Source organism: Pseudomonas sp. Marseille-P9899, assembly GCF_903166565.1.
Lineage (GTDB): Bacteria > Pseudomonadota > Gammaproteobacteria > Pseudomonadales > Pseudomonadaceae > Aquipseudomonas > Aquipseudomonas huaxiensis.
The window spans coordinates 1,030,125-1,143,418 of sequence record NZ_CAESCG010000001.1 but is presented as its reverse complement, the minus strand read 5'-3'; the positions used below and the strand labels follow the sequence as shown (position 1 = coordinate 1,143,418).

Annotated in this window: 102 protein-coding genes and 2 pseudogenes (2 of these 104 cut by a window edge); 50 read left to right on the top strand and 54 right to left on the bottom strand. The window is 64.4% G+C overall.

The genetic code is table 11. The features are described 5' to 3' along the window. The 16 genes from HWV67_RS05160 to HWV67_RS05085 all read right to left on the bottom strand — a co-directional run. Positions 1–663: the 5' portion of a DUF1190 domain-containing protein gene (locus HWV67_RS05160; RefSeq protein ID WP_175650220.1), read on the bottom strand. 117 nt of this gene lie to the left of the window's left edge; only the first 663 of its 780 coding nucleotides appear in the window; its start codon is at positions 661–663; its stop codon lies off the left edge, out of view. Positions 664–680: 17 nt separating this feature from the next. Continuing rightward, on the bottom strand, positions 681–1,106 hold the full coding sequence (locus HWV67_RS05155; RefSeq protein WP_175650219.1) for a DUF350 domain-containing protein: 426 nt from the start codon (positions 1,104–1,106) through the stop codon (positions 681–683). 12 nt (positions 1,107–1,118) lie between these two features. Continuing rightward, positions 1,119–1,784 carry a DUF2491 family protein gene (locus HWV67_RS05150; protein WP_175650218.1) on the bottom strand — a complete coding sequence of 222 codons (666 nt, stop codon included), beginning with the start codon at positions 1,782–1,784 and terminating at the stop codon, positions 1,119–1,121. A gap of 19 nt (positions 1,785–1,803) precedes the next feature. After that, positions 1,804–2,364 carry a rhomboid family intramembrane serine protease gene (locus HWV67_RS05145; protein WP_175650217.1) on the bottom strand — a complete coding sequence of 187 codons (561 nt, stop codon included), beginning with the start codon at positions 2,362–2,364 and terminating at the stop codon, positions 1,804–1,806. 69 nt (positions 2,365–2,433) lie between these two features. Next, on the bottom strand, positions 2,434–3,141 hold the full coding sequence (locus tag HWV67_RS05140; RefSeq protein WP_175650216.1) for a PspA/IM30 family protein: 708 nt from the start codon (positions 3,139–3,141) through the stop codon (positions 2,434–2,436). Between the two features lie 57 nt (positions 3,142–3,198). After that, on the bottom strand, positions 3,199–3,348 hold the full coding sequence (locus tag HWV67_RS31605) for a DUF2170 family protein (RefSeq protein WP_256680007.1): 150 nt from the start codon (positions 3,346–3,348) through the stop codon (positions 3,199–3,201). A gap of 464 nt (positions 3,349–3,812) precedes the next feature. After that, positions 3,813–5,195, bottom strand: a complete 1,383-nt coding sequence (locus HWV67_RS05130; protein ID WP_175650215.1) for a DUF1329 domain-containing protein — start codon at positions 5,193–5,195, stop codon at positions 3,813–3,815. A 99-nt stretch (positions 5,196–5,294) separates the two neighbouring features. Then, on the bottom strand, positions 5,295–6,974 hold the full coding sequence (locus tag HWV67_RS05125; RefSeq protein WP_175650214.1) for a class I adenylate-forming enzyme family protein: 1,680 nt from the start codon (positions 6,972–6,974) through the stop codon (positions 5,295–5,297). A gap of 18 nt (positions 6,975–6,992) precedes the next feature. Next, complete coding sequence (locus HWV67_RS05120; protein ID WP_175650213.1) at positions 6,993–8,147, bottom strand: acyl-CoA dehydrogenase family protein; 1,155 nt, start codon at positions 8,145–8,147, stop codon at positions 6,993–6,995. Next, complete coding sequence (locus tag HWV67_RS05115; protein ID WP_175650212.1) at positions 8,144–9,349, bottom strand: acyl-CoA dehydrogenase family protein; 1,206 nt, start codon at positions 9,347–9,349, stop codon at positions 8,144–8,146. Before HWV67_RS05115 ends, HWV67_RS05120 begins: the two co-directional genes overlap by 4 nt. Before the next feature lie 56 nt (positions 9,350–9,405). After that, positions 9,406–10,575 (bottom strand): acyl-CoA dehydrogenase family protein, encoded by a 1,170-nt coding sequence (locus HWV67_RS05110; protein ID WP_175650211.1) that lies wholly within the window; start codon positions 10,573–10,575, stop codon positions 9,406–9,408. A gap of 10 nt (positions 10,576–10,585) precedes the next feature. After that, the gene (locus HWV67_RS05105; RefSeq protein ID WP_175650210.1) at positions 10,586–11,764 is read right to left on the bottom strand and encodes a lipid-transfer protein; all 1,179 of its coding nucleotides are present in this window, start codon (positions 11,762–11,764) and stop codon (positions 10,586–10,588) included. A gap of 17 nt (positions 11,765–11,781) precedes the next feature. Further along, complete coding sequence (locus HWV67_RS05100) at positions 11,782–12,201, bottom strand: MaoC family dehydratase (RefSeq protein ID WP_110973065.1); 420 nt, start codon at positions 12,199–12,201, stop codon at positions 11,782–11,784. Next, complete coding sequence (locus HWV67_RS05095; RefSeq protein ID WP_175650209.1) at positions 12,173–13,300, bottom strand: acyl-CoA dehydrogenase family protein; 1,128 nt, start codon at positions 13,298–13,300, stop codon at positions 12,173–12,175. The genes HWV67_RS05100 and HWV67_RS05095 overlap by 29 nt, the downstream gene beginning before the upstream one ends. 6 nt (positions 13,301–13,306) lie before the next feature. Next, positions 13,307–14,281 (bottom strand): bifunctional MaoC family dehydratase N-terminal/OB-fold nucleic acid binding domain-containing protein, encoded by a 975-nt coding sequence (locus HWV67_RS05090; RefSeq protein WP_175650208.1) that lies wholly within the window; start codon positions 14,279–14,281, stop codon positions 13,307–13,309. A 54-nt stretch (positions 14,282–14,335) separates the two neighbouring features. Further along, positions 14,336–15,121, bottom strand: a complete 786-nt coding sequence (locus HWV67_RS05085; RefSeq protein WP_175650207.1) for an SDR family oxidoreductase — start codon at positions 15,119–15,121, stop codon at positions 14,336–14,338. A gap of 142 nt (positions 15,122–15,263) precedes the next feature. Here HWV67_RS05085 and HWV67_RS05080 point away from each other — a divergent pair, with 142 nt between their 5' ends. Next, a complete protein-coding gene (locus HWV67_RS05080; protein WP_175650206.1) occupies positions 15,264–16,049 on the top strand; it encodes an enoyl-CoA hydratase in 786 nt (261 codons plus the stop codon). A 73-nt stretch (positions 16,050–16,122) separates the two neighbouring features. Here the strand turns inward: HWV67_RS05080 and HWV67_RS05075 are convergent, their stop codons facing one another. Then, positions 16,123–17,814 carry a sulfatase-like hydrolase/transferase gene (locus HWV67_RS05075; RefSeq protein WP_175650205.1) on the bottom strand — a complete coding sequence of 564 codons (1,692 nt, stop codon included), beginning with the start codon at positions 17,812–17,814 and terminating at the stop codon, positions 16,123–16,125. A 396-nt stretch (positions 17,815–18,210) separates the two neighbouring features. Here HWV67_RS05075 and HWV67_RS05070 point away from each other — a divergent pair, with 396 nt between their 5' ends. The 16 genes from HWV67_RS05070 to HWV67_RS04995 are packed head-to-tail and all read left to right on the top strand — an operon-like array spanning position 18,211 to position 36,104. Continuing rightward, the gene (locus tag HWV67_RS05070; RefSeq protein WP_175650204.1) at positions 18,211–19,563 is read left to right on the top strand and encodes a UDP-glucose dehydrogenase family protein; all 1,353 of its coding nucleotides are present in this window, start codon (positions 18,211–18,213) and stop codon (positions 19,561–19,563) included. After that, the gene (locus HWV67_RS05065; protein ID WP_175650203.1) at positions 19,560–20,630 is read left to right on the top strand and encodes an NAD-dependent epimerase; all 1,071 of its coding nucleotides are present in this window, start codon (positions 19,560–19,562) and stop codon (positions 20,628–20,630) included. Before HWV67_RS05070 ends, HWV67_RS05065 begins: the two co-directional genes overlap by 4 nt. Continuing rightward, on the top strand, positions 20,627–21,373 hold the full coding sequence (locus HWV67_RS05060; RefSeq protein WP_175650202.1) for a sugar transferase: 747 nt from the start codon (positions 20,627–20,629) through the stop codon (positions 21,371–21,373). The genes HWV67_RS05065 and HWV67_RS05060 overlap by 4 nt, the downstream gene beginning before the upstream one ends. 1 nt (position 21,374) lies before the next feature. Beyond that, positions 21,375–22,022 (top strand): CpsD/CapB family tyrosine-protein kinase, encoded by a 648-nt coding sequence (locus HWV67_RS05055; protein ID WP_175650201.1) that lies wholly within the window; start codon positions 21,375–21,377, stop codon positions 22,020–22,022. A gap of 23 nt (positions 22,023–22,045) precedes the next feature. Continuing rightward, positions 22,046–23,071, top strand: a complete 1,026-nt coding sequence (locus HWV67_RS05050) for a polysaccharide biosynthesis/export family protein (protein ID WP_175650200.1) — start codon at positions 22,046–22,048, stop codon at positions 23,069–23,071. A gap of 30 nt (positions 23,072–23,101) precedes the next feature. After that, complete coding sequence (locus HWV67_RS05045) at positions 23,102–24,667, top strand: GumC family protein (RefSeq protein WP_175650199.1); 1,566 nt, start codon at positions 23,102–23,104, stop codon at positions 24,665–24,667. Beyond that, positions 24,628–25,749: a glycosyltransferase family 4 protein gene (locus HWV67_RS05040; RefSeq protein ID WP_175650198.1), complete on the top strand. Its 1,122-nt coding sequence runs from the start codon at positions 24,628–24,630 to the stop codon at positions 25,747–25,749. Before HWV67_RS05045 ends, HWV67_RS05040 begins: the two co-directional genes overlap by 40 nt. Beyond that, a complete protein-coding gene (locus tag HWV67_RS05035) occupies positions 25,746–27,116 on the top strand; it encodes an O-antigen ligase family protein (protein ID WP_175650197.1) in 1,371 nt (456 codons plus the stop codon). Before HWV67_RS05040 ends, HWV67_RS05035 begins: the two co-directional genes overlap by 4 nt. Beyond that, positions 27,113–28,078, top strand: a complete 966-nt coding sequence (locus tag HWV67_RS05030) for a glycosyltransferase family 2 protein (protein WP_175650196.1) — start codon at positions 27,113–27,115, stop codon at positions 28,076–28,078. The genes HWV67_RS05035 and HWV67_RS05030 overlap by 4 nt, the downstream gene beginning before the upstream one ends. Further along, positions 28,071–29,207, top strand: coding sequence for a glycosyltransferase (locus HWV67_RS05025; protein ID WP_175650195.1), 1,137 nt, complete (start codon positions 28,071–28,073; stop codon positions 29,205–29,207). Before HWV67_RS05030 ends, HWV67_RS05025 begins: the two co-directional genes overlap by 8 nt. Before the next feature lie 10 nt (positions 29,208–29,217). Beyond that, positions 29,218–30,213, top strand: coding sequence for a polysaccharide deacetylase family protein (locus HWV67_RS05020; protein WP_175650194.1), 996 nt, complete (start codon positions 29,218–29,220; stop codon positions 30,211–30,213). Next, positions 30,213–31,520: a lipopolysaccharide biosynthesis protein gene (locus HWV67_RS05015; RefSeq protein WP_175650193.1), complete on the top strand. Its 1,308-nt coding sequence runs from the start codon at positions 30,213–30,215 to the stop codon at positions 31,518–31,520. The genes HWV67_RS05020 and HWV67_RS05015 overlap by 1 nt, the downstream gene beginning before the upstream one ends. Continuing rightward, positions 31,517–33,442, top strand: coding sequence for a hypothetical protein (locus HWV67_RS05010; RefSeq protein WP_175650192.1), 1,926 nt, complete (start codon positions 31,517–31,519; stop codon positions 33,440–33,442). The genes HWV67_RS05015 and HWV67_RS05010 overlap by 4 nt, the downstream gene beginning before the upstream one ends. 46 nt (positions 33,443–33,488) lie before the next feature. After that, positions 33,489–34,178 carry an N-acetyltransferase gene (locus HWV67_RS05005; RefSeq protein ID WP_175650191.1) on the top strand — a complete coding sequence of 230 codons (690 nt, stop codon included), beginning with the start codon at positions 33,489–33,491 and terminating at the stop codon, positions 34,176–34,178. Position 34,179: 1 nt separating this feature from the next. Continuing rightward, positions 34,180–35,355, top strand: coding sequence for a GNAT family N-acetyltransferase (locus tag HWV67_RS05000; RefSeq protein ID WP_175650190.1), 1,176 nt, complete (start codon positions 34,180–34,182; stop codon positions 35,353–35,355). Continuing rightward, a complete protein-coding gene (locus HWV67_RS04995; protein ID WP_175650189.1) occupies positions 35,337–36,104 on the top strand; it encodes a ChbG/HpnK family deacetylase in 768 nt (255 codons plus the stop codon). The genes HWV67_RS05000 and HWV67_RS04995 overlap by 19 nt, the downstream gene beginning before the upstream one ends. A 3-nt stretch (positions 36,105–36,107) precedes the next feature. Here the strand turns inward: HWV67_RS04995 and HWV67_RS04990 are convergent, their stop codons facing one another. After that, a complete protein-coding gene (locus HWV67_RS04990; protein WP_175650188.1) occupies positions 36,108–36,305 on the bottom strand; it encodes a hypothetical protein in 198 nt (65 codons plus the stop codon). A 110-nt stretch (positions 36,306–36,415) separates the two neighbouring features. Between HWV67_RS04990 and HWV67_RS04985 the strand changes: the two genes are divergently transcribed. Then, positions 36,416–40,522: a dermonecrotic toxin domain-containing protein gene (locus HWV67_RS04985; RefSeq protein ID WP_175650187.1), complete on the top strand. Its 4,107-nt coding sequence runs from the start codon at positions 36,416–36,418 to the stop codon at positions 40,520–40,522. A gap of 31 nt (positions 40,523–40,553) precedes the next feature. On the opposite strand, the gene HWV67_RS04980 is transcribed toward HWV67_RS04985, so the two are convergent. Further along, positions 40,554–42,797, bottom strand: a complete 2,244-nt coding sequence (locus tag HWV67_RS04980; RefSeq protein ID WP_175650186.1) for a bifunctional diguanylate cyclase/phosphodiesterase — start codon at positions 42,795–42,797, stop codon at positions 40,554–40,556. Between the two features lie 153 nt (positions 42,798–42,950). Here HWV67_RS04980 and HWV67_RS04975 point away from each other — a divergent pair, with 153 nt between their 5' ends. From HWV67_RS04975 to HWV67_RS04960, 4 genes are all read left to right on the top strand, one after another. Next, the gene (locus HWV67_RS04975; RefSeq protein WP_175650185.1) at positions 42,951–44,570 is read left to right on the top strand and encodes an NADP-dependent glyceraldehyde-3-phosphate dehydrogenase; all 1,620 of its coding nucleotides are present in this window, start codon (positions 42,951–42,953) and stop codon (positions 44,568–44,570) included. A gap of 145 nt (positions 44,571–44,715) precedes the next feature. Beyond that, entirely contained in the window at positions 44,716–45,177 is a 462-nt protein-coding gene (locus HWV67_RS04970) for a VOC family protein (protein WP_175650184.1), read from the top strand. Positions 45,178–45,273: 96 nt separating this feature from the next. Next, entirely contained in the window at positions 45,274–46,470 is a 1,197-nt protein-coding gene (locus tag HWV67_RS04965) for a hypothetical protein (protein WP_175650183.1), read from the top strand. 92 nt (positions 46,471–46,562) lie between these two features. After that, on the top strand, positions 46,563–46,886 hold the full coding sequence (locus HWV67_RS04960; protein WP_175650182.1) for a hypothetical protein: 324 nt from the start codon (positions 46,563–46,565) through the stop codon (positions 46,884–46,886). A 175-nt stretch (positions 46,887–47,061) separates the two neighbouring features. Here HWV67_RS04960 and HWV67_RS04955 read toward each other — a convergent pair whose 3' ends face one another. The 3 genes from HWV67_RS04955 to HWV67_RS04945 form a co-directional block, all read right to left on the bottom strand. Next, complete coding sequence (locus HWV67_RS04955) at positions 47,062–48,489, bottom strand: sigma-54-dependent transcriptional regulator (RefSeq protein ID WP_175650181.1); 1,428 nt, start codon at positions 48,487–48,489, stop codon at positions 47,062–47,064. Next, a complete protein-coding gene (locus HWV67_RS04950) occupies positions 48,455–49,948 on the bottom strand; it encodes a sensor histidine kinase (RefSeq protein ID WP_175650180.1) in 1,494 nt (497 codons plus the stop codon). Before HWV67_RS04950 ends, HWV67_RS04955 begins: the two co-directional genes overlap by 35 nt. 125 nt (positions 49,949–50,073) lie before the next feature. Next, positions 50,074–51,528: a sensor histidine kinase gene (locus tag HWV67_RS04945; protein WP_175650179.1), complete on the bottom strand. Its 1,455-nt coding sequence runs from the start codon at positions 51,526–51,528 to the stop codon at positions 50,074–50,076. A gap of 235 nt (positions 51,529–51,763) precedes the next feature. On the opposite strand from HWV67_RS04945, the gene HWV67_RS04940 reads away from it, so the two are divergent. The 4 genes and pseudogenes from HWV67_RS04940 (at position 51,764) to HWV67_RS04925 (ending at position 57,323) form a co-directional block, all read left to right on the top strand. Then, on the top strand, positions 51,764–53,110 hold the full coding sequence (locus tag HWV67_RS04940) for a hypothetical protein (protein WP_175650178.1): 1,347 nt from the start codon (positions 51,764–51,766) through the stop codon (positions 53,108–53,110). 35 nt (positions 53,111–53,145) lie between these two features. Next, positions 53,146–55,376: pseudogene (locus HWV67_RS04935) on the top strand (Ig-like domain-containing protein). Between the two features lie 16 nt (positions 55,377–55,392). Then, entirely contained in the window at positions 55,393–55,860 is a 468-nt protein-coding gene (locus HWV67_RS04930; protein WP_175650177.1) for a curlin, read from the top strand. Positions 55,861–55,877: 17 nt separating this feature from the next. Continuing rightward, positions 55,878–57,323: a curlin gene (locus tag HWV67_RS04925; RefSeq protein ID WP_175650176.1), complete on the top strand. Its 1,446-nt coding sequence runs from the start codon at positions 55,878–55,880 to the stop codon at positions 57,321–57,323. Positions 57,324–58,037: 714 nt separating this feature from the next. Here HWV67_RS04925 and HWV67_RS04920 read toward each other — a convergent pair. The 11 genes from HWV67_RS04920 to pedF all read right to left on the bottom strand — a co-directional run bounded on the left by HWV67_RS04920 (position 58,038) and on the right by pedF (position 69,826). Then, positions 58,038–59,078 (bottom strand): Rieske 2Fe-2S domain-containing protein, encoded by a 1,041-nt coding sequence (locus tag HWV67_RS04920; RefSeq protein WP_110972952.1) that lies wholly within the window; start codon positions 59,076–59,078, stop codon positions 58,038–58,040. Between the two features lie 182 nt (positions 59,079–59,260). Next, the gene (locus HWV67_RS04915) at positions 59,261–60,649 is read right to left on the bottom strand and encodes a DUF1329 domain-containing protein (RefSeq protein WP_175650175.1); all 1,389 of its coding nucleotides are present in this window, start codon (positions 60,647–60,649) and stop codon (positions 59,261–59,263) included. Positions 60,650–60,799: 150 nt separating this feature from the next. Then, positions 60,800–62,413 (bottom strand): glucan 1,4-alpha-maltotetraohydrolase domain-containing protein, encoded by a 1,614-nt coding sequence (locus tag HWV67_RS04910; protein ID WP_175650174.1) that lies wholly within the window; start codon positions 62,411–62,413, stop codon positions 60,800–60,802. Between the two features lie 197 nt (positions 62,414–62,610). Beyond that, on the bottom strand, positions 62,611–63,819 hold the full coding sequence (locus tag HWV67_RS04905) for a helix-turn-helix transcriptional regulator (RefSeq protein ID WP_175650173.1): 1,209 nt from the start codon (positions 63,817–63,819) through the stop codon (positions 62,611–62,613). Between the two features lie 115 nt (positions 63,820–63,934). Then, on the bottom strand, positions 63,935–64,909 hold the full coding sequence (locus tag HWV67_RS04900) for a WD40/YVTN/BNR-like repeat-containing protein (protein ID WP_175650172.1): 975 nt from the start codon (positions 64,907–64,909) through the stop codon (positions 63,935–63,937). Between the two features lie 223 nt (positions 64,910–65,132). Next, a complete protein-coding gene (locus tag HWV67_RS04895) occupies positions 65,133–66,341 on the bottom strand; it encodes an acetyl-CoA C-acyltransferase (protein WP_175650171.1) in 1,209 nt (402 codons plus the stop codon). A gap of 11 nt (positions 66,342–66,352) precedes the next feature. Then, the gene (locus HWV67_RS04890; protein ID WP_175650170.1) at positions 66,353–66,817 is read right to left on the bottom strand and encodes a MaoC family dehydratase; all 465 of its coding nucleotides are present in this window, start codon (positions 66,815–66,817) and stop codon (positions 66,353–66,355) included. Positions 66,818–66,827: 10 nt separating this feature from the next. Continuing rightward, positions 66,828–67,613, bottom strand: coding sequence for an SDR family oxidoreductase (locus HWV67_RS04885; protein WP_175650169.1), 786 nt, complete (start codon positions 67,611–67,613; stop codon positions 66,828–66,830). Between the two features lie 80 nt (positions 67,614–67,693). Next, positions 67,694–68,620 (bottom strand): quinoprotein relay system zinc metallohydrolase 1, encoded by a 927-nt coding sequence (locus HWV67_RS04880; protein ID WP_175650168.1) that lies wholly within the window; start codon positions 68,618–68,620, stop codon positions 67,694–67,696. 8 nt (positions 68,621–68,628) lie between these two features. Further along, positions 68,629–69,384: a quinoprotein dehydrogenase-associated SoxYZ-like carrier gene (locus HWV67_RS04875; RefSeq protein ID WP_175650167.1), complete on the bottom strand. Its 756-nt coding sequence runs from the start codon at positions 69,382–69,384 to the stop codon at positions 68,629–68,631. 4 nt (positions 69,385–69,388) lie between these two features. Further along, positions 69,389–69,826: a cytochrome c-550 PedF gene (gene pedF / locus HWV67_RS04870; RefSeq protein WP_095153540.1), complete on the bottom strand. Its 438-nt coding sequence runs from the start codon at positions 69,824–69,826 to the stop codon at positions 69,389–69,391. A gap of 351 nt (positions 69,827–70,177) precedes the next feature. Between pedF and exaA the strand changes: the two genes are divergently transcribed. After that, on the top strand, positions 70,178–71,965 hold the full coding sequence (gene exaA, locus HWV67_RS04865) for a quinoprotein ethanol dehydrogenase (protein ID WP_256680058.1): 1,788 nt from the start codon (positions 70,178–70,180) through the stop codon (positions 71,963–71,965). Between the two features lie 173 nt (positions 71,966–72,138). Beyond that, positions 72,139–72,798 (top strand): pentapeptide repeat-containing protein, encoded by a 660-nt coding sequence (locus HWV67_RS04860; RefSeq protein WP_175650165.1) that lies wholly within the window; start codon positions 72,139–72,141, stop codon positions 72,796–72,798. Between the two features lie 58 nt (positions 72,799–72,856). Here the strand turns inward: HWV67_RS04860 and HWV67_RS04855 are convergent, their stop codons facing one another. Continuing rightward, positions 72,857–73,513, bottom strand: a complete 657-nt coding sequence (locus HWV67_RS04855; protein ID WP_175650164.1) for a response regulator — start codon at positions 73,511–73,513, stop codon at positions 72,857–72,859. Between the two features lie 158 nt (positions 73,514–73,671). Here HWV67_RS04855 and HWV67_RS04850 point away from each other — a divergent pair, with 158 nt between their 5' ends. The 3 genes from HWV67_RS04850 to HWV67_RS04840 all read left to right on the top strand — a co-directional run bounded on the left by HWV67_RS04850 (position 73,672) and on the right by HWV67_RS04840 (position 77,343). Then, positions 73,672–74,220 carry a PQQ-dependent catabolism-associated CXXCW motif protein gene (locus HWV67_RS04850; RefSeq protein ID WP_175650163.1) on the top strand — a complete coding sequence of 183 codons (549 nt, stop codon included), beginning with the start codon at positions 73,672–73,674 and terminating at the stop codon, positions 74,218–74,220. Between the two features lie 48 nt (positions 74,221–74,268). Then, positions 74,269–74,934: a response regulator transcription factor gene (locus HWV67_RS04845; RefSeq protein ID WP_110972964.1), complete on the top strand. Its 666-nt coding sequence runs from the start codon at positions 74,269–74,271 to the stop codon at positions 74,932–74,934. Positions 74,935–76,257: 1,323 nt separating this feature from the next. Continuing rightward, positions 76,258–77,343, top strand: a complete 1,086-nt coding sequence (locus HWV67_RS04840; RefSeq protein ID WP_175650162.1) for a 3-deoxy-7-phosphoheptulonate synthase — start codon at positions 76,258–76,260, stop codon at positions 77,341–77,343. Positions 77,344–77,411: 68 nt separating this feature from the next. On the opposite strand, the gene HWV67_RS04835 is transcribed toward HWV67_RS04840, so the two are convergent. After that, positions 77,412–78,752, bottom strand: coding sequence for a hypothetical protein (locus HWV67_RS04835; RefSeq protein ID WP_175650161.1), 1,341 nt, complete (start codon positions 78,750–78,752; stop codon positions 77,412–77,414). 187 nt (positions 78,753–78,939) lie between these two features. Here HWV67_RS04835 and HWV67_RS04830 point away from each other — a divergent pair, with 187 nt between their 5' ends. From HWV67_RS04830 to HWV67_RS04785, 10 genes are all read left to right on the top strand, one after another. Beyond that, the gene (locus tag HWV67_RS04830) at positions 78,940–79,221 is read left to right on the top strand and encodes a peptidylprolyl isomerase (protein ID WP_175650160.1); all 282 of its coding nucleotides are present in this window, start codon (positions 78,940–78,942) and stop codon (positions 79,219–79,221) included. A gap of 66 nt (positions 79,222–79,287) precedes the next feature. Next, on the top strand, positions 79,288–81,135 hold the full coding sequence (locus HWV67_RS04825) for an extracellular solute-binding protein (RefSeq protein ID WP_175650969.1): 1,848 nt from the start codon (positions 79,288–79,290) through the stop codon (positions 81,133–81,135). Continuing rightward, positions 81,132–82,184: a microcin C ABC transporter permease YejB gene (locus HWV67_RS04820; RefSeq protein WP_175650159.1), complete on the top strand. Its 1,053-nt coding sequence runs from the start codon at positions 81,132–81,134 to the stop codon at positions 82,182–82,184. Before HWV67_RS04825 ends, HWV67_RS04820 begins: the two co-directional genes overlap by 4 nt. Then, positions 82,184–83,206: an ABC transporter permease gene (locus HWV67_RS04815; protein WP_175650158.1), complete on the top strand. Its 1,023-nt coding sequence runs from the start codon at positions 82,184–82,186 to the stop codon at positions 83,204–83,206. Before HWV67_RS04820 ends, HWV67_RS04815 begins: the two co-directional genes overlap by 1 nt. 28 nt (positions 83,207–83,234) lie before the next feature. Beyond that, positions 83,235–84,629 (top strand): sigma-54 interaction domain-containing protein, encoded by a 1,395-nt coding sequence (locus tag HWV67_RS04810; protein WP_175650157.1) that lies wholly within the window; start codon positions 83,235–83,237, stop codon positions 84,627–84,629. Positions 84,630–84,905: 276 nt separating this feature from the next. Further along, a complete protein-coding gene (locus HWV67_RS04805) occupies positions 84,906–86,297 on the top strand; it encodes a GntP family permease (protein ID WP_175650156.1) in 1,392 nt (463 codons plus the stop codon). Between the two features lie 10 nt (positions 86,298–86,307). Further along, a complete protein-coding gene (gene hbdH / locus HWV67_RS04800) occupies positions 86,308–87,078 on the top strand; it encodes a 3-hydroxybutyrate dehydrogenase (protein ID WP_175650155.1) in 771 nt (256 codons plus the stop codon). A gap of 67 nt (positions 87,079–87,145) precedes the next feature. After that, positions 87,146–87,625, top strand: coding sequence for a serine protease inhibitor ecotin (eco, locus tag HWV67_RS04795; RefSeq protein WP_175650154.1), 480 nt, complete (start codon positions 87,146–87,148; stop codon positions 87,623–87,625). 34 nt (positions 87,626–87,659) lie between these two features. Then, positions 87,660–89,621: an acetoacetate--CoA ligase gene (locus tag HWV67_RS04790; RefSeq protein ID WP_175650153.1), complete on the top strand. Its 1,962-nt coding sequence runs from the start codon at positions 87,660–87,662 to the stop codon at positions 89,619–89,621. 38 nt (positions 89,622–89,659) lie between these two features. Continuing rightward, entirely contained in the window at positions 89,660–89,935 is a 276-nt protein-coding gene (locus HWV67_RS04785; RefSeq protein ID WP_095153555.1) for a peptidylprolyl isomerase, read from the top strand. A gap of 104 nt (positions 89,936–90,039) precedes the next feature. Here HWV67_RS04785 and HWV67_RS04780 read toward each other — a convergent pair whose 3' ends face one another. The 11 genes from HWV67_RS04780 to HWV67_RS04730 all read right to left on the bottom strand — a co-directional run bounded on the left by HWV67_RS04780 (position 90,040) and on the right by HWV67_RS04730 (position 102,304). After that, a complete protein-coding gene (locus HWV67_RS04780) occupies positions 90,040–90,294 on the bottom strand; it encodes a DUF1652 domain-containing protein (protein ID WP_371929271.1) in 255 nt (84 codons plus the stop codon). Between the two features lie 163 nt (positions 90,295–90,457). Beyond that, positions 90,458–91,570 (bottom strand): hypothetical protein, encoded by a 1,113-nt coding sequence (locus HWV67_RS04775; protein WP_256680006.1) that lies wholly within the window; start codon positions 91,568–91,570, stop codon positions 90,458–90,460. 197 nt (positions 91,571–91,767) lie between these two features. Then, a complete protein-coding gene (locus HWV67_RS04770) occupies positions 91,768–92,394 on the bottom strand; it encodes a LysE family translocator (protein WP_175650152.1) in 627 nt (208 codons plus the stop codon). 94 nt (positions 92,395–92,488) lie between these two features. Then, on the bottom strand, positions 92,489–94,933 hold the full coding sequence (locus HWV67_RS04765) for a TonB-dependent siderophore receptor (RefSeq protein WP_175650151.1): 2,445 nt from the start codon (positions 94,931–94,933) through the stop codon (positions 92,489–92,491). A 75-nt stretch (positions 94,934–95,008) separates the two neighbouring features. Further along, on the bottom strand, positions 95,009–95,836 hold the full coding sequence (locus HWV67_RS04760) for a FecR family protein (protein WP_175650150.1): 828 nt from the start codon (positions 95,834–95,836) through the stop codon (positions 95,009–95,011). Continuing rightward, a complete protein-coding gene (locus HWV67_RS04755) occupies positions 95,833–96,354 on the bottom strand; it encodes an RNA polymerase sigma factor (protein WP_175650149.1) in 522 nt (173 codons plus the stop codon). The genes HWV67_RS04760 and HWV67_RS04755 overlap by 4 nt, the downstream gene beginning before the upstream one ends. A gap of 113 nt (positions 96,355–96,467) precedes the next feature. Further along, positions 96,468–97,409, bottom strand: coding sequence for a LysR family transcriptional regulator (locus HWV67_RS04750; protein ID WP_175650148.1), 942 nt, complete (start codon positions 97,407–97,409; stop codon positions 96,468–96,470). After that, on the bottom strand, positions 97,406–98,380 hold the full coding sequence (locus HWV67_RS04745; RefSeq protein ID WP_175650147.1) for a quinone oxidoreductase family protein: 975 nt from the start codon (positions 98,378–98,380) through the stop codon (positions 97,406–97,408). The genes HWV67_RS04750 and HWV67_RS04745 overlap by 4 nt, the downstream gene beginning before the upstream one ends. A 133-nt stretch (positions 98,381–98,513) precedes the next feature. Then, positions 98,514–99,941 (bottom strand): hypothetical protein, encoded by a 1,428-nt coding sequence (locus HWV67_RS04740; RefSeq protein WP_175650146.1) that lies wholly within the window; start codon positions 99,939–99,941, stop codon positions 98,514–98,516. 15 nt (positions 99,942–99,956) lie between these two features. After that, positions 99,957–101,417, bottom strand: a complete 1,461-nt coding sequence (locus HWV67_RS04735) for a lipoprotein N-acyltransferase Lnb domain-containing protein (RefSeq protein WP_175650145.1) — start codon at positions 101,415–101,417, stop codon at positions 99,957–99,959. After that, positions 101,414–102,304, bottom strand: a complete 891-nt coding sequence (locus HWV67_RS04730) for a PEGA domain-containing protein (protein WP_175650144.1) — start codon at positions 102,302–102,304, stop codon at positions 101,414–101,416. Before HWV67_RS04730 ends, HWV67_RS04735 begins: the two co-directional genes overlap by 4 nt. On the opposite strand from HWV67_RS04730, the gene HWV67_RS04725 reads away from it, so the two are divergent. Continuing rightward, the gene (locus tag HWV67_RS04725) at positions 102,303–102,503 is read left to right on the top strand and encodes a hypothetical protein (protein WP_175650143.1); all 201 of its coding nucleotides are present in this window, start codon (positions 102,303–102,305) and stop codon (positions 102,501–102,503) included. The genes HWV67_RS04730 and HWV67_RS04725 overlap by 2 nt on opposite strands. Positions 102,504–102,601: 98 nt before the next feature. After that, positions 102,602–103,396: an alpha/beta fold hydrolase gene (locus HWV67_RS04720; RefSeq protein WP_175650142.1), complete on the top strand. Its 795-nt coding sequence runs from the start codon at positions 102,602–102,604 to the stop codon at positions 103,394–103,396. On the opposite strand, the gene HWV67_RS04715 is transcribed toward HWV67_RS04720, so the two are convergent. Further along, entirely contained in the window at positions 103,375–104,073 is a 699-nt protein-coding gene (locus tag HWV67_RS04715) for a metallophosphoesterase (protein ID WP_175650141.1), read from the bottom strand. The genes HWV67_RS04720 and HWV67_RS04715 overlap by 22 nt on opposite strands. An 86-nt stretch (positions 104,074–104,159) precedes the next feature. Here HWV67_RS04715 and HWV67_RS04710 point away from each other — a divergent pair, with 86 nt between their 5' ends. Then, positions 104,160–104,657 (top strand): DUF3016 domain-containing protein, encoded by a 498-nt coding sequence (locus tag HWV67_RS04710; RefSeq protein ID WP_175650140.1) that lies wholly within the window; start codon positions 104,160–104,162, stop codon positions 104,655–104,657. 87 nt (positions 104,658–104,744) lie between these two features. After that, positions 104,745–104,972 carry a hypothetical protein gene (locus HWV67_RS04705; protein WP_095153568.1) on the top strand — a complete coding sequence of 76 codons (228 nt, stop codon included), beginning with the start codon at positions 104,745–104,747 and terminating at the stop codon, positions 104,970–104,972. Positions 104,973–104,984: 12 nt separating this feature from the next. Here the strand turns inward: HWV67_RS04705 and HWV67_RS04700 are convergent, their stop codons facing one another. Together HWV67_RS04700 and HWV67_RS04695 are read right to left on the bottom strand one after the other, a co-directional pair. Beyond that, positions 104,985–105,152 (bottom strand): hypothetical protein, encoded by a 168-nt coding sequence (locus HWV67_RS04700; protein WP_175650139.1) that lies wholly within the window; start codon positions 105,150–105,152, stop codon positions 104,985–104,987. 58 nt (positions 105,153–105,210) lie between these two features. Then, complete coding sequence (locus HWV67_RS04695) at positions 105,211–105,717, bottom strand: GNAT family N-acetyltransferase (RefSeq protein ID WP_175650138.1); 507 nt, start codon at positions 105,715–105,717, stop codon at positions 105,211–105,213. Between the two features lie 205 nt (positions 105,718–105,922). Between HWV67_RS04695 and HWV67_RS04690 the strand changes: the two genes are divergently transcribed. Then, positions 105,923–106,207, top strand: coding sequence for a hypothetical protein (locus HWV67_RS04690; RefSeq protein WP_095153570.1), 285 nt, complete (start codon positions 105,923–105,925; stop codon positions 106,205–106,207). A 4-nt stretch (positions 106,208–106,211) separates the two neighbouring features. Here HWV67_RS04690 and HWV67_RS04685 read toward each other — a convergent pair whose 3' ends face one another. Together HWV67_RS04685 and HWV67_RS04680 are read right to left on the bottom strand one after the other, a co-directional pair. After that, positions 106,212–106,562, bottom strand: a complete 351-nt coding sequence (locus tag HWV67_RS04685) for an SH3 domain-containing protein (protein WP_218585583.1) — start codon at positions 106,560–106,562, stop codon at positions 106,212–106,214. A gap of 34 nt (positions 106,563–106,596) precedes the next feature. Continuing rightward, positions 106,597–107,685, bottom strand: a complete 1,089-nt coding sequence (locus tag HWV67_RS04680; RefSeq protein ID WP_175650137.1) for a PDZ domain-containing protein — start codon at positions 107,683–107,685, stop codon at positions 106,597–106,599. A 173-nt stretch (positions 107,686–107,858) separates the two neighbouring features. Between HWV67_RS04680 and HWV67_RS04675 the strand changes: the two genes are divergently transcribed. After that, positions 107,859–108,185, top strand: a complete 327-nt coding sequence (locus tag HWV67_RS04675) for a DUF2388 domain-containing protein (RefSeq protein WP_175650136.1) — start codon at positions 107,859–107,861, stop codon at positions 108,183–108,185. 2 nt (positions 108,186–108,187) lie between these two features. Here the strand turns inward: HWV67_RS04675 and HWV67_RS04670 are convergent, their stop codons facing one another. Further along, positions 108,188–108,562: a hypothetical protein gene (locus HWV67_RS04670; protein WP_175650135.1), complete on the bottom strand. Its 375-nt coding sequence runs from the start codon at positions 108,560–108,562 to the stop codon at positions 108,188–108,190. A 69-nt stretch (positions 108,563–108,631) separates the two neighbouring features. Next, positions 108,632–108,808 carry a hypothetical protein gene (locus HWV67_RS04665; protein ID WP_175650134.1) on the bottom strand — a complete coding sequence of 59 codons (177 nt, stop codon included), beginning with the start codon at positions 108,806–108,808 and terminating at the stop codon, positions 108,632–108,634. A gap of 385 nt (positions 108,809–109,193) precedes the next feature. Between HWV67_RS04665 and HWV67_RS31900 the strand changes: the two are divergent. The 3 genes and pseudogenes from HWV67_RS31900 (at position 109,194) to HWV67_RS04655 (ending at position 112,518) form a co-directional block, all read left to right on the top strand. Further along, positions 109,194–109,544: pseudogene (locus tag HWV67_RS31900) on the top strand (integrase). A 32-nt stretch (positions 109,545–109,576) separates the two neighbouring features. Further along, entirely contained in the window at positions 109,577–111,163 is a 1,587-nt protein-coding gene (locus HWV67_RS04660) for an ABC-F family ATPase (RefSeq protein WP_110972811.1), read from the top strand. Positions 111,164–111,327: 164 nt separating this feature from the next. Then, positions 111,328–112,518, top strand: a complete 1,191-nt coding sequence (locus HWV67_RS04655; protein WP_175650133.1) for an MFS transporter — start codon at positions 111,328–111,330, stop codon at positions 112,516–112,518. Here HWV67_RS04655 and HWV67_RS04650 read toward each other — a convergent pair. Further along, positions 112,512–113,294, bottom strand: the 3' portion of a protein-coding gene (locus HWV67_RS04650) for an alpha/beta hydrolase family protein (RefSeq protein WP_175650132.1). The gene runs 249 nt beyond the window's last position; only the last 783 of its 1,032 coding nucleotides appear in the window; its start codon lies beyond the right edge, outside the window; its stop codon occupies positions 112,512–112,514. The genes HWV67_RS04655 and HWV67_RS04650 overlap by 7 nt on opposite strands.

Genomic DNA, 113,294 nt, shown 5'->3' with positions numbered 1-113,294 from the left:
AGAACTGGCGGAACGGCTGTTCGAGTTACCGAGGCTACGGCCCAGGGTCGAGCTGCTGTAGCTGCCGCTGTCGTCGCGACGGGCCTGGGTCGAGCGGCTGAAGGTCTTGCCCTGCTCGATCTGCCTGGACAAGGTCGAGGTCTGATAGGACCCGCGACTGTCGCGGCTCTGATAGACCGGCTGCGACTGGTAGCGCGGCGCGCTGCGGTTGCTCATCGCCTGGCCGATCAACATGCCGGCCAGCGCACCGGTGGCCGCCGCGGCAACACCGTTGCCGATACCGCTGCCGCCCGACTGTGCGGCCTGCTGTTGCACCTGCTCCATCTGCGCCTTGGAGATGTCACCGCTCATGGCCAGTTCGAAACCGGCCAGTTGCGGCATGTATTTGCCGTCGGAGGTGGGCTGGCAATAGCCCTCGATGAAGTCGGCATCACAGGCGGCTTGATCGTCGTAGGTCGGCGCGACCTGGCGGTGATCGACCATCGCCTGGATATAGGCGTCGGAGCAGACATCCGCCGGGAAGCTGGCGTCGACACAGGCCTGGACGTTCTTGAAGTTGCTTTTCAGCGAGTAGGTGACGGTCTGCTCGGGGTCGCTGCAGCCACTGATCGCCAGGGGCAGCGCGCTGGCCAGCAGCAGTTTTGCGGAACTACGGGCTCTCATGGGCTTCTCCTTGGGGTTCAGGCTGCTGGGGTCATGCAGGCCGAGTTGAGGAAGCCGACGCTGATGGCGACGGACGCTGCGTAGATCGCCGCGGCCAGTTCACCACGGGCAATCCGCGCCGCCAGGCCCTTGAGCACCAGGCTGGTGCCGACGAAGGCCAGCAGTTGCACCACGGCGGCGATCAGCACCCAGACCACGAAGTCCACCACGCTGACGCTGTAGGAAATGATATTGCTGGCTGGCAAGGCGAAGCCGATCAGCGAGCCGCCCAGGGCAATTGCCGCTGCCGGGTTGTTCTCGCGGATCAGCTCGAATTCCTTGTGCGGGGTGATCCGGGTGTAGAGGAACTGGAACAGCGCGAACAGCGCCACGGCGACGACGATATAAAGAACGAATCCGAATACGGCAGTCGCGTTGAGCGACATACGGAGTGCTTCAAGCATGGTGCTTCCTTGTCAGATGACGGTGATATCGGTGAGTTGCAGGGTGACGCCGATGGCGGACGACAGGGCGACATTGCCCTCCTCGTCTTCCTCGACAGAAAACAGCAGGAATTCGCGGCGGTTGGTCAGTTCGAGGTCACGGGCGTAGAGCATGCAGTGATGACGGACCTGATAGCTGGCCTCGGGGTTGCTGACCCGCTCGAGCATCGGCACCAGCTCGGTCTGGCCGTCTTCCGAGCCCCACTGGCGCTGGTACTCGACGCCGTCCAGTTCGAAGAACGGCAGGCCGACCTTCGACTGTGGGCCGGTCAGGCGCAGCAGCTCGTCACGGCTGGCAATGGTAGTGACCTGGTGATAGCCGAACAGGATGATGTCTTCGATGTCATCGGCGCCATTGCCGTGCATCACCACCTGCAGGAAGTAGTCTTCGTTATCCAGATAGAAGCGCTCAAGGCGCGTGCCCTGGCCGAGGTCGACACTGCCGGTGGCCCAGACCTTCTCGTCCTCCGGGACAACCACGCTGGAGTCATCCGCCAGCAACAGCGCGAGTTTCGAGTCCAGGCAAAGCATGCGCCCCGAGGCCAGGCCCAGCGGAGCCTGGGGTCCCAGCGCCGGGCGGCCGTCCGCTTTCGCGGGCAGCGGTGCCTGCATCCCCAGCAGGCGTTTTATCCAACTCATTCAATGGTCCTTTATTACGTCAGTTCGTGCCGTGTGCCAGCAGTCGTTTCGAATGCATCAGCCAACTGGCGAAAATGCCGGCGAATGCGCCGGCGAGGTGTGACTCAAGCGACACCCCGCGCGCCGGCAGCAAGCCGAACACCAGCCCGCCATACACCACCAGCACCCCCAGCGCGACCAACACGCTCGTCAAGCTGCGCTGATACCAGGCGCGGGCCAGCAGATAGCTCCACAAACCGAAGATCACCCCGCTGGCGCCGACATGCACGCTGGTACGTCCCAGCGCCCAGACCAGCACGCCACCGACCACGGCGATCAACAACGCCACCCGGATAAAGCGCGACAGCCCTTCGCTCAACACCAGCCAGCTCAGCACCATGAAAGGCAGGAGATTGCTCAACAGGTGCGCAAGGGAGCCATGCAGGAACGGCGCGAACGCCACGCCCACCAGCCCGTGCAGGGTTCTCGGAACAATGCCGAACTGCACCAGGGCGTAGCCGCTCAGCCAGTTGAGCACTTGCACGACCACCAGCAACACGCCCAGGCCGAGCACAACGCGCAGCCGATTACCGAATGCCATGGGTCACCTTGGAATCCAGGCCATGAAAAAAGGGCAGGCGGATCACTCCGCATGCCCTCACGTGCGCTGTCACTCGACGGTGGCGCTGCCTTGCTGCTTGGCTTTCAAGCGCGCCAGCACATCACTGGCACCGCCCGTCTTGGCGCCGATGCCGGCGTCCTGGAGACGACGCTCCAGATCATCGCCGCTGGACACTTCGGCCAGTTCGCGGGCGGCGTCCAGCTTGGCGTCCTGCTCGTCCTGGCGCTGCTTGATCCGCGCCAGCGAGTTGACCGCGGTTTCCACCTTGCCGTTGGCACCGCCGGTGGCGCTGGCGGTCGCGATCCGGGCTTGCTGCACGGTCTCGCGGGCCTTGGCCATTTCGGTTTGCTGGCGGATGCCCTTGAGGCGGCTTTCGGCTTCGATGATCTGCGCTTGCAGCAGGTCGACCTGACGGCCGAACTGGCTGGCCATCTCGCGCTCCTGGACCAGTTGCGCCTCGACTTCGGCGACGCGGCCGGCGCATTCAGTGGCCAGGCCTTCCTGATCAGCGTTCAGCGCGGCGATGGCCTTGCCTTCCCAACTGGCGACATCGCCTTCGAGGCCGGCGATGCGTTGCAGGGCCAGCTTGTGCTTGGCCTTGATCTCGATCAGGCCGTTGCGCGCCTTGACCAGCGCCGCGTCGGCGTCGCGCTGTTCCTGTTCGAGGATACGAATGGCGTTGGCGTCGATGATCGCTTCACCAACTTCCGAGGCGCCGCCACGCAGGGCGGTCACCAGTTTTTTCCACATGCTCATGGACGAACCCTTGTACTCAAACGTCAAAATGGTCTTCGAAGGCTTCAACCGCGTGAATCACGTTGTCGGCCAGGGGGTGATGTCCTGCTCGACCACCGCCAGCGCGGACGCGGCGCTCAGCACGCCGAACATGCAGTACACGTCGGTGCCTTCGGCGAGGGTCTCGATATTGATCGACTCTCGAAAGAGCGATGTCGCGCGTGTCAAAGGTGCGGGTTTCCCGCTAGCCAAGGCTTCTCTAACCGTGATGCGCGCGAATCCTGCCTGCGCAGGGGCGCGACGGTACAGGTGATTTTTTTAACAAGCAATTTCTTTGAGGGTTGGCGAGCCCGCACCCAAGCCCAATCCCCGAGAGCCTATCTGTAAAGAACCAAACAGATTCTTTACGGAATGCCGGGGCATGCTCTTTGGGCTTGGACTTGGGCTTTGCGGGCATATCCATTCGATGTGGCGAGGCTGCCGGCCCCTTCCGCCTTTACGGCGTCCTACTTTTTTCTTGGAAAAAGTAGGACGCCGTAAAGGCGGAAGGGGCCGGCAGCGGCGCCACATCCAATGGATAAGCTCACCGCACCAAAGCCCAAACCCATAGCCCTCACCATTCCCTCAAGAACAAAAAAAAGCCCCGCCAATTCCGGGCAGGGCTCAAAAACAACACTCAACAGCAGATCAAATCACCGCCCAATCGCCCGCGCCGCATCAGCGGTGTACATATCCGGGCTGTATTTCCCTTCGTTAAGAATCGGCCCCTTTTTCGCTTCGTTGGTCATCCCGTACCCGGTGTACTGCCCGGAGTTCAGGTCCATGAAGAACTGCGACCCCGCCTGCCACCCGCTCATGTCGGGGTGGTAGTAGTAGTTGATCATGGCGTGCTTCCACAGTTGCCCACGGGCATCGAAGTTGTCGGCCATCACCGCATTCCAGGTGTCTTCATCGATGAACAGCACACGCTTGCCATAGACGTGACGGAAGCCCTCCTTCAGATCCGCCTCCACCACCCAGACCCGACGCAGCTCATAGCGCATGACATCCGGGTTCGGATGGTTGGGCGTCAGAATGTCGCTGTACTTGTAGCTCGCCGAGTTGGCCTTGAACGCGTTGGCCGGGCTGTAGATTTCACGCTTGCCCAGCAGCTTCCAGGTGTAACGCTCGGGCGCGCCGTTGAACAAGCGGTCTTCGTCCACGGTCATGGTGCCGTTGGTGCCGATCATCGGCTGGTCGTAGCCGTAACCGGGCATCTGCCGCACGCGGCGGGTCGACGGGCTGTAGGACCAGGCCTGGCGCGACGAGGTGACGAAGTTGTAGGGCTCGTGGGCGATGCTGATCACGCCGTTGTCGCGGGCCGGCTTGAGGGTGGTGTTGTAGCTCATGGCCTGGACGCCGTCCTCGGTCTTCGGCTCCACGGTCGGCGAGTTGGCCTGCGACAGGTTGCGGGCGTGGGCCCGGCCCCAGCCGATGCTGCCGTTGGGCAGGACCGAGGCGAGGTCGGAGATCTTCTCTTCGGTGTAGGCGCGCGCCGGAAGCTGGTGGTTCCACAGCACTTCCATGCCGTTCTTCGGAATCGGGAACGGCACCTGGCCAAGGCCCTCGACGCCCAGGCCGTCGTTCACCAGTTTGGCGTTGAGGGCGTTGGACATGGCCCGCTTGCACACGTAGTCCGGGTAGCGGAAATCGCGGTGGCCGGGGTAGATGTTCATCTTGTAGGTGGTCGGGTATTTCTTCAGCAGCGCCTTCTGCCCTTCGGTCAGGTGCGACTCGTACTGGCTCATGTTGGCCGCAGTGATCACCAGGATCGGCTTTTCATCGGCGTAGGGATCGACCGGCTGGTCGCCGGAGAATTTCACGTGGTTCCAGCCGGGCACTTCACCCAGGTATTTGCCGGTGTAGGCCGGGATGGTGCCTTCGGCGTTGCCGGCCACTTCGCCGCCAACACAGTTCAGGTCCTTGCCCAGGCGGGCAGCCTCGTCGGGCGATACAGCGGCGCATGCGCCAGCAATCGCTATGCAGTTGGCAGTGAGCGCGACCGCGAGCATGACACCTGTTCTTGTTGTTTTCATGTATTGCCTCCTTCGCTGATAAAGCCTTTCGGATGTGCTTCATTGTTGGTTTTCCGGGGTAGGAAACATCGTCCGGAAAGACTAAGAAATTGCGGTTTATCAACCAGAAATCCGCTGTTTCAACTCCGCCTTGAGCACCTTCCCGGTCGCATTCCTCGGCAGCGCCTCCGTTACCCGGTACACGTGCGCCGGCACCTTGTATCCGGCCAGCCGCGCGGCGATGAACAACTGGGCGTCCTGGACCGAAGGCAGGCGCTCGCCCTGGATGACCAGGGCCACCGCCTCCCCCAGCAACGGATCGGGCACGGCGAACACCGCCGCGTCTTCAACGCCCGGCATTTCGCTGATGCACGCTTCGATTTCCGCCGCCGAGATCTTCTCGCCGCCGCGGTTGATCAGCTCCTTGACCCGCCCGCTGATGCAGAGAAACCCTTCGTCATCGAGGTAGCCGATATCGCCGGTGTTCAGCCAGCCGTCACAGAGGGTCTCGGCACTGGCCACGGGCTGGTTCCAGTAGCCGCTCATCAAGGTCGGCGAGCGCAGCCAGATCAGTCCGGGCTGGCCATCGGGCACGGGCTGTGCCGGGCTGTCGCCGATACGCACATCGACGATCGGCAGCGGCCAGCCGCAGCTCGCCGGTTTGTAGAGGAACGGGTCGCCGCCAATCGCCGCACCGATGCCGTTGCTTTCGGTCAGGCCGTAGCCGCTGCCGCCGATCACGTCGGGCTTGCGCCGGGCCATGTCGCCCAGCAGCGCGGCGGACGATGCACCGCCGCCCAGACCAAGGCCGAACAGGCTGGCCGTGTCGGCGCCACCGAAGCGCGGCGAGGCGAACAGTTGCTGCATCATCACCGGCGCGCCGTTGAACTGGGTGCAACGCTCATCGCGGATCAGGTCGATGGCCCGTTCGACGTCCCATTTGTACATCAGCACCAGACGCCGGCCGCCGCGCAAGGCGGAGAGAAACTGCGCATGCAGGCCGCTGACATGGAACAACGGCACCGCCATCAACGAGGTCGGGGCAAAACCGCTGTCGATCACCCGAGCGATGCGCTGCGGTGAGCTGAGCGCACAAAACGCGCTCTGGAAATCCAGCGCCGCCAAGGCCTGGCACACCGCACGGTGGCTGGACAACGCGCCCTTGGCCCGGCTGGTGGTGCCGGAGGTGTAGAGGATCATCGCCGGCGCATGCGGCTCGACCCGCACCGCGGGCACCACCAGCGCTTCGGCAGCCAGCAGGTCTTCGTAGCGGAAACAGTAATCGGGCAAGCCCGCCACCGACGTCATGCCAACCACGATGGTGGTCCGCTGCCGCGCCGTGAGGTCGTCGCGCAGCAGCGTCAGGCGCGATTCGTCGCACAGCAACAAACCGGCGCCACTGTCTTCCAGGCCGTGCAGCAACTCATCGCGCAGGCCCCAACTGTTGAGCGGCACGCACACCGCGCCGCAGCGCTGGATGGCGGCGAAGGCAACCAGCCAGGCCGGCTGGTTGCGCATGGCGATGGCCACCCGCTCGCCGGGTTGCAGGCCGAAGCGGGCAATCAACTGCCCGGCCAGGCGGTCGACCTGATCGAAGTAATCGGCGAAGCTCAGGCGCTGCTCCTGCCAGACCAGGAACTCGCGCTCGCCGTGAACCCGCCCGGCGTCGATCACCTCCTGCAGGGTTCGCGCCGTCTGGCGGAAGTAACGCGGCGCGCCGTCCGCCGGGGTCACCACTTCAAAAGGCGCGCCTGCGGCCGTCAACTGCTGCCACGCCGTGCGCCACTGTTCAATGCTCATGTGTCGTTCTCCTGAACGTCAGGCGCGGGCCGGGTCGAGGGCCCAGTAGCGCTCGCAATGGAAATCCCGGTCGCCGAGACAGGCCTGGGCCACCCGCACCCGCTTGAGGTACAGGCCGACGTCCAGTTCATCGGTGACGCCGATGCCGCCATGCATCTGCACCGCCTCGTTGGCGACCTTGAGTGCGGTGTCGCCGGCCTTCCACTTGGCCAGGCTGACCAGACGGCCACGGGCAGCGGCGTCGAGGTTGTCGTCGTCCAGCGCCGAAAGCCCCGCCATCACCGCGCTGCGCGCCAGCGCCAGGTCGACATACAGCCGCGCCGCCCGGTGTTGCAGGGCCTGGAACGAGCCGATCGGGGCGTCGAACTGCACCCGCGTCTTGAGGTAATCGAGGGTGGTGTGGAACAGGTGCTCGGCGATGCCCAGCAGTTCCGCCGCCAGGCAGGCGCGGCCACGGTCGAGAACCGCGTCGAGCAGTGCCCAGCCCTGCCCCGCCTCGCCGAGCAAGGCCTCGCGGCCGACCCGCACGTCCTGCAATTGCAGGCGCGCGCTGTTGCGTGCATCGATCAGCGGCAAGGCGCTGCAGATCAGGCCCGGGGTGTCGGCCGGCAGCAGGAACAGACTGATGCCCGCAGCTTGCCCGGCGTTGCCCGAGGTGCGTGCGGCGACGATAAAGGCATCGGCGCCATTGCCGTCCACCACCCAGTATTTGTCACCGTTCAGGCAATATCCGCCGCCGTCGGCCACTGCGCTCAGGCCAGTGTCCAACGGCTTGTGCCGGGCGCGCTCATCCACCGCCAGCGCCAGGCGCAGACCACCAGCAATCAGCCCCGGCAGCCAGCGCTGCTGTTGCTCCACGTTGCCGGCCAGGTGCAGCAGCGAACCGCCGAGCACCACGCTGGACAACAACGGCGTCGCCGACAGGTTTTGACCGATGGACTCGAATACCGGCCCCAGGCCCATGCAGCCGAACGCCAGGCCGCCGAGGTCTTCGGGAAAGGGAATCGCGCTCCAGCCCAGGTCGACCGCGTCCTGCCACAGTTGCGCGTCGAAACCCTGCTCCGAGCCTTCGTCGCGCAAGCGCCGCTGAGCGGCCACCGGGCTGCGCGCGGCGAGAAAGTCGCGGGCGCTGTCAGCGAGCAAGCGCTGTTCTTCGCTGTAACGCAGGTTCATGCCGTCGCTCCTTTTTTCGCGTCAGGCAGGCCAAGCACGCGCTTGGCGATGACATTGAGCTGGATTTCCGAGGCGCCGCCGGAGATGGTCAGGGCGTAGCTGTTGAGCCAGCCGCGGGTCACCGCCAACTGACGCTCGTCGAACGCCTCGCTCTCCCAGCCGAAGGCGTGGCCGCCGAGGATGTCCAGCAGCACTTCGAACTTGTCGCGCTCCTGCTCGGTGTGGACCAGCTTCATGATTGCCATCAGGCCGCTGACGTCGCCGCCGCCGCGTGCTTCCTCGGCCATCCGTTGCACGGTCAGGTTGTAGGTCTGTTCGTTCATCGCGCAGGCCGCGGCCCGCGCCTGCAAGGCCAGTTCGCTCTGGCTCTCGGGGTGCGGCAGGTACTCGCGGACCAGCGCCGGCAGGTCGAAATGCGACGGCAGGCTGATCTCGCCGAATTTCGACATGGCCTTGCGTTCGTGCTGCAGCAGGTACTTGCCGAGGTTCCAGCCGCCGTCCAGCGGGCCGATCAACTGGCTCTTCGGCACCTTCACGCCATCGAAGAACACCTGGCAGAACGCCGACTTGCCGCTGATCAGGTCGATCGGCACGGCGTTGACCCCAACGCTGCGCATGTCCAGCACGATCAGGCTGATGCCTTCGTGCTTGGGCTTGTTGGTGTTGGTGCGCACCAGCGCGTACATCCAGTCGGACTTGTCGCCGTAGGAGGTCCAGATCTTGCTGCCGTCCACCACGAAATGGTCGCCGGCATCGCGGGCGGCCATCTTCAGGCCGGCCAGGTCGGAGCCGGCATTCGGCTCGGAGAAGCCCTGGCACCAGCGGGTTTCGCCGCGGGCCATGGGCGGCAGCAGGCTGCGTTTCTGTTCGTCGCTGCCGTAGGCTAGCAGCACCGGGCCAAGCATCCAGATGCCCAGGTTGATCTGCGGCGGCCGGCACTTGAGGCGGCGCATCTCGCTTTCCAGCACCGCCAATTGTTCCGCGCTCAGCCCGGCGCCGCCGTATTCCTCGGGCCACTCGGGGCAGAACCAGCGCTTGTCGCGCATCCGTTCGAACCACAGCCGCGCGTCTTCGCTGGGAAACTCCGGCTGGCGGGCACCCCAAACCACGTCGCCGTCGCCCATGGCGGTGCGCATCGACAGCGGACAGTTGGCCTCCAGCCAGGCGCGGGTTTCATGCCTGAATTGCTCAATCGTGCTCATGACTTGACCCTCGCCCCAGGCTTGGCCCGGGGCTGGTTATTGTTGTTGTGGTTGGCTCAGCGCTGGGTGCGCGGCATGCCCAAGCCGAACTGGGCGATCAGTTCGCGCTGGATTTCATTGGTGCCGCCGCCGAAGGTCACGGTGACCGAGGCGCGCAGCTCGTATTCCAGCTCGCCGTGCAAGGCCGCCGCCGCCGAGCCCGAGCGCAGCGAGCCGTTGGCACCGATAACCGCCGACAGCCGGCGCAGAATCTCGATGGCCGACTCCGAGCCGAAGACCTTGGTGGTCGAACTCAGCGCCACGTCCATCCGCTCGTGTTCCAGGTTGGCGGCGATCCGCAGGTTGATCAGGCGCATGGCTTCCAACCGCGCATAACACTCGGCCAGCGAACTGCGCACCCAGGCTTTGTCCATCGCCCGGCGACCCTGCTCGTCACGCACCTTGGCCCACAGGTAGATGCGGCGGAACAGCCCGGCGACCTTGTCGGACCACGAGCCGAGCCCCAGCCGTTCATGGTTGAGCTGCGCGGTGATCAGCTTCCAGCCGCCGTTCAGTTCGCCCACCAGCATGTCCTTCGGCACCCGCACGTTGTCGTAATAGGTGGCCGTCGTCGGGTTGCTGGTGGTCGGGATCACCGTGCTGGCGAAGCCCGGCGCCGTGGTGTCGAGAATCAGGATCGACACGCCCTTGTGCCGCGCCAGGTTCGGGTCGGTGCGCGCCGCCAGCCAGATGAAGTCGGCGGATTCGGCGCCGGAGGTCCACAGCTTGTTGCCGTTGACCACGAAGCTGTCGCCGTCGAGCCGGGCACTGGTCTTGAGCACCGCCAGGTCGCTGCCGGCATCCGGTTCGGAATAGCCGATGGCGAACATGATTTCACCGGCGGCGATGCCGGGCAGGAAGCGCTCTTTCTGCATTGCGCTGCCATGCTCCATCAGCGCCGGGCCGACGGTGCTGATGGTCACGAACGGCAGCGGCGCACCGGCGATATTGGCTTCTTCGAAGAAGATCAGTTGCTCGGTGGCGGCATAGCCCTGGCCGCCGTGGGCCTTCGGCCAGCCCACCGCCAGCCAGCCGTCGCGGCCCATCTGGCGGATGGTCTGGCGGAACAGGTCGCCGCCCTCCTTGCCGCGCAATTGCTCGCGCAGCTCGGGGGTCATCAGGGCCTGGAAGTAGTCGCGCACCGTGCGGCGCAGCGCGTGTTGCTCGGGGGTGAGGTCGACGAACATGCTCTGCTCCTTAGGCCGCGCCGAGAATCAGGCCGCTGGTGGGGACGCCGGTGCCGGCGGTGACCAGCACGTTCTCGACGTTCGCCACCTGGTTCACCGCGGTGCCGCGCACCTGGCGCACAGCTTCGGCAACGCCGTTCATGCCGTGGATATAGGCTTCGCCCAGTTGCCCGCCGTGGGTGTTGATCGGCAGCTTGCCGCCACGGGCGTGGTGGCCGGCGCGGATGAATTCCTTGGCCTCGCCGCGCTCGGCAAAGCCGAATTCTTCCAGTTGCGGCAGCACGAACGGGGTGAAGTGGTCGTAGATCACTGCGGTCTGGATCGCGTCCGGGCCGAGGCCGGACTGGCGATACACCTCGCGGGCAACCACGCCCATCTCCGGCAGGCCGGTGATGTCGTCGCGGTAGAACGAGGTCATGATCTGCTGGCCGCTGCTGATGCCCTGGGAACCGGCCTTGATGGTCACCGGTTTCTGCCGTAGGTCACGGGCGCGTTCGGCCGAGGTGATGACCATCGCCACCGCGCCGTCGGACTCCTGGCAGCAGTCCAGCAGGTGCAGCGGCTCGCAGATCCAGCGCGAAGCCTGATGTTCTTCGAGGGTGATCGGCTTGTTGTAGAAGAACGCGTTGGGGTTGGTTGCAGCGAAATCGCGCACCGCCACCGCGACCCGGCCGAAGTCCTCGGAGGTGGCGCCATAGGTGTGCATGTAGCGCTGGGCGAACATGCCGACCCAGGCCGCCGGGGTATGGAAACCGTGGGGCATGTACCAGCCGTAGTTGACGTTCTCGAAGATCGGCGTCGAAGCGAAGCCGTAGCTGCCACTGCCGAAGCGGTACCAGGAACGTTCGTTCATCGCGCGGTAGACCACCACCACCTTGGCCACGCCCGTGGCCACGGCCATCGCCGCGTGGAGGATCGGCGCGCAGGCGGCGCCGCCGCCGTGGGGCACCTGGGAGAAGAACTTGACGTCCTTGCAGCCCAGCAGCCGGGCGATCTCGTATTCCGGCACCTTGTCCACCGAGTAGGAGCTGAAGCCCTCCACTTCCGATGGATCGATGCCGGCGTCTTGCAGCGCCGCGAGGGTGGCTTCCATGGCCAGGCGCAGTTCGGTGCGCCCGGAATTCTTGGAAAACTCGGTCGCGCCCAGTCCGACAATGGCGGCGCGCCCGGAAATCGACGATTGCGTCATGACAGTGTCTCCGGCTGTCAGGGCAGGACCAGCGCGACCGTACCGGTCACGTGGTTGCCCATGGAATTCTTGCCGCCAAGGGTCACTTCGACCGTGCGGGTTTCGGGATCGAGGCGAGTCACGCTGCCGCTGAAGGTCATGCAGTCGCCGGGGTAGTTGGGCACCCCGAGCTTGATCTTCAGCGACGCGAAGCGTGCCAGCGGGCCGGCCCAGGCCTCGATGAAACGCTGCACCAGGCCATTGGTGGTGAGGATGTTCATGAACACGTGGGGCGAGCCCAGTTCACGGGCGGCGTCCAGGTCGTGGTGGCCGGGAAAGTAGTCGCGGGTGGCGATCGCCCCGCCGGCAATCAGCGGCACGGTGATGGGCACCGCCAGCTCCGGCAGCAACTCGCCGGGACGCACGTCTTCAAAGCGCTTGGTGTTCTTCAAGGTCATATTTCCATCCCAGCTTGTCGTTATCGCTCAGCCAGTCGCCGAGACGTTCCAGGCATGCCGCCGATCCGCCGAGGGCAAGGCCCAGGGCGCGGCTCCAGTAGAGAAAACGGTGGATCGGGTAGGTCAGGTCGACGCCGATGCCGCCATGCACGTGCTGCGCAACATGGCCGATGCGGTGTCCGGCCTCGCAGGCCAGCCACGCCGTGGCCAGCGCTTCCGATGGCGCCGGCAGCCCGGCGTCAAGGCGGTAGCAGAGCTGCCAGAGGCTGCTGCGCAAGGCTTCGAGGGCGATGTGCGTATCGGCCATGCTCATCTGCACCGCCTGGAAGCTGCCGATGCGCCGTTCGAACTGTTGGCGCTCGCTGACGTATTCGACGGTGCGGCGGATCTGTTCCTGGCTGACGCCCAGTTGCAGTGCCGCCTGGGCGGCGATGGCGCGGGCTTCCAGCCAGTCCAGGGCATCCACCGGCAGCAGGTGGCTGACGCTGAGGCCTTCGACCTGCACATCGGCCACCGCTTCGCCGTGGGTCATCACTGCCGGGGTCAGGCGCACGCTGGGGGATTGCAGTTCCAGCAGCATCAGCCGGGGTTGGCCGTGCAACAGCACCGGCACCAGCGCGGCACCGGACTGCGCCGCCAGCGGCAAGGCGGCGATACGGCCGTTGACCTGCCAGACCGCGCCATTGGGTGTGGCTTCCAGTTCAATACCGCAGGCGGCGTTGATGCCGTCCAGCGACAGGCTCAGCAACGCCTCGCCACTGGCCGCTTGGGTAATCCAGGTCGGGTAAGCGTCGCTGGCAAAGGTCGCCAGGGTCGCCGCCGCCAATTGATGACGCCACAGCGGCACCTGGCCCAGGCCACGGCCCTGGGCCTGCAGCACCAGCATCAGTTCGGTCATGCCCAGGCCGCTGCCGCCGGCGGATTCGGGAATCGCCAGGGCATGCAGGCCGGTTTCCCGGCACAAGCCCCACAGCGCCGCCATCATCGGCTCTCCGCTGGTGTCCCACTGACGCATGGCGTCATCGTTGCAGTAATCGACGAACAGGCTGTCCGCCATCTGCTCGATGGCACGCTGGTCTTCGCTCAATTCGAAATCCATGGGCGCTTACTCCGGCTCGGCCACGGGACGGAACAGCGGCAGAGTCTGCTGTTCATCGAAGGTCTGGAATTCCACCTGCAAGCGTTGGCCGATCTTCAGCTCGTCGCGCTGCACACCGACCAGGCCGGCGACCAGGCGCACGCCCTCCTCCAGTTCGATCAGGCCGATGGGGTTGGGGTGATCGAACGGCGGGACTTCCGGGTAGTGCATGACCACGAAGGAATACAGGCTGCCGCGGCCGCTGGCCTGCAGCGTGTCCCAGTCGAAGCTGTGGCACTGGATACACACCGGCGCCGGCGGGTGACGCAAGGTCGAACAGGCGGTGCAGCGCTGGATCAGCAGCTTGCCTTCGGCGCAGCCTTCCCAGAAAAACCGCGTGTCGTCGCTCATCCCCGGCAGCGGACGCTTGGGCTTGACCAGTGCTTCGGCCGGCTTGGCCGCAGGCTGGGCGTTGGCCGGACGGAACTTGAATACGCGGAACAGCAACTCGCCCACCGGCTCGTCGCCTTCGGGCTTCTCGACGAAGTGGCTCATCACCAGGGTGACGAAGAAACCGGTGCCCAGGGCGGTGGTCTTTTCATCGCCCACGGCGTCCATGCGGGTGGTGTAGTACAGCCGCTCGCCCAGGTACACCGGGCGCTGGAAGGTCAGTTCCGAGTTCACCGCGACTACCGAGGCGTAACCGTGCTCTTCGAACAGCTTGAGCACTTCATAAGGGTTTTCGTCGGTGGAGCCCGGCGGATAGTTATTGGCGTGCAGGCCTTCCATGGTCCACACCTGGAGCATCGCCGGCGGCGCGACGATGCCGTCATGCGGGCCTTGCAGCACGGCGACTGGGTCGGTGTAGAGCGGGTTCTCCAGGCCCATGATCTCGCACCACTGGCGGATCATCGGCGCGTTGACTTCGTCCCAGGCATACACCCGACCGTATTGGCGCCCCACCAGGGCGCGCACGTTGGACAGCAATTGTGGATCAGCCACAGTCGTCTCCTGCAAAGTGAGGGCGGCCACCGGGTGGCGCCGCCGTGGGGTCGATCAGGTGGGCACGGCCTGCGCCGCACCAAGGAAAGCCGGTCGCTCGCCGCCGCCGTGCAGCAGCAGGTTGCAACCGCTGGCGTAGCTGGCCAGGGGCGATGCGATGTACAGGCAGGCGTTGGCGATATCCTCAGCCGCCGCCATGCGTCCGGCGGGAATGCCGGCGCCGACCGCGGCGATGCCGGCCTCGCTGCCGTAGTGCAGGTGGGCCTGGTCGGTCAGCACCAGACCCGGACTGACGGTGACCACCCGCACCTTGGGCGCCCACTCCACCGCCAGCGACGTGACCAGGGCCACCACGCCGGCCTTGGCCGCGCCATAGGCGGCAGTGCCCGGCGACGGTCGCTGGGCGGCGACGCTGCCGATAAAGACGATGCAGCCGCCGGTCTCCTGCGACTGCATCAGGCGGTTGGCCTGCTGGGCGACATTGAGGGGTGCGATCAGGTTGAGGCGGATGATGCTTTCGTGAAAACGCGGCGAGGCCGTGGCGGCATCTGCCGCCGGTGCGCCGCCGGCGTTGTTGACCAGCACATCGAGGCGGCCGAAGTCGCGCTGGATGCTGTCGAACAGCGCCTGCAGCGACTCGCCGTCGCGCACATCCACCGCAAAGAACACTGCCGTGCGCTCGCCGCTGGCCGGGAGCTGTTCAGGGGCGTTGCGGGCACAGACGATGACCTGCGCACCGGCCTCGAGGAAACCCTGCGCGATACCCGCGCCGATACCCTTGGTGCCGCCTGTGACCAGTACCACCTTGCCGCTGTAATCAAGACCGCGTTGCTGCCCCATTTCAGGCTCCTTGTTCTGCTGACAAGGTCCACTCTAGGGACAAAGGCGTGGCCAAACTTCGTCTGAACGGACGATGAATCGAGCCTGCCGCACGCCCGACACTGCCTGGCAATTCCCCAGGTTTTCACGCGTGAGAAGGCTTATGTCCGCAATTGATCGTCCCTGCGTCGTGCTCGAATTCCCGGCCCCCGGCGTAGCCCTGCTGCGCCTCGACCGGCCCCAGGCGAGCAACGCCTTGAGCCTGGAGTTGCAGGCATTGCTGTCGCAGCATTTCAGCGAACTGGGCGCCGATCCCGAGGTGCGCTGCATCCTGCTTACCGGGGGTGACAAGGTGTTCGCCGCGGGTGGCGACATCACCAGCATGGCCGGGGTTGGCCCGATCGAGATTCACCAGCGCCATACCGAGCGGGTCTGGGCGCCGATCCAGCACTGCCCCAAGCCGGTGATCGCTGCAGTGTGCGGTTATGCCTATGGTGGCGGTTGCGAACTGGCGATGCATGCCGACCTGATCGTCGCAGGGCGCGGCGCCAAGTTCTGCCAGCCGGAAATCCGCATCGGCATCATGCCCGGCATCGGCGGCACCCAGCGCCTGGTGCGGGCGGTGGGCAAGGCCAAGGCCATGCGCATGGCCCTGACCGGACAGCCGATCACCGCCGAGGAAGCCTGGGTGGCGGGGTTGGTCAGTGACCTGGTGGACGACGATCAGGTGCAGGCCCATGCGCTGGAACTGGCCAAGGTCATCGCGGCGATGCCGGCGCTGGCGGCGGAACAAATCAAGGAAGTGATCCTGGCGGGCATGGATGCACCGCTGGAGACCGGGCTGGCGCTGGAGCGCAAAGCCAATGCGCTGCTGTTTGCTTCGCAGGATCAGAAGGAAGGGATGGCGGCGTTTATCGAGAAGCGGCCGGCGCGGTTTTTGGGGCGGTAAGGGCATCGCGACGGTTCGGTGCCCCGACAAGCTCGCTCCTTCACCACGGTAGGAGCGAGCTTGCTCGCGATATCTACTCCCGACTCCCCACCACCTGCCCATCCTCCGGCACCACCACCTGCCCCAAATCAATGTGCTTGAACACCGGACTAGCCCCCAATCTGGCGTTGAAACGGGTGTTGAAGCTGAACGGGTCTTCGGTCAGGACGCTCAGCGGCTTGCCGTACACCGCTTGCAGCGCAGTGCTGTCGTAGCCGAGCAACTGTAGCAGGGTCGGGAACAGGTTGTAGTGGCTGGAGCGGTTTTTGTTGTCCGCCAGGTGCGCCTGCCAATCCAGGGTCTTGAGCCCTGCGCCCTGGATCACCACCAGCGGCACCAGCCCTTCTTCCGCCACCGGGTCGCTGTCGCAATGGGTATTCAAGCCGGGATTGCCGCGTTCGTGCAGGTCCTGGCCATGGTCGGAGGTGTAGATCACCACCGCTTGGCTGAAGTCGGCCTTGGCGAACAGGCGGTTGAAGAATTCCCCGACATTCCACAGCAAGGTGTTGCGATAGGCATTGCGGTACAGCACCCAGTCCTCCGGCCGCCCGGCAAAACCGTCACGCTGGCCAGTGTCGGTGACGTCGGTGAACTGCCCGCGCGGCAAGGCCGGGCGGTAGCTCATGAAGGCGTCCGGGTATTTGTCGTGCACCGGAAAATGCGCGCCCACCTTGTTGACCACGATCAGTTGCGGCTTGCCGTCGGCCAGCAGTTCGGTGAGGGTCGCCGCCACCGCCATGTCGCGCTCCAGCACCGGGGTGTCATCGAACTGGATGAAACGGTCGATATCGCGTTTTTCCGTGTCGGTCATCAGGTTCTGCAAGTGCCCGCCGTTGCGCTGGGCATCGACGTACACCGTGGCCAACCCGGCCTGGTGGGCGTACTGCCAGATCGATGGCTGGGTCGAGTTGATCCGCAGGTAGTCCGCGCGGGTGCCGCCGTAGCGCAGGGTGACGTTGGTGTCGGCGCTGCAGTTGGCGACGGACGCCGCATAGCCGTAGTTGAAGATGCTCACGCCCGGTTGCGCCTGGGTCAGCGGTGTTTTCACCCCCAGCGGCGTGTCGGTGTCGAGGTAGTTGCCGGCAATGCTCTCGTCGATGATCAGCACGATGTCGCGGGCCATGGCCGGGCCGCTGCGCGGCAGGCTCACCGGCTCGCGGGCGCCGACATGGTCGTGCAGCGTCTCGTAGGTCATCAGGTTCAGGTAGGCCAGCGGCGTGTACATCACCGGCAGGCCACGGGCGCCTTCACCGGAACGCACGAACAGGATGCCGGTGAGCAGCAGCAACCCCAGCAATGGCGCGGCCCACGGCAAGGTCCGTGGCAAACGTGGCCAGGCACCGGGGCGCAGGCCGATGCCGAGCAACAGCAACAGCCCGCGCAGCAGCGCCTGCATGATCGAGGCGTGGTACTGGGCCACGGCCTCCTGGACAAAGCCACCGGAATACACCATCGACAGGAAGGCGCTGTAGGTCAGGTAGCTGTTGGTGATGCGCGTGTAGGCATCGAAGAACACCGCGCTGGCGAAGAACAGCAGCGCCAGCCCCCAGCGCAACCAGCCCTGGCGAATCTGCGCGGCGGCCAACAGGGTCAGCGCCAGCAGCACGAACATCCCGCCGTACAGCACCAGCGCCAGACCGCCCAGCGCCTGGAGACGTTCGAGAATGGCGGCGTGAAAGCAGGCCAGATAGGCCAGCAACAGCAGGCTTTTGATCGATGCGCGCATGGCAAGGCTCCGTCCGCGATGGCGGGGTTTCTCGAACGGTAGCCAGCTTGCGAATTTCTTTCCATCTATCGCTTGTCATTTTTATGGCGAGTTTTTGACGCCTGTTTCTACCCGCTATCACTAAAGGAATGTATCCATTTAGCTATTGCACAAAAACCACAGAAGCCTTCAACGGCGGGGCTTTCGACCGTTCATCGCGAAAATTTACGGCGATTGGCCAGCGTCCATTTCGCTAAATCACGGATTGGAAAAGAGTTGATGGCAAAACGACCTCGCGAACAGTCGTTGTAAGTTAAACGAAACATGCCATTGGTTTGACACTTTTTCCCCAGCCTGCGCTATACCGAAAAACACACCGCTGTTTCATCCCCATTACGCCATGCGAGGCACCCCGGAATGGACGTAAGCGTGTTCGGTACAGGTTATGTAGGGCTCGTGCAGGCCGCGGCGCTGGCAGATGTCGGACACCGGGTGCTGTGTGTGGATGTCGATGCGCACAAGATCAGCCAACTTCGCCAGGGCGTGCCGCCGATCCATGAGCCGGGCCTGTCCGTCATGCTCGAAGACAACATCCGCGACGGCCGCCTGCTGTTCAGCACCCAGTCCAGCGATGCGGTAGCGCACGCCGAACTGGTGTTCATCGCGGTCGGCACGCCACCGGACGAAGACGGCTCCGCCGATCTCTCCCATGTGCTCGGGGTCACCCGGCAGATCGCCGAGCTGATGGAGGCCGATCGCACCCTGATCATCAAGTCCACGGTGCCCGTGGGCACTGCCGACAAGGTCGCACAACTGGCCCGGGAAGAGCTCGACCGACTGGGCAAACTGACCCTGAAAGTGCGCGTGGTCTCCAACCCCGAATTTCTCAAGGAAGGCAGCGCCCTCGCCGACTGCATGCGCCCCGACCGGATCATCGTCGGCACCTGCGATGCCCAGGCCCAGGACCAGCTCACCGAGCTGTACGCGCCCTTCTGCCGCAACCATGAAAAGCTGATGTTCATGGACAACCGCAGCGCCGAGCTGACCAAGTACGCGGCCAACGCCATGCTCGCCACCCGCATCAGCTTCATGAACGAGCTGGCCAACCTCACCGAACGCCTGGGCGCCGATATCGAAGCGGTACGCAAGGGCATCGGCTCCGACCCGCGCATCGGCTACCACTTCATCTACCCCGGCTGCGGCTTTGGCGGTTCGTGTTTCCCCAAGGACCTGCGCGCCCTGCTGCACACCGCCGAGCACAACGGCATGCCGCTGCGCCTGCTGCAGAGCGTCAGCGAAGTGAACGACGCCCAGCGGCAGATTCTCTTCAGCAAACTCCAGCAGCATTTTCCTGGCAGCCTCAAGGGCAAGTCGGTGGCGCTCTGGGGTCTGGCCTTCAAGCCCAACACCGACGACATGCGCGAAGCGCCGAGCCGCTACCTGATGGAAGCGCTGTGGGCCGAAGGCGCCACCGTGCATGCCTTCGACCCGGAAGCCATGGCCGAATGCCGGCGCCTCTACGGCTACCGCAACGACCTGAAACTCTGCGCCACCCGCGACGACACCCTGGAAGACGCCGATGCCCTGGTGATCTGCACCGAGTGGAAGAACTTTCGCGTGGTCGACTTCACCCTGCTGGCGAAGAAGCTGCGCCAGCGCCTGATCATTGACGGGCGCAACCTGTACAACCCCGATCAGGTCGCCACCTACGGCCTGGACTACTGCGGTATCGGCTTGCGCCATGTCGATCCGGAAGTCCCTGCACCATGAAAGTCCTGGTCACCGGCGCGGCCGGTTTCATCGGCGCCCATTGTGTCCTGCGGCTGTTGCGTGACGGCTATCAGGTACTGGGCCTGGACAATTTCAACAGCTACTACGACCCGACGCTCAAGCATCAACGGGTCGGCTGGGTGCGCCAGCAGGCCGGGCACTTTCCGTTGCAGCGCATCGAGCTGGCGGACGCCAACGCGCTGGATGAGCTGTTCGCCCGTGAACGCCCCGACGTGGTCCTGCACCTGGCCGCCCAGGCCGGGGTGCGCTACTCGCTGGAGAATCCCCGGGCCTACCTCGACAGCAACCTCGCCGGTTTTCTAAATATCCTCGAAAGCTGCCGGCGCCATCCGGTGCAACACCTGCTGTACGCCTCGTCCAGCTCGGTGTATGGCGCCAACCAGCACACGCCTTATTCGGTACGCGATGCGGTGGACCACCCTCTGTCGCTGTACGCCGCGACCAAAAAAGCCAACGAAGCCATGGCCCACTGCTACAGCCACCTGTACGGCATTCCGGCCACCGGCCTGCGCTTCTTCACGGTCTACGGCCCCTGGGGTCGCCCGGACATGTCGCCGGTGCAGTTCGCCAGCGCCATCGTCGAAGGCCGCCCGCTGCGCCTGTTCAACCATGGCCAGCACCAGCGCGACTTCACCTACATCGACGACATCGTCGAAAGCCTGGTGCGGCTGATTCCCCTGGCGCCGCAAGCCAACCCGGACTGGAACGCGATGACCCCGGACCCGGCCAGCAGCCACGCGCCCTGGCGCCTGTACAACATCGGCGGGCAACGCCCGGTGGCGCTGCTGGACTACGTCGCCCTGCTGGAAAAACACCTCGGCCGCCGCGCCGCCATCGAGTTGCTGCCGCTGCAGCCGGGCGATGTGCTGGACACCTGCGCCGAAGCCGGCGACCTGGCCGACGCCACCGGCTTCACCCCTGTCGTCTCTCTCGATGAAGGGCTCGGGCGCTTCGCCGCCTGGTTCCTCGATCACTACCTGCCGCTGCACGGGACGCCAGCGCAGATCCACCGGGCATCGCCCGACGAGCAACGGAGGTCGGTATGACCGGACAACCGAAAAGCGCCCAGATCCAGGCGCTGAGCCAAGACAAACGAATGGACCCCAAACACCGCATGCGCATCGACTCGGCGGTCCACAAACAGGGCCGCGGCTGGTTCACCGGCCGCCTCGGCGGTCGCCCCTGGACCCTGTCGCGCACCAACCGCTGGATAGCCGCCTTCGGCGCCCTGCTGCTGATCGTGCTGCTGTCGCCGCTGCTACTGGTGCTGGCGCTGATCGTCAAGGCGAGCGGCCCGGGGCCGGTGCTCTTCGTGCAGAAGCGCACCGGCTACCGGGGGCGCACGTTCGGCATGTTCAAGTTCCGCACCATGGTCGCCAACGCGGAGGCGCTGAAAGAGTCGCTGCGCCACCTCAACAAGCACGGCGCCCAGTCCATCGATTTCAAGATCGACGATGACCCGCGGGTAACCCCGATCGGTCGCTGGCTACGGCGCAGCAGCCTGGACGAGCTACCCAACCTGTTCAACGTAGTGCGCGGCGACATGCGCCTGGTCGGCCCCCGGCCCACCTCGTTCAACGCCTACCGCTACAAGGACAACCACCTCGCGCGCCTGAGCATCTACCCCGGCATGACCGGCCTCTGGCAGATCTCCGGGCGCAGCGACATCGACTTCGACCAGCGGGTCGAACTGGACCTGAGCTACATCGCCGAACAGAGCCTGAGCCTGGACCTGAAAATCCTGCTCAAGACCCCCTTCAAAGTCTTCAGTGGCCACGGAGCACGTTGAGATGGACGGTTCAACTTCAAGAAGCATGAGCATCGCTGTGCCCAGCGAAACCAACCTGACCTCCACCGTGCTCGACCAGGAACAGCGCACCCTGTTGCTGACTGCCGCCAACAGCGGCAGCGGCACCAGCACCAGCGCCCTGGCGTTCGCCAGCCAACTGGCGCTGATGAGCGGTGGAACGGTGCTGCTGATCGACGGCAGCAACGGCCCCAACACCCTCAGCCAGCAACTGGGCCTGAACAAGCTGCGTGGTTTTCATGACCTGCTGTTCGATGACCAGACCCCGCCCCTGGCCCAGGACTGCATCGTGCGCCTGTCCGACCAGCGCTTCGACGTGCTGCCCGGCGGCCTGCACGAGCGCGGTGGCGAACGCCTCGACCCGGAAATGCTGCGCATGCTGCTGCTCAAGCTGTCGGCCGAGTACCGCTTCGTGGTGATCGACGGCGAGGCCGTGTACGCCGGTGCCGACAGCCTGGTGATGGGCCCGCTGGTGGACGGCGTGATCCTGGTGATCAACGCCGACGACACCCGCCGTGAAGTCGCCCAGGCCGCCAGCCAGCGCCTGCTCCAGGCCGGCGCGCGGCTGGTCGGCAGCGTGTTCAACCGGCGCCGCTACTACATGCCCAAGTGGCTCTACAACAACCTTTAAGCCGATCGTGCGAGGGAACACTTATGAAAACGCCCTTGATCGCCCTGTTCGCGCTATTGCCACTGGCGGCCTGCACCACTCAGCAGGACGCCCGGACGATGCCGGTACAGATTCTCACCGCCGCGCCGGCCAATGCCCAGGCCTCCGAGCTTTCCAGTCAGGAACAGGTATTGCGCCCGCAGGACGTGCTGGATGTGATCTTCCACATCAGCACCAGCGGCTCCGACGCCTACCGTATCCAGTCCGGTGACACCATCGGCCTGAGCTTCCTTTCCGCCAGTTCGCTCAACGGCAACCAGTTGGTGCTGCCCGACGGGCGCATCGAACTGCCGGCCGCCAACACCTCGGTGAACGTCGCCGGGATGACCCCCGAACAGGCCCGCGCCGCAATCCAGCAGGCCTACCGCAACAAGAGCCTGTTCCAGCCCAACCGCGACCAGCTCACGGTGCAGGTGCTGAGCCCGCTGACCAACGAGCAGAACCTGAAAAGCGCGCTGAACCACCCGGCCACCGGCATGAGCCGGGAGATCACCGTGGGCAGCGACGGCCACGCCAACTTCCCGGAAGTCGGCTCGGTCGCCCTGCAGGGCATGACCGTGACCCAGCTGGAGACGTACCTGAACAAGCGCTACGCCGACCTGCCGGGACGCATGAGCGTGGATGTGATGCTCAAGTCCACCGCGGTCAACGAGATCTACGTGCTGGGTGAAGTCGGCCAGCCCGGCGCCTACCCGATCCGCCGTCCGGTCTCGGTGCTCGAAGCCCTGACCCTGGCCCGCGGCCCGAGCATCAAGGCGCGGCTGGACTCGGTGATCATCATGCGGCGCAACGGCAACCAGGTGCAGGCCATGCCCTACAACATCGACCAGGCGCTGGACGCCAGCGCCGCTCAGGTGGCCTACCTGCAACCGGACGACATGCTCTATGTGCCCAAGACCAAGCTGGCCAGCGCCGGCGAACTGGCCCGGCAACTGGCAGACGTCGTGCTGTTCCAGGGCGTGGGCTTCAGCTTCGGCTACCGCGTCGACAACAAAGGCAGCAGCAACTGACCTCGGGGGTATCGCGTGATGAATCAGCTCATGAATCCCAAAGAGAACTACCTGCACGAATTCTTCCGGATCTTCTTTGCCAATCGACAATGGGTGAAGCGGATATTCCTCGCCTTCGCGGTGATCGCCCTGGTCCTGCCCTTGATGCTGCGCCAGAGCTACGACATTGGTGCCGAAGTCATCGTGCAGTCGAAAAAACTGTCGCAGAGCGACACCAATACCGCCCTCGCCCAGGAAACCGACAAGTTCATCCCGCCATCCCTGGCGGACATGGAAACCGAGAGCAATATCCTTCGCTCGCCGACGCTGATCCGCCAGACCATCAGCCAGTTGCGTGAAGAAGGCCGCTATCAGGTCGAGCCCGGCGTGATGGACAAGCTGCTGTTCCACCCGTTGCGCGAGCATGTGCTCGATCCGCTGCGCTCGGCGCTGGGCAACAAGGTCGAATCGGCCCGCGATACCCAACTCGACGCCCTCACCGAACAGGCCACCAAGAACCTCAAGGTCGAGACCCTGCCCGGCTCCAACGTGATCTCGGTGACCTACAGCTTCGGCGACGCGGCCCAAGGCACGGCGTTTGTCAGCCAGTTGCTGGACAACTACCTGAAAAACCGCCAGGACCTGCAATCCAACGAGCTGCCGCAGTCCTTCTATGAACAGAAGAAACTGCAGTACCAGGCCCGCCTCGATGACCTGGAAAGCAAGCGCCTCGCCCTGCTGGAAACCGCAGGTTCGTCCGATCCCAAGGAGGAAATCACCTTCCGCCTGAATGCGATCAATACCGAGGAACAGGCGCTCAACCAGTACCGTGACCGCCTGCTGCAAAGCCAGCGCTGGCTGGACTACCTGAAGTCGGCCCTGACTGCGGCCAACAGCGCGAAGATGAACGACTACAGCTTCCCGTTCACCTTCACCACCACCGTCGACAACGTTGCCTTCGAAGACCGCGAAATCAAGCAACTGGGCGAGCAACTGACCACCCAGGTGTCGCGCTACGGCAACGACCTGGCGGTGTTCCAGCCCAACAGCGAACCGATGCAGTTGCAGCGCGAGCAGATTTCCCGCAGCCGCCAGCAGTTCCTCAAGGTGGTGGACAACCGCATTCAGGAGCGGGAAAAAGACCTGACTGTGGTGCAGGAAGTGATCGGCCAGAAAACCCAGCGCATCGGCGAATTCAAGGGGCGCATCCACCAGTTGCAAGAGACCATGAGCAAGGCGCGCCAGCTCGACACCGAGATCGACGCCCTGCACAAGGCCTTCTTCACCTACACCCAGCGCTATGAAGAAAGCCGCGGCCAGGGCCAACTGGACAATATGTCCAACGCGCGGATTCTCAGCGCGCCCTACCAGCCGACCGAAGCCGCGTTCCCACGGCCGATGCTGATCATTCCGTTCGGCCTGCTCACCGGCCTGCTGCTGGCGATTGCCCTGGTCTATGTCCGCGAGTTCTTCGACCATCGCTTCAAACACCCGGCGCAAATCGGCCACGAACTGGGCCTGCCAGTGCTGCTGGTGATCAACGACCAGACCCCGGAACACACCAATCCGTACAAACAATGGACGCTGCCACGGCTGTGGCACTGGGTGCGCAATTGAACGCCCCGGCCCCGCGCCAGCCGATCATCCACCTGCTCAACAGCGGTGGATTCTACGGCGCCGAGCGCATGCTGCTGGATCATTGCCTGGCCACCCCCGGTCAGCATCGGGTGCTGTTTCTCGATGCGCCGCAAGAACTGCTGGCGCGGTTTCGCGCCGCCGGGGTGGACTGTCAGTGCCGCGCGGGGCTGGTGCAACCGCTGCTGTACCTGCGCGAGCAGCACGGCCAGCGGCCACTGCTCAATGCGCACAATTTCAAGGGCCTGCTGCTCGGCTGGCTGGCGGCGTACCTGTGGCGCCTGCCGTTGGTGGCAACCCAACACGGTTTCACTCCGCGCAACCTCAAGCAGCGCTTCTACACCTGGCTGACCCTGCAACTGTGCCGCACCGCCGTGGTGAGCCAGGTGGTGTGCGTGGCCGAGAGCATCGCGCGGATTCTGCGCGGTGCGGGAGTCGCGGCGCAGAAGATCCGGGTGATTCCCAACGGCCTGCCGGAAACCTCCGGCCAGGCGCCTCGCGTTACCCATGCGGGCGAGTGGCTGGCCGGTTATGTCGGACGCCTGAGCAGTGAAAAAGGCCCGGACCTGTTTCTCGACACGCTGATTCCACTGTGCCGGCGCTACCCGCAGTTGCACGCGGTGATGCTCGGCGACGGCCCGGAACGCGTCGCCCTGCAGGCCCGCATCAACGCCGCCGGGCTGGTGGAGCGGATTCGCCTGCCGGGCTTTCAGCACGACATGCGGCCGTGGATGAGCCGCCTTGATGCCCTGGTGATCAGCTCGCGCACCGAAGGCACGCCGATGATCCTGCTTGAAGCCATGCAGGACGGCGTGCCGGTGGTGGCCTTCGGCGTCGGCGGCATTCCCGATGTCATCGAACACGGCCGCAGCGGTCTGCTGGCCGCGCCGCTGGCGGTGGACGAACTGGCCGCGCAACTGAGCGCCCTGATCGACGACCCGGCCCAGGCCAGTGAACTCACCGCCCAGGCCTGCCACATCCAACGCGAACGCTACCACCTGCCTACCCTGGCGCAACGCTGGGCCCAGGTTTACCTGGGCGCCGCAACGGAGGTCCGCGCATGATCCTGCCCCTTTCGCTGGTCGGCCTCTTCGGTCTGCTGGCCGTGATCCTGCTGGTCAGTCCCTGGCCGTACCTGGCGCCCGGCGCAGTCGCCGCGCTGGGCGGCCTGCTCTTGCTGTACCGGCGCCCGGCCTGGGGTTTGCTGGCGATCATCGCCTTTGTGCCGTTCGAAGGCCTGTTCAAGGACAGCGACCTGTCCGCCGCCAAGTTGATCGGCGCCGGCCTGCTGCTGGTGCTGGGCCTGCAACTGGCCAGCGGCCAACTCAAGGGCGAACGCCTGCGCAGCAATCTGTGGCCGCTGCTGATCGCCTTCATGGCCTGTTACGGCCTGAGTTTCTGGGCCAGCGAAAGCATGCTGATGTCGGCCCAGCACCTGCGCGAACTGTCCATCGGCCTGCTGCTGTTCGTCATGACCCTGCTGATTGGCCGCGAGCTGAACCTGGCCTGGCTGGCCCGGCTGGTCTGCCTCAGCGTCGCCGCCACCTGCGTGATGGCGATGTTCTCCAGCAAATATCAGGACCAGGGCCGCGCCTCCGGCCTGCTCGACGACCCCAACGTGTTCGCCCTGCTGATCGCCTTCGCCGTGCCCCTGGCGATCTGGCTGCTGCTGAACAGCCGGAGCCTGGGCCAACGGCTGCTGTGGCTGGTGTGCACCGGCCTGTTGCTGGCCGGGATGACCAAGACCGAATCGCGCTCCGGGCTGGTGGTACTCCTGATCAGCCTCGGCATCGGCCTCTATCACTACCGGGTGCAACTGACCCGCCTGCGGCCGCGCCATCTCGGCGTGCTGATGCTGGGCCTGGCCCTGCTGCTGCCGGTTGCGGCGGCGGTGATGCCGGCCAGTTACATCGAGCGCATCGCGTCGCTGAGCGTGCTCAAGTCCGGGGTCAATGCCCATGAGGACGACTCACTTGGGCGCCGTGCCTCGTACATCGTGGTCGGCAGCAAGATGATCCGCGAAAACCCGCTGCTCGGCTCCGGCCCCGGCACCTTCCCCTTGCACTACGCCACCACCGGCTACGCCAAGGCGTTCTCCGCCAACCGCAAGGTCACAGACCTCTATCGGCGGGCGCACAACACCTACCTGGAACTGTTCAGCGAGATCGGTATTCCCGGCGGCGTGCTGTTCGTCGGCCTGATCGCCCTGGCCCTGCGCAATCTGTGGATCGCGCGCGCCGCCTGGCTGCAGCAGCATGAAGTGGCCCGCGCCGACCTGCTCACCCACCTGTGCATGAGCATGCTGTCGCTGGGTCTGTTCCTGATGTTCCTCAGCGCACCGAACCACAAATACCTGTGGATCATGCTGGCGTTGTCCTGGGTGCTGCGCAGCCAGGCCGAGGCTGCGGGCCGGCCGGAGCCGCAAGCATGAACCGGGTCGGCATCGTCATTCCGATGTTCAACGAAGCCCGGCACATCGGCCGGACCTTGGCTGCGGCCCAACGCGCCGCCCGCGAAGCCGGTGTCGACTGCGAACTGATCGTGGTCGACAACGGCTCCCACGACGACAGCCCGCGAATCGCTCGCGCCCTCGGCGCACGGGTGCTGAACCTGCCGGGCCTGAGCATCGGCGCCCTGCGCAACCGTGGCGCGGCCGCGTGCGAGTGCGACTGGCTGGCGTTTCTCGACGCCGATATCGAAGTCCCGGAGAACTGGCTCCGGCGCCTGCTCGACCTCCACGCCCAGGGCCTGGGCGATGTCTTCGCCCTCGACTGCGACACCCCGCACCAGGCGCCGTGGTTCGCCATCGCCTGGCAGCGCCGCACACTGCGTGCCGGCCCGCTGCTGCACCGCCAGCAATGGCTGCCCAGCCCCAACCTGCTGATGCCACGGCACTGGTTCGACAGCGTCGGCGGCTTCAACGAAAGCCTGCGCAGCGGCGAAGACAAAGACTTCACCCTGCGCCTGAGCGACGCCGGCGCGCGCCTGCTGGTGCTGCGCGAACCGGTGGTCATGCACTGGGGTTACGAGTGCACCTGGAAAGAATGGCTGGGCAAGGAAATGTGGCGCCAGAGCAGCCACCTGCAACTGCTGCGCAGCAACGGCGCGAGCCTGCGCCTGCTGCGTTTTCCGGCGCTGTCCATGGGCGCCTGGGTGCTCGACGCCATGGCCCTGTCGGCGCTGCTCGACGGTTTCCCGCACCTGGCGCTGCTGATGGTGCTGGTCGCCAGCCTGCCGGCTTTGGCGTTGAGTCTGCGGCAGAGCCTGAAGCACCGCGAACCGACCTTGACGCTGCAACTCTGGGGGCTGCATTTCATCCGGCTGCACCTGGCCGGCATGGCGTTCGTCCTGAGCCTGTTCAACTTCACTGCAAGGAGGCCAGCCCGTGGCTGAATTCATCTTCTGGCTGTGCCTGCTGCTGCCGCTCTATGCGTGGCTCGGCTACCCGCTGCTGTTGAGCCTCGCCGCGCCCTTCTGCGCGCGCCGTGAGCCGGGCCCGCAAGTGCCGCTGACGGTCAGCGTGGTGATCGCCGCGCACAACGAACAACGGCATATCGAACAGAAGCTGCGCAGCGTGCTGAACCAGGACTACGCCGCCGCATCCTTGCAGATCGTCCTCGCCAGCGACGGTTCCAACGACCGCACCGTGGCCTGCGCCCGGGCAGTCAACGACCCGCGCATCCAGGTGCTCGACCTGCCACGCCTGGGCAAGGCCGCAGCGCTGAACCGCGCGGTCAGCCTGTGCCAGGGCGACGTGCTGGTGTTCACCGACGCCGACAACCAATGGGCCGACGACACCCTGCGCCAGTTGCTGGTGCCGCTGGCCACCCCGGGCGTCGGCGGCTGCGCCGGGCAGATGATCATCCCCCGGCCGGGCAAGGGCCTGAGCCTGGGCGACAGCCTGTACCGCCACTTCGAAGGCTGGGTACGCCGGGTCGAGAACCGCACCGGTTGCATGGTCTCCGCCGACGGCGCGCTGCTGGCGCTGCGCCGCGAGCTGTTCCAGCCGATTCCGCCACAGGTCAACGACGATTTCTTTATCAGCACCTGCGCCCCGGCGGCGGGCCAGCACCTGGTCTATGTGCCCGAGGCGGTGGTGCTGGATTACGGCGTGGACGAAGCCGGCAAGCAGTTTCGCCGGCGCCAGCGGGTCACCGTCGGCGGCCTGCAGAGCCTGGCCGCACGGCGGCAACTGCTCAACCCGCTGCGCCACGGCCTGTACGCCATCGCCCTGATCAGCCACAAGCTGCTGCGCCGGCTGGCCCCGGTGCTGTTGCTGCCGCTGCTGCTGAGCAACCTCTGGTTGCTGGATGACGGCGCGTTCTATCGCTGGACCTGCAGCATGCAACTGCTCGGCTACGCCGTGGCGCTGGTCGGCCTGCTCGACGCCGGGCACCGCTTGCCGAAACCGTTTCGCCTGGCCGCGTACGTGTTGGTGACGCTGGCCGGCATGAGTGTCGGCCTGTGGCAGTTCCTGCGCGGGCACAGTTATCAGCAATGGAACCCCGACCAGAACCGCTGAGGGATCGACCATGCCGATCAAGACCACCATCAAGCGTGCCAGCGGCTGGATCTACCTGAACTCGCCGGTAGGTCGCCGGCAGCTGCACGGCGCCGGGCTGATCCTGATGCTGCACCGGGTGCTGGCCGACGATCGCGCCGCCGAACTGCCGCACCGCAACGAATTGTGCGTCGGCCCGCTGGCGTTCGAACGGCCGCTGCGCCGGCTGCGCCAGCACTTCGACTGCCTGCCGCTGCTGGACCTGCTGCAAGGCCACGGCAGCAACCGCCCACGGGTGGCGTTGACCTTCGATGACGGCTGGCGCGACAACGCCCTGCACGCCTTTCCGCTGCTGGCGAAGTACCAGGTGCCGGCGAGCATCTTTCTTTCCACCGACTACATCGGCAGCCGCCAGCGCTTCTGGTGGGAAAGCCTCGGCGAGACGCTCTGGGGCAGCCACGGCGAGGCGCCGCGGCACCTGCTGATCGAACAACTGCGCCGGGTCGGCCGGCCGCTGCCGGTCGCCTATTTCATGAACGAAGCGCCACGCGCCCGCAGCCTGGCGCTGGCGCGTTACCTGCAAAGCCTGAAGACCCTGGCGCCGCAGGCCCTGCACCTGCTCACCGATGCCTGCCCACCGGAATCCCTGCCCCAGGCCCTCGACTGGCAGCAAGTGCGGCAACTGGAAGACTCCGGGCTGATCCGCTTCGGCCCCCATGGCGCCAGCCACGCGCTGTTGCCCGGCCTGGACGACCATCGCCTGGAAGAAGAACTGCTGCGCAGCCACCGCGCCCTGCTCAATGGCTGCCGCAACCCGCTGCCGGTGTACTGCTACCCCAATGGCGACCACGATTTGCGCGTGCGCCAGCGTCTGGCAGCGCACCGTTATCCGTGGGCCCTGAGCACCCGCGCCGGGCTCTGCCAGGACAGCGACGACCCGCTGGCCCTGCCGCGCATCGGCGTCAGCCAGCGCAATGCCAGCCGGCCGTCGCTGCTGGCCTGGCGCATCAGCCGCGGAGGCCACTGATGAGCCGCCCCTCCTATCTGCGCCACTTGCTGCTGAGCATGGGCACGCGGCTGGCGATGATCGCCCTGCGCCTGCTGCGCAATGTGCTGCTGGCGCGGCTGCTCGGCCCCAGCGAGCGCGGGCTGTTCGCCCTGCTCAGCAGCCTGCCGGACCTGATTGCCGCCGCCACCAGCGGCGGACTCAACAGCGCCATCGGTTATCAGGCGGCGCAGCAGCGCAATGTCGGCCTGCTGCTGACCCAGGTGCTGGTCTACGGCTGCCTGCTGGCCGCCCTGCTCACCCTGATCTGCCTTGCCGCGCTGCGCGGCTTCGGCATCGAACTGGAAGTCAGCCAGCAACTTGGCCTGCTGGCCTGGCTGCTGTTGCTGGCGGTGCCCCTGAGCGTGCTCAAGAGCGGCCTGCTCACCTTGCACAACGCCACCGGTGGTGTCGGCGCCTTCAATGCCCTGCGCCTGAGCGAATCACTGGCGCCACTGCTGCTGTTTCTCGTCTTCTATGCCCTGTGGCCCGAAGCGGCGCTGTCGGCGGCGCTGGCCAGTTGGCTGTTGGGGCTGGGCCTGGTGGTGCTGTTGGGGTTGATCTGGCTGCGACGCGGTCATCCGTTGCGCCTGTGCTGGGACCGCGCCGGCCAGCGCGAACTGCTCGCCTACAGCGCCAAGAGCCATCCGGACCTGCTGTTCCAGCAAGTGATCCTGCGCTCGGACTACCTCTTCATCAGCGCCCTGCTCGGCAGTGCCGCCCTCGGTCACTACGCCATGGCCAGCGCCGCCGCCGAACTGCTGCTGATCGTCCCGGAAGCAGTGACCACGCCACTGATGAAGCGCCTGCTGCAACAGGACGCCGGCATGGACAAACTGACCCCGCTGGCCCTGCGCCTGACCGCCACGGTAATGCTTGGCGCCTGCCTGAGCATGGCGCTGGTGGGCGAATGGCTGATCATCACGTTGTTCGGCGCCGAATACCAACCCGCTTACCCGGCGCTGCTCGGCCTGCTGCCGGGGCTGTTCGGCCTGTGCTACGCGAGCATCCTGCGCCTCGACCTGCTGGGCAAGAACCGCCCCGGCAGCGTGTCGCTGATGATGGGCGCCGGGGCCGCGCTCAATCTGCTGCTCAACGTGCTGATGATCCCGCCTCTGGGGATCTTCGGCGCGGCGCTGGCGTCGTCGATCGCCTACCTCGCGGTGACCCTGGCGATGCTGGTGCTGTACTGCCGGCTCAGCGGCGTGGCCTGGTGGCGCACGCTGTTTATCCTGCCCGGCGACCTGCTGCCGCTGTGGCGCATGTTGCCGGGTCGGGTGGCCGGATGAACGCCGTGCGCCTGCTTATCGGCCTGATGTTGTTCAGCGGTGCGGCCGGCGCCGCCGAACTGCGCTGGCCAGATATTCGCGACGGCAGCCTGTACCTGACCCCGGGCCGCGCCGATCAGTTGCGCCTCGACTGGGTCGGCGCCTGGCAGACCGATGCCAATCCTGAGCAGGTGTTTCTTCTCGACGGCCAGGGCCGCCTGGCCGCGCGCCGCGATATCGCCGCCACCGAGGCCCGCGGTCAACAGCAATGGCCATTGCCGGTCGGCCACGGCAGCTATCGGCTGGAGATTCCCGGCTACAGCTTCCGCCGCTACCGTCCCGCCTTCAGCGATAGCACCCGCGCCCAGTTCGCCCCGGCGCGGGTGCATGTGAGCCTGCAGGTCGAGGCCGGGACGCAATTGTATTTCCGCGTCGCCGCTGGCGAGCAGGCGATTCTCGCCGGCAAGTACCACGGCGGCGTCAGCGGCTTGCGCGCGGTGCGCCTGGATGACGGCCAGGCGCTGAGCCTGAACCTGGTGGCGCAACCGGCGTACTGGCAATACGAAGAAGGCACCCTGCCGGTCAGTCCGAAACCGCAAATCTGGCGCCTGGAACTGCAAGGCCGTGGCAAGGCGGCGTTCTGGCTGGACGGCACGGCCAACCTGTTCGCCCGCCGCGTCGCCGACCTTGGCCCGCTGGATGAACAAGCCGGCACGGTGAACCTGCACCTCGGCCAGCAACGCTTGGGCCCGACGGCGAAACTCGGGCTGAACCTGCCCTACCTGCTGCCCCCCGTGGCCAGCCACCCGATTCTCGATGCCCTGAAACCACGGGCGGCGGGCTTCTACAGTTTTGTCGACGTGCTGGCCCGGCAGCCGGACTACGAAAACGCCTTTCGCCGCCTCTATCGCGAACGCTTCGCCATCGAGGACGACATCACCCTGCTGGCCGCCACCGGCCGCCGCGCCGACCTGAGCGACGACGTCACCAGCCGCCAGGGCCTGCAAGCCTGGCTGGCGGCCAGTGTCACGCTGGATGGCGCGGGCCGGCACTACATCGCCTTCGCCGACGAACCGAACCTGAATTACACCCGCTATGAAGACTTCCGCGCCTTCTTCGCGCAGCGTCTGCAACAGGTCGAGGACTACGCCGGCGCCCGCGAAGCCGGGGTGCGCATCGCCATGCCGGCCAGTTCGCGACTGGTCAACGGCCCGCTCGCCGAGCACAGCGCCGAGCGCCGTGGGCTGGACTGGGCGCAGCGTCTGCTGAAGGAATTCGGCCCGCGTATCGACGCATTGGCCTGGCACGAATGGATGGTCCGCGACCTGCTGGCGACCCGGGTCTACCGCGACAACGTGCGCCAGGCCGCTGCGCTGGTCGGCCTCAATGAGCGCGGCCGACCACGCAAGGCGTTGCTGCTGGACCAGACCAACCTGTCGCCCGGCTCAAACCTGAGCCTGTATGAGCAGAACGGCCATTACGCCGCATTGTGGTGGGCCTCGGTGGCGATCAACGCCAGCGCCGATGGTCTGCTGGACATGCTCAACTGGTTCCAGGCCGCCGACGAACCCGATTATCCCAAGGGCATGCTGCAAGTGCTCGACCCGCAGCACTTCGTGCTCAAGCCGGTGGGCCTGGCCCAGCAGTTCATCCAGCAGCACTGGCTGGACGAGGTGCTGCAACTGGACAACGACGCCTTCGAGGTCGATGCCCTGGCCATGGCCCGCGGCCCCGCCCGCAGCCTGCTCGGCGTGAACAAGGGCGAGCGCACCCAGCGGGTGCGTTTCGCCAGCGTGGCAGCGCGCTGCCCGGCCAATCCACTGTTGACCCTTTTCGGGCCCGATCACCAGCCACGCACGGCCAATCTGGTCTGTCGCGATGGCCGGCTCGGGTTCGATCTGCCAGGGCAGACGCTGTTTGCCCTGAGCTGGAGCGCGTCGTGAACCGCGCGCGCTGATCCACCCGCCTTGCCCGCCTCTGGAGGCAATCATGCGTGTACTGAACCAGCTTCAAACGCACATCAGGCACAAAGGACTGCGCTCGACCCTGCAAACGGCATTGCACCGCTACATGTTCTACCACTGGGAACTGCTCTGGATGGAGCGCGACCTGGTCAGCCCGGTACCGCCCCACAATCTCAAGCCCAGCAGCCCGACCCAGGCCGAACAGATCACCGTGCAAAACATCCATGCCTTCGCGCGCTACTTCGGCGATCGCCTGGAAACCATGCGCGAGCTGCTCGCCGAAGGTCATACCGGGATCATCCACCGCGACCCCGAAGGCCATGCGGTGGCCTTTATCTGGGGCTGCCCGCGGGACTACCACGACCATCACTACTACGGCTGCTGGTTCCCGGTGAACAGCGGTGAGTTCTTCGAGTTCGGCGGCGAGCTGACCCGCGCGTACTGGGGCACCACGCTGTCGGTAGACCTGCAACTGAACCTGTGGAAGGCCATGAGCAAACAGGGCTGCGACAAGGTGGTGGATGTCTGCGAAAGCCACAATATCCCGGCGCTGAAGCTGCACCTGCGCATGGGCTACGCCGAGCAGGGCCGGGTCACCCACGTCTATTGCCTGTTCGGGCGCTGGAAGTTCTTTCGCCAGAGCCGCTACGAAGGCTCGCGCCTGGCCGCGCTGCGCAAGCCCGCAACCGTGGCGCCTTCTGTAGGGGTGGCCTGAGATGGGCCTGCGCCTGAGCTGGCTCGACTCGCTGGACGCGCCCGCCTTCCCGGCGCAGGCCTACGAACAACTGCGCCAGCGCCTGCCCCAGGCCACGCCGTTCAACAGCCTCGGCTGGTTGCGCGCGGCCGAGGCGGCACTGGAGCCGGGACACAGCTTGCAGGTGCTGCTCGGCTTCGACCGCGACCACCTGTGCCTGTGCCTGCCGCTGGTGCGCATGCCCTGGCGGGTCGGGCCGCTGACCTTGCGCGTGGTGCGCCACCTGGGTTATCCGCTGAGCGACCGTATCGGCCTGCTCATCGACCTGCCCGAGAGCGACGCACCCCAGGTGCTGCGCGAGGTTCGCCGGCACCTGCCCCACGCCCTGCTGCAACTGAACGAAGTCACCCAGGGCGAGCCGTGGTTGCTGCACTGGGGCTGGCGCAGTTCGACCTACGAACGGCGCCGTGCCTGCAATGTGCCGGTGCATCAACTCAGCGCGGCCGACCGCCAGGAAGTCAGCGGTGATCCGCGCTACAAACTGCGTCGCGCGCGCAAGCGCATCGCCGCCTGCGACGCACAGGTTCGCCGCGTGGTGCTGGATGCCGATAACGCGAGCGATTGGCTCGCGCGCATCGCCAAGGTGGAAGACGCCAGCTGGAAAGGCGACGACGGCGTCGGCATCTTCAGTACCCCCGCCTCCCGCGCCTGGATGACCCAGGCCCTCAGCGCGCTGGCCGGCGAAGGCCGCGTGCGCCTGGTGGTGCTGGAACTGCACGGCCAGTGCATCAGCTACCGCCTCGGCCTTCTGGAACAGGGCCGGCTGTACGACTACAACCTGGCCTTCCTGCCGCAACACGCGGACTTGGGCAGTGGCCGGGTGTTGTTGCAGGAGTGGATCGACTGGGGCCTGGACGATGGCTGGCAGTGGATCGACGCCTCACGGGTCAGCCTGGAGAACTCCAGCCACCAACTGCATGAACGCATGAGCGGCCAGGTCGAGCACCTGCGCCACAGTTTCTATAGCTGGCGGGTATCGGGCCTGGGCCTGGGCCTGGCACTGCGCCTGTGGCGCCACTGCCAGCCGTGGCTACGCTCAAACAGGCCGGGCCGGCAACCGAAGATGCCCGCCACCGAACACCCGCCAGCCCCACACCGCCCCGCCACAGGAGCCACGGAATGTCCTTCCAGGTCATAGTCAACGCCGATGATTTCGGCCTCAGTGAACACGTCAATGCGGTGATTCTGCGGGCCTTCAATGCCGGGCTGATCAGCTCGGCGACGGCCATGGCCAACATGCCGGCATTTCGCGGCGCCTGCGCACTGGCCCGGCTGCCGGCGCTGCGCGGGCGCATCGGCCTGCATTTCAATCTCAGCCATGGCCAGCCGCTGAGTGACGCCATCCGTGAGCAGCCGTTGTTCTGCAACGCCGCCGGTGAGTTCGCCTTCAGGCTGTCGCGCAACAGCCTCTGGCTCGGACGCCGCGCGCGCCAGGCGGTGGAACAGGAACTGCTCGCGCAATGGCAGCACTGCCTGAGCCTGGGCCTGTTGCCCAGCCACCTGGATTCGCACCAGCACGTACACAACATCTGGCCAATCGGCGAAATCGTCGCCCGCTTCGCCGCCCGCGAGGGCGTACCGGTGAGGCTCGCGCGCAACCTGGGGCGCAACATCGGCCCGGCCAAGCGCGTGTTCAAGACTTTGCTCAACCGCCGTTTGCGCCATCTGGCCGGCGCGACCGCCGACTACGTCTGCACCCCGGTGGACCTGCGCGACGGCCTCGCGCCACGGCACGGCTTGCTGGAAGTGGTGGCGCACCCCAGCGCCTTGGGCAGCAATGATTTTGGCGATGCCTATCTGGGTTCCGGAGAGTCGTTGGCAAGGTTGCTGGAGCAGCAACTGCAGACAGTGCCACGGGTGGGCTATCGGGTGCTGGCGGGGAGCTGACCCTCAGCCTTCGCCCTCGCCGATCTGCGGGAAATGCCGGCAACTCTTGCGCTCGGCCATCTGCCGGTCGGTGGGACGCTCATCGACGAAACGCGGCGGCCCATCGCTATGGATTTCCAGGAAACCCCAACGCAGGTCGGCTTCGGTCTGCCCGGGCTTGGGCGGTTCGAACCACCAGACTTCGCGGCTGATCAGGGCCATGGTCGATTTCCTCGGGTGACGGGCTATTGCTCAAACCATAGATAACTATTTGCCACCGCTCCATTCGCACTTCGCGGTGTGCTTGCGCTCCCTCACATGGAGCGCCCGTCATGCCGCAAATCCCTCACACCGTTTCGCCCGCCGCCGACTTCCACCAACAGGTGATCAAGGAACGCCTGCCGGCCTGGACCCAGCGCCTCAGCGCCGAACAGATCAATCGCCTGGAGTACCTCAGCAATGACAGCGAACAGCCCTGGCTGCTCAATGCGCTGCCCGCGCTGCGCGAAGAGTTCGAGCAGCTGCAACGCCGCCTGCATGCCTCGACCTTCGACCTGGCCAAAGCCATGCAAGGCCTCAAGCTGATCACCGATTTCGCCACGCCGCTGCTTGAGGATCGCCTGCACCGTGTGTTTGACCTGCAAGCCGATCTGAGCCGGCTGAAGCTGGTGCGCTTCAGCCGCGACTGGAACTGGATGCTGATGCAGGCCGAGCTGAACCACGTGGTCGAACCGCTGTTGCAGGCAGCGCTGCAGAACTTCCCGAAAGACTTCGAGTGGCAACCGGAGAGCGTGGCCATCGACGGTGATTTCGTGGTCGGTTCCCACCTGGGTTACCCGCGCTATCACTACAAGGGCCTGCCCTTCACGGCGCAACAATTTGCCCAGGAATGCCATGTCCTGGACCTCGGCCAGCGCTACCAGCAGCATCTGGATGGCGTGCTGGGGCGCACGCAAGTTCGAGACCTGGGCATCGAGGTGCGCAAGCTGCAGTTTCACCGGGACCTGTTGGTCGCCCGTATCTGCTACAACCTGCGCGATGACTGCGATCCAGTGCTGAGCCTGATCGCCGAAAACACTGCCAGCCCGCACTCGCCGCGCTGTCAGCGCCTGAACCTGTTTGACATCGATATTCTCGACGCGGTGCTGATCTACCCCGCCCGCGACTCAGAGGCGGTGATGCTGTACCTGCCCGGGGTCGAGGATGGCGCGCTGACCCGTTATCCCACGCTCGGCGCCTGCCAGCGCGATCTGGTTCGGCGCCTGTGCCAGCCGGCCTTCCGCCAGCGCTTCATGCGCTTTATCCAGCATGACAACGCGCCACACTTCGCCAGCGTCCTGCAGCGCAACCTCACCGGGCAAACCCTGCCGGCCGATCGCGACAGCGTTTGGCAGGCGGCCGCCGACACCGACCTGCGCTGGAGCGAGAACGGCATTGACGGCGAGCTGTTCGGCTACCTGCAAGACCGCCACCACCGTCGCCTGCTCAACGAGGCCCGGCAACTGGCGGTGCCCAGCGCCGACGCCGACGAAGCGGCGCGCCAGCAACGCTTGCACGACTGGGAGTCACGCGGGCTCAACCTGCTGGGCGTCGCCGCGTTCTTCATCCCCGCCGCCGGGCAATTGATGACCCTGGTGTTCGTCGCCCAGGTCCTCGACACCGTCTACGAAGGGGTGAAGTCCTGGCGCCATGGCGATATCGACGCGGCGCTGGCCAGCGTCAAGGCCGTGGCCCTGGACGGGGTCATGGCGGTGGGCGGGGGCGTGGCGTTTCACTACGCCAACACCTTCACCGGCAAGTGGCTGGAGGTCATGCGCCCCGATGGCACTCCCCGGTTGTGGAACGCCGACCTGACGCCCTACCAGGTGCCCGCACCGCCAACCGACATTCCCCTCGACCCGCTGGGCAAACGGGTTGTGGACGCGAATCACCTGCTGCCGCTGGACGATGCGCATTACCAGATAGCGCCGCATGCCGACGGCCAGCGCTGGCAAATCGTCCACCCCGACGACCCGTACGCCTTCCGGCCGATCGTCGAGCACAACGACCAGGGCGCCTGGCTCGCGGCGCACGAATCGCCGCTGGACTGGTCGCGGCGCACGCTGCTGCGGCGCATCGGCCATCAGGTCGAGGCGTACAGCGACCAGGAACTGGAAATCGCCAGCCGGGTCAGTGGCATCAGCCGCGATGAACTGCTGGATATCTACCTGCGAAGGGCCCCTGCCCCCACCCGATTGATCGACACCGCGCAGCGCTTGCGCGGCGACGTACCGGCCGAGGACCGTCTCGACGCCGCGCTCGAAGGCCTTTACCTGCCGCGACGGCGCTGCACTGCCAGCGACCGCCTGACCCTCTGGAGTCTGCCGCGGGAAAGCGCCTGGCCCGCCAACACCCGGCTCGAACTGCGCAACGGTGGGCCTTCCGGTCCGCTACTCGAACGGGCCGGCGAACGTCAGGCCGGCGACTTGCGCCTGATCGTGAAAACCGCCGATGGCTATCGCCCGGTACTCAACGACCAGCCACTGGCGGTCACCGAAGACCTGTTCGCGGCGCTGGCCCAGGTCATGCCCGAGTTCAGCGGCGACGCCGAGGCGCTCAAGGCACGAATAGCCGAACACGCCCTGGCGGACCGTGAAAGCACCCAGCGCTGGCTGTGGTCCGGGCACGATTACGGCTGGACTGACGATGGCCGTCTGTTCGGCGGCACCGACCGACCGGACGTGTACCCGCTGCCGAGCACCAGCGGCAATCTGCTGATCACCCGCTACCGTCGGCTGTACCCGCGCGCCAGCGACGCCTCTGCGGAAATACAACTGGATCAATGGCGGGCCTCTGCCCGGCCCCCGCACCTGGAACTGCGCGCGCTGGAGCGCCAACTCGAATACCTGCGCACCACGCTCGGCCAATGGGCCGACAACCGGCCCGCGCGCACCCGTATCCGCGACGCCCTGCTCGACAACTGGCAACGCCAGACCGCCATCCCGTCAGTGCTCGACCTGTCCGCATTGAACCTGGTCGATACTGACTTCACGGACTTTCCCCATCTGGCCGAGGGCTTTGCGCATGTCAGTGAACTGAGCCTGGACAGCAACGAACTCCAGGGCATTCCCGTCTTGCTGACCCGCCAGTTGCCCGGGCTGCGCTGCCTGTGGGCGGCGTCTATGCGCCTGCGCCACATGCCCGAAGGGCTCGGACCGCGCTTGACCACCCTGGAAATGACCGACAACCAGATCACCTGGAGCCCGGCGTCGCAGGCGGCCCTGGAGCAATGCACCAGCCTGCAGGTGCTCAACCTCGCCGGCAACCCGCTCGAAACCCCTCCGGACATCACCCGGCTCCTGGCGATGCGCGACCTTGGGCTGTTCGACACCGATCTGCACGAGTTCCCGGCCGGCCTTGACCTGGCGGATAACCTGGAACACCTCGAAATGGGCGCCAACCAGATCGCCGACCTGCCCGAGCCGCTGGGGATGAGCGAGGCGGCGCAGTTGGCCCTGAGCCTTGAGCAGAACCAGCTCAGCGCGGCTACGGTCGAGCGGATCGAGGCGCACTTTCGGGAAACCGGCATCGACCTGATGGTCTCGGCGGCGGACTACGAAGAACTGCTGCTCGGCGCCAGTACGCAGATCATGGCGTGCTGGGAACGGGTCAGTCGCCTGATGCCGCTGCAGTATCGTCGCGACTTGCGGGAGCTGGTCGGGAGCAACGTGTTCCAGACAGCCCCGACCACCACGCGACGTCGAATCTGGGTCATGTTGCGCTGGCTGGAGACGCCCAGGGCAATGGAATCTGCGACCAGCGTCGATGCCCGCAGCCTGCTGTCGTTCGAGCTGGCCGCCGACCTCTGCGAAGAGGTGGCGTTTCCGGGGCTGCAACTCACTCCTCGCCAGCAGACCGAACACGTTCTCAGCGTGGCGGTAGGCGCTATTCGTTACCTGGCCGTCAACGATGCACTGCGCCTGCGGTTTCCGATCATCACTGAACTCGAGTTCGAAATCTTCCGCGCCCGCACGCTGCAACGGGTTTCTGTCGATATGCCGATGCGCCTCGCACCGACGCCGATTGAAATCGTCTACACCCGGCTCGCCGGCGGGCGGCTGGAATCGCTCGACGCCAATTGGACCACGCAACTCCACGAACAACTGCGCGAGCTCGACCCCAGCACCATGGCTGGCCGCGCAGCCTTGTTGGCCGAGCGGCCGGACGGCGAATATGCCTATGCCTTCTGGGTCAGCCATCTACGCCGACGCTATGCCGCCGATTTCGAACAGTTGCAGGAGCAGGCGGATACGCTGCTGGAAACCGCCGAAAGAGAGATGAACGAGGGGGATTACGTGGTCGAAGCCAATCGCCTGCGTCTGCAGTTCGAGGCCGACCAGCGCAGACTGCTGGACGACCTGACCCGCGCCATCGCCGACGGCACCCAGACCCGCTGGTAACCCGCCCCGGCCAGCCGCACTGGCCGGGAACTCAATACTCGACGGCGGTAAAGCGCTCTCCCGCCAACCAGTGCTCGAACAGGTCGGCCGGCATCGGCCGGCCGATCAGGTAGCCCTGGCCGTGATCGCAGCCGGCATTGCGCAGGAACTGATGCTGGGCGTGGGTCTCGATACCTTCGGCAGTGATGCGGTAACCCAGGGCATGGCCGAGGTCGATGATCGCGCGGGTGATCGCCACATCGTTGACGCCATGGGGCAGGTCCTTGATGAAGGCGCGGTCGATCTTCAAGTGGTTGATCGGCAGCGATTTCAAGTACGCCAAAGACGAGTAACCAGTGCCGAAGTCATCTACAGCCGTGGCTACGCCGAGTTTCTGCAAGCGTGCCAACACATCACACGCATGCTGCTGGCTCTCCATCAGCAGGCTTTCGGTGATCTCCACTTCCAGCAGGTTCGGGCTCAGGCCATGGCGCTCCAGGGCCTCGGTCAGGCTGCGCACATAATCACTGCGTTCGATCTGCAAGGCCGCCACGTTGATCGCGATCGGCCCGGGCAACAGCTCGCGGTCGCGCCACTTGCGGACCTGCGCGCAGACCAGTTCCAGCACGTGCTCACCCAACGGAATGATCAGCCCGGTGCGCTCGGCCAGGGGAATGAAGTCCAGCGGCGAGACCAGTCCCTTCTGCGGATCGCGCCAGCGCAGCAGCGCCTCGGCGCCTTCGACCCGACCGCTGAACAGGTCGATGCGCGGCTGGTACCAGAGTTCGAATTCATGCTGTTCCAGCGCGCGGCGCAGCGCCCGTTCAAGGGACAGGCGCTGTTGCAGGCGCTCGGTCATGTCGCCGTGGTACAGGCGCCAGGCATTGCGCCCGCTTTCCTTGGCCGCGTACATCGCAGTGTCGGCATGGCGCAGCAGGCTTTCGGCGCTGTGCCCGTGTTCGGGGGCCACGGCGATGCCGATGCTGCCGGTGACCAGCGCGGCGTTGCCCTTGAGGTCGAACGGCTGCTGCAAGGCACGCAGCAGGCCATCCACCACCTGGCAAGCCTGTGCCGGGGTACTGATGCGGGTGAGGATAAAGGCGAATTCGTCACCGCCAAGGCGGCAAATGGTGTCATCGATGCCGACACCGTCCTTCAACCGCTGCGCGGCCTGCGCCAGCAGCAGATCGCCAAGGTCATGGCCGAGGCTGTCGTTGACCAGCTTGAAGCCGTCGATGTCCAGCACCAGCACCGCCAGTTGCACCTTCGGCGCGGCCAGCGCCTGTTGCAGGCGGTGTTGGAACAGCACGCGATTGGGCAGGCCGGTGACCGCATCGAAATGCGCCAGGTGTTCCAGTTGCGCCTGGGAATGCTTGAGTTCGCCGTTACGCAGGTTGATCAGGCGGTTGCTGCGGTTCAACTGGGCGACGAACAGGCTGAACAGCCCGGTGGTGGCCAAGGCGAACAGAAACAGCGGCGAACTGAACAGGCTCATGGACGACCAGCCCTCACGCGGGGTCGCCGCCAGTTGCCAGATGCCGCCGGGCACATCGACATTGAGCGTCACCGAGGGCTGCTTGAACATCCCAGGCTCGCCCCAGATCATCGCCCCGGCCGCGCCTTCGCCGTCACCGCCACGCAATGCCAGGTGGAAGCTGGCGTCCTCGCCAACCCCGGAGGCGCGCAGCAGGCTGTCGATATCCGCCACCACCGAGACATTGCCCCAGTACAGGCGCACACCCTTGTGGCCCTTGAGGAACACCGGACGCCGGTAGATCAGCGCCCGTCCGCCCTGGTAAAGCTGCACCGGCCCCGCCAGCACCGGTTCGCCGCTGTCGCGGGCACGCTGCACCAGCGGGTATTGCTCCGGCAGCGTCCGGTAGTTCAGGCCGAGGATGCTTTGGTTGTTGTGCAGCGGGTAGACGTCGGCGATGACGTCATTGGGCGCCAGCGAGACATGGCGGATATAGCGCACCGACTCGATGGCCTGGCTCGCCATGTCGTGAAAATGCTCAGGCGAAATATCCCCGTCGGCACTGAGCAACTGTGCTATCCCTTCAGTCTCGCCAAACGCCGAGCGCATCTGCGCCTCCAGACTGGCGCGGATACCGGACAGGCGCATGCTCGCCGTCGCGATCATTTCGCTTTCCTGGCGCTGCACGTCCAGCCGGCCGAGGGCGATGGACAGCCCGATGCCAATCACGGCAAAGCCAATGGGAAGCAGGCGGTAAGCGGTAGAGCGCACGCTGGTGGGGAGGCTGCGGGGGGCTTCGAGGGCGAAAATTCTTGTCGTCATACGCCGAGCTGCTTGCATCGAATTACTCGGGTTATCGGCGGACGAACGGCAATATTGAGGCGGGCTGGCTTTTTTTTGCGGCCTGGGTTTATTCTCGGCTGAAACGCTTCATCTATCCGTTTCACCATTCGAAGAACAAAGAGGTGTCGTGCCATGGATCGTCTGCTGGATTCGCTGTTTCCCACTGCCGAGGACATTCCCGAGGCGTACCGCCTGGGTGAGCCGCTGGAGCAGCGCGATTACCTGGTCAACGGCGAACTGCGCCGTTGGGACGGCCCGCTGGCCACCGTGCGCAGCCCGGTGTGGCTGCGCGAAGGCAATGAAGAGCGCCAGGTGATCCTCGGCAGCGCCCCGCTGCTCGATGCCGACACCGCCCTCACCGCCCTGGACGCCGCCGTGCACGCCTACGACAAGGGGCGCGGCGCCTGGCCGACGATGCGCGTGGCCGAGCGCATCCGTCATGTCGAAGGATTTCTCGGGCGCATGCGCCTGCAACGCGAGGCGGTGATCAAGCTGCTGATGTGGGAAATCGGCAAGAACCTCAAGGACGCCGAAAAGGAATTCGACCGCACCTGCGATTACATCGTCGACACCATCGGCGCCCTCAAGGAGCTGGACCGCCGCTCCAGCCGCTTCGAACTGGAACAAGACACCCTCGGCCAGATCCGCCGCACCCCGCTGGGCGTGGCGCTGTGCATGGGCCCTTACAACTATCCGCTGAACGAAACCTTCACCACCCTGATCCCGGCGCTGATCATGGGCAACACCGTGGTGTTCAAACCGGCCAAGTTCGGCGTGCTGCTGATCCGGCCGCTGCTCGAAGCCTTCCGCGACAGCTTCCCGGCCGGGGTAATCAACGTCATTTATGGCCGTGGCCGTGAGACCGTCAGCGCACTGATGGCCAGCGGCAAGATCGACGTGTTCGCCTTCATCGGCACCAACAAGGCCGCCAGCGACCTGAAAAAACTCCACCCGCGCCCGCACCGCCTGCGCGCAGCCCTCGGCCTCGATGCGAAAAACCCGGGCATCATCTTGCCCGACGCCGACCTCGACAACGCGGTCAGCGAGTCGATTACCGGCGCGCTGTCGTTCAACGGCCAGCGCTGCACCGCGCTGAAGATCCTCTTCGTCCACGAACAGGTGGTCGACAGCTTCCTGGAAAAATTCCAGGCCAAACTCGCCGCCCTCAAGCCCGGCATGCCCTGGACCCCGGGCGTGGCCCTGACGCCGCTGCCGGAGCCGGGCAAGATCGATTACCTCAACGGCCTGGTGAGCGACGCCGTCAGCCAGGGCGCGCAGGTGCTCAACCCCGGTGGCGGGCAGAGCCGCGGCTCGTTCTTCTACCCGGCGCTGCTCTACCCGGTGAACCCGGCGATGCGCGTCTACCACGAAGAGCAATTCGGCCCGGTGGTGCCTGTAGTGCCCTACAGCGACCTGCAAACGGTGGTCGACTACGTGCTGGACTCGGATTTTGGCCAGCAACTGAGCCTGTTCGGCAATGACCCGGAGGCTATCGGCCGGCTGGTGGACACCTTCGCCAACCAGGTCGGGCGGATCAACATCAACGCCCAATGCCAGCGCAGTCCCGATACGTTCCCGTTCAATGGCCGCAAGAACTCCGCCGAAGGCACCCTCTCGGTCCACGACGCGCTGCGGGTGTTCTCCATCCGCACGCTGGTGGCCACGCGCTTCCAGGACAGCAACAAGCAGTTGATCAGCGAAATCATCCGCAACCGCCAGTCGAGTTTCCTGACCACTGATTACATTTTCTAAGGACCGTCTGGCGCATCGCTTACCATCCGTCCAGCGCAAGCGGCGACGGATTTGCGCTTTTACCATTCCTGTACAAACATACAGCGATACGCCCGGGCATCTTGCCCGGGTCGTCCGTTGGCATTGGCTACAGGAGGAACACGCAATGACCGCAAAACCCATTCCCGAAGGTGCCCACAGCATCACGCCGTACCTGGGCATCAAGGACGCGCATCACGCCATCGATTTCTACAAGGCCGCCTTCGGCGCCGTCGAGATGTTCCGCCTCGAAGGCCCGGACGGCCGCATCGGCCATGCCGAGCTGAAGATCGGCGACTCGTCGATCATGCTCGCCGAGCCCTGCGATCAAGCCGCACTGGTCAGCAGCCAGTCGCAACCCGGTGTTTCCGTGGGGCTGCACCTCTACGTCGAAGACGTCGACGCCCGTTACGCCCAGGCGATCAAGGCCGGGGCCACCGAGGTCAATCCGGTGCAGGACCAGTTTTACGGCGACCGTAGTGGCACCTTGAAGGATCCGTTCGGTAACCTGTGGTTCATTTCCACCCACAAGGAAGACCTCTCGGTGGAAGAAATCCGGGCCCGGGCAGCGAAGTTGTTTGGTGGCTGATCGCCGGCTTTTTGATAGTGTGCCGGGACCGCTTCAGCGGCCCATCGCGACGGTTCGGCGCGATGGGCTGCAAAGCAGTCCCTCATGGAATGGGCAATGCGAATAATCGAAAAAAGCGCCACCCTGGTGCGCACCCTCACTCCCGCTGAAGACGATCTTCTGCGCGGTTTCAACCGAGGCACCCTGGAAGGCCCGCGCCTGTTGCAGGCCAACCAGTTGCTGATGAAGGTCCGCGCCGCCGGTCACTGGCTGGCCTGTGACTGTCAGGCCAAAGCCATGCCGGTGCTCAACGTCACCCTCAACAGCCACACCGGCACGCTGTTCCTGAAGAACAACCCCGGCACCGCCGAGCACGCCGCTGACTGCCCGTTCAGCAAGGACGAGCGCGAAGCCGGCGACAGCGAGAATCCCGACACCCCGCCCGCTGCCTGGCTGGCCCCGGACACCCCGCTGCGGCTGATTGGCGATTTTCGCCGCGCCGGCAGCGATGAGTCCGCAAGCGCCGGTGCCGGCGCGGGTGACAAGCGCGAGCAGCATCGCCTGCTGTCGTTGCTGCTGACGCTGATCGAGGCCAGCGGCCTGAACGTCTACGCCACCCACCTGAAAAAGGACCTCACCGGCCAGTTCGCCGAGCTGCGCGGCGTGGCCGGGCGCTACCCGTTGATCGACCGGGTGCCGGCCAGCAACTACCTGGAAACCCGCCTCGACATGAAGCACATGATGATGCTCAAGGCGCGCCTGCGGGAATCCACGGTGTTCGGCAACCACCGGCGCCACGGCCTGCTGCTGGATTGCGTCAGCCAGATCAAGGGGCGCAAGGTCTACAACGAGCGCAGCGAAGACGGCTTCGACTTCCAGGGCCACCACCTGCTCTGGGGCGGCAGTCGCACGCCCGGGCCGTTGCTGGCCCTGGCGATCTACTCGCCGGCCAACGCCGGCAGCCATTTCTACGAACTGATCCATGTCGCCAGCGTGCCGGTGCTGTCCCGCGGACACCTGTTTCCGGTGTACCGCGATGAAGAGCGCGAGCCGCTGAAAATGCTGGTGTCGCTGATCGACTGGATGGCCAGCAAGGGCGTGCGGGTGATCATGCGCCGGCCGGTGATTGGCGGTCAGGTGATGGATGAGCTGGTGCTTAGCTCCGACCAGGACCGGGTGCTCTCGGTGTCCCTGACCGAACAGCCGCTGGGGCCGGAGCCGGAGGTGGAGAATTTCCGCCGCTATGCCGACTTCAAGAGCCTCGAAACCTTCCGCAAGTACGTGGCGGGCTTCTTCATGCGCGGGCGCGAGTAAGCGCCGCTGGTCGCCGCGGGGATGATCTGGATCGCACCCTTGTGCGAGGAGGCGGCCCAATGCCAGGTATCCCCGTGAAAAGGAGTTTGACCATGAAGCGCTCTGCCTTTGCCATACTGCTGTTCAGCGCCCTGCTCGGCACTCATGCCCTGGCTGACAACGGGCCGACCAATCCGAACCCGCCGTCTTCGGGCGTCGGTACCAACGCCGCCGATGTGCCGATGCCCAACGGTACCGATCCGCGTACCCAGGGCAGTGATCCGGGGCGTCAGGGTGGCGCGACTACTGACGGTACTGATCGCAGCAAGCCTAATGCCATTGATGGCACCGGGGCGGAAAACGGTGTGGGCAAGGGTGGGATCAATGGGACTGGCGGTAGCAATACCGGTGGTGGTGGGGCCGGTAGTGGGCAGTGATGGTGCAACTGTCTTTGGGGCTGCGTTGCAGCCCTTCGCGAGCAAGCTCGCTCCCACAGTGAACTGATGTCGTATTCAAATATCCAGCTTGACACCTACCCTGTGGGAGCGAGCTTGCTCGCGAAGGCCTGCAACGCAGGCCCAAAAGACAGCTCGCTCCCACAGCATAAGATCTTCACCACTGCCGCTTATCCGGCCGGGTCAGCCCCAGCTTTTCAATCCGGTAACGCAACATATCCCGGCTCAACCCCAACAACCGCGCCGACTTGGTGACATTCCAGTCGGTGCGGTCGAGCATCTTGCGCACCATGTCGCGCTCCACTTCCGGCAGGTTCATCGATTCCATCGGATCCGCCGGCGGCCGGGCGTTGAAGGTCGGGGCCGCAGGCATCGCCAACGGTTCTTCCACCAGACTCGGGCAGACATTCAGTTGCTGCGGCCCAATCACATCGCTACCGGCCAGCAACACCGTCTGCTCCAGCATGTTGCGCAGCTCGCGCACGTTCCCCGGCCAGCCATAACTGAGCATCAGGTCCTCGGCCTCACCACTGAAACGCAACGGCCCCTTGCCATAGCGCTTGGCATGCTGGGCGAGGAAATGCCGGGCCAGGATCAGGATGTCCTCGCCACGGTCATACAGCCGCGGCACCTTGATCGAGATGATCCGCAAGCGAAAGAACAGGTCACGGCGGAACTTGCCCTGCTGCACCATCTGCTCCAGGTTGCAGTTGGTGGCGCTGATGATCCGCAAATTGACCTTGCGCTCCTTGACCGCGCCGATGCGGCGGATGGTGCGGTCTTCCAGCAGTTTCAGCAGCTTGGCCTGCAGCAGCAGGTCCATTTCGCCGATTTCGTCGAGAAACAGCGTGCCACCATCAGCCGCTTCGACCAGGCCGACCCGGCGCTCGCGGGCATCGGTGAACGCGCCTTTCTCATGGCCGAACAGCTCGGCTTCCAGCAGGTTGGCCGGAATCGAGGCGCAGTTGAATTCGATAAACGGCCCTTTGCTGCGCGGCCCGTCGAAATGCAGGGCGCGGGCCACCAGTTCCTTGCCGGTGCCGGTTTCGCCTTCCACCAGCACCGGCGGCAGGTCGCCACCGGTCATGCGCTGCTCGGCATCGAGCAACTGCCGCACGGTGTGCTTGAGCCCGAGCATCGCCGGCGATTCGCCGATCAACGCCTGGATTCCGGATTTCGACGCCTCGCGCTCCTGATAGAACGACAAGGTCCGTTCCATTCGCTCGGTGGCCAGGGCCTTGTCCAGCATCAGTTTGAGTTCGGCCAGGGCCACTGGCTTGGTCAGGTAGTGGAAAGCGCCCTCCTTCATCGCCGCCACCGCGTCTTCGACGTTGCCGTAGCCGGTCATCATGATGACTTTCAGCTCCGGGGCCTGGGCAACCAGGGTCCGAAGCAACTCGTGACCGTTCATGCCGGGCAGCGAGTTGTCGGTCAGCACCGCGTCGGGCTGGATATGCTGCAAGCGCTCCAGGGCGTCTTCGGCGCTGTGGCAGACGGTCACCTCGAATTGCTTGCGTTCAAGGTAGGTCTGGATGTTCTGCGCAAGGAGTTCATCGTCCTCGACCAGCAGGATGCTGTGTTCCATGGTCCCCTCCGGCAACATTGAAAATCAGGCTGACACGGGTTCCTTCCTCCTCACGGCTGGCCAGGCTGACCGAGCCACCGAATCGTTCCATGATGCGTTTGACCAGTACCAGGCCGACCCCGAGGCCGCCCTGTTTGGTGGTGAAAAACGGTTTGAAGACCATCCGTTCCTGCTGCTGGCTCATGCCCTTGCCGCTGTCACTGACGACCATCCGCCATTGCCGCCCGCCCTGCTCCGGCGTCACCTCGACCCCCAGCAGGCCGCCCTTGGGCATGGCTTCCAGGGCGTTGGCGAACAGGCTGTTGAGGATCTGCGTCAGCAGCATCGGCTGAATCGACACGCTGGCGGCCAACGGTGTATTGACCGCCACCTCGACCCGATAACGCTCGATCTGTCCGGCGAAACTGGCCAGGGCATCGTCGATCGCACCGAGCAGGTCCACCGCTTCGGCCTCGTCGCTGGCCGGGCGCAATGACACCAGCAACTCCCGCACCCAGCGCGACATGCGATCGACCTGGCCAATGATGTCGGCGATGTTCTTCTGCGCCGGCTCGCTGGCAACCTCGTGGGCCAGCTCGGCGCTGGAGCGGATGGTGGCCAGCGGATTGCGCAGGCTGTGGGCCACCGCCGAGGACATCTCGCCCAGTGCGGCGAAGGTTTCGCTGGCCACCAGCCGGCGTTGCTGCGAGGCGAGCATGGCGGCGCCGCGACGGACGATCCAGAACAGCCCGAGGTAAATCAGCACGCCGCCAATGATGCTGCTGCTCCAGATCAGCACGTAGCCGCGCTGGATTCGCCGCACCAGGTCCTGGGGTTCCTTGTACACCTCGACCATCGACACCACCTGAGTGCCCGAGGCGTCGAACATCGGGATGTAGTTTTCGATAAACAGGTAGCGCGGCTCGCGTTCGAACTGCTGCTCTTCGCGCTCGTCGGCGGCCTTGTGGTAGCTGGCCGACACCGGTGTGCGCGAGGCGAAAGACTCATCGAGATCGTCATCGCCCTCGATCTTGCGGCCGATCAGTTGTGGATTGGTCGACCAGACGATGGTCCGGTCCAGCGCGTAGACATTGGCCAGCAACGTGTCGGGCAGGTGCTCGACATGGTCGAGGAACTCGATCCGCGCATCCGCCACCACCGACGCTTCGAGGCCTGGGTGCAGGGCGTCCAGTCGCGGGTCGAGCAGTTCGCCCATGGTCACGCTGGCGGGAATCCGCGCATGGCGCACTTCGGCCTGGGCCATGGCCTGGATGAACTGGGCGGTGAGCATCGCGTCGCGTTCGACGCTGTCGTTGACCACGAACCGGGTGGAGACATAACCCAGCGCAGCGGCCACGGAAGCGATGATCAACAGACTGACCAGCGAAAACCAGCGCAGCAGGTTGAACGGCTGCTGGTGCCGGGCAAGGCGTGCATCGGGCGGGCCGGTCACGGCCGCGTCATCGCTGTTCAGCACCATCGGACTGCTTCCTCGCAGGATGCCCGTGTCAGGAACTTATAGCCCAGCCACTCCGTGGCGCGTATCTGCCGTGCCGCCAGTGCGACGCACGGTGATGCCAATTTGCCTTTTTGCAGTCAGCGGGATCAGCCTTTCACCCGCCGCAACGCCACCGTCACCCAGGTCCCCTGCCCCTCGCGGCTGCCCAGTTTCACCGTGCCGCCAAAGCGCTCGACAATCCGCCGCACCAGCACCAGGCCCACGCCCAGCCCACCGCGCTTGGTGGTGAAGAACGGTTTGAAGGCCATGCGCAGCTGCTGGCTGCTCATGCCCTTGCCGGTATCGGTCAGACGCACGCTTACCAGACGCCGCGTGCGGGCCTGCACCCGCATGCTGAGCCGCCCGCCTTCGGGCATGGCTTCCAGGGCGTTGCTGATCAAACTGTTGAACACCTGCGCCAGCATCACCGGCTGGCCCAGCACGCGAATGCCGCTCAGGTCGTCCAGTTCCACCTGGACTCGCGCCCGGATGATCTGCGCGGCATGCGCCTGCACGCATTCGCGCAGGATGCCGTCCAGCGCCACCGGCTCGGCCTCGTCGCTGAGTGGGCGTAGCGATTGCAGCAGCTCGCGGACCCAGTGCGACATGCGATCGACCTGGCCGATGATGTCGTCGATGTTCTTTTGCGCCGCACCGTCGTCGAACTCCTGGGCCAGTTCAGCGCTGGAACGGATGCTCGCCAGCGGGTTGCGCAGGCTGTGGGCCACCGCCGAGGACATCTCGCCCAGCGCCACGTAGGTTTCGTTGTTCACCAATTGCTTGTGCTGCGCCGCCAGCACCCTGGCCGCACGCCGCACGATCAGGAACAGCCCGAAATACACCGCGCTGGCACCCAGCGCAGTGCCGAGCCAGAGCAACAGCAAGCCGCGTTCGATCCGTGCGATCAGATCGCGGGGCTCCTTGTAGATTTCCACCATGGCGGTGACCTGCTCGCCGCTGGCGTCGAACAGCGGGATGTAGTTCTCGATGAACAGGCGCTGCGGCGGCACCAGAAATTTCTGTTCGGAGCGGGCGTCATCGATGTCGTGGTAGCTGGCCGAGACGCGCATCTTGTAATCGAAAGCCCGTTCGAGGTCGTCGTCGGACTCGATCATGCGCCCCACTAGCGCCGGGTTGCTGGACCAGATCACCATGCGGTCTGGTGCGTAGATATTGGCCAGGAGCATGTCCGGCAAGTGGGCGATATGGTCGAGGAATTCCCAGCGGGCCATCTGCCGGACCTGCGCCGGCACGATGCTGAACGAGGCGTCCAGCCGCGGGTCGAGCAGTTCGCCCATGGTGCGGATGTTCGGCACCGCGACGTGGCGCACCTCCGCCTCGGCGATGGACTGGATGAACTGCGCGGTGAGCAGCGCGTCGCGCTCGACGCTCTCGTTGATGATGAAGCGGCTGGACACCAGGCCCAGGCCAATCGCCACGCTGAGAATCACCGCCAGGCTCACCACCGCGTACCAGCGCAGCAGGTTGAATGCCGGGCGCTCGCCTTCACCGTCGAGGGCGGCAGTTTCCAACGATTGGGCGGCGGGCGGCTGCAGGGTCATGGCGAATCCCCGGGCGGATGCCTTTAGGTATAGCGCAATGCCATGAATGCGGAATCTGCCCCACGCCACATTCCCCAATGCTGGGGCCAGTGCCCCGCCAGACGGCAGTGGGGAAACCCGGGGAAATCCGCTGCAGGCCACGCGCGGCAAGGCTTTCGTCGCGCTGGTACGGATGTTGCCGATGCTCGTGCAGACGACCCAATTTCCTGGGCCCGCTTGCAAGAGGAATACGCTCATGCACCGTCCAACGCCTCATCCGCTGGCTTTGCTGGTTCTGGCCGGCCTGCTCCAGGCGCCCGCCCAGGCGGCGCTGTTCGATGTCGACCCGGGCCCTTACCTGCACGCCACCGGCGGTTTCGCCGCCTGGGATCAGGACAGCCATGGCCGGGTTCTCGACCTGTGCCTGTCCAAGGCGGTCAGCTCGCGGGTGCCCGGCACCGCCGCGGCGCCTTCGTACATGTGCACCCTGCTGCCCACCCCCGGGGTGTTCGACGACACCCAGGCGATCAACTTCCCCAGCAATTTCCCCGATGAAGCCTTCTGGTTTACCGCCGATGCTGCCCTGGTCGATGCCGCCCGCGGTATCGACCTGAGCTTCGGCACGGCAATCGAAGCCGCTTTTGCCGCCGAAGAGCCGGTGGACGGCGATCAGGTCAGCTTTGCCCGGGTGCGCATCCGCGTCGATGTGGCCGCGCCGGGCACCTACGTGATCACCCATCCCTACGGCGTCGATGTGTTCGATGTGCCGGTCGCCGGACGCCGGGCGATCAACATGACCCGGGACATCGGCATCGGTGCGCCGCAGACCTACAACGGCGCGCTGAAAGGCGATGTCGGACCGTTCCTGCGCAGCGTCAACGGCCCCTACAGCGAAACCAACCCGCTGACCGGCGCCAGCGAGCGCTTCATCGGCGACCCGAACCTGGAAGAAGCCGTCACCGGCAGCCCGTTCAACACCAACTACGTGCGCATCGAAGGGCCCAACGGCCTGGACCTGCGCACCGAGGTGTTCTCGGTGTCCGGCAAGCTGTCCAGCGTCAACCGGCCCACCCCGCTGATCCCGCAGCGCAGCACCTACTCGCGGCGCACGGTCAACGGCAACCCGGTGGCCCAGCAAGACGTGTTCGTCCAGGCCCCGCCACAGCCGGCCACAGTCACCTTGACCAGTCAGAGCCCTAACCTGCCGCTGAGCGAGGCCAACCACACCGGTGCCTGGTACGCGCAGTCGGCGCTCAATCCGACCCTGCCGGCGCTGCTCACCGTGGCGGCCGACAACACCCCGGCGATCCCCAGCAGTACGCCGACCACTGCCAGCCTGCCGCTGGTGGACCTGGTCACGATCCAGCGCGCCGAGTACAGCCTTGGCTCCGGGCAACTGACCCTGATTGCCGCGACCAGCGATGAAGTCACCCCACCCACCCTCACCGCCCACACCGGCCATGGCGCCGCCATCGGTGCGCTGGGTGGCGAAGGCGCGGTGAAAACCCTGACCACCGGCCTGTCGCCGATTCCGCCGGCGACCGTCACGGTCACCAGCAGCAATGGCGGCAGCGACAGCGAAGAAGTGGTGATCCTGCCATGAACGCATTCACGCCAAGACCCGCCGCAGGAGGCAACATGAACAGATGGCCCCGCCTGGCGCTGTGTGCCGCCGGACTGACCCTGACCCTCGGCAACAGCGCCTGGGCCGGACTCGCCGCGGTCGATCCCGGCCCTTACACCTTGGCCACCGGGCGCTACCCGATGTGGTACCAGGACGACGGCGACCTGTCGCTGGAGCTGTGCCAGTCGCGCGCCGCCAGTTCGCGGCTGCCGGCGGCCACCCCGCCCAACTACATGTGCACCTTACTCCCGGAGCCGGGCATCTACGACGACGCCCTGCCGCTGGTGTTCCCCGACAACTGGCCGCCGGAGATGTTCTGGTTCCTGGCCGAGACCTCGATTCCCGCCGTGGGCAACAGCGGGTATGAGCTGGAGGTCTATGTCGCCGGTATCGAAGCCGCGTTTGCCGCCGAGAACCCGGTGGACGGCGACCAGCAGAGCTTCGCCCGCATCCGCATCCGCGCCGCGGTGCCCACTGCCGGCACCTACACCGTGACCCACCCCTACGGCGTCGAAACCGTCACCGTGGCAACGGCGGGCGCCGCGCGATCAACATCACCCGTGATATCGGCATCGGCGCGCCGGGCGATTTCAGTGGCGCCTTGAACGGCGCGATCGGGCCGTTCCTGCGCAGCGTCAACGGGCCGTACACCGAGATCAACCCGGACACCGGGGCGTCGGAAACCTATGTCGGCGACCCGAACCTCACCGAAGCGGTGACCGGCAGCCCCAACAACACCAACTTCGTGCGTATCCAGGGCCCGGCCGGGACGATCCAGACCAACCTGTTCAGCGTCTCCGGCAAAGTGCTGGACGCCCGCACCCAGACCGCCGCCGAACTGGACCGCGCCACCTACCGGCGCACCGCCGCCGGCAGCCGCGTCGAAGTGTTCGCCCGCTCGGCCAACAGCGCCAGCCTGTGCCTGCGCGAAAGCGTCGCGCTGGTGCCCGGCACCCCGCCGTCGCCCTGCCAGTACAACTTGCTCGCGGACAACAATGGCCTGTTCTTCAGCCAACGGCTGATGCCCGGCGCCCCGCCTGCCGTGGTGGTGCTCACAGCCAGCAGCCCGACCGGCACAACCCGGCCGACCTCGCTGTCGAGCAAGCTCAGTGACGTGGTGAAGATCCAGACCGCGCGCTATGACTGGGCCAACAAACGCCTGACCCTGCAGGCCAGTTCCAGCGACGAAGTGCTGGTGCCGGATCTGGTCGCCCAGGGCTACGGCCGCCTGTCCAAGTCCGGCACCGTGCAGACCCTGACGGTCAATGACCTGGCGCAACCACCGGCCAGCGTGACCATCAAATCCGCCGCCGGCGGCAGCGACAGCGAGCCGGTGCAAGTGGTCGGCAGCGCGCCAGTGCCGGTGGCCAATCAGGCCCCGCTGGCGGTAGCCGACAGCGGCAGCACCAGCTTCGGCGTGCCGTTGACCCTCAATCTGGTGGCCAACGACAGCGACCCGGACGGTGACCTGCCGCTGAGCATCGCCGACCTCACCCAGCCGGCCAACGGCCAGGGCAGCGTGGTGCTGAATGGCAGCACCTCGGTGACCTACACCCCGCCCGCCGTGGTCAACGCGCCAATGCAGGCCACCTTCAGCTACCGCGCCCAGGACAACAAAGGCCTGAAGTCTGCGGTGGCCACGGTGACCATCGCGGTCGCGCCGAACCAGCCGCCCGTGCCGGTCAACGACAGCGTCGCCACCCTCGGCGTACCGCTGGCCATCGACGTGCTGGCCAACGACGGCGACCCGGAAGGCAACCTGCCGCTGGAAATCGCCAGCGTCAGCCAGCCACCCGCAGGACGCGGCAGCGTGGCAATCACCGGCAATCAGGTCACCTACACCCCACCGGCCACCGTCACCACCGCGTTCAGTACCAGCTTCAGCTATGCCATCCGCGATTCGCTGGGTGCGTTGTCGGGGCAGGCGACGGTGAGCGTGCAAGTGTCGCCGCGACCAGCCCAGGAAACCTTCGCGGTCACCGCCGCGGTGGTTCAGGCCCGCTCCAATAACCGCTTCAACTGGGATATCTCGGGCACGTCCTCGGTGACCACTGGCAACACCATCACCGTGCAAGTGACCACGCCGAGTGGCCTGGTGACCCTCGGCACCACCACGGTGCCGGTGACCGGACGCTGGCGGCTGGTGGTGTCCAACAGCACCACCGTCGTGCCGAACGCCAACCCGACCGCCACCATCCGCAGCAGCCAGGGCACGGTGCGTACCGTCCCGGTTGTCGTGCAGTAACCCGGAGGATCGCCGCATGCCGCGCCTGACCCCACTGCTGCTGTGCCTGGCCCTGCTCGGCCAGGCCACGCAAGCCGACGACCTGATGGACAACGCCGACCTGGCACCCGGCGTCGACCTTGGCGAATCGCTGCTGCCGCAGATGGCACCGTCAGGCCAGCATGCGCTGATCGAACAGAACGGCCAGCTCAACCGGGCCGCCATCGAGCAGAACGGGCAGAACCTGCTGGGCACCATCGTCCAGTCCGGCAGCGCCCAGGAAGCCTGGATCCTGCAACAGGGCGCTGACCTGATGGCTGCCATCAGCCAGCAAGGCCAGGGCAACCAGGCGGCCATCGTGCAGAACGGCAGCAACAACCGCGCCGAGATATCCCAGGCCGGCAACAGCAACAACGCGACCATCCAGCAGACCGGCACCGGGCTCTCAAGCGCGGTGGTCCAGGCCGGCAATGGCCAGAACGTGTCCGTCAACCAATACCGCTAAACCCTGGAGGCATCACCATGTTCAAGCTCGCTCCTTTAAGCGCCGCCATTGTTCTGGCCCTTGCCGGCCAGGCCATGGCCGACGACAGCGTATCGAACCAGAACCAGCTCGGCACCGAGAACATCGCCGAGGTCAAACAACTCGCTGCGCCCAACAGCACCAGCAACCAACAGCAGACTGGCCTGGGCAACAACGCCGCCAGCCTGCAGGACAGCGCCACCGGGCAAATCCTGCAGCAGCACCTGGGCGAGTACAACGCCGGTTACGCCGAGCAGTTGTTCGAGTCCGGCAGCCAGATCAACCAGCAGCAGACCGGCAGCCTCAACACCACCCACGCCAGCCAGTCGATCGGCTACGAGAACCAGGCCACGCAGATCCAGTCCGGCAGCGGCAACTTCTCCTTCATCTACCAGGACACCCAGGAAGGCAGCCAGGCCGTGACCCAACAGTTCGGCAATGGCAACCGCGCCTATGCCGAGCAACTGTTCAGCGGCGTCGCCAACCAGTCGCAAACCCTGCAAATGGGCAACGACAACTACAGCGCCGCCGAACACATGCTCCACGAGAACGGCCAGATCAACATCCAGCAGTCCGGCGAAGGCAACTGGGCCTACGGCGAGCAGAGCTCGGGACAGGGTGGCGAGGTCAATATCGGCCAGAGCGGCGGCTGGAACAGCGTGCAAGTCTGGCAGGACACCCAGGTTTCCAGTCAGGCCAACGTCGCACAGTACGGCCAGACCAACGAAACCGTGGTCGACCAGACCTTCGGCGAAAGCAACCTGGCCAGCGTGATCCAGGCTGGCGACCTCAACGCCTTCTACGTCGATCAATTCGAATCGCTGCAATCAGTGGCGACCCTGTACCAGACCGGTTCAGGCAACGTCGGCTTCAGCTACCAGAGCGGCGACGGCCACCAGCTCAGCGTCAACTCCACCGGCAGCGGCAACCGTATCCTCGCCAGCAACTGGAAAGGCGAGCGTCTGGGCGGCCAGTTCGGCACCCAGCAACGAGCCCAGCTCAACCAGAACGGCACCGGCAACAGCGCCAACCTGACCCAGAACGGCGGCAACCAGTTGGCCCGCCTCAACCAGAACGGCACGGACAACGAAGCGCGGATCGACCAGGCCGACAGCAACAACGAGCTGTATTTCGAACAGAACGGCAGCGACAACCTGCTGATCGCCGACCAGCGCGGCACGCTCAACTACGCCACCGGCAGCAGTACTGGCAGTGGCAACAGCGTGACCCTCGACCAGAGCGGCAGCGGTAACCAGAGCTACACCTGGCAGCTTTATGGGCAGGGCAACGAGGCGAGTATCAAGCAGACCGATGGGGTCAATGTCGCCTATGTCACCCAGGGCGGGACGGCCAACCAGGCGACGGTGGACCAGAGTGGCATGAACCAGACCGCTACCCTTCAGCAGTTCGGGACTGGCAACCAGGCCAGCGTGCTGCAGCAGTGAGATTCCCGCTTGGCCGCGGCTGGCGATGGGCTGGTCGCGGTCTTTTTTTTGGGGTTTTGGCTTGGGTGCTGTGAGCTTATCCATTCGATGTGGCGAGGCTGCCGGCCCCTTCCGCCTCTACGGCGGGTCCATTTTGTCTTGGCAAAATAGACGAAAACCGCTCGCTCCTGCATCCGGCCCTACGCTGCGCTCCGGGTCCCCTCCTTCCGGTGTCTTGCGGGGCCACGCGGCCTACGACTTGCAAGCAAGTCTACATCTCGCGTCTTCGGCTGCGCCGAAGGGTGCTGCGCACCTGCCCCTTCAGACACCTCCACTCGGCCTCCTGACGTCGCACCTTGTGGCGTCTGAACTTGCGCGCATGAAGAGCAAAAGCAAGAGCTGGATCAAGAACAAATCGGTGGTTACCCGCTGTCATGTACGGGCTCATCGCCTGGCACTAGGTCAGCTCACAGCTCAAACACCCAAAACAACAACCTATCGCAAACTCGGCCACCCCTGAAACGACGCCACCACACTGACGCAACCCGGCATCTGTCGGCAGGCCTTGACGCTGCGTGGCTCAGGTGGCACCGACACCAGCACCGTCAGCACCACGAAAAACAGAATGGAAAAAGGAACACTGTAGGCAAGAAGGCTTTTTATTTTCATTGTCGGCATTCTCCGGACCTGTGGTTCGGTCAGGCCCGCCAGCGTGGCGGCGGGCCCTGGGGTCACTCAACGCTCATCGACGGTGACGATCTCGCGACGCTCGGCCATGCTCGCCGGCACCTGCTCTTCGTCGGTGAAGAACTGCTCATACCACTCGCGCAACTGGTAGACCGGGCCATCCGTCTCGGCCAGCACCGGCTTGTCGATACGGATCTTGTGCTTCCAGATGTCCACGTCCTGGTAGAACGAGGCGCGGTTGCCCATGACGTAGGCCTTGGCCACTTCCTGGTTCTGCTCTTCGGTCCAGCCCGGCACGCGCTGGACCATGCAGCCAAAGCGCAGCTCGAAGCTGTTGGGGCCAACCGGCACGTGGCTGTTGAGCAGGATGGCGTGGATACGCACTTCGCCGAACATCGAGCTGAGGTGGGTGAAGTGGGTCGCCGGGCCGTAGTAGGCCGATTCGGCAATCAGGTCGCCGCCCAGGCGCTCGGAGTCACCGTGGAAAATCTGGTGGCCGATATGGCCTTCGAAGATGTTGGAGAAGAATTTGGTCGGGGTGCCGTGCACCGGACCGAAGTGCTGGGCATCCACCAGGTTGTCGACCAGCTCGCGCGGGTTGGTCTCGATCAGCATGGTGTCGATGTTCCAGTCGTGAATCCAGTCCGGGCTGTCCATCACGTCCAGGTGCGGGATGACCACGCCTTCGCTCGGCGCCTTGCCTTCCGGGTTGTTCCAGATGAACAGCAGGTTGTTTTCTTCGCAGGTCAGCCAGGCGCGGGTCTTGGCTTTCGGCGGGATGCGCTTGCAGTACGGGATCTCGACGCACTTGCCGGCGGTGTCGTATTTCCAGTGGTGGAACGGGCACACCACGCGGTCGTTCTCGATGGTGCCCTGGGACAGGTCGGCGCCCATGTGCGGGCAATAGGCATCGAGGATGCTGATGCTGCCTTCGCTGGTGGCAAACGCCACCAGACGAGTGCCAAAGATGTTCAGCGTGTGCAGCTTGCCGTCACGGTAGTCAGCGGCGTTGCCCAGGCAATGCCAGCCGCGCGCATAGCGGTGAGTGCGCTGGGCATTGTCGAGGGAGATTTCAGCGAGTTTGGTCATTTTGTTGTTGTCCTCGGGTGAAAACCTGGGGGTCGGCTAATACCCCCTTTCTGAATGGGTGAATTCATGACCGCCATGATTGGGCAGATGCGCCAGGGGCTTCATCCTCCAATTGGACTAGGCGGTTTTGCAGCGTTCTCATCGCCGGCAAACCGGCGATGAGGCCCTTGGAAATCAGGCGATCACTGCCCGAAACGCCGCGCCGCCTCCGGTCCGAAATCCTTCGGACTGAAGCCCGGCTTGTTCAACTGGTAGCCGTTGCGCTGTTCGTTGATCAGGTTGAACGCCAGGTAGCTGCCGGCGTTGAGGTCGTGGTACAGCCCTACCCCGGCCTGCTGGCCGAAGGACTCGTAGGCGTAGAAGTAGTTGACCATCGAGGTGCGCCACAGCTCGCCACGGTTGTCGTAGTTGTCCGCGAGCATCGGGAACCAGGTGTCTTCGTCGATGTACAGTTTGCGTTTGCCGTACAGGTGGCGATAACCGGGCTTGAGGGTGCCTTCCAGTTCCCACACGCGGTGGCGCTCGTAGCGCATGGCATCGGGGTTGATATGCCCCGGAGTCAGCAGGTCGGCGTATTTGAGTTGCGGCGAATGCAGGCGGTAGGCGTTGTAAGGGATGTACATCTCGCGCTTGCCGACGATCTTCCAGTCGTAACGCTGGCCGGAGCCGTTGAACAGGCGCACTTCGTCGACGGTGATCGAGCCACCGCTGCCCGGGAACGACATGTCGAAACCGTAGCCCGGCGACTGGCGCACGCGGCGGGTGCCGGGGTCATAGCGCCAGGCCTGGCGTGGCTCGGTCTTGTCGTTCCAGAACTCGGTGCCGGTGTTGATCTCGCCCTTGTCGCGCTGCGGCAGCAGGGTTTCGTTGAGGTAGAACGATGAGTTGCCGGTGGTATCGCCGATCCGGCCCGGTTCCAGCGCCGGCGCCAGGTTGCGCGAATGCACGCGGCCCCAGTTGATGTTGCCGTCCTTGAGCACGTAGGCGTTGTCGGAGATGTACTCCTCGGTCCAGGCGCGCAGGGTGAAGGTCGAGGCATTTTTCAGCAGTTCCAGGCCGCTGCGCGGTACCGGGAACGGCGTCCCGCCGGTCTTGCCGACCACGCCTTCGCCGTCGTCCACCAGCTTGGCGATGGCGGCGTTTTCCTTGGTGGCCTGGCACACCGTGTCGCTGGGGCGGAAATCCCGGTGGCTGGGGTAGATCGGCATTTTGAAGGTGGCCGGGTACAGCTTGAACAGGGCTTTCTGGCCGTCGGACAACTGCTCGGCGTACTGCGCCAGGTTGGCGGCGGTGATGACGAACAGCGGCTTTTCGTCGGGGTACGGATCGATCGGGTGGTTGCCGGTGCCCTTGAAGTCCACCTGAGGCGGCACACCCAGCCACTTGCCGGAATACGCTGGAATGCTGCCATCGGCGTTACCGCTCTTGGCGGCACCCAGGCAGGTCAGCTCGGTGCCCAGGCGCGGCACGTCTTCAGGGGCGGCGCTGGCGGGGGCGATGGCGGTGCAGCCAAGCAGGGCCGCAAAAGTCCACGAAGCCAGGCCACGGGGGGCCAGGTTACTGCCGGTCATTGTTGTTCTCCTTGGAATACCGATAGCGGGGAGCCCAGTATCGGCAGGCGCCGGAGGCGACAGCATCGTCCGTGCGGACTAACGCATTTTGGGTGGTAAGGGGGTGGGGAGCCGCCCCTGTGGTGGGGCGGCCCATTTGGCATCCATCGTTCAAAAGCTGCCGGTGCTGCTGGCTCCTTCCCCAACCGTCAGCACATTGTTGTTACCCGGTTGCCAACGCGGCTCGCTGTTGGCGTCGGCCTCCCGGCGCACCATGCACTTCCACTCCAGCTTCTGTTGATCCGGTACACGGACTACCCCCTTCCAGCTTGGGTAAGCACTCGTATCGGTCAAGCGAATGGCATGTGCAGGCTTCCACTCACCCAGTTCCGCACCAGTGCCCACTACGTAGACGCTTTCGCCAGGTTGAGTGACGCTTTGATTGCAGATAAAGGTGACCTCGACACCAGCGTGGGACTGCGCAGACCGCCACACCCGGATTTGACCATCGTCGGCATCGAGCACTGAGGTGAATCCAGAACCTGCAGCGCTGAGGTTTGATCCCAGGGCAATCAGCAGCGTGCCTTTGCTTCCGGTGGTCCTGGCGACCAATCCGGAGTAGTTGCCCAGAAACGAAATGGCCGAGTCGGCTTTGACACCGGCGTCGCGACGAATCCTGATCAACTTGCGAATCAGCTCGCCCCGTGGCCAGTCGTACATGTCTGGCCAGTACACGGTCGGTGTGCCGGGGCTGGTCAGGATGTAGGCATACGCTTGATTGCGGCGCTCTTCAGGCAGGGCCCAATGGTGCTGCCCGCCATTGGGCCCTGGCGAATAGCCCGTGTCATGGTTGTCGACGAACGTGACGGCTACCTCCCTCCAGCGTGGGTCAGGATTGCCGTTGAGCCCATGGCGCCAGTCGGCGAGTGCGCCATTTTGCATGCGCTCCTTCAAGGCAAAGTCGAACACCGTGCAATGGGCGCGATCCGACCAGTCCTTCAAGGCATCCTGCCAACTGGCCTTGCTACGCCAGTCATCGCTGGCGTATTCGTTCGGTGCCTTCCACAGCTCACCCACGCAGAAGCGTTGGGTGCCAAACCCTTGCATCCAGCTGTCGACACGCTCGGCCGCGTAGCCTTTGACAAAATCAAAGCGCAGCCCCTGCGCACCGTAGTGATCCCGCAGGTTGGCGAACTCATCCTTGAACATCTCGAACACACGCGGATTGGCGGTATTGAGGTCGGCGTCTCCCGTCATGAACCCCTCGCCGTCATCACATTGGCTGACGGGCTGGCAATCGTCGCGCCAGAAACTCTGCCCTTTGGGTAGCTGAACTTCCTGGCCCGGAAAATTGCCGTTCATGTGATTGGGAACCACGTCATAGATCGGCTTGACGTGGACCTTGTTCAACGCCGCTGCGGCTTGCTTGAGCTGGTCATCACTGCCGTATTGACTGTTTTTGTTGAAGTCTTGCCAGAAGTACCCTTCGCCGCCGCCCGAGGTACCCGACGCGGCATCCGCCCACTTGGAGCCATCTCGCCAGGGCGGTGGCATCCAGATTGCGGTGAAGCCATCCTGCGCGATTGTTGCAGCCTTGGCCGCCAGGATCGCGTACCAGCTTTGGCCCGGAACACGGCTGGAGTTCCAGTGAAACCCTTGCAGGATGATTTCGTCACCACCGTCGTTACGTGAACCGGCGGTATTGCCTTGAAGGTCTTCTGTAGCCAGTGCAGCATTTTGAGTACCCAGCAAAGCAAGCAACAACAAGCAAATCGCAGACTTCATGGTGGTCTCCCAGGTTCGATGGCCGTGACCAGACGGAACCAGACAGCGCGCCAATGGACGCTGTCCGCTGGTAGACGAAATCAATATGGGAGATATCCAGACACTCAACTACTGACAAAAATGACAGTTTTCAGCGGTAACGGTGACCGTTGATCGGCTTTTCTCAGGCGATCGCCCCACATCCGCAACAACGCCGCTCACACCACGCTAGCCGGCAACGGCAGCGTCCCCGGCTGACCCAGCGCCACCACGCTGTTGAGCATGATCCGCACCAGCTCGGTCTGCCGCCGCACACCGGTCTTGGAGAAGATCGAACGCAAATGCGCCCGGGCAGTGTTGCGACGAATATTGAGCAGCTCCGACGCTTCTTCCAGCGACAGGCCGTTGGCCAGTTCCAGCGCCAACGCGGTTTCCGCCGGCGTCAGGTGATAGAGCTGCGAGGTCACCACCGTGCTGACCAGGGATTTGCCCACCGCATCGCGCACATAGACCATCACTGTCGGCTTGCCCTTGCCTTCCAGCAGTTCCTGCGACGGGATCAGCTCCACCACCACGCCCAGGTTGACCTGCCCGGACGGTCGCGACACCGACATCGCCTCGGCGCCCTGGCGGTTGCCCTCCCCCTGTTTCGCGCGGGTGAAGGCATTGCGTACAAGCCGGCTGAGCTCGCGGTTGTCGCTCGGGTAGGTCGCTTCCAGCCGGCCGCCCACCAGTTTGAGGCCGTCATTGCTGTCGAGGATTTCCCGCGCCACCGGGTTGAGTTGCAGCACGCTGCCGCTTTCGTCGAGCACGATGGTGGCGACTGCCAGGCGGCTGATGGTCTGGCAATACAGGCTGCCCAGCGACTCGCTGCGGTCCAGCAGCGAATGCATGTGCAGGGCCCGGCGCAGGTGCGGGATCAGCATCGCGCACATGGCCCGCTCGGTCTCGCCGAAGCCCGCTTGCTCGCGGGTGCGGTTGATCCGCAGGCGCAGGATGCCACCGTCCGGCATGCTGATATCGACGCCGAGCATCTGGTGGCAGCCGTAAGGCTCGCAGTACAGCAGGTAGAACGACGAGCCGAGCCATTCGGCCTCGGTCATCAGGTCGTCGATGGTGAACACCTGGTCGGTGGGCAGCCGGTCGAACAGGGTCGATTTCGCGTAGTAGGCGTAATGGTTGACGCCGCCCTCGCCCAGTTCGATATCGCCGGCGACCATCATCGGTGACAGGAACGGCTCGTCCGCCACCCGCAGGATCAGGGTGACGAAATTGGCCTGGAACAAGGCGCGGACCTGTTGCAGCGACTCGGTCATGCAGCGGGTATCCATTGCCGCGTCGTACATGTTGCCGATCAGCCGCTCGTACTCGGCCAGCTCCAGCCCCATTGCGTCCAGGACCCGGGCGTTGGGCATCACGGTTTGCATGGTCAATCCCCCAACGGGCCCGGCCCCCCGGAGCCCGCAACAGTGTTTTTATTGTGGTGGAGCAGCACGCCGGCACTGGCGCACGGGAAACGCCAGGCGGGTCATCAAGGTGGCTTTACTTCACGGTGGCGAGCGCATTGTCGCCACTGCCCTGGAACACCCCGCGCTCGCCGGCCACCAGCAGGTGGCGGGCATTGAGCACAAGCGCCGAGGTCAGGGTACCGAGGCCCATGCGCTGCGAGCTGTCCAGCAGAGTGCCCTTGGCATCCAGGCGGATCAAGCGACTGCCGGCGCCCACCAGCACCAGGCCCTGATTGCCGGGCAACAGGGCGTGACCGTAGATCGGTTGAGTGCTGCCGACATCGACCGGCTTCCAGCTCTCGCCGAAATCGCTGCTGAGAAACACGTTGCCGCGCATGCCGTAGGCCAGCCAGCGCTCGGCAGACAACCGCACCACGCCGAACAGCGAGCCGCTGTAGAACGGCGTCAGGCTCTGCCAATGCTTGCCGGCGTCGCTGGAGCGCAGCACCAGGCCTTGCTCGCCGACCAGCATCTGCCGGCCGTCGGCACCGCCATCCAGGCCGTTGAAATGCGCGCCGTCGCCGGGCATTTCGCGGGCGCTCCAGTGCTGGCCGGCGTCGCTGGATTCCAGGTATTTGCCGTAGCTGCCGTAGGCCACCACGTGCTGACCGTCGCTGCTCCAGACGCCCAATAGCGGCTCGCCCAGTTCGGCGTCGTAGTGCATTTCCTGCCATTGCTGGCCGCCGTCGGTGGAGCGCAGGATCCAGCCGTCATGACCGACCGCGATCAGCAGACCGGGCGCCAGGGCGGTGACTGCGGTCAGCGTTGCTTCACGCTCGCCGCCGACCTGGCGGGCCTGCCACGACAGGCCGCCGTCATTGCTGGTGAGGATCGTGCCGCGTTCGCCGACGCCCAGCAGTTGCGGGCCGTCGGCCAACAAGGCATTGACCTGGACGCGGTCGGCGTTGATCTGCGAAACCGCCAGCGGCGCTGGCGGGCGTGGAGAGAAAGCCAACGCGACGGCGGCGATGACGATGGCGCTCATGGCGTATCCGATCAGATTGCGCATGACGGACTCCATGACGACAGGTGCGGGCACGGTGCAGGCTTCATCGGGTGATCCTCTGGTTTTTTCTTGTCAGCGGATCATCTGACCGGGTGGTCGCGGGGGCATCGTCCAAATGGCTTAGCCGGGTGAGCTGCAAGTTTTAAGCGACAAGCTGCAAGCAAATGCAGCGGTGATGCAGGACCGCTTTTTCTTGCCGCTTGCAGCTTGCAACTTGCGACTGCAGTCAGGGGAGCTCGAATAGGCCCGCCGCCCCCATCCCGCCACCAATGCACATGGCAATCACCACATACCTCACCCCGCGCCGCCGGCCTTCCAGCAGCGCATGCCCGACCATTCGGGCCCCGGACATGCCGAACGGATGGCCGATGGCAATCGCGCCGCCGTTGACGTTCAGGCGCTCCGGTGGAATCTCCAGAGCATCCCGGCAATGCAGGACCTGGCAGGCAAAGGCTTCATTGATTTCCCACAGGCCGATGTCCGCGACACCCAGACCAAAGCGCTTGAGCAGTTTGGGAATCGCCACCACCGGGCCGATGCCCATTTCTTCCGGCCCGCAGCCGCCCACGGCGATCCCGCGGTAGATGCCCAGCGGTGTCAGGCCACGACGCTTGGCCTCGGCGCTGCTCATCAGCAGGCTGGCGGCGGCGCCATCGGAGAACTGCGAGGCGTTGCCGGCGGTGATGAACTCGCCCTGCCCGACCCATTTGCCGTCTTTCCACACCGGCTTGAGCGCAGCGAGGTCGTCCAAGGTGGTGGCGGGCCGGTTGCACTCGTCGCGGCCGACGATCACCCGCTCGTGGCCAGCCGGCTGACCTTCCTTGTCGAAGAGCAGGCGATCAGCAGCCAGCGGCACGATCTCTTCATCGAACAGCCCGGCCCGCTGCGCTGCGGCGGTGCGTTGCTGGCTTTGCAGGCTGTAGTCATCCTGGGCGGCGCGGCTGATGCCGTAGCGGCGCGAGACGATTTCGGCGGTTTCCAGCATCGGGATATAGGCGGACGGCATCACTTCCAGCACCGCCTGGGATTGGGCGCGGTAGGTGTTCTTGTGTTTGGTCTGGGTCAGCGACAGCGATTCCACGCCGCCGCCAATGGCGATGTTCATTTCCCCGGCCATGATGCCCTTGGCCGCCACGCCGATGCTCATCAGGCCGGACGCGCACATGCGGTCCAGGGCCATGCCCGGCACGCTGTCCGGCAGGCCGCCGGTGTAGGCGCACAAGCGGCCGATGTTGTAGGCCTGGGTGCCCTGCTGCACCGCCGCGCCCATGATCACGTCTTCGACCGCGTCAGCCTCGATGCCGGCGCGCTCCACCACCGCCCGCACCACATGGCCGCCCAGCACCGGGGCCTCGGTGTCGTTGAAGGATCCACGGAAGGATTTCGCCAGGGCGGTACGCGCCGTGGCAACGATTACGACTTCATTCAGGCTCATGACGGGCTCTCTCAAACAGGATTGAAGGTGTAGCGGCTGATGGTGTCGACCACGCAGCCCGGGCGGTTTTCGCCCTCGATTTCGACGCTGACGCGGACCACCGCCTGCACCGCCTCGCCCAACGACTCGACGCGCAGGATCACGCCATGCCCGCGCACCCGCGCACCGACCCGCACCGGCGCCGGAAAGCGCACGCGGTCGGAGCCGTAGTTGACGCCCATGGCCATGTTTTCCAGGGTCATCAGTTGTGGCAGGAACAGGTTGGCCAGCGACTGGGTCAGGTAGCCGTGGGCGATGCACACGCCGAACGGCCCGCTGGCGGCGCGCTCGGGATCGACGTGAATCCACTGGTGATCGCCAGTGGCTTCGGCGAACAGGTCGATGCGCGCCTGTTCGATCTGCAGCCACGCGGTACGGCCCAGGTCCAGGCCCTCGGCGTCGAGCAGCGCCTGGGCACTGCTGAAGGTATGGCTCATGGCGGACTCCTCAGGCCTGTTGCGAACTGACGGACAGCACTTCGCCGACCATGTACGAGGCGTAGTCGCTGGCGAGGAACATCATCACATTGGCCACTTCCCAGACTTCCGCCGCGCGGCCAAAGGCTTCGCGCCCGGCGAGGCTGGCCAGCAGTTCTTCGCTGGAGGCTTTCTTGAGGAAGTCATGCAGGGCGATGGACGGCGACACCGCGTTGATCCGCACGCCGTGTTCGGCGGCTTCGAGCGCGCTGCAGCGGGTCAGCGCCATGACCCCGGCCTTGGCTGCGGCGTAATGGGCCTGCTCCTTCTGCGCGCGCCAGCCGAGCACCGAGGCGTTGTTGACGATGGCCCCGGCGCCGCGCCGCTGCATGTGCGGGAGGATGGCGCGGGTCATGCGGAAGGTGCCAGTGAGGGTCACGTCAAGCACCCGCGACCATTCTTCGTCGCTCATCTCGACCACGGTTTTCTGGCCGCCGAGGCCGGCGTTGTTGATCAGCACATCGACGCCGCCGAGCTGGTGTTCGGCGGCGTCGACCAGGGCCTGGACCTCGGCTTCGACGGTAACATTGCACAACTGACCGTAGATCGCCTGCAGGCCGGTTTCCGCCTTCAGGCGTTCGACCGCTTCCTCCAGACGGCGCGGGTGGATGTCCGAGATCATCAGCGCCCGGCAGCCTTCCTCGGCGCTGCGCCGGGCCGCCGAGTAACCGATCCCGGCGCCGGCGGCGGCGGTGATCAACACCGATTTGCCGGCCAGCAACTGATGGCCGGGTACATAAGGGGGAGCTTGTTTCACAGCGGTTACCTCTAGGTAAATAACCCTGAGAGGTATACGGGGGCCGGATTAGCTGGGCATCGTCAAAACGGGGTATGGAATCACTGCTCCACCCGACTCATCACCGCCTTTTCATACCGCGGATACAGATGCGTCACGCTGCGAATCAATTCGTATTTGCTCAGCTTGACCGACGCAAAGCGCTCGGGAATCGGCGTCGCGATCACTTCGTTCATGTCCAGGCCATGCACCGCGCTGTCGCGTAGCAGGTCGTCCAGCCAGCCGAGGTAATCAACCATCTGGTCGAACGGCGCGCGGTCGTGGCTGACCGGGCCATGTCCCGGCACCAGCACTTTCCACGGCAGACGCTGCAACTGTTGCAGGTCATCGACCCACTGGTTCAAGCCCGGGCTGTGCGGGGTGGTCAGGGCGCGCTGGTAGAACAGCAGGTCACCGGCAAACAGCACGCCGGTCTTTTCGTCGAGAATCGCCAGGTCCGCGCCGCTGTGCCCACTGAACGCCAGCAGCTTCAAGGGATGCGAACCAAAGGTCTTCACTTCCGGCTGCAACGTCTGGTCCGGCAGGCGCACCTGGGTGCCGCGCATCCAGTCGCCGACCATGCGGTACATGTTCTCGCTGAGGGCGTCGCCCTCTTTCTCCAGTTGCTCGCGGGTGCCCGGCAAGGCGCCAATCGGCACGTCGGCGAACGCCTGGTTGCCCAGCGCGTGGTCGGGGTGATGGTGGGTGATCAACACCTGCACCACCGGCTTGTCGGTGACCTTGCCGATGGCCTGGCGCAGGGCCTGGCCATAGCGCAGCGAGGGGCCGCTGTCGATCACCACGACGCCGTCCTCACTGACGATAAACCCGGTATTGACGATGTTGCCGCCGTTGTCGCGGGAGAAATTGTCGGTGCTGCCTTCCAGCACGTAAGTGTCCGCCGCCACCTGGCGCGGTTCGAGTCGGTAGTCCAGCTCCGCCAGGCTCGGCAGGCTGACAAGGCTCAACAGGCACAACAAAGCACGCATCAGCGACCTCATTCGATAGCGGCGTCGAACGCATTGCCGTTGTTGTCACGCAGGCTCAGGCGTACCGGGCCCGGACGGCGCAGGTCGAACGACAGACTGGGGTTTTCGCTCACGGCCGGGAACAGTTCCAGGGTCGCCAGCGACTGGCCCTGGGCGTCGAACAGTTCGGCGTGTTCGATTAAGAATTCCGGAATCCCGGCCATCAGGCCGTTATCCATGGGGTGCGAGACCGACAGGCGCAGGCGGCTGTAGTCTTCGCGCGGGTAGCGACCACCGAGCACCTGGCCCAGCCGCTGCTCCCAACCGGGCTGGCTGCGCGCCACGCTGGGCGCGGTACAACCACCACCGGCGGCTTCGATCAGGGTCGAGCCGACATGCCAGACGCCATCGTCGGTCTGCACCGCAGCCCGCAACGCCGTGGCCTGTTCGATGCGCACACGGATCGCCAGCCAAGGCAGTACTTCCGGCCCTGGTGCAAAATCGACAATTCTCGGTATCGGGTTGAGCTCAGCCCACACCAGCATGCGCTTGACCTTCCCCGGCAGGCCGCGTGCATCGATCTGCAGCGGTACCTGCCGGGCGTCCTCGGCGAACGGCGGTGCGACGACCTTGATCCGCTCGTCGAAGCGGTAAGGTTCATCGCCAATCCATTGTTTTCGGTAAAACTCCCACATCACCGAGGGCACCGGGTCGGGGCCCGGATCCAGGGCGTATGCCGGGGCGCCGACGAGCAGCGCCATCAGCAGGAACGGCACCCGGCCCATGGCATCACTCCTCGACGTGCACGCTGTCGAGGTAAGTACGGATTGCCCAGAGCGCTTCCTGGCTCAGGTAGTCCGCCATTTTCGGCATGTACACGCGACCGTCGCGGACCGAGCCGTGACGTACACGCTCGACGAACCATTCATCACCCACCGCGCCTTCGTCCAGCATGCGCAGGTCAGGTGCGATACCGCCGGACTTGGCTTCCAGGCCATGGCAGGCCGCACAGTTCTGGTTATAGGCCGACGCACCGATGCTCAAGGCTTCATCGTGGTTCTTGCCCGTGCGGTACGGGTTTTCCGTACGCCATTCTTCACCCAGCTTCTCCAGGTTCCCGGTATTGACCGCCGTCGGCGTCACGTTGCCGTGGGCCATGACCGCCCCTGCGCTCATCAGACCCGCCATGAAGATGGCGCTCATCCAGGCGTTCTTAACTGTTGTCATTGTTTTGCCCTCGACTACTTGGTTGCACGGTTGCACGCGAAAACCTCTCTGGCGAAAGGTTCTGCCGGCCATCTTAGGAAGCGCGCCGTACAGCCCCCATGCTGCTTTGGTGGTCGCGACCCAGTCCTTTGGTAGTAGCGCTTGTGAGGCAGTGCCAAATCATGTCCGGACCGGGAAGTTTTCCCGGCAAGGGCGGGAGTTTTTCCGTTTCTCGAAGGGCGCTGGCGTTCCAGTCTATGCAGGCCAAAACCTCCATTGGGAAACACCAACATGACAATAAGATCGTTACCCGCCGCACTCTCTCCTCTGTCCGTGGCCGTCCAGGCCGTGCTGCTGGTGAGCACCCTGGCCATGGCTCCTGCCCAGGCCAAGCCTGTGACTTGGGAAGACATCGCCGACGACCACAAGACCACCAACAACGTGCTGCAATACGGCATGGGCACCAACGCCCAGCGCTGGAGCCCGCTGGCTGTGGTCAACGACAAGAACGTGTTCAAGCTGACCCCGGCCTGGTCGTACTCGTTCGGCGACGAGAAGCAGCGTGGACAGGAGTCGCAAGCGATCATTCATGACGGCGTGGTCTACGTTACCGGTTCCTACTCGCGGGTCTTCGCCCTCGACGCCAAGACCGGCAAACGCCTGTGGACCTACAACCACCGCCTGCCGGACGACATCCGTCCATGCTGTGACGTGGTCAACCGCGGCGCCGCCATCTTCGGCGACAAGATCTACTTCGGCACCCTCGACTCGCGCGTCATCGCGCTGAACAAGGACACCGGCAAGGTCATCTGGAACAAGAAATTCGGCGACCACAGTGCCGGCTACACCATGACCGGTGCGCCGACCCTGATCAAAGACCAGAAGACCGGCAAAGTTCTGCTGATCCACGGCAGCTCCGGTGACGAATTCGGTGTTGTCGGCCAACTGTTCGCCCGCGATCCGGACACCGGTGAAGAAGTCTGGATGCGTCCGTTCGTTGAAGGCCACATGGGCCGCATCAACGGCAAGGACAGCACCCCGACTGGCGATGTGAAAGCACCGTCCTGGCCGGATGATCCGACCACCGAAACCGGCAAGGTCGAGGCCTGGAGCCACGGCGGTGGCGCCCCTTGGCAGAGCGCAAGCTTCGACGCCGAGACCAACACCATCATCGTCGGTGCCGGTAACCCTGGCCCGTGGAACACCTGGGCACGGACCTCGAAAGACGGCAACCCGCACGACTACGACAGCCTCTATACCTCCGGCCAGGTTGGCGTTGACCCAACCACCGGTGAAGTGAAGTGGTTCTACCAGCACACCCCGAACGATGCCTGGGACTTCTCCGGCAACAACGAACTGGTGCTGTTCGACTACAAGGATAAAGACGGCAAGCAGTACAAGGCCACCGCCCACGCTGACCGTAACGGCTTCTTCTATGTGGTCGACCGTACCAACGGCAAGCTGAAGAACGCCTTCCCGTTCGCCGACAACATCACCTGGGCCAGCCACATCGACCTCAAGACCGGTCGCCCGGTCGAGAACGAAGGCCAGCGTCCGCCGAAGCCAGAGCCAGGCGAAACCCGTGGCAAGTCGGTCGAAGTCTCGCCGCCGTTCCTCGGTGGCAAGAACTGGAATCCGATGGCCTACAGCCAGGACACCGGCCTGTTCTACGTGCCGTCCAACCAGTGGAAAGAGGAATACTGGACCGAGACCGTCAACTACAAGAAAGGCTCCGCGTACCTCGGCATGGGCTTCCGCATCAAGCGGATGTACGAAGATCACGTAGGTTCGCTGCGCGCCATGGACCCGACCACCGGCAAGATGGTCTGGGAACACAAAGAGCGTCTGCCGCTGTGGGCTGGCGTGCTGGCGACCAAGGGCAACCTGGTGTTCACCGGTACCGGTGACGGCTTCTTCAAGGCGTTCAACGCCAAGACGGGTGAAGAGCTGTGGAAATTCCAGACCGGTAGCGGCATCGTTTCGCCACCGATCACCTGGGAACAAGACGGCGAGCAGTACATCGGCGTGACCGTCGGCTACGGCGGTGCTGTTCCACTGTGGGGCGGCGACATGGCTGAGCTGACCAAGCCAGTGGCACAAGGCGGTTCGTTCTGGGTATTCAAGATCCCTGCCTGGGATACCAAGACCGCACAGCGTTGATCTGAGCTGAACGAGGGGGGCCTGACAGCCCCCCTTTCGCTTTCGACTTCAGGGCTCGCCACCCGCCACCTCTGCAGGAGCGAGCTTGCTCGCGATGGCCATCATCTGACGCCATCGCGAGCAAGCTCGCTCCTACAGGGAAGGCACGGGGCACGCCTCCTCAGGAGATGTCCATGAAATACCTTCCACTACTGCTCGCCATTGCCATTTCCCCCGCCTTCGCCGCCATCGCCAATGACGACGCCGGCGACGACAAGCCGCTGACCATCAATGGCTGCGTGATCCAGTCAGGCAGCCAGTGCCCCAACGCCAACCTCGAAGGCGCTGACCTCAACAATCAGGACATGAGCAAGATGAACCTGGCCGGCGCCAACCTGCGCAACGCCAACCTGCGTCACGCCAATCTCGACCTGGCCAACCTGGAAAAAGCCCAATTGCAGGGCGCCAACCTCAACCGCGCCAGCCTGCAACAGACCAACCTGCGCATCGCCGACCTTACCGGCGCCAGCCTGGTGGCCGTGCAGGCCTGGGGCATGTTCGCCCAGGGCGCCAAGTTCAACGACGCCAACCTCAGCGCCGCCTACCTTGAATTCGCCCGCCTTGCCGGGGCCAAGATGCACAACGCCAACCTGCAAGCCGCCGACCTGGAAATGACCTGGCTGAGCCGCGCCGACCTCAAGGGCGCCATCCTCGCCGACGCCAACCTGCAAGAAGCCAAGTTCGGCGAAAGCAACCTGGAAAAGGCTGATCTGCGCGGAACCCGCAAGCATTACGCGAATTTCCAGGATGCCAACATGGAAGGCTGCGAGGGTTGCCCCAAGACCTGGGACTAAGACGGCAGTTGCAAGCGGCAAGTTTCGAGCTGCAAGCGAAGCGGTAGGTGAAACACTCCTAACTTGCAGCTTGCAGCTTGAAGCTCGCCACTTCGCGCAGCAGCCCGGTCTGGATCGCCAGATGCACCAGCTCCGCATGGGAACTCACCTGCAACTTGCTTTTGACCAGGGTCAGGTAGTTGGAAACGGTCTTGCCGCTCAGGCACAGGTGTTCGGCAATCATGCGCATCGAGGTGCCCTTGGCGAGCATCAGGAAGATTTCCGTTTCCCGCTGGGTCAGGCCATTCAATCGCGCATCCTTGTCCTGCGCCCGCGGCGACTGGGTCGCCAATTGCGTGGCCAGCGCCTGTTCGATATAGGCGTGGCCGGACAACACCCGCCGCACTGCTTCGAGCAGCGTGGCCGGCGTTACCGACTTGGACAGATAACCGCAGGCGCCGGCGTCCAGCGCCTGGCGCACCAGGCCCAGCTCGGTATGTTCACTGAAAAACAGCACGCGCAGTTGCGGCAGGCGCTGGCGCAAGCGGCGGGTGGTTTCCAGGCCGCTGATGCCGGGCAGGTCGAAATCCATCAGCACCAGGCCCGGCACCTGTTCATGAACCCGTTGCAGCGCCTCTTCGCCGGAGGCGGCTTCGCGCACCGGCAGTTCCTCGGCGAGCACGGCACTGAGGCCCAGGCGCAGCATGGGGTGATCGTCAACCAGCAGAATGTCCATCGGCGTCGTTCTCGTTGTTGTTCGCCAAACCCCATGCTAGAGCCCTGCCCGGCCTGCCCAGCTACTACTTTGGTAGCGCTTTTGCTGTCGATGGTCGCATTCACAAAGCTGCGCTACTGACCTGTAATACCGGCATAACAAAAATGAGACTGCCGACTATGCTGCCCCGCGTCCTGTCCGCCCTCGCCTGCCTGACGTTTTCAGGCCTGCTCGCCAGCACTGCCCTGGCCGACACCCCGTTGTTTTCCGCCGACGGCTACCGCGCCACCCTCTACCGCAGCCCGACCCCGGCCAGTGCCGAGGGCGCGCAAACCCTCGACACGCCCGGCGTCCAGGCGCTGCTCGCGGCCCAGCCGCAGCCGCTGCTGATCGACGTCTACAAACGCCAGTGGCTGCACGGCCAGTTCATCGACAGCGAAGCCCACGCCAACCTGCCCGGCAGCCACTGGCTGGCCAACACCGGCGACGGTGAGCTGGATGCGCAGTGGTCGCAGTACTTCAGCCACCACCTGCAACGCCTCAGCAACGGCGACCGGCAGCGGCCGATCGTGTTCTATTGCCGCTCCGATTGCTGGCTGAGCTGGAACGCGGTCAAGCGCGCCACGGCGCTGGGCTACACACGCCTGTACTGGTACCGTGACGGCCTGGATGCCTGGGAAGCCGCGGGCCTGCCCGTGGTTGCCGCCACGCCCGAGGTCTTTCCCTGAACGACGACTTCCTTGCGGTCAACGCCAAAAACAATAAGGTGCAAAGCCATGTACAAGATTCTGATCGCCGACGACCATCCGCTGTTTCGCGAAGCCATCCACAACGTCATCAGTGACGGGTTCCCCGGCAGTGAAGTCATGGAAACCGCCGACCTCGACAGCGCCCTGGCGCTGACGGGCGAGCACGACGACCTCGACCTCATCCTGCTCGACCTGAACATGCCCGGCATGCACGGCCTGGGCGGGCTGATCAACCTGCGCAACGAAGCGCCGACCATCCCGGTGGTGATCGTTTCCGCCGAGCAAGACAAGCAAGTGGTGCTGCAAGCCATCACCTACGGCGCGGTGGGCTTCATCACCAAGTCGTCGCCGCGCTCGCAGATGACCGATGCCATCGAGCAGATCCTAAACGGCAACGTCTACCTGCCGCCGGACATCATCCGCACCCAGAAGAGCGGCAGCCGCCGCAGCCAGAACGAAACCCAGGGCTTTGCCCCGGAACTGCTGCAAGCGCTGACCCGCAAGCAACTGCTAGTGCTGGAACGCATGACCAAGGGCGAGTCGAACAAACAGATCGCCTACAACCTCGATATCGCCGAAACCACGGTGAAGGCCCACGTGTCGGCGATTCTGCGCAAGCTCAATGTGCATAACCGGGTGCAGGCGATCCTCAGTGCCGGTGATATCGACTTCACGGCGTACCTGCGGCGTTAGGCTTGATTGCGGTTTTTCACGGACATGATCTTTGGGGTTTGGGCTTAGGCTCGGGCATGGGTGTTGGGAGCTTATCCATTCGATGTGGCGAGGCTGCCGGCCCCTTCCGCCTTTACGGCGTCCTACTTTTTTCTTGGAAAAAGTAGGCAAAACCGCTCGCTCCCACATCCGGCCCTACGCTGCGCTCCGGGTCCCCTCGCTACGGCGCCTTTCGGGGCCACGCGGCCTACGACTCGCTTCGCGAGTCTACATCTCGCGTCTTCGGCTACGCCGAAGGTGCTGCGCACTGCCCCTACAGGCACCTCCGCTCGGCCTCCTGAAGTCGCGAAGTTACGGGCGGCGCCTGTAATGACGCTTCTTCGAAATCAGAAGCAGGGAAAACCACCGACTTGCTCTTTTTTGCTTGTGCTCTTTTTTGCCCTTGATCTTGATTCTGCTCTTCATGCACGCAAGTTCAGGCGCCGCAAATTGCGACTTCAGGAGGCCGAGTGGAGGCGTCTGGAGGGGGCAGGTGCGCAGCACCCTTCGGCGCAGCCGAAGACGCGAGATGTAGACTTGCTTGCAAGTCGTAGGCCGCGTGCCCCCGTAAGACGCCGGAGGGAGGGGACCCGGAGCGCAGCGCAGGGCCGTATGCAGGAGCGAGCGGTTTTGCCTACTTTTTCCAAGAAAAAAGTAGGACGCCGTAAAGGCGGAAAGCGCCGGCAGCGGCGCCGCATCGAATGGATAAGCTCACCGCACCAAAGCCCAAGCCCAAAAACATCCCCCCCACCACTCCGAGAAGAACTTTAAATTAATCGTTTCGATTGAAATTAATCGTTGAAACACGCAGTTACGCTGAAGTAAGCTCGAACGCATTCAACTGGAGCACAGCATGCAACCTACCCCTCACAACCACGTACAACACACCGGTCGCCTCGCGCGCTCCGTCGTGTCCGTGGCTGCCTGCGGGACTGCGGCTCCAGTCGGCTTTTATTTTGGGTATTGGTTTAGCCAAAGGCGCCGCTGATACCCACACCGGCGCCCACTCAAAGGGGCCGCCGAATACGAGAATACTCAAACCCCCGGTCGGCCCCGCCCTCCGGGGGTTTTGTTTTTTTGGGCCCGACCACACCGACACCATTGAGGAACGACACATGAACACCACCACTGACTACCGTTACCAACGCTCTGCCTGGCGATTTAGCCACTGCCGTTCGGGCCAGCCAGCCGCCTCCGACCGGTCCAGTACAGGTGGCAATCACACACTTACACGTATCTGTCGAACACAGCGATAGGGCCGAAGGCGCGGGACAGAACCCGCCTTCCGCCCAGGGAAATCCGAACATGCAAGCGTCCAGCCAAGCACTGCCCCTGAACACCAACGCCGCGGCCAACACTCCGGTCAGCCTGCGTCTGCCAAGCTCCGTACAACTCAAACAGCAGTTGCCACTTTCCACGGCCCTCGCGGCCCAGGTCCAGCACCACCGCCAGGCGGTGAAGAACATCCTCGACGGCAACGACCCGCGCCTGCTGGTGATCGTTGGCCCCTGCTCCCTGCACGATCCCCGCGCCGCCCTCGAATACGCCGAACGCCTTGCCGCGCTGTCGCAACGTGTCGGCGACCAATTGCTGCTGGTGATGCGCGCCTACGTCGAAAAGCCGCGAACCACCGTCGGCTGGAAAGGCCTGGCCTACGACCCGCACCTGGACGGCAGCGATGACATGCACGGCGGCCTACGCCTGTCCCGCGAACTGATGCTGGGGATGCTCGAACTCGGTCTGCCGGTTGCCACCGAACTGCTGCAACCCATGGCTTCGGGCTACTTCGACGACCTGCTGAGCTGGGCGGCGATCGGCGCACGCACCACCGAATCGCAGATTCACCGCGAGATGGTCAGCGGCCTCGGCCTGCCGGTGGGCTTCAAGAACGGCACCGACGGCGGTGTCGGCATCGCTTGCGACGCGATCCGCAGCGCCGAGCACCCGCACCGGCATTTCGGCATCGACGCCCTGGGCCATCCGGCCATCGTCGAAACCCTCGGCAACCCGGACACTCATCTGGTGTTGCGCGGCGGCCACAAAGGCCCGAACTACGATGCGGCCAGCGTCGAGCAAGCCCGTCAGGGGCTGGCCAAGGCCGGCATCGCGGCGCGGATCATGGTCGATTGCAGCCACGCCAACAGCGGCAAAGACCCGCTGAAACAGCCGGCGGTGTTCGATGACGTGCTGCGTCAACGGGTGGATGGCGACCGCTCGTTGGTGGGAGTGATGATTGAAAGCCATCTGTTCGACGGCTGCCAGGCGCTGGGCAAGGGCTCGTTGAAGTACGGCGTGTCGATCACCGATGGCTGCCTGGGCTGGGACCGCACCGAAGCGATGTTGCTCGACGCCGCCTCACGGTTGCAGGAAGTGAGTGATATAGCCCGCTGAGTGCGCAGCCTGATGCGCCAGACCGCGAACGCGATGCTCCTCGCGAGCTTGCAACGCCCTGGCGCCAATTATTCAATGCTCTGGTCTTCAGGCTTGAAGACAAACGGCCTGCCATCGGCGGCATCAGGAACGACCTCCAGCACCGGCAGGTAGCGCCGGTGAGTGTTGAGGTAATCGAGCTGAAACCCTTTCGCGCCGGAAAGGCCAGCACCAGCGCTGTAGACGAATGCTTCCAGCGGCAATTGCTCTCCGACGTTCGATGGCCAGGCGGCGATGATCAATTCCGACCAGTGATACGGGGATGGCGCACCGCTCTGGTTACGGATATCGAGCGCCAGTTGATACTCGCCCGCTGAGTTATCAAAAAAACAGCTCGTATGGGGCGCCGAAACATATGCGGCATCCCAGGCCGCGACGCTGGTGATGCCTCGGCTTGCGCAGGAGGGTCGGAAGTTGCAGTAATCCACTGAGCCGCCGGTATGTGCGTCGAAGGGAAAAATACAGCGCAGGCTGAGCGGTTGCGCAACGGGATAGGACAGTTCGCGAACCACGAAGCCTTGAGCTTTATAGAATCGAACCGTTTTCAGATCGGCGCGAAAGTACATGAACGACACACCATTCCCTTTGACGGAGATCGGGCTCGGGTCCCAGGCGTGGAAATTGCCCACGTCAGTCGTGCGCAACAGCACGCCGTTACAGCGGTAGGCCGCCCCGCCGTCGGCGCAGGTGGGAGATGTCCTCGCGTAGCGGGCATTCAGCCGATCGGCCACCTGATAGCCACTGTAGAGCTGCTCCTGCGTGGCGAAGCCAAACAGCGCATCAGCGTCACCGGGAGCGAAGCGCACCAGCGGCAGCCAGTCCCCGGTCGCGTCAAAGTACTCGCGCTGACCACGCTGGGCGCGCAACAAGCTGTCGGGTTGGCTGATGTCGTAATACAGCGCCTGCACGGCCAGCGACTGCGGCTGGTCCTTGTCCCAGTTGCGCACCATGACGTCACCGGGCGCCCCGCCGCCATCAGTGACCACGTCATAAGCCTTGCCCTGGCCAATGGCGGTGAACCGGTCGTACAGAATGTAGCCAACATTGCCGGGCAACGGCCCGGTAAAGCCGTCCCTGCGCAGAAACTGAAAGCGCTCCGTCCCCCGCGCCTCGGCTTCGGCATCGTGATGCCAGAACGGTTGTGGATGCCCCTCGGACATCGGCAATACCAGCACACCACTACAGGCGTAGACCGGGTTGCCACCGACACACTGCGCCGGGGTCGCCGCCAGACGTTGGTTGAGCTGTCGTGCGGTGTCCGGGCCATTCAGTGCCCAGCCGCTGATGGAAACCAGACACAGCAGCAGCGCGCAGATCAGGCGCGGAAGAAGGCGTAAAGGCCGATTCTGGATCTTTTCGAAGATAATCACGGCGGCTCTCCCCTGGACACTGGAATGTGCCTTTCGACACAGGTGACCGGGCTTATTGAAAAGCCGGCGGAGAAAAGCCACAACTGACAGAAATGCTAGGCAGAAAGATGAATTTCCTACGCACACACCGGAGAAATCAGCGCGCAATTACGGTAGGCTCTGGCTTTTCCCAATAGGAGTACCCCCCATGGCCCGAGCCAGCGCACGCCACATCCTCGTCAGCAGCGAAGAGAAGTGCAACGAACTGAAAGCACAGATCGAAGCCGGCGCCGACTTCGCGGACGTTGCCAAAGCCAACTCCACTTGCCCGTCCAGCCGCCAGGGCGGTGACCTGGGTTCGTTCGGCCCAGGCCAGATGGTCAAGGAATTCGACACCGTGGTCTTCAGCGCGCCGCTGAATGCCGTGCAGGGTCCGGTCAAGACCCAGTTCGGCTACCACCTGCTGGAAGTGACCAGCCGCCAGGACTGATCGGTCTTGCGCCGACACCCGGGACCGCTTTGCGGTCCTTCGCGAGTGAACTCGCTCCTACAGTTGATGTTGCGAAAAACCGTCACTGTAGGAGCGAGCTTGCTCGCGACGGCGCTCTGCCTGACTGCCCAGGCCGCCCCTTCCCACGCTCTAACCGTCTACGACGAAGCCCCGCGCTATGCGGAGCATTTCCGTCACTTCGACTACACCAATCCTGACGCCCCCAAAGGCGGCAGCCTGCGCCGCTCGGCCATCGAGATCGGCCAGTTCGACCATATTCTTCCGTATATCGACAAAGGCATCGGCGTCAGTGAAATCGACGGCTGGCTCTACTCGCCGCTGGCGGTACGCTCGCTGGACGAGCCCTATACCGTCTACGGCCTGGTTGCCCGCCGCATGGAACGGGCCGCCGACGGTCTGTCGCTGCGTTTCTACCTCGACCCGAAAGCCCGCTTCGCCGACGGCAAGCCGATCCGCGCCGAAGATGTGCGCTTCACCTACGACCTGCTGTTGCGCGAAGGCAACCTGAAGTACCGCACCCAGTTCGCCGATGTCGCCGATGTGGTGGTGGAATCGCCGACCCAGGTCCGCTTCGACTTCAAGACCAACCAGAACCGCACCCTGGCCCTGGACCTCGCGTCCCTGCCGGTGCTGCCGGAACACTGGTGGCGCGACCGCGATTTCGCCAACGGCGGCGGCTTCGAAGCGCCGCTGGGCAGCGGGCCGTACCGCGTCGCGCGGATCGACAATGGCCGCAGCATCACCTTCGAACGCGAGCGCGACTGGTGGGGCAAGGACCTGGCGGTCAGCCGTGGCCGCTACAACTTCGACCAGTTGCGCATCGAGTACTTCGGCGACACCGACGTTGCCCGGCAAGTCCTGCGCGGCGGCGGTTATGACTACAACCGCGAGTTCTCGGCCACCGGCTACACCATCGGCTACAACGGCCCGGCCCTCGACGACGGCCGCCTGCAACGCGCGCACCTGGCCAAGGACATGGCGCAAAGCGCCCAGGGCTATGTGTTCAATCTGGAACGCCCGATGTTCCAGGACCGCCGCGTGCGCCAGGCCATCGCCCTGCTCTGGGACTTCGAATGGAGCAACCGGCGGATGATGCGCGACGTGTATATCCGCCAGCAGAGCTACTTCGCCAACAGTCCGCTGGCCGCCCGCGAGTTGCCGGACGCCGACGAGTTGAAGCTGCTGGAACCGCTACGCGGAAAAGTCCCCGATGAAGCCTTCACCCAGGTGTTCGTGGCGCCGAAAACCGATGGTTCCGGCCTGATCCGCGACAAGCAGTTGCAGGCCCTGGCGCTGTTGCAGGCGGCCGGCTGGCGCCCGGACGGCGATCGCCTGGTGAATGCCCAGGGCGAGCCGCTGAGTTTCGTCTTCCTCAATGGCCAGAACGGCATGGAACGTTTGCTGCTGCCGTGGAAACGCACGCTGGCGCAGATCGGCATCGACATGCAGATCCGCCGCGTCGATGCTGCCCAGTACGTCAACCGCCTGATGGCCCGCGACTACGACATGATCGTCACCGGCTACCCGGTGTCGCCCTCGCCGGGTCTGGAGCTGTACAGCTACTTCGGCTCGGCGGCGGCCAACGATCCCGGCTCGAACAACTTCATGGTGCTCAAGGACCCGGTGATCGATGGCCTGATCGATGGCCTGGTGCGCGCTGCCACCCAGGCCGACATGCAGCGCCACGCCCATGCGCTGGACCGGGTGCTGCAATGGAATTACTACTGGATCCCCAACTACTATCCGCCGGGCACGTCCAGCGTCTGGTGGAACCGCTTCGGCCTGCCGAAAATCCCCGCCGCCAATGACCCGGCCCTCGACACTTGGTGGGAAGTCAGCCCGACACCGCTGACCAACGCCGAGATGGCCGAACGCAGGGGAGCCGCGAAATGACCGCCTATATCTTCCGGCGCCTGCTGCTGATCATCCCGACCTTGCTGGTGATCCTGCTGGTCAACTTCGTCATCGTCCAGGCCGCCCCCGGTGGACCGGTGGAACAGGCGGTGGCGCGTTTGCAGGGTATCGGCGGCGGTGCGCCCGGCTCGTCGTCGCTGCAGGTGGACTCGCGGGCCAGTCGCGGCCTCGATCCGGCGTTGCTGGAGACCATCAAGAAACAATACGGCTTCGACAAATCAGCACCGGAACGGCTCTGGCTGATGCTCGGCAACTACGCCCGCCTCGACTTCGGCGACAGCTTTTTCCGCGGCGCCAAGGTCACCGACCTGATCCTCGACAAGATGCCGGTGACCATCTCCCTCGGCTTCTGGGCGACCTTGATCACCTACCTGGTGTCGATCCCGCTGGGCATCCGCAAGGCGGTGCGTCATGGCAGCGCTTTCGATGCCTGGAGCAGCAGCCTGATCGTGATCGGCTACGCACTGCCGGCGTTTCTCTTCGCCCTGCTGCTGATCGTGCTGTTCGCCGGCGGCACCTCGCTGAACTGGTTCCCGGTGCGCGGACTGGTGTCGGAGAACTTCGCCGAGCTGAGCCTGATCGGCAAGGTCGCCGACTATTTCTGGCACCTGGTGCTGCCGGTGGGCGCGCTGGTGATCGGCGGGTTCGCCCCCCTCCCCCTGCTGACCAAAAACGCCTTCCTCAACGAAATCACCCGCCAGTACGTGGTCACCGCGCGGGCCAAGGGGCTCAGTGAACGCCGCGTGCTCTACGGCCATGTGTTCCGCAACGCGATCCTGCTGGTGGTCGCGGGCATTCCGCAGGCGGTGATCACGTTGTTTTTCGCCGGCTCCCTGCTGATCGAAGTGATCTTTTCCCTCGACGGCCTCGGCCGCATGAGCTACGACGCGGCGGTCAGCCGTGACTATCCGGTGGTGTTCGGTTCGCTGTTCATCTTCACCCTGTTCGGCCTGCTGATCCGCCTGCTGGGCGACATCTGCTACATGCTGGTGGACCCGCGCATCGACTTCGCCACGAGGGCACGCTGATGTTTCGCCTGTCGCCGCTGAGCCAGCGCCGCCTGCAGAATTTCCGCCGCAACCGGCGCGGCTGGTGGTCGCTGTGGATCTTCGTCGCCTTGCTGGCCCTGAGCCTCGGCGCCGAGCTGATTGCCAACGACAAGCCGCTGCTGCTCGGCCACAAGGGCAGCCTGTATTTCCCGGCGTTCAAGCGCTACACCGAGCAGCAGTTTGGCGGCCAACTGCCGTTCCAGCCGGACTACCGCAGCCAGTACGTGCGCGAACTGATCGAGGGCGACGGCGGCTGGATGCTGTTTGCGCCGGTGCCGTTCAGCGCCGACACGCCCAATTACGATTTGCAGGTGCCGGCCCCCAGCCCGCCCAGCGCGAGCAACTGGCTGGGCACCGACGACCAGGGCCGCGACGTGCTGGCGCGGGTGCTCTACGGCACGCGCATCTCGATCCTGTTTGCCCTGGCGCTGACCGTCATCAGCACGCTGATCGGCGTTACCGCCGGCGCCTTGCAGGGCTATCACGGCGGCTGGGTCGACCTGATCGGCCAGCGCTTGCTGGAGGTCTGGTCGGGGCTGCCGGTGCTGTACCTGCTGATCATCCTCAGCGGCTTTGTCGAGCCGAATTTCTGGTGGTTGCTGGGGATCATGGCGCTGTTCTCCTGGCTGGCGCTGGTGGACGTGGTGCGCGCCGAGTTTCTCCGCGGGCGCAACCTGGAGTACGTGCAGGCGGCGCGGGCCATGGGCCTGCCGGACCGGCTGGTGATCATCCGGCACATCCTGCCCAACGCCATGAACGCCACCCTCACCTACCTGCCGTTCATCCTCACCGGGGCCATCTCGACCCTGACTGCGCTGGATTTCCTCGGCTTCGGCATGCCCGCCGGCAGTGCCTCGCTGGGCGAGCTGGTCAACCAGGGCAAGCAGAACCTGCAAGCACCCTGGTTAGGTTTCACCGCGTTCTTCGCCCTGGCGCTGATCCTCACCCTGCTGGTGTTTATCGGCGACGCCCTGCGCGAGGCCTTCGATCCACGGGCCTGAATCACCTTTTCCTTTGACGGAACACCTCATGCACGACAGCGACAGCCTCAAGGACTACCAGCGGGTGCGCAGCCTGGCGATCAAATCGCTGTTCGAGATCATCGAGCAGTCCAGCGAAGGCACGGTGATCGTCGACCGCGACGCGCGGATCGTCTGGATGAACGAGCGCTATGCGCGACGCTTCGGCCTGACCGATGCCAGCGCCGCCATCGGCCAGCCGTGCGAGCAGGTGATCCCCGGCAGCCTGATGCGCGACGTGGTCACCCAGGGCCGCCCGGCGCTGCTGGACATGCTCGACACGCCGAAAGAGCCGCTGGTGGTGATGCGCCTGCCCATTCATGACGCCGGCGGCGCGGTGATCGGCGCCATTGGCTTTGCCCTGTTCGACGAATTGCGCAGCCTGTCGCCGCTGCTCAAGCGCTACGCCAGCATGCAGCAGGAACTGGCCTCGACCCGCTCGCTGCTGCGTGCCCGCCAGGCCAAATACAGCTTCAACCAGTTCATCGGCACCAGCGCGCAGAGCCTGGAAGTCAAACGCCGCGCCCGGCGCGCGGCGAGCAGTGATTCGGCGGTGTTGCTGCTGGGCGAGACCGGCACCGGCAAAGAGCTGCTGGCCCACGCCATCCATGCCGCCTCGCCGCGGGCGCACAAAGCCTTCGTCAGCATCAACAGCGCAGCGATTCCGGAAACCCTGCTGGAAGCCGAGTTCTTCGGCACCGCGCCGGGTGCCTTCACCGGCGCCGAGCGCAAGGGCCGCGCCGGCAAGTTGCAGCTTGCCGAGGGCGGCACACTGTTCCTCGACGAAATCGGCGACATGCCGCTGCCGTTGCAAAGCAAGCTGCTGCGGGTGTTGCAGGAAAAGGAATACGAGCCGGTGGGCTCCAACCAGATGCTGCAGAGCGACGTGCGCATCATCGCAGCCACCTCGCGGGACCTGCAGGCGGCCATGGCCCGGGGCGAGTTCCGCGCCGACCTGTATTACCGACTGAACGTGCTGCCGATCGACGTCCCGGCGTTGCGCGAGCGGCTGGACGATTTGCCGGCCTTGAGCGAGACCATCCTCGAAGAACTGGGCAGCCGCCATGAGCTGGAACATGACGCCCTCGCCCTGTTGGGCCGGCATGCCTGGCCGGGGAATATCCGCGAGCTGCGCAACGTGCTGGAGCGGGCGACGTTGCTGGCGGATCAGGCGCGGTTGGCGGTGGCGGATATCCAGTCGGCGCTGGGACCGTTGCAGCCGCTGGCGGTGGTGGATGCGCCGGTGCAGGGGTATCGCGAGGCATGTGAGGCGTTCGAGCGGGAATTGCTGCAGAACGCGCTGGCGCGGTGCGCGGGGAATGTGCCGGAGGCGGCGCGGCAGTTGGGGTTGGGGCGGTCGACGTTGTACAAGAAATTGGTGGCGCTGGGGATTTCGTCTCCATAAAGAGATTCATGTCTCTTTTTTGGGATTGGGCGTTCTGGCCTCATCGCTAGCAAGCTAGCTCCTACAGAGGGGGTGCGGGCACCGGATTCCCTGTAGGAGCTAGCTTGCTAGCGATGAGGCCCTCAAACCCTAAAAAGTCTCACTTAAGAGACAAATTCGTCCGCCCAGACCAAATAACAATATTTTCCCCTTATAAATTAGCCACTTAACCAATTGGCACGATTCCCGCACTCTCCTTGCACCCAACAAAAACAAGATTCACCAAGGAGACACTCGATGAGTGTGATCATTGCCCTCGCAGCCCTGGCGCTGCTGATGCTCGCTGCCTATCGCGGTTACAGCGTCATTCTGTTTGCCCCCATCGCCGCCCTCGGCGCGGTCCTGCTCACTGACCCGTCCGCCGTCGCACCCGCCTTTACCGGGGTGTTCATGGAAAAGATGGTCGGCTTCATCAAGCTCTACTTCCCGGTATTCCTGCTCGGCGCGGTGTTCGGCAAGCTGATCGAGCTGTCGGGCTTCTCCCGCTCCATCGTCGCCGCGGCCATTCGCCTGCTCGGCACGCGCCAGGCGATGCTGGTGATCGTGCTGGTCTGCGCCCTGCTGACCTACGGCGGCGTGTCGCTGTTCGTGGTGGTGTTCGCGGTCTATCCGTTCGCCGCCGAGATGTTCCGCCAGAGCAATATCCCCAAGCGGCTGATTCCGGCGACCATCGCCCTCGGCGCGTTTTCCTTCACCATGGACGCCCTGCCCGGCACGCCGCAGATCCAGAACATCATCCCCAGCACCTTCTTCAACACCACCGCCTGGGCCGCGCCCTGGCTGGGGCTGATCGGCACGCTGTTCGTGTTCTGCACCGGCATGCTCTACCTGCAACGCCAGCGCAACAAGGCCCTGCGCGCCGGCGAAGGCTATGGCACCGAGCTGCGTAACGAGCCGGAAACCGCCGACGACCTGAGCCTGCCCAACCCGTTGCTGGCACTGTCGCCGTTGCTGCTGGTGGGCATCATGAACCTGCTGTTCACCCGCTGGATTCCCGAGTGGTACGGCAAGACCCACAGCCTGCAACTGCCAGGCATGGCCGCGCCGGTACAGACCGATATCGCCAAGCTCACCGCGATCTGGGCGGTGGAAGCGGCGTTGCTGCTGGGCATCCTGCTGGTGCTGGTGGCGGGCTTCAAGGCGATCAAGAGCCGCCTGGCCGAAGGCACCAAGAGTGCGGTCGGCGGCGCTTTGCTGGCGGCGATGAACACCGCCTCGGAATACGGCTTCGGCGCGGTGATCGCCTCGCTGCCGGGCTTCCTGGTGCTGGCCGATGCACTGAAGGCCATCCCCAATCCGCTGGTCAACGAGGCGATCACCGTCACCTTGCTGGCGGGGATCACTGGTTCTGCCTCCGGTGGCATGAGCATCGCCCTGGCGGCGATGTCCGACAGCTTCATCGCCGCGGCCAACGCCGCCAATATCCCGCTGGAAGTGCTGCACCGCGTAGCCGCCATGGCCAGCGGCGGCATGGACACCCTGCCGCACAACGGCGCGGTGATCACCTTGCTGGCGGTGACCGGCCTGACCCACCGCGAAGCCTACAAGGACATTTTCGGTATTACCCTGATCAAGACCCTGGCGGTGTTCGTCGTGATCGCTACTTTCTACGCTACTGGCATCGTTTGAGGAGCCACCCATGAGTCTTCACGGAAAAACTGCACTGGTTACCGGCTCCACCAGCGGCATCGGCCTGGGCATCGCCAAGGTGCTGGCAGCCGCCGGCGCCAACGTGCTGCTCAACGGCTTTGGCGACCCGGCCGCAGCGCTGGCCGAGGTCTCCAGCCATGGCGGCAGGGTTGCTCATCACCCCGCCGACCTCGGCGACGTGGCCCAGCTTGAAGCGCTGTTCGCTTACGCGAAGGCGGAATTCGGCGGTGTCGATATCCTCGTCAACAACGCCGGCATCCAGCATGTCGCCCCGGTGGAGGCATTCCCGGTGGAACGCTGGGACTCGATCATCGCCCTCAACCTCTCGGCGGTGTTCCACTGCACCCGCCTGGCCTTGCCCGGCATGCGCGAACGCAACTGGGGACGGATCGTCAATATCGCCTCGGTGCACGGCCAGGTCGGCTCCGTGGGCAAGGTCGCCTATGTGGCAGCCAAGCACGGCGTGGTCGGCCTGACCAAAGTGGTCGGCCTGGAAACCGCCACCACACCGATCACCTGCAACGCCATCTGCCCCGGCTGGGTGCTGACGCCGCTGGTGCAGAAGCAGATCGACGACCGCATCGCCAGCGGCACCGATCCGCAACAGGCACAGCACGATCTGTTGGCCGAGAAGCAGCCATCCGTGGCCTTCGTCACACCGCAACATCTGGGTGAGCTGGTATTGTTTCTCTGTAGTGAAGCCGGCAGCCAGGTGCGCGGCGCCGCCTGGAACATCGATGGCGGCTGGCTCGCCCAGTGATCGACGGGGCGAGCGACGCCTGCGGCTGACCGGCATGACTGACCCGAAAATCAAGCAAGGAGCCGCTATGCGCCCGTTTTCCCTGACTGCCCTGTTCACCTTGTCGCTGGCGATCAGCCCGTTCGCCGTGGCCGCCAGCCTCAAGGATGTCGCGCCCTACCCTGAAGCCGAAAAAGGCTTCATCCGCCAGGTCATCCACCTGCCCGCCCAGGAAGACGAAAACGCCTTCAAGCTAGAAGTGCTGGCCGGCAAGGAGCTGCAAGTGGACTGCAACCGCCAGCGTCTGGGCGGCCACCTCGTGGAGAAAGACCTCAAGGGTTGGGGCTATCCCTACTACCGCCTGGAAAAAGTCTCCGGCCCGGCCTCGACCCTGATGGCCTGCCCGGACAAGAGCAAAACCAAGGCCTTCGTCCCGGTGATCGGCGACGGCTTCCTGCTGCGCTACAACAGCAAGCTGCCGGTGGTGGTCTACGTTCCTGAAGGGGTCGAGGTCCGCTACCGGATCTGGTCGGCCTCCACCGAGGTGAAAACCGCCAGCGTCGAATAAACTCAGAACAGGCCGTTGAACGAGGGGAATCGGCATGAACGATGTGCTCTGGCGCCCAAGCAAGGCGCGTATTCAGGCAAGCCACATGGATCAGTTCCGCGGCGAGATCAATCGCCGGTTCAACCTCGAACTGGCCGACTACCACGACCTGCACCGCTGGAGCATCGAACAGCGCCCGGCCTTCTGGCTGGCGCTGGCCGAGCGCTTCGGCGTGCGCTGGCAACAACCGCCCACGCAAGTGCTGGAAGAAGGCCCGCGGATGCCCGACGCGCGCTGGTTCCCCGGCGCCACCCTGAACTTCGCCGAGCACCTGCTGCGCCGTCGCGATAACGGCACGGCACTGGTTTCCGTGCGCGAAGACGGCCAGCGCATCACCCTGACTTACGCGGAGCTGGCGGCCGAGGTCGCCGGCCTGCAACGCGCCTTCAAGGCCCTCGGCATCGGCGTCGGCGACCGTGTCGCGGCGTGCATGCCCAACACCTGGCAGACCGTGGTGGCGATGCTCGCCTGCACCAGCCTCGGCGCGATCTGGTCCAGCTCGTCGCCGGAGTTCGGTACCCAGGGCATCGTCGAGCGCTTCGGCCAGATCGAGCCGAAGCTGCTGCTGGTCTGCGCCGGCTACCAGTACGCCGGCAAATCCCTGTCCCAGGTGGACAAGATCAACGAAGTGCTGGCGGCGCTGCCCGCCCTCGAACAGTTACTGGTGGTGCCGTACAGCCAGGACGATGTCCGCCCGGACGCCTTCCGCACCTCGGCCCGCATCAGCCTGTGGCAGGACTTCTATCAACGCGGCGGCGAGCCCGAATTCGTCGCCCTGCCCTTCGCTCATCCGCTGTACATCCTCTATTCCAGCGGCACCACCGGCGTGCCCAAGTGCATCATTCACAGCGCCGGCGGCGTGTTGCTTCAGCACCTCAAGGAACACGGCCTGCACAACGACCTGCGCGAGGACGACTGCCTGTTCTACTACACCACCTGCGGCTGGATGATGTGGAACTGGCTGGTCAGCGGCCTGGCCCTCGGCGCCACGCTGGTGCTGTATGACGGTTCGCCCTTCCATCCGGCGCCGCAGCGCCTGGTGGACCTGATCGACGCCGAGGGCATCAGCGTCTTCGGTACCAGCGCCAAGTACCTCGCGGCCCTCGAACACGCCGGCCTGCAGCCGCGCCACAGCCACCGCCTGGAACGCCTGCGCCTGCTGCTGTCCACCGGCTCACCGTTGTCACCGCACAGCTACGACTATGTCTACCGCGATATCAAGGCCGATATCTGCCTGGTCTCGATGTCCGGCGGTACCGATATCGTCTCCTGCTTCGTCCTCGGCAACCCGACCCTGCCGGTGCGCCGCGGCAAGATGCAGTGCAAGGGCCTGGGCATGGCCGTCGAGGTGTGGAACGACCAGGGCCAGCCGGTGCGGGACGAAAAAGGTGAGCTGGTTTGCGCCCGGCATTTCCCGGCGATCCCCCTCGGTTTCTGGAACGATCCCGACGGCGAGCGCTTCAAGGCTGCGTATTTCAGCCAGTTCGAGGGCGTCTGGTGCCAGGGCGACTACGCCGAGGAATTCAGCGACGGCAGCCTGACGATCCACGGTCGCTCGGACGCCGTGCTCAACCCTGGTGGCGTGCGCATTGGCACTGCGGAGATCTATCGTCAGGTGGAAAAGGTCGAGCAGGTGCTGGACAGCGTCGCCATCGGCCAGCAATGGCAGCACGACGTGCGCGTGGTGCTGTTCGTCCGCCTGGCTGACGGTGTGCAACTGGACGACGCCCTGCAGACGCAGATCCGCAAAGTGATCCGCGACAACACCAGCGCCCGCCATGTCCCGGCGGTGATCGCCCAGGTAGCGGACATCCCGCGGACCATCAGCGGCAAGATCGTCGAGCTGGCGGTGCGCAACGTGGTTCACGGCCTGCCGGTGAAAAACACCGACGCCCTGGCCAATCCCCAGGCGCTGGAGCATTTTCGCGACCGCATCGAGCTGCGCGATCAGGCATAATCGCCGGCTTTTACCCGCAACCCCGAGGCACCCGCATCATGAAAGCACAGGCCCGACACATCCTGGTCAAGACCGCAGAAGAGGCCGAGCAGCTCAAGCAGCGCATCGCCAAGGGCGAAGCCTTCGACGTGCTGGCGAAGAAATACTCCACCTGCCCGTCGGGCAAGCGCGGCGGCGATTTGGGTGAAGTGCGTCCGGGCCAGATGGTGGGCGCGATCGACCAGGTGATCTTCAAAAAGCCCCTGCGCACCGTGCATGGTCCGATCAAGAGCAAATTCGGCTATCACTTGGTGCAGACGTTCTATCGCGATTGAAAGACTTCCGTGGTTGTAGGAGCGAGCTTGCTCGCGAAGGGCTGCAAAGCAGCCCCAGCAGCCTTCGCGAGCAAGCTCGCTCCTACAAAGTCGGGAGAATACGGTTAGCCTGCGTCGCGCAATTGCACCACATTGTTCTGCTTGTCCAGCAGATCGCAGCGCAACTTGCTTACCAGGCTGGAAATGGCGCGGCTGCTGTTCAACTGCTCGACACGAATCCCGCTCACCTGCAAGTCGACGCGCTGGCTGCGATCGAACAACTGCACAGTCAACGAATGATCGGCAGCCAGGGTGCAGCGGCAGCGAACCGGTAAAAAACTCTTCTCGACGATATCGCGCAGTTCCAGCGTAGATAGCATGTCCATGACTCCCTGACTGTTGAAGGACTGCAGCTCCGAGCTCGCAGTGCGTCTTCTAGGATAGGCCAGCGTCTCGTTTGGACTCAGAACATTTCCCGATAAGAAATATGGTTTTTCCGCTCACCTGATATTTCCTGCCTGCACCGTCTTTGCAGATCATCTTTCAACGCCCCGCTGACTTCAGATAATTATCGCCAGATGAAGAGACGCGGGTTTTTATGGCCAAGGCAAATACGCAACCCTCCAGATAAGGCTTAACCTCGGCCCAGGATTTCTTATCGGCAAAAAGGCCTCTTAGCCTCTTTCCAGCGTCAACCACATCAGGATCATGCCTCATCAGCGATTGCCTGGCGCTTTCGCTCGCATCGTCATCCTTGTGCTTGCCATGGTCCTGTCCCGCATAAGAATGAAACTCTCTGATTCGCCCGAAGACCGCCTGCGTGCCGTCCGCGCATTTTTCTCCGTTGATTTCCTCACGACGATCCACGTGGCCTTCGGCAAAACTGTCCTGAACAAGATGCATCAGGCTGCCGAGTGCAACTTCGTTGACATGGGCCCGTAGCCACGGACGACCTACAGTGAACAGATCCTGCACCGTCTGGTCGTTACTGAAGTGCCGGTCCCAGCCCTCAATGGAAATATCCTTCAAGTAGGTTCCGAGCGAATAAGTGCCGTCCGCCACACCCCAGGCAAACTCAGCCCACATCAAGATCTCTGCGCGAGTGACCTCTGCTGGCACACCCTCCTGCGAAGCCATGGCATGCAGAAATTGCAGATCACCAAAATGCGAGCGGCTTATGTAATTGCCCTTTCCCATATACGCTTGAGGGTTGCTCGCACTCTCCTCTTCTGCCTTGTTGAACAGATTGATCCAGCAGCGCGTCTGGGTGATAAAGCCGACCGAATATTTGCCATTGCAACCTCGTGTCTTTCCATCTTCGAGGCTGGGCATAAACACCGGATCGTCATTCCAGCGCACGCCTGCGATCACATAGGGGCCAGCGTTCTCCAGATCCGGTGTATTGCAATATTTCCAGTCGCCATCACAGCCGAAGATTCGCTGGGTCAGCGCCTCATGCGCAGGATCGGCAAAACTGTGCACTGCGGCGTCAATGTACGGGAGGGACGCTTTATAAATGACCCCCTGTGTCTTGGCCATTTCCCGTTCAGCAACGGTTCCGTTGGGAGAAAGTTGGAATGCATGAGCCTGAAACGCACATACCGCTACAGAAAAGAAGCTAGCGGTTTGTCCCAGTATTTTGATTGTCCACTTCATCAACACCGTCCTGGAAGATTGATAAGCCTATAGAGCTTGCACGCCATACCTGAGCTTGATTGAAACTGGAGTGCGGCGAAAAGCCACCAGAGCAGAATAGCTCGGCGCGTTGAAGTGTCGAGGACGGCTTCCTGCGGGGAACACAGGGTAGCGAACCAACGAATATGGGCCCCGAAAGGGTCGAAGCCAAGCGAATATCAGCCCCGCCGCGCCGCCAACAACCCCAGCCCCGCACAACCCAACAACCCGGCACTCACCCGATTGAACACCCGCCGCGGCCCGGGCTGGTTGAACCAGCGTTGCAGATAGGCGCCGAGCCAGGCGTAGATGCCGATCGCCAGCCATTCCAGCATCAGGAACATCACCCCGAGCCAGAGCAGTTGCTCGCTGACCGGCACTGGGCTGTCTATCACTACGAATTGCGGCAGGAAGGCGGTGAAGATCAGGATGGCTTTCGGATTTCCTGCCGCGACGAAAAATTCCTGCCGCGCCAGCCGCAACACCCCGCCCTTGCGCTCTCCCACCGGTCCACCCTGCCCGACCGGCGCCCGCCACAGTTGCCAGGCGATATAGAACAGGTAGAACGCCCCCACCACCTTGATTGCCAGGAACAGGTATTCGCTGGTGTGCAGCAGCACCGCAAGACCCAGCGCCGCCAGCACGATCATCCCGGCGAAGGCGAACAGCCGACCGACGCCCGCCGCGCAGGCGGTGCGCAAGCCGTAGCGACTGGCGTTGTTCAGCGACAGCAGGTTGTTCGGGCCGGGGGCCATGTTCAGGGCGAAACAGGCGGGGATAAATAGCGCAAGGGTGGCGAGGTCCATGACAGGCTCCTGTGGGTGATGGCCAAGCTTCCCCGGCGCGTTGGCCCACCGTCAAGTGCGGTGTGGCCAACGCGTCATGCACCTGCCGCAGTCATCACCACTGATGCGTGTAGCTCGCCGTCAGGACCGTGCCCGGCGCCGGCAGGTGGCTGGTGTTGGTGCTGTTGCGCATCAACTGGCTGTAGAGCGGGTAATAGTCGCGGTTGAACAGGTTCTGGATGCCGACGCTGACCTGGTCATCGGCGCTCAGCCGGTATTGGCTGATCAGGTCCACGGTGGCGTAGCCGTCGACCTTGCGCCGGCCGAAGCTGGCAACACCGTCGAGGCGATAGTCGTCGCTGTCGAACCAGGTCAGCTGAGCGCGGTGGTTCCAGTCTTCATCAGGTTTGTACTGCACGTAGGCCGTGACTTTCAGCGGCGGGATGCGGTAGCCGGTCATGTCCTGCCAGTCGCCGTTGTCCGGTTTCTCGCGGCCCTTGAGCCAACTGAACGAGCCGCCTGCGCCCCAGCGTTCATCGGCGGTCAGCCAGTCGGCGCTGCCTTCGACGCCGTAGATGCGCTCCTGGGTACGGGTGAGAATCAGGCCATTGTTGAAGCTTTGCACGTCTCCCAGCTTGGAGGTGGTGTAGAACAGCGCCAGGCTCGCCAAGGTTTGTTCACCCACGGCGCCACGCCAGCCGAGTTCGTAGTTGTTGGTCTTGACCGGCTCCAGGTTCGAGGAGTCGATATCGAAACCGCGTCGGGCGTTGCGTATCTGCACGCCGATGTCCGGCAACTGGAAGCCCTGGCTGAAGGCCGCGTACAGCGTCTGCCCCGTCACTGGCGAGTAGCTGAGGCTGATGTTGGACAGCAAGGCGTCGTAGTTGACCTCGCCACCGGCGACGGTCACCGGCGAAGTAGCCGTGGATTCCGAGAGCGGCACGAAGTCGTCATAGCGCGCCGTGGCGTACTCGTAGCGAATGCCGCCCTCCACCGACCATTGCTCGTTGAATTTGTGCTGCAGCTGGGCGAAGCCGCCCAGGCTGCGGGTGGTCAGGTCGGGCATGTAGCTGAGTTTGCCGATCTTCTCGAAGACCCGGCCGCCGCTGGCGTCGAACACCCGTGGATCGAAAATATCGATGGGCATGTCGCTGCGTTCATGGTTGAAGTCCGCCCCCCACAGCAGTTCGGTGTCGCCGGCTTGACCCAGCGGCGTGCGCAGGGTCACGCGGCTGCCGAACACTTCGCTGTTCTGCGTCACCTGGTCGACATTGCGCCCGCGCGTGGCCACGCCGCGGGCGTCGAACGGGGTAAAGCGGGTGAAGTAGTCGCGGTAGTAAATCTGCGCGTTGAGCGTGCTGCCAAGCACATCGGCGTGGGCGTATTCCAGGTTGAGCAAGGTGTTATTGATCTGGTTCTGGTCATCCAGCGACAGCCCGGACAGCGGCTGCGCGGCAACCGAGCCGGGCGGCAGGCGCGAGACGGAAGGATCGGCGGTGTAGTCGGTGTCCTGGTCGGCGTTGTAGTGGCTGGCGGAGAGCTGGATGCGCTGCTCGTCATCGATCCGCAGGCCGAGCTTGCCGCCGATATTGAAGGCGTTGGCATCGAACAGGTCGCCCTGGCTAGGCTCGGGGGCAATGCGTTTGCCGTTGGCATCGTAGGACGCGCCGATATGCCGGGCACCGAAGTCCAGCGCGTAGTCCACCGGGCCTTGGGCGCCGGAAAAATGCTGCTGCACCTGACCGCCCAGACCGTCGCGGCCCAGCCGGCTGAGGGGTGACACCGCCGTCAGGCTGGTTTCGGCCCGGGTTTCGCCGCCCGCTGGCCGGGTGGTGATGGAGATGATGCCGCCGGTCGCGCCCGCGCCGTAGATCGCGCTGCTGCCACGAATCACTTCGACACGCTCGATCAACGCCGGGTCGATGTTCGCCAGGTTGCGCGAAGAGTCGCGGTTGGTGTTCAGCGGTACGCCGTCCACCAGCACCAGCATGGTCCGCCCGCGCAGGGTCTGGCCGTAGTCGGTAATGGTGCGGCTGGAGTCGGCCATGCCGGGAATGCTCCTGGCCAGCACGGTCGCCAGGCTGTCCGAGCCCTGGCGCAGTTGCTCCAGTTGCTCACGCTCGAGCACGTTGACCTGACGGGCCTGCGGCACCAGGTTGCTGCTGGTCCGGGACGAGGTGATTTCCAGGCTGGACAACTCGACGGCAGCGCCCGCACTGGCCGGCACTTCCACGGCTTCGACAGTGCCCGGCACGACGATAAAGGTGTGCTCGTCACGCTCCTGCGCCTTCAGACCGCTGTTGCCCAGCAATTGGCGCAGGGCCTGCTCCAGGGTGTAGCGCCCCTTCAGCGCTGGGGCCGCCTTGCCCGCAGTCGCATCGCCCGCGAAGAGGATCTGCGCATTGGCCTGGCGCGCCAGGGTGTTGAGCGATTTTTCCAGTGATGCCGCCGGCATGTCGACCTCCAGCACCGCGGACTGCGCCAGGGCGAACGGGCTCGACAGCAGGCCGGCAGCCAGCAGTGACAGGGGCAACGGCGCGCGTAAAAGGAACTGACTCACGTACTGCACTCCACGAAATAAGGGGACATGGAGATAGCCGTTACCAGACGCGCACAACCCTACCCCGTGCCGACATTATTTTTTCACCCGTGGGGCGATCAGCACCGAACCGTCGGCGGCAGTGTTCACGGTCAGCGGCAGAATCACTGGCAACAAGGTCAGCAGCCGTTCGACATGCGCGCTGTCGAACACCCCTGACACCGGCAGGTTGTCCAGCCCTGCGCCAGTCAGGCGGATCGGCTGTGGGTGGTAGCGCTGGATAACGCCGATCACTTCGGTCAGCGGCGTGCTTTCGAAGATCAGTTGGCCGTTGCGCCACGCCCCCACCTCATGGGCGTCGACCTGCGCCACGGGCTCCAGACGCCCCTCATGCACACGCACCTGCTGGCCCGGCTCAAGCAGACTGGACGCCTCGCCAGCGCGCACCGCGACCCGCCCTTCGGCGACAGTCACGCGCACGTCGCTGTCGTAGCGACTGACATTGAAGCGCGTGCCCACCACCCGCACCTGCGCGGGCCCTGCGTCCACCAGGAAAGGTCGGTAGACCCTCGGCGACACCTCGAACAGCGCCTGCCCACGGCGAAGCTCGCTGCGGCGGCTGAGCAGGTGCCAACTGACATCCAGCTCGCTGGCGCTGTCCAGCACCACCTGACTGCCGTCGGCCAGTTGCAAGGTCTGCCGCTGGCCGACCTGAGTCAGGTAATGCTCGCTGTGATACGCCGGATCGAGCCAGGCCACCGCCGCCAACAGCGCCAACGACAACAGGCCGACGTGGGTCGTCTTGAGCCGCTTCTTGCGTGGCGCCGGGTCCGGCATCGGGAAGCGCTGCTTGAGCGCCTCACGCAGTTGAGCGATGGCCTGGTCTTCCTCGGCGTACTTGCCCGGTTTGGGGTTGCCGCTCATAAAGCCACCTCGCTGCCCAAATGCTCGCGGCAGGCGGCCATGCCCAGGCGCAGGTGCTTCTCGACAGTCTTCAGGGAGATACCGAGACGTTCCGCAACCTCGGCTTGCGGCAGTTCATGGATCTTGTGCATGACAAACACCATCTGGCAGCGCGGCGGCAGGTTCTCGACGGCCTGGATCAGCCGGTCCAGGGTTTGCGCGGCGTCCAGTTGACGCTCATGGCTGGCGATCCCGGCATCTACCTCGGGCAGCTCAGGCACCGCGACAAGCCAGGTCTGGCGGCGGCGATCACTGCGGTAGCGGTTGACGGCGTTGTCGTGGGTGATCTTGCGCAACAGCGCCAGCGGCGTGCGCACGCCCTCTTTCTCGTGCTTTTCCAGCAGTTGCACGCACACGTCGTGGACCACTTCGCGAGCGAAACCCCGCTCACCGAAACGGCGGCGAACATGCTCCACCAGTTCGTCGTAATGACGAACCAGGGTGGACAACAACGAGGGTTTCGGGGGATCGGCCTGCACGATGACCTGCACGGGGAAGCAAGGCCCGGGGTGGGCATTGGGTGCAGGAGTATAAATGCGAATCTATTTCATTTGAATAGGCTTGTGTCGGGATGGGTGTGCTGGCCGAGTACTCACTCCGAGCCCTTTGTCTCGATCCACGGCGCCACCGGGCTGAATCGCGCTTCGATCCAGTGCTTGAAGGCCAACACCGTGGCCGCAGGAAACCGCGCCGAAGGCCGGACCAGAAACACCCCGCCCGTGGGGTCCAACTGCCAGTCCGGCAACACCCGCACCAGGCGCCCGGCGGCGATATCGCGGCTCATCAGCCACTCCCCGGCGCCAAGAATGCCGGCATCATCACACGCAGCGGCGAGCAGCGATTCACTGTCGTTGGCGGTCAGGCTGCCTTTGGGCGTCACCGTGTGTTGCTGGTCCCCGGCATACAGCCGCCACTGCGGAAACGACGCCAGCCCGCTGAAGCGCAGGCAGTTGTGTTCGGCGAGTTGCTGCGGTGAATGCGGTATGCCGTGGCGTTGCAGATAGCCCGGTGAAGCGCAGAGGATCCTTCGGTGATCGCAGAGCTTTTTCGCGATCAGGCGGTTGTCGTCCAGTTCGCCGATGCGGATGGCGATATCGAAGCCTTCCTCGATGATGTCCACCAGCCGCTCGCTGTAGTCGGCGGTGATCGACACCTGCGGGTACTCGCGCAGGAACGCCGGCAGCATGGGCCCGATACACAGCCGGCCCATGGCCGCCGGCAACGCCAGGCGCAAGACGCCGCGCACTTCGCTCGCCCCGGAAATCGCCTGTTGCTCGGCCTCGGCGATCATGCCGAAGGCCGCGCGCAGGCGTTGTTCCAGCTTTTCGCCAACAGGCGTGACGCGCACCTGCCGGGTCGAGCGCTCGATCAGGCGTACGCCGAGGCGTTTTTCCATCGCCGCCACGCGCTTGGACACCACCGTGGGGTGGCGTTGCAGCAAGCGCCCGGCGGCGACGAACGAGCCCTGCCCGGCCACGGCAAGAAACGCGGCGATCTCGTCGCTGTGGGTGTTGTCCAGCACATCGCTAGTCATGGTTTAAGAATGATCGCTCCGCTAGATCGCCCGCTTTCCAGATCGGCATGGGCCCGCGCCGCATCGGCCAGGGCGTAACAAGCCCAGATCCGCGGCGTGATGATACCGGCGCTGACCGCCGCCAGCACATCGGCGGCACGCTCTTGGTATTCCGCGTGGGTGGCGGTGTGGGCGGCCAGCGATGGCCGGGTGATGAACAACGAGCCCTTGCCGTTCAACGTGGCCATCTCCACCGGCGCCGGGGCGCCGCTGGAGGCGCCGAACGACACCATCAGCCCGCGCGGCCGCAAGCTGTCCAGCGAGGCTTCGAAGGACACCCGGCCGATCGGGTCATACACCACATCCACCTTCTTGCCATCGGTAATACGGGCGACCTCGGCGGCCAGCGTGGCGGGGTCGAACACCAGCACTTCGTCACAGCCGAGCGCCCTGGCCTTGTCCACGCTGGACGGCCGCGAAACCACGCCTATAACGAACGCCCCCAAGTGCTTGGCCCACTGCGCCATGATCGAGCCCAACCCGCCCGCCACACCGTAGAGCAGCAGCGTGGTGCCCGGCCCTACCGGATACGTCGATTTGAGCAGGTACTGCGCGGTAATGCCCTTAAACAGCACCGCCGCGGCGTCCTCCGACGACAGCGAATCCGGCAACTTCACCAGCCGTTCGGCGGGAAACAGTCGTGCACTGGCGTAGGCGCCCAGCGGACCGGTGGCGTAGGCAACGCGATCACCCTCGACCACGTTTCTCACCCCGGCGCCGACCCGCACCACCCGGCCAGCGCCTTCCAGCCCAAGGCCGCCGGGCAACGGCAGCGGTGCCGCGCCCTTGCGCTGGGTGACATCGAGGAAGTTGACGCCGATGGCGTCCTGCTCCAGCCAGACCTCGCCAGGACCGGGTGCGGCTTCGTCGACCGTACGAAGCTCCAGCACCTCAGGGCCGCCTGTCTGGTTGATCCGAATTGCTGCCACCATTGCCATACTCCTTCGCCCTAATGCGGGCCTGCGTTCACGATGGGGCGAAGTATGTGAACTGACGGAATAGGCAACAAGATAGCCGGTTTGCAGTTCATTGCTGCACAGATTGCAGCAATGAACGGCTGATCGCTTACTGCTTGTCCTGGCCGGTGTAGGGAATGTCGCAACGCCCGCTGGAGAAGGCCTTGCAGATATAGGAGCGGCGCGGGGTGACCATGTTGTAGCGTTTGGCGACGTCATAGTCGCCCGGTCCAACACCGTGGCCGCACTGGTAGGCCTGCCATTGCTGGCCTTTGATCACCGGGCCACCGACGGTCGGCGTGCCGCCCGCGCAACGCTGCCGCGCGAGGGCACTTTCCACGGTGGGCTCGTCGACCAGCGTCTGATTGTCCAGGGCGCCATTGCATTCCCACATTTTGCTTTTCTCGGATTGGCGACAGATCGCCAGCGCCTCCTCTTGCACTGCGCCCCACTGGCTCTTCTGGCCGCCTGCGTCAGTAGATGAAGTGCCGCCTTTCTTGCCCGGCGCCGTGCTCGACCCGCCCGAGCTGGAACCCGCGCCAGAATGTCCGACACCGCCACTGCCCTGCTCGGTCTGCGCACTCGCGACCTGCTGGCCCGAACCACTGCTGTCGTCCTTGACGCAATACGCGGCGCCGGAACCGGCGGTGACCGTGGTGCCATTGGGATTGCGGGCGGGCGACGAGCCGGCCGGGCATTCTTCGCGCCACGTCGGCAGCGTTACGTGCTGCGGAACGTACTGGACGATCTGCGGCTGCGGCCGGCTACTGGCGGAGTTGCTGGCAGCGGCCGCTGCCGTGGCTTGATCCTGCCGGGCCTGCTGGCGGGCTTCGGCCTGCAACCGCGACTGCTCCTGCGCGTCGGCGCGGGCCTGTTGTTGCTGTTGCTGCTGGCGTTGTTGCAGCTCGCGCTGCTGGGCGCGCAGGTTCTCCCGCTCCTGTGCCTGGCGGCTCTGGTCTTCGCGGATGCCTTGCACGGCGGAGTTGAAGTTGCTCGCATCGGAGCCTTCGGAGTAGCTGTCGCGCTGGATCGCGGCCATCAATTGAGCCTGACGCTCCGGCGACAACTGCCCGCCACCGCCCAACGCAAGCCCGGCAGCCATCGCCGCGTATTTGGTGCGCTGCCGCTCCTCTTCGCGCTCCTCGGCCAGTTCCTGGGCGCGGACGGCCCGTTCCTCGGCAATCCGGTCGGCCTCTTCCGCTTCCTTCTGCTCGCGCCGCGAGCGCGCCTCGGACGCGACCAGTTCCTGCTCCATTTGCAGGTTGTCGCGGGTCAGTTGCAGTGCGGCCTTGTCTTGCGCGTTTTTCGCCACGCGCTTGGCCTGGGCGATGTATTTCTCGGCGCAGTCGAAACTTTGTTGCTGGACGCAGGCGTTGGCCTTGGCATTGCGTTCGAGGAAGTCCTGATGGTCCAGCTCATCGAGTTGCGCGAGTTGGTCGAGCATCTGCTGTTGCTCGGCGGTGGAAGCGGCCATCGCCGGCGCTACCGCCGACAGGCAGAGCGCAAGGGCAAATCCGCGGGTTGTTCTTGTAAGCATGGGCTGTCCTGCCGGCTAGGGGCGAAGTTGTCGGAGAAATACGATGTTGTCGAGGGTGTCTGCCCGGTAACGGGTCAGGCGATTTAGTTGTTGCCACTGTTCGCTGCCGTCGTCCGCGACCGTCAACATGGCCTCGGTCAACAGGCGGCGGGCTTGTTCTGAGCGGCACTGGGCGGCGAACGCGGGAAGATCACTGAAGCGGTCGGCACTGTCGGGAATACCCGATGTGCGCCGTGGCGGGCCGGTGCGTTGGCGCAACGGGCGCAGGAAACAAGTTTCGAAGACCTCGCCATGGGCCGGGTCGAGCACCGTGGCTCGCGTTGAGAAATCCTGCCGACGCAGGTACTGCGCCGCCTGCCCAAGCAGCAGCCGCTGGCTGCTGAACAAGGCGTACTCCTCCAGCATCAACTGTGCGTCGAGGGTCCGCGACTCCGTCGTCAGGCGCTCGGCGTAGGCCGGATCTTCCAGCGCATGGCGGCGGGCCTGCGGCGCGATTTCGAGATAGTCCTGCAGGCTGGAAAATTCATCGCCCGGCATGCGCTGCCGAACGCGGGACAGCGCCTGCTCGTAGAACGGCCGAGTGCTGGAGAAGTAGAAACCGTCGCGTTCCGCCTGCTCCAGCGAAGCCAGCGTGGCGCCTTCGGCCAACCGGCTATCGCGCAGCGCGGCGAACAGGGTGTCCGGGCGCAGGAAGCGCTCGACCATGCGCGGATCCTCGGCGTACTCACGCCAGGTCGCGCGCAACGCCTGCTGCAACAGGGTCGCGCAGTTGCGAGTGAAGAAGTCATAGCTGCCGGAAAACTGCCAATGGATCTGCGCCATGTCGCGCACCAGCGCCTGTCGCTGCCCGGCATCCAGGCGCAACGGCAGGGAATACAGCTCGCGGAACTCACCGATGGCGTACTGCTCGTAGCTGTCCATGAAGCGGCTGGCGAACAGGCGAGCCTGGTATTCGCCGCCCAGCGCCTTGAGCACATCGAGGGTGAAGTCGTCGACATGGGCCTGGAAACTCAGGACCAGATGCTCCGCCAGGTTGCTGTCGCAACTGGCCGGCGAGCTGTCCGCAGCGGGGCAAATCACCAGGCGCAGCGCTACATGGCCGAAGCGCGACGCCGGGCTGGGGCTGTTGCCGGCAAATAACAAGTGCACCGCGCTGACCCGCGCCGGATCGACCCAGACCACCCGCACGCCCTCGTCCGGCGTCTGCACGGCAAACGGCACGCTCGACGCGCACGGCGCCGGCGCTGCCGCAGCAACGCCCTGGCGTAGAAACCACGCGGCGTAGAGCGGCTGGCGGCAGGTGTAGGCCGGATCGTGTTGGTAGCGTTGCAACTCGTGTTGGTAGTCCGCAGGCGAAGGCGCCGTTGCGCCGGTCGCCACGGCGGAAACCGCAGCGAATTCCGGGTCTACCGCCTGTGGCTTGAGCGCACAGCCCGACAGCGCGAGCACCGCGAGCAGGACAAGCAGCGGCCTCATTGGCTGGCGAGGACCGCTTCCTGGCGTTGCGCCGCGCGGGCGATCATCGAGTCCGGGTTGCCGAAGGTCGCGGGACGCATGACCGCTTCGCTGCGAATGCGCATTTGCCGGCTGGTGACGCTGGGGCTTTCAATGACGCCGATAAACAGCGAGGTGGGCACCAGGGTGGTGCTGGAGGTGAACATGCCCGGGTCGTTGAAGTTGTAGTGCTTCACGTCATTGAAGAAGCCGTTGGCCTGCAATTGCTGGTTCAGCGAGGTGTCCTTGGCCCGCTGGCGCCAGGCCGCAGCTTTGACCGGGTCCTGAGGGACACCGTTGCCGAACTGGTAGGCATTGGCGACCGCGTACATGGCAGCCACGTCGCCACCGCTGGCGCGTTGCACGGTGGCGAGGAATTCGTCCTGGGCGACCTTGAGTTTTGCCTGGGTCGCCATGGTTCTCCAGTGCTCAGCCTTGGTCGGACTCTTGTCCACGCCCTGCCCCGCGTCATACAGCGCGGCCATGGCGTTCATGGCATCGACGTCGCCGTTCTGCGCCGACTCGAGCACTTGCGCGGCATTCGCCTGGGCCTTGGCCTTCACCGCACCGGCGGTGAGTTTCGGTGCCGACAGTTCGGCGTCCACCGATTGCGGACGACCGTCCACCAGGGTCACTTGTTTCTCGAAAACCTGTTCCTTGTCGCTGCCTACCGTCTTGACCACGCGCACTTGGTAAGTACCCGCCGGCATCGCGGTAATTACCGGGCAGTTGCCCACCGCGTTGTTATCAATCGATACGACCGCATCGCTATCTTCATCAGCGCACGTCACGCGCAGCAGGCTGTCCGCGTGGGCGAACGAACTTGCCAGCATTGCCACACAGGCAAACTGTTTGATTGCGAACTTCATGCTGCTCCCCGAAATGAAAAAGACCCTGACGGCCCCGGTTTTATTGGATTTTGGCGGAGCATCGCACTGGCTAATAGCACTTGGCTACATATTTCGTAACAACGCTGAAAAAGCCATCGAATATATTGAAAACACTGAATTTCTGGCGGCGGCAATTTGGCGAAAAAGTTGTTGGAACAGTCAAACTTTCCGGGTTTGATTTGTTCGTTGCGGGTGACACTTGCGTACAAAATCCGTTTGCGAGCGCGGCCAGGTTTTGTTACTTGTCTGGAACAAGAACCTGAATCGGAACGCCCTATGTCGCCTGTTACAACGGAAGTCTTCTGGATCGAAACCCCGCAGGGTCGCTTGTTTGCCCGGCGCTGGTTCGCCACTCCCAACGTCTCGGACAAACCGGTCATCGTGCTGTTTCATGACTCGCTGGGCTCGGTCGACCTGTGGCGCGACTTCCCGCAGCAACTGTGCGAAGCCACCGGACTGGACGTCGTGGCCTATGACCGGCTCGGCTTCGGCCAGTCGGCGCCTTATCCGGGCCACCTGCCGCTGACCTTCATTCAGGACGAAGCCGAGCGCTTCTTCCCGCAATTGCGTGAAGCGTTGGGCATCGAGCGCTTCATTGCCTTCGGTCACAGCGTCGGCGGGGCCATGGCCAGCCACTGCGCCGCAAACAACCCACGCGATTGCCTGGCGCTGATCACCGAATCGGCCCAGGCCTTCGTCGAGGACCGCACGTTGCAAGGCATCCGCACCGCCAAGCAGCAGTTCCAGGCGCCCGGCCAACTGGAGCGACTGGGCAAATACCACGGCGACAAGGCGCAGTGGGTGCTGGATGCCTGGACCGAAACCTGGCTGTCGGCGGCCTTCAGCAGCTGGACGCTGAAACACAGCGTGGGCTCCGTGCACTGTCCGCTGCTGGCGCTGCACGGCGATCTGGACGAATACGGCTCGGTGCTGCACCCGCAACGTATCGCCGCGCTGGCCGGAGACCGCGGCGAAGCGGTGATTCTCGAAGGCTGCCACCACGTGCCGCACCGCGAGGAATCGGCGCGGGTTCTTGCCAAGGTCATCGACTATCTGGGACGGATCGGCTGAGTGATTTCCAGCGTGGCCAGGTCCAGCAAGGTGAAATGCCCCTTGGACCAGCCACCGGTGTCGATATGCCAGACATTGTCCAGCACCCGTACCGTCTGCTGCGGCGTGTGCCCTACCAGCAAGGCGCGCAGCCCTTCGACCCCACGTGCGTCTTCATCACGCAAGCGCTGCCGCGACCATTGGCAAACCTCCTGCACCTTGGGCGGCCCAGGCGTCTGCTCCAGCAGTGGCAACAGATCGCTCCAGCGCAGGCGCGGGCAATCGGCGTGGAGGATGCCGATCGGCCCTTGAGCCGTGTCGACTTCCAGTGCCAGCGGGATCAACGCGAAACGCTCGGCGAAATGTGCCTGCCGCGTCGGGTCCAGATCGAGAAACCAGGCACCGCCGGCAGCCCGGTACATCGCGTAGTCCAGCCACTCGCCACGCACATGCGATACCGCCAAGGCTTCATGATTGCCTTGCACGGCGTGAAACCAAGGCTGCGCCAGCCACTCCAGGACCTCTTCGCACTCAGGCCCGCGATCGACAAGGTCACCGACGCTGAACAGCCGGTCCCGCGCCGGGTCGAAAGCCACCGCCTCCAGCGCCTCGCGCAGGCGGGAAAAATGCCCATGCACATCACCGACTGCCAAGTCCCGCCCAAGTGGATTGCGCGCTACACGAACAACAGTGGTCATCGCCTCTCTCCTGCTCCATCCGAGGATCACCGGCGTACAATAAACGCGGCTGCGCTTCGCAGTCCTGCGCTCCCGGAGGTGTCATCATGCGCCTGGCCCTGACTTTCGCCACCCTCGTCATGCTGGCTTTAAACAGCATGGCCTACGCGGCCTCGCCGAGTGTCGAGGTCAACTTCATCCAGCCGGAGAAATTCCGCGACGCCAGCCTCAGAAGCAACGGCTACGAGCGCGGCGCCGACGAACAGGTCATGAAAGCACTGCGCAGTTACCTGGAATCACTCGGCACGCGCTACCTGACCGCCGGGCAAACCTTGCGCATCGATATCCGCGATATCGACCTGGCCGGACGCTACGAACCCTGGCAAACCAACGCCAACTCGGTGCGCTTCATGCGCGACATCACCTGGCCAAGCATCGACCTTCACTACACCCTGCAACAACAGGGGCAGATAGTGAAGCAGGCCGACGTGCGAGTGGACGACAAGTTCTACCTGCAACGCCCCGGGCGGGTAGGCACAAGTGATCAGTTGTATTCGGAAAAGGCGATGCTCAACGATTGGTTCCGTAACCTGGTCAAGTACTGACGCAGCGCGGTTGCGTGCCGACGGCTGGCACCCGGCCAGTTCACCAGGGTGCTGCTACACTGAATTCGCTTACAGGAGGAATGAGTCATGTCCGACAAAGACATCAAAACCCTGCTGACCGTCATCAACCATCGGCAAGACAAGCTGGCCAGTGCCTGCAAGGACATTGCCGACTGGATCGACCGTCAAGGCGATGACCCGGTAGCCGGCAAGATCCGCGAGAGCCTGCGGGCTGTCGAGGCTGACGAAGTGCTGGTCAAACGCACCCTGACGAGCCTGCAACTGGAGCGACCGCTACCGCGCTTCCGCCCCTAGACTGAGGGTTGCTCACCAGTCTTCGTGGTCCTCGTCGTCAAGCACATCGAGGCCGTATTCCTCGTCCTCGACGTCGTCGAACATCGGGTCGGCGTGGGTTTCGCTTTCGTCATCGTCATGAAATTCATGGTCGAGCAGGTGATCGTGCTCCGGCTCGTGAACGTCGTCTTCATCATGCATGGGGGGTAAGTGTCCTGCTACGGGTACGAATTGACCGGGCCTGTATAGGCCGTCGCAGTCATGCCGTCAACGGCGCGTCGTCTGCCGGCGCCAACCGTTGCTTCATCTGCACCAGCGCGACGCGCTGGCCGGCCGGGTCCTGGCGCCCCTCGATGCCGAACGGCACGAAGCCCAGTGCCGGGTAGAGCAGCAAGCCGGCGGTGTTGTGATTGAAGCAGGACACTTTCATTTCCCGCGCCTGATGGCGGCTGCGCGCCACCTCGATCATCTGCTGAACCAGGTAACGCGCCACGCCCCGTCCACGCGCGGCGGGCGAGACCAGCACATTGCCCAGCGAGCAGGTGCCGCCCTGCTCCCACTGGTAGAAGTTGGCGAACGCCAGCACCTCATCGCCCTCGACCACTACTGATGAGTCGCTGCGCTGAGCGATGGCTGCGGTCATTTGTTCAGGCGTGACGGGAAACGTGCACTTGGGAAAGAAGAAAAACGCCTCGTCGGCGTTTTGGGCGAAGGTGCAGAGGGTCGGGATATCGCTGGCCTCCACGGGGCGGAAACTCAAGGTCACAGCTAGTTGCCTCAAGGCGAGTGGCTAGGTGCCACGGCAAGTCAGTTAACTACAGCGGCGAAGCCCTGTAAACGCTGGGCAATTGATCTGCGCCGCTCTATCACAGGCAATTCGCGACTAGTGTAAGACCATGCGCCAATGTCATTACGTCAGCGCTAATGATAATATTTCGCAATTCAAGGACGTTCAGCCTACAGGCAGGGACATGCAGGACAAGTACGAGATTCACTATGTAAAGAACGGTCTGAAGAAGGTCGTCGTTACTGATCGCAACGGCATGAGCTGGCTGGAAGCCTGGAAAGCCGCGCTGCTGATCGACGGTGCCTGCGTCGGCGCCACCGTGGGCCTGCGCTGCATCACCGACGCCATCGCCCGCGCCGAAGAAAATGGCATCAGCAAAGTGCGCTGGAACAAGGCCAGCCACACCGCCTCCTGGAGCGAACGTGCGCGGATGAACGAGAGCAAGCTGCTGGTCAAGCAGCTCGATTGAGGTGTCAGTCGCCGTCGGCCTGCAAATTGCGTAGCGGCACCCAGCCGGACTCGCTGTCCCGAGCACACCAGACCCAACCATTGAGCTGCCGCCCGCCCAGCAACCGCTGCCCCACCTCGACGTCCAGTTCGCGCGCCGTGTAATCCTCCCGCGCCACGCCCTGCCCCGGCGCCAGCATTCGGATCACCTGCGCCGGCACCCAACCGCCACGCTGCCCTGCGGTCTCGCAGAAATACCAGTGTTCCCAACCTTCATCGCCCTCATAGGCCTCGCCCACCTGCAGCGAGGTGCCCTCCGTGAAGGTGATGGGTTCGGGGAACTCGCTGCGATGGGGCTCCATGACAATGAATTTCAACCAGGTCTCCTTGCCTTGGCGACGGGCCTGCGTTTCAGGGCTGCCAGAGGATCTTCACGCTGGTGGAGTTGGAGGCCAGGAACGTAGGGTGTTTGCGCGAGTTCTCTTCGGCTTCGAGGAAGGTGTTTGCGTTGGCAATGCCCTGGCTGCAGATGCCGAACGCCTCCTTGACCGTCTCGGGATTCACGCCCTGGCTCAGCAGGTACTGCTTGAACTGCTGACCCACCACTTTCCCGCGCTCGGCGGCATTGCTGACCGTTGCGCCCGGCAAGGCGAATGGCGTGCTCAACCAGTAACTGCCGCCGCCGGGGATGAGTGTGCCGGGCATCGCCATGGCATAGCAGTAGATAAGCGAACCCGTCGCCGCGTAAATCGGCGGTGGCTGGGTGCCTGCCAAGGTCGCGACAAGGGTGATGCTGCTGCGGTTGCGCCATAGTTTCAGGGTCACCGGAGTGCCCGCCTTGTTCGAGGCAAGGTAGGCGATCAACTGGGTGGTCTGGTCGAACACCTGGCCATCGATGGACTGGATCACGTCAGCGGCCTTGATCCCGGCTTGGGCCGCGGCACTTCCCGGGATGACACCGGTTACCAGCACGCCGTGGCTGTCGGGCAAGCCCAGGTCGCGGACGAGGACGTCGTGCAGCTTGTCGGCAGGAAGCAACGAGGCGCCCAGCCAGCCCCTTCCGGACGTTGGCGGAGCGACATTGACGGTAAGCGGCGCCCCGTTTGCAGTTGACGCCGTATTGGTGGCAGGCACCGTATTTACAGCCGGTGCCGTGGCCGGTGCCACTGTCGCGGCGACCTGGGCTTCGGCCGGGCAGCCTTTTTCCGCCTTGACCTGGCGGATGGCTTCCAGCGCCGTCGGCACGACGGTGTGATCGCCGGGCTGAGCCAAGGTGAATCTCAATGCTCCATCAGTGCGGTCCAATTGCGGACAGTCCTGCGCCCGATACATGTCCTTGAGCGGGGTCAGGTGGTCGATGGGCTCCGGGTCATCCGGGATATAGGCGGCCTGCGCCAGGGTCAGGCCAATGCCCGCGGGGTCGAGCATGCAGCCATGCAGGCTGGACAATGCCGCCCCAACGGCCAGTAGCCGAGCGCCTTTTACCAGCAGATTCGCCATGTTCCGTTCCCCGCACGCGATGATTGTCCCTGCACGATAATGGCAAGATGCCTTAAGTCAATCCGTTTGCAGTGAAATACACCCATGGCGGCCAGTGCCGGCTTGCTGTTTCTCGCGAGCGCCTACCTTGCTATGGTGATGCCCCTCGATAGCAACCAAGGATGCGGCACGCAATGGACTCATGGAAAACGCTGATCATCGCCACCCTGGTAATGTTCAGTCCTCAAGTCCTGGCGGATGAGAACAGGGGCTCGTACAACAGGTCGATGTTGGTGATATTACTCGCCCCAACCATGCTCGTTTCAGGAACCACCGGGTTTAGCGAACTGGCGATGAACAACTTCAAGCCTGCCAAGGCCGATGCCCTGGCCTTCATCGGCTCAAGTGGCGAGATCCGTGGCGCGCAGTTCGAACAAGCGACTCGCCACTACCATGCAGCCTACGCACCGCCACACATGACCGACGAGCAACTTGCGCTGGCAATCGTAACAACGTTTTGAACTTACTCGGCAAACGACTCTGGCTGGGACGCCTTCAGGTATAGAAAGCACCCTCTGTGCATGTCATTAGTGAATTTATCGGCGACTGCCATTTTCTTCTCTTTCGTGCTTTCTATGGGGTAGTCTTCGGCCATCTTGCTGACCTTTTCCCTCATCTTTGCATGAGTATCGGAATACGCTTCATAGGCATATGACAGCGGCGTACCCATTTGCCTGCTGTACATGATAGCCGCCGCATCCATCGCCCCCGCCTCGCAAAAGTTCCGCTCAGCCGCATTGAACTGAATGGTGTCGCCCTTCATGTACCAGGACCACGCATGGGTGCACGTCATGAGGGCGGCACCGGCCAACACTGCAGATACCCTGTTGATCTTCATGATGTGGTCCTTCACTGCAAAACCGCGATGCTAGCAGACTGAACTACTCAAGGAGCACCAGCGTCTTCCCTATACTTTCCGAAGCCTGGAGGCCATGTTCCAGAGCGACACGGCAATCACCAAATAAATCGGCGTTGCCGCCAAGTACCAATGGTTTTCGGTGAACCCCTTCCAAACAACCGCGGCGCCGGACAAGGCCGACAGCACTGCGCCAACGGTGAACACCCAATACTTAACCTTACTCATCCATTCCTCCTAATAGGCCAGGGAGCGACGGTATCAGGGAGAGGGGTGAACCACAAATGAGCGACTCTCACTAGTGACGATGCGGGCGCAACACACCAGTGAAAGCCCTTTGCATAGTTAGCTTACAACTCGACCTGCCGGATCAATTACCCGGGCAAACGGATACTTTGCCCTCAGCCGAGATAGCTCTTGCATACATCCCATTTCGGAGCCGTGGGTTTTAGTTTGCCACTGCTGATTTGCAGAGGATTTGTACTGCGCTTGATAGTTAGTCGACATGGGAGCGTCCTTGGCAAAAGGCTTGTATAGCACAAAGCCTCGATTCCCCGTTCCGCCCCATACTGAAAGCTAAATAATGCGCCTGAGGGATGCAACGCTGCATCGCATGACCTCCAAGTCGGCGCACCTGATCAGCCCTTTCGTGCTTCAACCGAGCAAAGGTGGGCTGTGGATCAACGAGCCAGGTGTTACAATCCGCGCCTTCAAATCAGCGCTCAAGGCGCTGAGCATCCGTGAACGCCGTCAGTAAGACACCCGCCACACCTACGCAACCACGTGCCTGATGGCCGCGATGAACCCTGTGTTCATCGCGAATCAGCTTGGGCACAGCGTCTGGATGTTGCCTGCTACCTACGCGAAATGGATCAGCTCCTCGTCTGACTGGAGGGAGCTGGAGAAGCTGCCGCCTAGCGTCGAATTGGCCCAAGATTGGCCAAAAGCTGACACGAGCGACTAAATACACCTCTGGAACCCCCGCAGGACAAGCACTTGATTTCTACCGCTAACATCACCATGCAGTTCGGCGCCAAACCTCTGTTCGAGAACGTCTCGGTCAAGTTCAACAACGGCAATCGCTACGGCCTGATCGGCGCCAACGGCTGTGGCAAGTCCACCTTCATGAAGATTCTCGGTGGCGATCTGGAGCCGAGCGGCGGCCAGGTCATGCTCGAGCCGAACACCCGCCTCGGCAAGCTGCGCCAGGATCAGTTCGCCTACGAGGAGTTCACCGTGATCGACACGGTGATCATGGGCCACGAGGAGCTGTGGAAGGTCAAGGCCGAGCGCGATCGCATCTATTCGCTGCCGGAAATGACCGAGGAAGACGGCATGGCCGTCGCCGAGCTGGAAACCGAATTCGCCGAGATGGACGGCTACACCGCCGAATCCCGCGCCGGTGAACTGCTGCTGGGTCTGGGTATTCCGCTGGAACAGCATTTCGGTCCGATGAGCGAAGTCGCCCCGGGCTGGAAACTGCGGGTGTTGCTGGCCCAGGCGCTGTTCTCCAATCCGGAAGTGCTGCTGCTCGACGAACCAACCAACCACCTGGACATCAACACCATCCGGTGGCTGGAAAGCATCCTCACGGCGCGTAACAGCACCATGATCATCATTTCCCACGACCGTCACTTCCTGAACAGCGTCTGCACCCACATGGCCGACCTGGACTACGGCGAGCTGCGCCTGTTCCCGGGCAACTATGACGAGTACATGACCGCCGCGACCCAGTCCCGCGAGCAGTTGCTGTCGGATAACGCCAAGAAGAAAGCCCAGATCGCCGAGCTGCAGACCTTCGTCAGCCGCTTCTCGGCCAACGCCTCGAAAGCCAAGCAGGCTACCTCCCGCGCCAAGCAGATCGACAAGATCCAGTTGGCCGAGGTCAAGCCGTCGAGCCGGGTCAGTCCGTTCATTCGTTTCGAACAGACCAAGAAGCTGCACCGCCAGGCCGTGACCCTGGAGAAAGTCTCCAAGGGCTTCGACGGCAAGCCGCTGTTCAAGGACTTCAGCTTCACCATCGAAGCCGGCGAGCGCGTCGCGATCATCGGCCCGAACGGTATCGGCAAGACCACCCTGCTGCGCACCCTGGTCGGTGAAATGACCCCGGATGCCGGTGCGGTGAAGTGGACCGAGAGCGCCGAAGTCGGCTACTACGCTCAGGACCATGCCCACGATTTCGAAGACGACGTCACTCTGTTCGACTGGATGGGCCAGTGGACCCAGGGCGAACAAGTGATCCGTGGCACCCTCGGCCGCATGCTGTTCTCCAACGACGAGATCCTCAAGTCGGTGAAGGTGATTTCCGGTGGTGAACAGGGCCGCATGCTGTTCGGCAAGCTGATCCTGCAAAAGCCGAACGTGCTGGTGATGGACGAACCGACCAACCACCTGGACATGGAATCCATCGAGGCGCTGAACCTGGCGCTGGAAAACTATCCGGGCACGCTGGTGTTCGTCAGCCACGACCGCGAGTTCGTTTCGTCGCTGGCAACCCGCATCATCGAGCTGAGCGCCACCGGCGTGGTGGACTTCAGCGGCACCTACGACGATTACCTGCGCAGCCAGGGCGTCGTGGTCTGATCCTCGCTTAGCGGTAATACAGCGGGCCGGCCCGTCCCATTCAGTGGGAACAGGCCGGCCCGCTGTTGTTTTCGGCTGTCGAATCATTCGTTAGCCTGCTTTCTTTTCCCCCCGCCTGCCGCCATGATGTGACGCTTCAACCGCTTGCCTGCGAACGAAACCCCATGCCTGCTTCACCCTCCGCGACTCCCAAAGCGCCCTCGGTCACCCTGCAGATCCTGTCGATCGTCTTCTACACCTTTATTGCGTTCCTCTGCATCGGCCTGCCGATCGCGGTATTGCCGGGCCATGTCCACGATGTGCTGGGCTACAGCGCGATAGTCGCCGGCCTGACCATCGGCATCCAGTACCTGGCCACCCTGCTCAGCCGGCCAATGGCCGGGCGCCTGGCCGACAGCCTCGGCACCCGTCGCACCATCGCCTATGGACTGGCCGGGATAGGCGTCAGCGGCCTGTTGACCTGGGGCTCCGCGCTGCTGATCAGTGTGCCGTTGGCGAGCCTGACCCTGTTGCTGGTGGCGCGCGTGCTACTGGGCATCGCCCAGGGTTTGATCGGCGTCGGCACGCTGAGCTGGGGCATTGGCCAAGTGGGCGCCGAACATACGGCGCGGGTGATTTCCTGGAATGGCATCGCTTCCTACGGCGCAATCGCCATCGGTGCGCCGGTCGGCGTGCTGCTGGCGCAGGAAACCGGCTTCTACAGCATCGGCCTGGCGTTGACGGCGATGGCCGTGCTGGCGTTGCTGGTGATCCGCACCCAGCCCTCGCTGCCGGTCATGCGCGGCGAACGCCTGCCGTTCTGGGCCGCGTTCGCTCGTGTGGCACCGTGCGGAGTGGCGCTGACCCTGGCGTCCATCGGCTACGGCACCCTGACCACCTTCGTCACCCTCTTCTACCTGGAACGCGGCTGGACCGGCGCGGCCTGGTGCCTGAGCGCCTTCGGCGTGTGCTTCATCGTTTCCCGATTGATGTTTGTGAATGCCGTCAACCAGTGGGGTGGCTACCGCGTGGCGATTGCGTGCATGGCGGTGGAAACGCTCGGCCTGACGCTGCTGTGGCTGGCACCGTCGCCGCTGTTGGCGCTGCTCGGTGCGGGGCTGACCGGCTTCGGGCTGTCGCTGGTGTACCCGGCACTGGGTGTCGAGGCGATCAAGCAAGTGCCGCCGACCAGCCGCGGTGCCGGGCTTAGTGCCTATGCGGTGTTTTTCGATCTCGCCCTGGCGATCGCCGGGCCGGTGATGGGCGCGGTCGCGGCCCAGCTGGGTTATGCCTGGATTTTCTGCGTGGCGGCGCTGCTGTCGCTGCTGGGCGTTGGCTTGACCCTCACGTTGCTACGTCGCTCTCCCGCTCACTGATCGGCGGTATGCAGCCCCGCGCGACTGGGCCCCCCCAGGGCGCGATTGAAGAAGTGCGACGTTTCGGACTGCAACGACAGATGAATACCCACTCGATCGACGCCGTCGGCATCGGTGCACAGCGCTGCCATGCGCTCGCGCTGGGCTGCGTCACAGGGCGACATAAAGACGAAATGCCCGGCACCGGCCAGTCGCCGGTAGTTGGGCGTCACCGGCAGCTTGCGCGCCAGGGCCTCGGCGTTCTTGTCGATGGCCAGCAACTGGTCGTGGTCACCGCTGTAGATCAATGACGGCACCTTCACCTCGGCCAGCGCCTGGCGACCGAACATCAGGCTCAACGGCGCCATCAGTACCAGCGCCCTCACCCGCGGATCGGCCTCGGGCAGCAGGTCGTCGCGGTCTGCGACCAGTTCGCCGTGGCGTGTGCAGGCGTCGGCATCCAGCGGACGTTCCTCACAGTAACGTTTCAGTCGCTGAAGATCGGGACGTGCTCCGGAAAGAATCAATGCGGTTTCGGCGCCCGCCGAATAACCGATCATGCCCACCTGTTCGCCGCTGACATAGGGCGCCAGCAGCGAATCCTCCAGCGTGGCGCTGATCGCAGCGCTGATTTGCAGCGGGCGACCATAGAGGTTGCTCAGGGTGCCGAGCCGGCTGTGGTCCTTGGCGTTGTCGCCGGGATGGACCGCCGCGACCACCACAAAGCCGCGCCGCGCCAGGGCGCTGGCCAGGTCATGCAAGGCCAGGGGCGTGCCGGTGTTGCCGTGGGACAAGGC

What these genes read in the sequence shown, in the direction of transcription:
- HWV67_RS04830 (WP_175650160.1), top strand. Translation starts at nt 78,940, where the DNA reads ATGGCCCGAGCCAGCGCACGCCACATCCTCGTCAGCAGCGAAGAGAAG.
- HWV67_RS05155 (WP_175650219.1), bottom strand. Translation starts at nt 1,106, where the DNA reads ATGCTTGAAGCACTCCGTATGTCGCTCAACGCGACTGCCGTATTCGGA.
- HWV67_RS04960 (WP_175650182.1), top strand. Translation starts at nt 46,563, where the DNA reads ATGAAGCGCTCTGCCTTTGCCATACTGCTGTTCAGCGCCCTGCTCGGC.
- HWV67_RS04975 (WP_175650185.1), top strand. Translation starts at nt 42,951, where the DNA reads ATGGATCGTCTGCTGGATTCGCTGTTTCCCACTGCCGAGGACATTCCC.
- HWV67_RS05030 (WP_175650196.1), top strand. Translation starts at nt 27,113, where the DNA reads ATGAACCGGGTCGGCATCGTCATTCCGATGTTCAACGAAGCCCGGCAC.
- HWV67_RS05150 (WP_175650218.1), bottom strand. Translation starts at nt 1,784, where the DNA reads ATGAGTTGGATAAAACGCCTGCTGGGGATGCAGGCACCGCTGCCCGCG.
- HWV67_RS04880 (WP_175650168.1), bottom strand. Translation starts at nt 68,620, where the DNA reads ATGCGTGCTTTGTTGTGCCTGTTGAGCCTTGTCAGCCTGCCGAGCCTG.
- HWV67_RS04805 (WP_175650156.1), top strand. Translation starts at nt 84,906, where the DNA reads ATGAGTGTGATCATTGCCCTCGCAGCCCTGGCGCTGCTGATGCTCGCT.
- HWV67_RS04890 (WP_175650170.1), bottom strand. Translation starts at nt 66,817, where the DNA reads ATGAGCCATACCTTCAGCAGTGCCCAGGCGCTGCTCGACGCCGAGGGC.
- hbdH (WP_175650155.1), top strand. Translation starts at nt 86,308, where the DNA reads ATGAGTCTTCACGGAAAAACTGCACTGGTTACCGGCTCCACCAGCGGC.
- HWV67_RS04995 (WP_175650189.1), top strand. Translation starts at nt 35,337, where the DNA reads ATGTCCTTCCAGGTCATAGTCAACGCCGATGATTTCGGCCTCAGTGAA.
- HWV67_RS05095 (WP_175650209.1), bottom strand. Translation starts at nt 13,300, where the DNA reads ATGGATTTCGAATTGAGCGAAGACCAGCGTGCCATCGAGCAGATGGCG.
- HWV67_RS04675 (WP_175650136.1), top strand. Translation starts at nt 107,859, where the DNA reads ATGGACTCATGGAAAACGCTGATCATCGCCACCCTGGTAATGTTCAGT.
- HWV67_RS04950 (WP_175650180.1), bottom strand. Translation starts at nt 49,948, where the DNA reads ATGGTGCTGAACAGCGATGACGCGGCCGTGACCGGCCCGCCCGATGCA.
- HWV67_RS05070 (WP_175650204.1), top strand. Translation starts at nt 18,211, where the DNA reads ATGGACGTAAGCGTGTTCGGTACAGGTTATGTAGGGCTCGTGCAGGCC.
- HWV67_RS04850 (WP_175650163.1), top strand. Translation starts at nt 73,672, where the DNA reads ATGCTGCCCCGCGTCCTGTCCGCCCTCGCCTGCCTGACGTTTTCAGGC.
- HWV67_RS04970 (WP_175650184.1), top strand. Translation starts at nt 44,716, where the DNA reads ATGACCGCAAAACCCATTCCCGAAGGTGCCCACAGCATCACGCCGTAC.
- HWV67_RS05005 (WP_175650191.1), top strand. Translation starts at nt 33,489, where the DNA reads ATGCGTGTACTGAACCAGCTTCAAACGCACATCAGGCACAAAGGACTG.
- HWV67_RS04700 (WP_175650139.1), bottom strand. Translation starts at nt 105,152, where the DNA reads ATGCATGATGAAGACGACGTTCACGAGCCGGAGCACGATCACCTGCTC.
- HWV67_RS04720 (WP_175650142.1), top strand. Translation starts at nt 102,602, where the DNA reads ATGTCGCCTGTTACAACGGAAGTCTTCTGGATCGAAACCCCGCAGGGT.
- HWV67_RS05100 (WP_110973065.1), bottom strand. Translation starts at nt 12,201, where the DNA reads ATGACCTTGAAGAACACCAAGCGCTTTGAAGACGTGCGTCCCGGCGAG.
- HWV67_RS05000 (WP_175650190.1), top strand. Translation starts at nt 34,180, where the DNA reads ATGGGCCTGCGCCTGAGCTGGCTCGACTCGCTGGACGCGCCCGCCTTC.
- HWV67_RS04980 (WP_175650186.1), bottom strand. Translation starts at nt 42,797, where the DNA reads ATGACGACAAGAATTTTCGCCCTCGAAGCCCCCCGCAGCCTCCCCACC.
- HWV67_RS04780 (WP_371929271.1), bottom strand. Translation starts at nt 90,294, where the DNA reads ATGCTATCTACGCTGGAACTGCGCGATATCGTCGAGAAGAGTTTTTTA.
- HWV67_RS04810 (WP_175650157.1), top strand. Translation starts at nt 83,235, where the DNA reads ATGCACGACAGCGACAGCCTCAAGGACTACCAGCGGGTGCGCAGCCTG.
- HWV67_RS04895 (WP_175650171.1), bottom strand. Translation starts at nt 66,341, where the DNA reads ATGAGCCTGAATGAAGTCGTAATCGTTGCCACGGCGCGTACCGCCCTG.
- HWV67_RS04955 (WP_175650181.1), bottom strand. Translation starts at nt 48,489, where the DNA reads ATGGAACACAGCATCCTGCTGGTCGAGGACGATGAACTCCTTGCGCAG.
- HWV67_RS04790 (WP_175650153.1), top strand. Translation starts at nt 87,660, where the DNA reads ATGAACGATGTGCTCTGGCGCCCAAGCAAGGCGCGTATTCAGGCAAGC.
- HWV67_RS05010 (WP_175650192.1), top strand. Translation starts at nt 31,517, where the DNA reads ATGAACGCCGTGCGCCTGCTTATCGGCCTGATGTTGTTCAGCGGTGCG.
- HWV67_RS04750 (WP_175650148.1), bottom strand. Translation starts at nt 97,409, where the DNA reads ATGACTAGCGATGTGCTGGACAACACCCACAGCGACGAGATCGCCGCG.
- HWV67_RS05110 (WP_175650211.1), bottom strand. Translation starts at nt 10,575, where the DNA reads ATGTTCGTCGACCTCACCCCCGAGCAACACGCGCTGCGCCGCACGGTG.
- HWV67_RS04925 (WP_175650176.1), top strand. Translation starts at nt 55,878, where the DNA reads ATGTTCAAGCTCGCTCCTTTAAGCGCCGCCATTGTTCTGGCCCTTGCC.
- HWV67_RS05020 (WP_175650194.1), top strand. Translation starts at nt 29,218, where the DNA reads ATGCCGATCAAGACCACCATCAAGCGTGCCAGCGGCTGGATCTACCTG.
- HWV67_RS05055 (WP_175650201.1), top strand. Translation starts at nt 21,375, where the DNA reads ATGGACGGTTCAACTTCAAGAAGCATGAGCATCGCTGTGCCCAGCGAA.
- HWV67_RS04920 (WP_110972952.1), bottom strand. Translation starts at nt 59,078, where the DNA reads ATGACCAAACTCGCTGAAATCTCCCTCGACAATGCCCAGCGCACTCAC.
- HWV67_RS04740 (WP_175650146.1), bottom strand. Translation starts at nt 99,941, where the DNA reads ATGCTTACAAGAACAACCCGCGGATTTGCCCTTGCGCTCTGCCTGTCG.
- HWV67_RS04680 (WP_175650137.1), bottom strand. Translation starts at nt 107,685, where the DNA reads ATGGCGAATCTGCTGGTAAAAGGCGCTCGGCTACTGGCCGTTGGGGCG.
- HWV67_RS05085 (WP_175650207.1), bottom strand. Translation starts at nt 15,121, where the DNA reads ATGGGGCAGCAACGCGGTCTTGATTACAGCGGCAAGGTGGTACTGGTC.
- HWV67_RS04940 (WP_175650178.1), top strand. Translation starts at nt 51,764, where the DNA reads ATGCACCGTCCAACGCCTCATCCGCTGGCTTTGCTGGTTCTGGCCGGC.
- HWV67_RS04930 (WP_175650177.1), top strand. Translation starts at nt 55,393, where the DNA reads ATGCCGCGCCTGACCCCACTGCTGCTGTGCCTGGCCCTGCTCGGCCAG.
- HWV67_RS04905 (WP_175650173.1), bottom strand. Translation starts at nt 63,819, where the DNA reads ATGCAAACCGTGATGCCCAACGCCCGGGTCCTGGACGCAATGGGGCTG.
- HWV67_RS05120 (WP_175650213.1), bottom strand. Translation starts at nt 8,147, where the DNA reads ATGAACCTGCGTTACAGCGAAGAACAGCGCTTGCTCGCTGACAGCGCC.
- HWV67_RS04655 (WP_175650133.1), top strand. Translation starts at nt 111,328, where the DNA reads ATGCCTGCTTCACCCTCCGCGACTCCCAAAGCGCCCTCGGTCACCCTG.
- HWV67_RS04965 (WP_175650183.1), top strand. Translation starts at nt 45,274, where the DNA reads ATGCGAATAATCGAAAAAAGCGCCACCCTGGTGCGCACCCTCACTCCC.
- HWV67_RS04945 (WP_175650179.1), bottom strand. Translation starts at nt 51,528, where the DNA reads ATGACCCTGCAGCCGCCCGCCGCCCAATCGTTGGAAACTGCCGCCCTC.
- HWV67_RS05140 (WP_175650216.1), bottom strand. Translation starts at nt 3,141, where the DNA reads ATGAGCATGTGGAAAAAACTGGTGACCGCCCTGCGTGGCGGCGCCTCG.
- HWV67_RS04860 (WP_175650165.1), top strand. Translation starts at nt 72,139, where the DNA reads ATGAAATACCTTCCACTACTGCTCGCCATTGCCATTTCCCCCGCCTTC.
- HWV67_RS05130 (WP_175650215.1), bottom strand. Translation starts at nt 5,195, where the DNA reads ATGAAAACAACAAGAACAGGTGTCATGCTCGCGGTCGCGCTCACTGCC.
- HWV67_RS04725 (WP_175650143.1), top strand. Translation starts at nt 102,303, where the DNA reads ATGCTGCTCCCCGAAATGAAAAAGACCCTGACGGCCCCGGTTTTATTG.
- HWV67_RS04715 (WP_175650141.1), bottom strand. Translation starts at nt 104,073, where the DNA reads ATGACCACTGTTGTTCGTGTAGCGCGCAATCCACTTGGGCGGGACTTG.
- HWV67_RS04915 (WP_175650175.1), bottom strand. Translation starts at nt 60,649, where the DNA reads ATGACCGGCAGTAACCTGGCCCCCCGTGGCCTGGCTTCGTGGACTTTT.
- pedF (WP_095153540.1), bottom strand. Translation starts at nt 69,826, where the DNA reads ATGACAACAGTTAAGAACGCCTGGATGAGCGCCATCTTCATGGCGGGT.
- HWV67_RS05065 (WP_175650203.1), top strand. Translation starts at nt 19,560, where the DNA reads ATGAAAGTCCTGGTCACCGGCGCGGCCGGTTTCATCGGCGCCCATTGT.
- HWV67_RS04875 (WP_175650167.1), bottom strand. Translation starts at nt 69,384, where the DNA reads ATGGGCCGGGTGCCGTTCCTGCTGATGGCGCTGCTCGTCGGCGCCCCG.
- HWV67_RS05125 (WP_175650214.1), bottom strand. Translation starts at nt 6,974, where the DNA reads ATGAGCATTGAACAGTGGCGCACGGCGTGGCAGCAGTTGACGGCCGCA.
- HWV67_RS04785 (WP_095153555.1), top strand. Translation starts at nt 89,660, where the DNA reads ATGAAAGCACAGGCCCGACACATCCTGGTCAAGACCGCAGAAGAGGCC.
- HWV67_RS04840 (WP_175650162.1), top strand. Translation starts at nt 76,258, where the DNA reads ATGCAAGCGTCCAGCCAAGCACTGCCCCTGAACACCAACGCCGCGGCC.
- HWV67_RS05115 (WP_175650212.1), bottom strand. Translation starts at nt 9,349, where the DNA reads ATGAGCACGATTGAGCAATTCAGGCATGAAACCCGCGCCTGGCTGGAG.
- HWV67_RS05060 (WP_175650202.1), top strand. Translation starts at nt 20,627, where the DNA reads ATGACCGGACAACCGAAAAGCGCCCAGATCCAGGCGCTGAGCCAAGAC.
- HWV67_RS04855 (WP_175650164.1), bottom strand. Translation starts at nt 73,513, where the DNA reads ATGGACATTCTGCTGGTTGACGATCACCCCATGCTGCGCCTGGGCCTC.
- HWV67_RS05015 (WP_175650193.1), top strand. Translation starts at nt 30,213, where the DNA reads ATGAGCCGCCCCTCCTATCTGCGCCACTTGCTGCTGAGCATGGGCACG.
- HWV67_RS05105 (WP_175650210.1), bottom strand. Translation starts at nt 11,764, where the DNA reads ATGACGCAATCGTCGATTTCCGGGCGCGCCGCCATTGTCGGACTGGGC.
- HWV67_RS04775 (WP_256680006.1), bottom strand. Translation starts at nt 91,570, where the DNA reads ATGAAGTGGACAATCAAAATACTGGGACAAACCGCTAGCTTCTTTTCT.
- HWV67_RS05040 (WP_175650198.1), top strand. Translation starts at nt 24,628, where the DNA reads ATGGACGCTGCCACGGCTGTGGCACTGGGTGCGCAATTGAACGCCCCG.
- HWV67_RS04820 (WP_175650159.1), top strand. Translation starts at nt 81,132, where the DNA reads ATGACCGCCTATATCTTCCGGCGCCTGCTGCTGATCATCCCGACCTTG.
- HWV67_RS04690 (WP_095153570.1), top strand. Translation starts at nt 105,923, where the DNA reads ATGCAGGACAAGTACGAGATTCACTATGTAAAGAACGGTCTGAAGAAG.
- HWV67_RS04730 (WP_175650144.1), bottom strand. Translation starts at nt 102,304, where the DNA reads ATGAAGTTCGCAATCAAACAGTTTGCCTGTGTGGCAATGCTGGCAAGT.
- HWV67_RS04665 (WP_175650134.1), bottom strand. Translation starts at nt 108,808, where the DNA reads ATGAGTAAGGTTAAGTATTGGGTGTTCACCGTTGGCGCAGTGCTGTCG.
- HWV67_RS04990 (WP_175650188.1), bottom strand. Translation starts at nt 36,305, where the DNA reads ATGGCCCTGATCAGCCGCGAAGTCTGGTGGTTCGAACCGCCCAAGCCC.
- HWV67_RS04825 (WP_175650969.1), top strand. Translation starts at nt 79,288, where the DNA reads ATGTTGCGAAAAACCGTCACTGTAGGAGCGAGCTTGCTCGCGACGGCG.
- HWV67_RS04745 (WP_175650147.1), bottom strand. Translation starts at nt 98,380, where the DNA reads ATGGTGGCAGCAATTCGGATCAACCAGACAGGCGGCCCTGAGGTGCTG.
- HWV67_RS04710 (WP_175650140.1), top strand. Translation starts at nt 104,160, where the DNA reads ATGCGCCTGGCCCTGACTTTCGCCACCCTCGTCATGCTGGCTTTAAAC.
- HWV67_RS04845 (WP_110972964.1), top strand. Translation starts at nt 74,269, where the DNA reads ATGTACAAGATTCTGATCGCCGACGACCATCCGCTGTTTCGCGAAGCC.
- HWV67_RS04770 (WP_175650152.1), bottom strand. Translation starts at nt 92,394, where the DNA reads ATGGACCTCGCCACCCTTGCGCTATTTATCCCCGCCTGTTTCGCCCTG.
- HWV67_RS04705 (WP_095153568.1), top strand. Translation starts at nt 104,745, where the DNA reads ATGTCCGACAAAGACATCAAAACCCTGCTGACCGTCATCAACCATCGG.
- HWV67_RS04910 (WP_175650174.1), bottom strand. Translation starts at nt 62,413, where the DNA reads ATGAAGTCTGCGATTTGCTTGTTGTTGCTTGCTTTGCTGGGTACTCAA.
- HWV67_RS05050 (WP_175650200.1), top strand. Translation starts at nt 22,046, where the DNA reads ATGAAAACGCCCTTGATCGCCCTGTTCGCGCTATTGCCACTGGCGGCC.
- HWV67_RS04900 (WP_175650172.1), bottom strand. Translation starts at nt 64,909, where the DNA reads ATGCGCAATCTGATCGGATACGCCATGAGCGCCATCGTCATCGCCGCC.
- HWV67_RS05075 (WP_175650205.1), bottom strand. Translation starts at nt 17,814, where the DNA reads ATGCGCGCATCGATCAAAAGCCTGCTGTTGCTGGCCTATCTGGCCTGC.
- HWV67_RS04815 (WP_175650158.1), top strand. Translation starts at nt 82,184, where the DNA reads ATGTTTCGCCTGTCGCCGCTGAGCCAGCGCCGCCTGCAGAATTTCCGC.
- HWV67_RS04670 (WP_175650135.1), bottom strand. Translation starts at nt 108,562, where the DNA reads ATGAAGATCAACAGGGTATCTGCAGTGTTGGCCGGTGCCGCCCTCATG.
- eco (WP_175650154.1), top strand. Translation starts at nt 87,146, where the DNA reads ATGCGCCCGTTTTCCCTGACTGCCCTGTTCACCTTGTCGCTGGCGATC.
- HWV67_RS04735 (WP_175650145.1), bottom strand. Translation starts at nt 101,417, where the DNA reads ATGAGGCCGCTGCTTGTCCTGCTCGCGGTGCTCGCGCTGTCGGGCTGT.
- HWV67_RS05045 (WP_175650199.1), top strand. Translation starts at nt 23,102, where the DNA reads ATGAATCCCAAAGAGAACTACCTGCACGAATTCTTCCGGATCTTCTTT.
- HWV67_RS04760 (WP_175650150.1), bottom strand. Translation starts at nt 95,836, where the DNA reads ATGAGCGGCAACCCCAAACCGGGCAAGTACGCCGAGGAAGACCAGGCC.
- HWV67_RS04985 (WP_175650187.1), top strand. Translation starts at nt 36,416, where the DNA reads ATGCCGCAAATCCCTCACACCGTTTCGCCCGCCGCCGACTTCCACCAA.
- HWV67_RS05035 (WP_175650197.1), top strand. Translation starts at nt 25,746, where the DNA reads ATGATCCTGCCCCTTTCGCTGGTCGGCCTCTTCGGTCTGCTGGCCGTG.
- HWV67_RS05145 (WP_175650217.1), bottom strand. Translation starts at nt 2,364, where the DNA reads ATGGCATTCGGTAATCGGCTGCGCGTTGTGCTCGGCCTGGGCGTGTTG.
- HWV67_RS05080 (WP_175650206.1), top strand. Translation starts at nt 15,264, where the DNA reads ATGTCCGCAATTGATCGTCCCTGCGTCGTGCTCGAATTCCCGGCCCCC.
- exaA (WP_256680058.1), top strand. Translation starts at nt 70,178, where the DNA reads ATGGCTCCTGCCCAGGCCAAGCCTGTGACTTGGGAAGACATCGCCGAC.